The organism is Bradyrhizobium sp. USDA 4451, assembly GCF_054822585.1.
Genome location: NZ_JBTRCH010000001.1, coordinates 3,221,886 through 3,333,620 on the forward strand (window position 1 = coordinate 3,221,886; position 111,735 = coordinate 3,333,620).

General features: G+C 64.7%; 111 protein-coding genes, 2 tRNA genes and 2 pseudogenes (2 of these 115 running past the window's edge). 65 read left to right on the forward strand and 50 right to left on the reverse strand.

The features are described from left to right. The 5 genes from ACVMB0_RS14920 to ACVMB0_RS14940 form a co-directional block, all read right to left on the reverse strand. Positions 1-63: the start of a hypothetical protein gene (locus ACVMB0_RS14920; protein WP_461346740.1), read on the reverse strand. Its footprint begins 558 nt before the window's first position; only the first 63 of its 621 coding nucleotides appear in the window; the start codon lies at positions 61-63; its stop codon lies off the left edge, out of view. A gap of 183 nt (positions 64-246) precedes the next feature. Beyond that, positions 247-1,014, reverse strand: a complete 768-nt coding sequence (gene pgeF / locus ACVMB0_RS14925) for a peptidoglycan editing factor PgeF (protein WP_461346741.1) — start codon at positions 1,012-1,014, stop codon at positions 247-249. Further along, complete coding sequence (locus ACVMB0_RS14930; protein WP_461349656.1) at positions 1,011-2,069, reverse strand: class I SAM-dependent methyltransferase; 1,059 nt, start codon at positions 2,067-2,069, stop codon at positions 1,011-1,013. Before ACVMB0_RS14930 ends, pgeF begins: the two co-directional genes overlap by 4 nt. An 84-nt stretch (positions 2,070-2,153) precedes the next feature. Next, positions 2,154-2,996 (reverse strand): prolipoprotein diacylglyceryl transferase, encoded by an 843-nt coding sequence (gene lgt, locus ACVMB0_RS14935; protein ID WP_461346742.1) that lies wholly within the window; start codon positions 2,994-2,996, stop codon positions 2,154-2,156. Between the two features lie 15 nt (positions 2,997-3,011). Then, a complete protein-coding gene (locus tag ACVMB0_RS14940; RefSeq protein WP_461346743.1) occupies positions 3,012-3,746 on the reverse strand; it encodes a dienelactone hydrolase family protein in 735 nt (244 codons plus the stop codon). A gap of 177 nt (positions 3,747-3,923) precedes the next feature. Between ACVMB0_RS14940 and ACVMB0_RS14945 the strand changes: the two genes are divergently transcribed. From ACVMB0_RS14945 to ychF, 4 genes are all read left to right on the forward strand, one after another. Next, complete coding sequence (locus ACVMB0_RS14945; RefSeq protein ID WP_038388183.1) at positions 3,924-4,184, forward strand: accessory factor UbiK family protein; 261 nt, start codon at positions 3,924-3,926, stop codon at positions 4,182-4,184. 263 nt (positions 4,185-4,447) lie between these two features. After that, the gene (locus tag ACVMB0_RS14950) at positions 4,448-5,173 is read left to right on the forward strand and encodes a 50S ribosomal protein L25/general stress protein Ctc (RefSeq protein WP_456750124.1); all 726 of its coding nucleotides are present in this window, start codon (positions 4,448-4,450) and stop codon (positions 5,171-5,173) included. A 55-nt stretch (positions 5,174-5,228) separates the two neighbouring features. Further along, positions 5,229-5,831, forward strand: coding sequence for an aminoacyl-tRNA hydrolase (pth, locus tag ACVMB0_RS14955; RefSeq protein WP_461346744.1), 603 nt, complete (start codon positions 5,229-5,231; stop codon positions 5,829-5,831). A 57-nt stretch (positions 5,832-5,888) separates the two neighbouring features. Continuing rightward, entirely contained in the window at positions 5,889-6,986 is a 1,098-nt protein-coding gene (gene ychF, locus ACVMB0_RS14960; RefSeq protein WP_461346745.1) for a redox-regulated ATPase YchF, read from the forward strand. 271 nt (positions 6,987-7,257) lie between these two features. On the opposite strand, the gene ACVMB0_RS14965 is transcribed toward ychF, so the two are convergent. Further along, entirely contained in the window at positions 7,258-7,533 is a 276-nt protein-coding gene (locus ACVMB0_RS14965) for a metal-sensitive transcriptional regulator (RefSeq protein WP_456756288.1), read from the reverse strand. Positions 7,534-7,598: 65 nt separating this feature from the next. Between ACVMB0_RS14965 and ACVMB0_RS14970 the strand changes: the two genes are divergently transcribed. Continuing rightward, entirely contained in the window at positions 7,599-9,992 is a 2,394-nt protein-coding gene (locus ACVMB0_RS14970; RefSeq protein WP_461346746.1) for a heavy metal translocating P-type ATPase, read from the forward strand. 105 nt (positions 9,993-10,097) lie between these two features. Here ACVMB0_RS14970 and dapA read toward each other — a convergent pair whose 3' ends face one another. The 3 genes from dapA to trxB form a co-directional block, all read right to left on the reverse strand. Continuing rightward, positions 10,098-11,012, reverse strand: coding sequence for a 4-hydroxy-tetrahydrodipicolinate synthase (gene dapA, locus ACVMB0_RS14975; RefSeq protein WP_461346747.1), 915 nt, complete (start codon positions 11,010-11,012; stop codon positions 10,098-10,100). Positions 11,013-11,549: 537 nt separating this feature from the next. Beyond that, positions 11,550-12,470 carry a LysR family transcriptional regulator gene (locus tag ACVMB0_RS14980; RefSeq protein ID WP_028344089.1) on the reverse strand — a complete coding sequence of 307 codons (921 nt, stop codon included), beginning with the start codon at positions 12,468-12,470 and terminating at the stop codon, positions 11,550-11,552. A gap of 2 nt (positions 12,471-12,472) precedes the next feature. Further along, positions 12,473-13,438, reverse strand: coding sequence for a thioredoxin-disulfide reductase (gene trxB / locus ACVMB0_RS14985; protein WP_461346748.1), 966 nt, complete (start codon positions 13,436-13,438; stop codon positions 12,473-12,475). A 293-nt stretch (positions 13,439-13,731) separates the two neighbouring features. On the opposite strand from trxB, the gene ACVMB0_RS14990 reads away from it, so the two are divergent. After that, a complete protein-coding gene (locus ACVMB0_RS14990) occupies positions 13,732-14,211 on the forward strand; it encodes an Lrp/AsnC family transcriptional regulator (RefSeq protein WP_028333106.1) in 480 nt (159 codons plus the stop codon). A gap of 305 nt (positions 14,212-14,516) precedes the next feature. Here ACVMB0_RS14990 and ACVMB0_RS14995 read toward each other — a convergent pair whose 3' ends face one another. From ACVMB0_RS14995 to ACVMB0_RS15015, 5 genes are all read right to left on the reverse strand, one after another. Beyond that, positions 14,517-14,912, reverse strand: coding sequence for a DoxX family protein (locus tag ACVMB0_RS14995; RefSeq protein WP_456750118.1), 396 nt, complete (start codon positions 14,910-14,912; stop codon positions 14,517-14,519). Between the two features lie 352 nt (positions 14,913-15,264). Further along, positions 15,265-15,738, reverse strand: a complete 474-nt coding sequence (gene greA, locus ACVMB0_RS15000) for a transcription elongation factor GreA (RefSeq protein WP_456756287.1) — start codon at positions 15,736-15,738, stop codon at positions 15,265-15,267. Positions 15,739-15,935: 197 nt separating this feature from the next. Then, positions 15,936-19,400, reverse strand: a complete 3,465-nt coding sequence (gene carB / locus ACVMB0_RS15005; RefSeq protein WP_461346749.1) for a carbamoyl-phosphate synthase large subunit — start codon at positions 19,398-19,400, stop codon at positions 15,936-15,938. Positions 19,401-19,769: 369 nt separating this feature from the next. Beyond that, positions 19,770-19,845 (reverse strand) — tRNA-OTHER (locus ACVMB0_RS15010). A 77-nt stretch (positions 19,846-19,922) separates the two neighbouring features. Further along, positions 19,923-20,612 (reverse strand): class I SAM-dependent methyltransferase, encoded by a 690-nt coding sequence (locus ACVMB0_RS15015; RefSeq protein WP_461346750.1) that lies wholly within the window; start codon positions 20,610-20,612, stop codon positions 19,923-19,925. A gap of 125 nt (positions 20,613-20,737) precedes the next feature. Here ACVMB0_RS15015 and ACVMB0_RS15020 point away from each other — a divergent pair, with 125 nt between their 5' ends. Next, positions 20,738-21,280: a Dps family protein gene (locus ACVMB0_RS15020; protein WP_456750115.1), complete on the forward strand. Its 543-nt coding sequence runs from the start codon at positions 20,738-20,740 to the stop codon at positions 21,278-21,280. A gap of 182 nt (positions 21,281-21,462) precedes the next feature. Here ACVMB0_RS15020 and ACVMB0_RS15025 read toward each other — a convergent pair whose 3' ends face one another. Both ACVMB0_RS15025 and carA read right to left on the reverse strand, forming a co-directional pair. Beyond that, positions 21,463-21,984 (reverse strand): cupin domain-containing protein, encoded by a 522-nt coding sequence (locus tag ACVMB0_RS15025; protein WP_456750114.1) that lies wholly within the window; start codon positions 21,982-21,984, stop codon positions 21,463-21,465. 265 nt (positions 21,985-22,249) lie between these two features. Further along, positions 22,250-23,443, reverse strand: a complete 1,194-nt coding sequence (carA, locus tag ACVMB0_RS15030; RefSeq protein WP_461346751.1) for a glutamine-hydrolyzing carbamoyl-phosphate synthase small subunit — start codon at positions 23,441-23,443, stop codon at positions 22,250-22,252. A 161-nt stretch (positions 23,444-23,604) separates the two neighbouring features. Here carA and ACVMB0_RS15035 point away from each other — a divergent pair, with 161 nt between their 5' ends. The 5 genes from ACVMB0_RS15035 to ACVMB0_RS15055 all read left to right on the forward strand — a co-directional run bounded on the left by ACVMB0_RS15035 (position 23,605) and on the right by ACVMB0_RS15055 (position 28,831). Further along, complete coding sequence (locus ACVMB0_RS15035; RefSeq protein ID WP_456750112.1) at positions 23,605-24,306, forward strand: alpha/beta fold hydrolase; 702 nt, start codon at positions 23,605-23,607, stop codon at positions 24,304-24,306. Between the two features lie 59 nt (positions 24,307-24,365). Beyond that, positions 24,366-24,821 carry a GatB/YqeY domain-containing protein gene (locus ACVMB0_RS15040; RefSeq protein WP_461346752.1) on the forward strand — a complete coding sequence of 152 codons (456 nt, stop codon included), beginning with the start codon at positions 24,366-24,368 and terminating at the stop codon, positions 24,819-24,821. A gap of 167 nt (positions 24,822-24,988) precedes the next feature. Then, the gene (locus ACVMB0_RS15045; protein ID WP_461346753.1) at positions 24,989-25,456 is read left to right on the forward strand and encodes a hypothetical protein; all 468 of its coding nucleotides are present in this window, start codon (positions 24,989-24,991) and stop codon (positions 25,454-25,456) included. 78 nt (positions 25,457-25,534) lie between these two features. Beyond that, positions 25,535-27,055: an FAD-dependent oxidoreductase gene (locus tag ACVMB0_RS15050; RefSeq protein ID WP_461346754.1), complete on the forward strand. Its 1,521-nt coding sequence runs from the start codon at positions 25,535-25,537 to the stop codon at positions 27,053-27,055. Between the two features lie 165 nt (positions 27,056-27,220). Then, positions 27,221-28,831: an acyl-CoA synthetase gene (locus tag ACVMB0_RS15055; protein WP_461346755.1), complete on the forward strand. Its 1,611-nt coding sequence runs from the start codon at positions 27,221-27,223 to the stop codon at positions 28,829-28,831. Positions 28,832-29,004: 173 nt separating this feature from the next. Here ACVMB0_RS15055 and ACVMB0_RS15060 read toward each other — a convergent pair whose 3' ends face one another. From ACVMB0_RS15060 to ACVMB0_RS15075, 4 genes are read right to left on the reverse strand one after another with little or no spacing between them, the layout of a single operon-like run. Next, positions 29,005-29,520, reverse strand: coding sequence for an SRPBCC family protein (locus tag ACVMB0_RS15060; protein WP_461346756.1), 516 nt, complete (start codon positions 29,518-29,520; stop codon positions 29,005-29,007). A 32-nt stretch (positions 29,521-29,552) separates the two neighbouring features. Beyond that, complete coding sequence (locus ACVMB0_RS15065) at positions 29,553-30,020, reverse strand: SRPBCC family protein (RefSeq protein WP_461346757.1); 468 nt, start codon at positions 30,018-30,020, stop codon at positions 29,553-29,555. Beyond that, a complete protein-coding gene (locus ACVMB0_RS15070; protein ID WP_461346758.1) occupies positions 30,013-30,477 on the reverse strand; it encodes an SRPBCC family protein in 465 nt (154 codons plus the stop codon). The genes ACVMB0_RS15065 and ACVMB0_RS15070 overlap by 8 nt, the downstream gene beginning before the upstream one ends. Further along, positions 30,470-30,784, reverse strand: a complete 315-nt coding sequence (locus ACVMB0_RS15075; protein ID WP_461346759.1) for an ArsR/SmtB family transcription factor — start codon at positions 30,782-30,784, stop codon at positions 30,470-30,472. The genes ACVMB0_RS15070 and ACVMB0_RS15075 overlap by 8 nt, the downstream gene beginning before the upstream one ends. A gap of 120 nt (positions 30,785-30,904) precedes the next feature. Between ACVMB0_RS15075 and ACVMB0_RS15080 the strand changes: the two genes are divergently transcribed. From ACVMB0_RS15080 to ACVMB0_RS15090, 3 genes are all read left to right on the forward strand, one after another. Continuing rightward, positions 30,905-32,350: an LVIVD repeat-containing protein gene (locus ACVMB0_RS15080; protein WP_461346760.1), complete on the forward strand. Its 1,446-nt coding sequence runs from the start codon at positions 30,905-30,907 to the stop codon at positions 32,348-32,350. Positions 32,351-32,357: 7 nt separating this feature from the next. Continuing rightward, positions 32,358-32,891: a hypothetical protein gene (locus ACVMB0_RS15085; RefSeq protein ID WP_461346761.1), complete on the forward strand. Its 534-nt coding sequence runs from the start codon at positions 32,358-32,360 to the stop codon at positions 32,889-32,891. A 114-nt stretch (positions 32,892-33,005) separates the two neighbouring features. Continuing rightward, positions 33,006-33,623: a LysE family translocator gene (locus ACVMB0_RS15090; protein WP_050402699.1), complete on the forward strand. Its 618-nt coding sequence runs from the start codon at positions 33,006-33,008 to the stop codon at positions 33,621-33,623. A gap of 7 nt (positions 33,624-33,630) precedes the next feature. On the opposite strand, the gene ACVMB0_RS15095 is transcribed toward ACVMB0_RS15090, so the two are convergent. From ACVMB0_RS15095 to ACVMB0_RS15105, 3 genes are read right to left on the reverse strand one after another with little or no spacing between them, the layout of a single operon-like run. Continuing rightward, positions 33,631-34,554 carry an FAD binding domain-containing protein gene (locus tag ACVMB0_RS15095; RefSeq protein ID WP_461346762.1) on the reverse strand — a complete coding sequence of 308 codons (924 nt, stop codon included), beginning with the start codon at positions 34,552-34,554 and terminating at the stop codon, positions 33,631-33,633. Beyond that, on the reverse strand, positions 34,551-37,232 hold the full coding sequence (locus ACVMB0_RS15100) for a molybdopterin-dependent oxidoreductase (protein WP_461346763.1): 2,682 nt from the start codon (positions 37,230-37,232) through the stop codon (positions 34,551-34,553). The genes ACVMB0_RS15095 and ACVMB0_RS15100 overlap by 4 nt, the downstream gene beginning before the upstream one ends. Beyond that, entirely contained in the window at positions 37,229-37,915 is a 687-nt protein-coding gene (locus ACVMB0_RS15105; protein WP_461346764.1) for a TetR/AcrR family transcriptional regulator, read from the reverse strand. Before ACVMB0_RS15105 ends, ACVMB0_RS15100 begins: the two co-directional genes overlap by 4 nt. Positions 37,916-38,084: 169 nt before the next feature. Between ACVMB0_RS15105 and ACVMB0_RS15110 the strand changes: the two genes are divergently transcribed. From ACVMB0_RS15110 to ACVMB0_RS15120, 3 genes are all read left to right on the forward strand, one after another. Then, positions 38,085-38,318, forward strand: coding sequence for a DUF6894 family protein (locus ACVMB0_RS15110; protein WP_461346765.1), 234 nt, complete (start codon positions 38,085-38,087; stop codon positions 38,316-38,318). A gap of 410 nt (positions 38,319-38,728) precedes the next feature. Then, positions 38,729-39,892 carry a PepSY-associated TM helix domain-containing protein gene (locus ACVMB0_RS15115; RefSeq protein WP_461346766.1) on the forward strand — a complete coding sequence of 388 codons (1,164 nt, stop codon included), beginning with the start codon at positions 38,729-38,731 and terminating at the stop codon, positions 39,890-39,892. 7 nt (positions 39,893-39,899) lie between these two features. Next, a complete protein-coding gene (locus ACVMB0_RS15120) occupies positions 39,900-40,082 on the forward strand; it encodes a hypothetical protein (protein WP_456750096.1) in 183 nt (60 codons plus the stop codon). 73 nt (positions 40,083-40,155) lie between these two features. On the opposite strand, the gene ACVMB0_RS15125 is transcribed toward ACVMB0_RS15120, so the two are convergent. Beyond that, positions 40,156-40,953: an N-formylglutamate amidohydrolase gene (locus tag ACVMB0_RS15125; RefSeq protein ID WP_461346767.1), complete on the reverse strand. Its 798-nt coding sequence runs from the start codon at positions 40,951-40,953 to the stop codon at positions 40,156-40,158. Between the two features lie 104 nt (positions 40,954-41,057). On the opposite strand from ACVMB0_RS15125, the gene ACVMB0_RS15130 reads away from it, so the two are divergent. The 3 genes from ACVMB0_RS15130 (at position 41,058) to ACVMB0_RS15140 (ending at position 43,278) form a co-directional block, all read left to right on the forward strand. Beyond that, on the forward strand, positions 41,058-41,960 hold the full coding sequence (locus ACVMB0_RS15130; protein ID WP_456750094.1) for a transglutaminase family protein: 903 nt from the start codon (positions 41,058-41,060) through the stop codon (positions 41,958-41,960). Positions 41,961-41,962: 2 nt separating this feature from the next. Continuing rightward, entirely contained in the window at positions 41,963-42,772 is an 810-nt protein-coding gene (locus ACVMB0_RS15135; protein ID WP_461346768.1) for a transglutaminase-like domain-containing protein, read from the forward strand. A gap of 107 nt (positions 42,773-42,879) precedes the next feature. After that, the gene (locus ACVMB0_RS15140) at positions 42,880-43,278 is read left to right on the forward strand and encodes a gamma-glutamylcyclotransferase family protein (protein ID WP_461346769.1); all 399 of its coding nucleotides are present in this window, start codon (positions 42,880-42,882) and stop codon (positions 43,276-43,278) included. 105 nt (positions 43,279-43,383) lie between these two features. Here ACVMB0_RS15140 and ACVMB0_RS15145 read toward each other — a convergent pair whose 3' ends face one another. After that, entirely contained in the window at positions 43,384-43,938 is a 555-nt protein-coding gene (locus ACVMB0_RS15145; RefSeq protein ID WP_461346770.1) for a chlorite dismutase family protein, read from the reverse strand. 199 nt (positions 43,939-44,137) lie between these two features. On the opposite strand from ACVMB0_RS15145, the gene dnaG reads away from it, so the two are divergent. Both dnaG and rpoD read left to right on the forward strand, forming a co-directional pair. Next, entirely contained in the window at positions 44,138-46,138 is a 2,001-nt protein-coding gene (gene dnaG / locus ACVMB0_RS15150; protein WP_461346771.1) for a DNA primase, read from the forward strand. A gap of 260 nt (positions 46,139-46,398) precedes the next feature. Then, positions 46,399-48,532, forward strand: a pseudogene (gene rpoD, locus ACVMB0_RS15155) (RNA polymerase sigma factor RpoD). A gap of 219 nt (positions 48,533-48,751) precedes the next feature. Here rpoD and ACVMB0_RS15160 read toward each other — a convergent pair. Both ACVMB0_RS15160 and ACVMB0_RS15165 read right to left on the reverse strand, forming a co-directional pair. Further along, positions 48,752-48,988: a hypothetical protein gene (locus ACVMB0_RS15160; RefSeq protein WP_021077386.1), complete on the reverse strand. Its 237-nt coding sequence runs from the start codon at positions 48,986-48,988 to the stop codon at positions 48,752-48,754. A 161-nt stretch (positions 48,989-49,149) separates the two neighbouring features. Further along, a complete protein-coding gene (locus ACVMB0_RS15165) occupies positions 49,150-51,969 on the reverse strand; it encodes a CHAT domain-containing protein (protein ID WP_461346772.1) in 2,820 nt (939 codons plus the stop codon). Here ACVMB0_RS15165 and ACVMB0_RS15170 point away from each other — a divergent pair. Further along, the gene (locus tag ACVMB0_RS15170) at positions 51,952-52,773 is read left to right on the forward strand and encodes an ester cyclase (protein ID WP_461346773.1); all 822 of its coding nucleotides are present in this window, start codon (positions 51,952-51,954) and stop codon (positions 52,771-52,773) included. The two genes, ACVMB0_RS15165 and ACVMB0_RS15170, sit on opposite strands and share 18 nt — an antisense overlap. A 7-nt stretch (positions 52,774-52,780) precedes the next feature. Here the strand turns inward: ACVMB0_RS15170 and ACVMB0_RS15175 are convergent, their stop codons facing one another. Then, positions 52,781-52,987 carry a hypothetical protein gene (locus tag ACVMB0_RS15175; protein WP_461346774.1) on the reverse strand — a complete coding sequence of 69 codons (207 nt, stop codon included), beginning with the start codon at positions 52,985-52,987 and terminating at the stop codon, positions 52,781-52,783. Here ACVMB0_RS15175 and ACVMB0_RS15180 point away from each other — a divergent pair. The 4 genes from ACVMB0_RS15180 (at position 52,980) to ACVMB0_RS15195 (ending at position 56,831) form a co-directional block, all read left to right on the forward strand. Beyond that, positions 52,980-53,873: a DUF4231 domain-containing protein gene (locus ACVMB0_RS15180; RefSeq protein ID WP_461346775.1), complete on the forward strand. Its 894-nt coding sequence runs from the start codon at positions 52,980-52,982 to the stop codon at positions 53,871-53,873. The two genes, ACVMB0_RS15175 and ACVMB0_RS15180, sit on opposite strands and share 8 nt — an antisense overlap. 76 nt (positions 53,874-53,949) lie before the next feature. Further along, on the forward strand, positions 53,950-54,870 hold the full coding sequence (locus ACVMB0_RS15185; RefSeq protein ID WP_461346776.1) for a DUF817 domain-containing protein: 921 nt from the start codon (positions 53,950-53,952) through the stop codon (positions 54,868-54,870). A gap of 94 nt (positions 54,871-54,964) precedes the next feature. Beyond that, positions 54,965-55,771 carry a lytic murein transglycosylase gene (locus ACVMB0_RS15190; protein WP_456796690.1) on the forward strand — a complete coding sequence of 269 codons (807 nt, stop codon included), beginning with the start codon at positions 54,965-54,967 and terminating at the stop codon, positions 55,769-55,771. A gap of 211 nt (positions 55,772-55,982) precedes the next feature. Continuing rightward, a complete protein-coding gene (locus tag ACVMB0_RS15195; protein WP_456750080.1) occupies positions 55,983-56,831 on the forward strand; it encodes an FRG domain-containing protein in 849 nt (282 codons plus the stop codon). A gap of 326 nt (positions 56,832-57,157) precedes the next feature. Here the strand turns inward: ACVMB0_RS15195 and ACVMB0_RS15200 are convergent, their stop codons facing one another. After that, positions 57,158-58,012: an SDR family NAD(P)-dependent oxidoreductase gene (locus ACVMB0_RS15200; RefSeq protein ID WP_461346777.1), complete on the reverse strand. Its 855-nt coding sequence runs from the start codon at positions 58,010-58,012 to the stop codon at positions 57,158-57,160. A 157-nt stretch (positions 58,013-58,169) separates the two neighbouring features. On the opposite strand from ACVMB0_RS15200, the gene ACVMB0_RS15205 reads away from it, so the two are divergent. From ACVMB0_RS15205 to ACVMB0_RS15240, 8 genes are all read left to right on the forward strand, one after another. After that, positions 58,170-58,571 carry a response regulator gene (locus tag ACVMB0_RS15205; protein WP_456750078.1) on the forward strand — a complete coding sequence of 134 codons (402 nt, stop codon included), beginning with the start codon at positions 58,170-58,172 and terminating at the stop codon, positions 58,569-58,571. Between the two features lie 138 nt (positions 58,572-58,709). Continuing rightward, positions 58,710-59,321 carry a LysE family translocator gene (locus tag ACVMB0_RS15210; RefSeq protein WP_461346778.1) on the forward strand — a complete coding sequence of 204 codons (612 nt, stop codon included), beginning with the start codon at positions 58,710-58,712 and terminating at the stop codon, positions 59,319-59,321. Positions 59,322-60,042: 721 nt separating this feature from the next. After that, positions 60,043-61,257: a GGDEF domain-containing protein gene (locus ACVMB0_RS15215; protein ID WP_461346779.1), complete on the forward strand. Its 1,215-nt coding sequence runs from the start codon at positions 60,043-60,045 to the stop codon at positions 61,255-61,257. Positions 61,258-61,411: 154 nt separating this feature from the next. Beyond that, positions 61,412-62,032 (forward strand): peptidoglycan recognition protein family protein, encoded by a 621-nt coding sequence (locus ACVMB0_RS15220; RefSeq protein ID WP_461346780.1) that lies wholly within the window; start codon positions 61,412-61,414, stop codon positions 62,030-62,032. 348 nt (positions 62,033-62,380) lie between these two features. Beyond that, the gene (locus tag ACVMB0_RS15225; RefSeq protein WP_456796684.1) at positions 62,381-63,211 is read left to right on the forward strand and encodes a L,D-transpeptidase; all 831 of its coding nucleotides are present in this window, start codon (positions 62,381-62,383) and stop codon (positions 63,209-63,211) included. Positions 63,212-63,594: 383 nt separating this feature from the next. Beyond that, on the forward strand, positions 63,595-63,741 hold the full coding sequence (locus ACVMB0_RS15230) for a hypothetical protein (protein ID WP_461346781.1): 147 nt from the start codon (positions 63,595-63,597) through the stop codon (positions 63,739-63,741). A gap of 37 nt (positions 63,742-63,778) precedes the next feature. Beyond that, the gene (locus ACVMB0_RS15235) at positions 63,779-64,402 is read left to right on the forward strand and encodes a PAS domain-containing protein (protein ID WP_456750072.1); all 624 of its coding nucleotides are present in this window, start codon (positions 63,779-63,781) and stop codon (positions 64,400-64,402) included. Between the two features lie 46 nt (positions 64,403-64,448). Continuing rightward, positions 64,449-64,964, forward strand: coding sequence for a GAF domain-containing protein (locus ACVMB0_RS15240; RefSeq protein ID WP_461346782.1), 516 nt, complete (start codon positions 64,449-64,451; stop codon positions 64,962-64,964). Positions 64,965-65,185: 221 nt separating this feature from the next. Here ACVMB0_RS15240 and ACVMB0_RS15245 read toward each other — a convergent pair whose 3' ends face one another. Then, positions 65,186-65,596, reverse strand: coding sequence for a lysozyme inhibitor LprI family protein (locus ACVMB0_RS15245; RefSeq protein WP_461346783.1), 411 nt, complete (start codon positions 65,594-65,596; stop codon positions 65,186-65,188). Positions 65,597-65,844: 248 nt separating this feature from the next. Here ACVMB0_RS15245 and ACVMB0_RS15250 point away from each other — a divergent pair, with 248 nt between their 5' ends. The 6 genes from ACVMB0_RS15250 (at position 65,845) to ACVMB0_RS15275 (ending at position 70,494) form a co-directional block, all read left to right on the forward strand. Continuing rightward, positions 65,845-66,732, forward strand: coding sequence for a hypothetical protein (locus tag ACVMB0_RS15250; protein ID WP_461346784.1), 888 nt, complete (start codon positions 65,845-65,847; stop codon positions 66,730-66,732). Between the two features lie 147 nt (positions 66,733-66,879). Next, positions 66,880-67,185 carry a hypothetical protein gene (locus ACVMB0_RS15255; protein WP_461346785.1) on the forward strand — a complete coding sequence of 102 codons (306 nt, stop codon included), beginning with the start codon at positions 66,880-66,882 and terminating at the stop codon, positions 67,183-67,185. A gap of 39 nt (positions 67,186-67,224) precedes the next feature. Next, on the forward strand, positions 67,225-67,593 hold the full coding sequence (locus ACVMB0_RS15260) for a hypothetical protein (RefSeq protein ID WP_456750067.1): 369 nt from the start codon (positions 67,225-67,227) through the stop codon (positions 67,591-67,593). 28 nt (positions 67,594-67,621) lie between these two features. Beyond that, positions 67,622-68,080, forward strand: a complete 459-nt coding sequence (locus ACVMB0_RS15265) for a hypothetical protein (RefSeq protein WP_461346786.1) — start codon at positions 67,622-67,624, stop codon at positions 68,078-68,080. A gap of 309 nt (positions 68,081-68,389) precedes the next feature. After that, positions 68,390-70,159 (forward strand): adenylate/guanylate cyclase domain-containing protein, encoded by a 1,770-nt coding sequence (locus ACVMB0_RS15270; protein WP_461349657.1) that lies wholly within the window; start codon positions 68,390-68,392, stop codon positions 70,157-70,159. A gap of 44 nt (positions 70,160-70,203) precedes the next feature. After that, positions 70,204-70,494, forward strand: coding sequence for a DUF1330 domain-containing protein (locus ACVMB0_RS15275; protein WP_456750065.1), 291 nt, complete (start codon positions 70,204-70,206; stop codon positions 70,492-70,494). A gap of 103 nt (positions 70,495-70,597) precedes the next feature. Here ACVMB0_RS15275 and rpoH read toward each other — a convergent pair whose 3' ends face one another. Then, on the reverse strand, positions 70,598-71,494 hold the full coding sequence (gene rpoH, locus ACVMB0_RS15280) for an RNA polymerase sigma factor RpoH (RefSeq protein WP_139481257.1): 897 nt from the start codon (positions 71,492-71,494) through the stop codon (positions 70,598-70,600). A 216-nt stretch (positions 71,495-71,710) separates the two neighbouring features. Continuing rightward, positions 71,711-72,691 carry an RluA family pseudouridine synthase gene (locus tag ACVMB0_RS15285; RefSeq protein ID WP_461349658.1) on the reverse strand — a complete coding sequence of 327 codons (981 nt, stop codon included), beginning with the start codon at positions 72,689-72,691 and terminating at the stop codon, positions 71,711-71,713. 60 nt (positions 72,692-72,751) lie between these two features. Here ACVMB0_RS15285 and ACVMB0_RS15290 point away from each other — a divergent pair, with 60 nt between their 5' ends. Beyond that, positions 72,752-73,087 (forward strand): hypothetical protein, encoded by a 336-nt coding sequence (locus tag ACVMB0_RS15290; protein WP_456756284.1) that lies wholly within the window; start codon positions 72,752-72,754, stop codon positions 73,085-73,087. On the opposite strand, the gene ACVMB0_RS15295 is transcribed toward ACVMB0_RS15290, so the two are convergent. Continuing rightward, complete coding sequence (locus tag ACVMB0_RS15295; protein WP_456756603.1) at positions 73,074-73,268, reverse strand: hypothetical protein; 195 nt, start codon at positions 73,266-73,268, stop codon at positions 73,074-73,076. The two genes, ACVMB0_RS15290 and ACVMB0_RS15295, sit on opposite strands and share 14 nt — an antisense overlap. Here ACVMB0_RS15295 and ACVMB0_RS15300 point away from each other — a divergent pair. Next, on the forward strand, positions 73,240-73,887 hold the full coding sequence (locus tag ACVMB0_RS15300) for a QcrA and Rieske domain-containing protein (RefSeq protein WP_456750064.1): 648 nt from the start codon (positions 73,240-73,242) through the stop codon (positions 73,885-73,887). The genes ACVMB0_RS15295 and ACVMB0_RS15300 overlap by 29 nt on opposite strands. Before the next feature lie 70 nt (positions 73,888-73,957). After that, positions 73,958-75,688, forward strand: coding sequence for a methanol/ethanol family PQQ-dependent dehydrogenase (locus ACVMB0_RS15305; protein ID WP_461346787.1), 1,731 nt, complete (start codon positions 73,958-73,960; stop codon positions 75,686-75,688). Between the two features lie 129 nt (positions 75,689-75,817). Here the strand turns inward: ACVMB0_RS15305 and ACVMB0_RS15310 are convergent, their stop codons facing one another. The 3 genes from ACVMB0_RS15310 to ACVMB0_RS15320 are packed head-to-tail and all read right to left on the reverse strand — an operon-like array spanning position 75,818 to position 78,914. Further along, a complete protein-coding gene (locus ACVMB0_RS15310) occupies positions 75,818-76,090 on the reverse strand; it encodes a hypothetical protein (protein WP_461346788.1) in 273 nt (90 codons plus the stop codon). A gap of 54 nt (positions 76,091-76,144) precedes the next feature. Further along, complete coding sequence (locus ACVMB0_RS15315) at positions 76,145-78,460, reverse strand: xanthine dehydrogenase family protein molybdopterin-binding subunit (protein WP_461346789.1); 2,316 nt, start codon at positions 78,458-78,460, stop codon at positions 76,145-76,147. A 1-nt stretch (position 78,461) separates the two neighbouring features. Beyond that, the gene (locus ACVMB0_RS15320) at positions 78,462-78,914 is read right to left on the reverse strand and encodes a (2Fe-2S)-binding protein (protein ID WP_212011495.1); all 453 of its coding nucleotides are present in this window, start codon (positions 78,912-78,914) and stop codon (positions 78,462-78,464) included. Positions 78,915-79,455: 541 nt separating this feature from the next. Here ACVMB0_RS15320 and ACVMB0_RS15325 point away from each other — a divergent pair. After that, positions 79,456-79,530, forward strand: a tRNA-Glu gene (locus ACVMB0_RS15325). Positions 79,531-79,588: 58 nt separating this feature from the next. On the opposite strand, the gene ACVMB0_RS15330 is transcribed toward ACVMB0_RS15325, so the two are convergent. Together ACVMB0_RS15330 and ACVMB0_RS15335 are read right to left on the reverse strand one after the other, a co-directional pair. Beyond that, entirely contained in the window at positions 79,589-80,323 is a 735-nt protein-coding gene (locus ACVMB0_RS15330) for a hypothetical protein (RefSeq protein ID WP_461346790.1), read from the reverse strand. Between the two features lie 38 nt (positions 80,324-80,361). After that, positions 80,362-80,676, reverse strand: coding sequence for a hypothetical protein (locus ACVMB0_RS15335; protein WP_461346791.1), 315 nt, complete (start codon positions 80,674-80,676; stop codon positions 80,362-80,364). A 3-nt stretch (positions 80,677-80,679) separates the two neighbouring features. Here ACVMB0_RS15335 and ACVMB0_RS15340 point away from each other — a divergent pair, with 3 nt between their 5' ends. Then, on the forward strand, positions 80,680-81,282 hold the full coding sequence (locus ACVMB0_RS15340; RefSeq protein ID WP_461346792.1) for a PHD finger domain-containing protein: 603 nt from the start codon (positions 80,680-80,682) through the stop codon (positions 81,280-81,282). Positions 81,283-81,301: 19 nt separating this feature from the next. Here the strand turns inward: ACVMB0_RS15340 and ACVMB0_RS15345 are convergent, their stop codons facing one another. After that, positions 81,302-82,597: an MFS transporter gene (locus tag ACVMB0_RS15345; protein WP_461346793.1), complete on the reverse strand. Its 1,296-nt coding sequence runs from the start codon at positions 82,595-82,597 to the stop codon at positions 81,302-81,304. A gap of 95 nt (positions 82,598-82,692) precedes the next feature. Here ACVMB0_RS15345 and ACVMB0_RS15350 point away from each other — a divergent pair, with 95 nt between their 5' ends. Continuing rightward, positions 82,693-83,289, forward strand: a complete 597-nt coding sequence (locus ACVMB0_RS15350) for a TetR/AcrR family transcriptional regulator (protein WP_461346794.1) — start codon at positions 82,693-82,695, stop codon at positions 83,287-83,289. 320 nt (positions 83,290-83,609) lie between these two features. Here the strand turns inward: ACVMB0_RS15350 and ACVMB0_RS15355 are convergent, their stop codons facing one another. Beyond that, positions 83,610-83,987 carry a hypothetical protein gene (locus ACVMB0_RS15355; RefSeq protein WP_461346795.1) on the reverse strand — a complete coding sequence of 126 codons (378 nt, stop codon included), beginning with the start codon at positions 83,985-83,987 and terminating at the stop codon, positions 83,610-83,612. 32 nt (positions 83,988-84,019) lie between these two features. Further along, positions 84,020-84,577 (reverse strand): DUF3990 domain-containing protein, encoded by a 558-nt coding sequence (locus ACVMB0_RS15360; RefSeq protein WP_461346796.1) that lies wholly within the window; start codon positions 84,575-84,577, stop codon positions 84,020-84,022. Positions 84,578-84,970: 393 nt separating this feature from the next. Here ACVMB0_RS15360 and ACVMB0_RS15365 point away from each other — a divergent pair. Continuing rightward, a pseudogene (locus tag ACVMB0_RS15365) lies at positions 84,971-85,051 on the forward strand (hypothetical protein); the annotation flags it as partial. Positions 85,052-85,139: 88 nt separating this feature from the next. Here ACVMB0_RS15365 and ACVMB0_RS15370 read toward each other — a convergent pair. Together ACVMB0_RS15370 and ACVMB0_RS15375 are read right to left on the reverse strand one after the other, a co-directional pair. After that, a complete protein-coding gene (locus ACVMB0_RS15370; protein WP_461349794.1) occupies positions 85,140-85,532 on the reverse strand; it encodes a hypothetical protein in 393 nt (130 codons plus the stop codon). 842 nt (positions 85,533-86,374) lie between these two features. Next, complete coding sequence (locus ACVMB0_RS15375; protein ID WP_461346797.1) at positions 86,375-86,524, reverse strand: DUF3606 domain-containing protein; 150 nt, start codon at positions 86,522-86,524, stop codon at positions 86,375-86,377. Positions 86,525-86,915: 391 nt separating this feature from the next. Between ACVMB0_RS15375 and ligD the strand changes: the two genes are divergently transcribed. After that, positions 86,916-87,839, forward strand: coding sequence for a non-homologous end-joining DNA ligase (gene ligD, locus ACVMB0_RS15380; protein ID WP_461346798.1), 924 nt, complete (start codon positions 86,916-86,918; stop codon positions 87,837-87,839). Between the two features lie 237 nt (positions 87,840-88,076). Here the strand turns inward: ligD and ACVMB0_RS15385 are convergent, their stop codons facing one another. The 3 genes from ACVMB0_RS15385 to ACVMB0_RS15395 form a co-directional block, all read right to left on the reverse strand. Further along, entirely contained in the window at positions 88,077-88,571 is a 495-nt protein-coding gene (locus ACVMB0_RS15385; protein WP_456750051.1) for a ferritin-like domain-containing protein, read from the reverse strand. Between the two features lie 619 nt (positions 88,572-89,190). Beyond that, the gene (locus tag ACVMB0_RS15390) at positions 89,191-89,457 is read right to left on the reverse strand and encodes an HGGxSTG domain-containing protein (protein ID WP_461346799.1); all 267 of its coding nucleotides are present in this window, start codon (positions 89,455-89,457) and stop codon (positions 89,191-89,193) included. Continuing rightward, positions 89,454-90,128, reverse strand: coding sequence for a hypothetical protein (locus tag ACVMB0_RS15395; protein ID WP_461346800.1), 675 nt, complete (start codon positions 90,126-90,128; stop codon positions 89,454-89,456). The genes ACVMB0_RS15390 and ACVMB0_RS15395 overlap by 4 nt, the downstream gene beginning before the upstream one ends. 425 nt (positions 90,129-90,553) lie before the next feature. Between ACVMB0_RS15395 and ACVMB0_RS15400 the strand changes: the two genes are divergently transcribed. Both ACVMB0_RS15400 and ACVMB0_RS15405 read left to right on the forward strand, forming a co-directional pair. Continuing rightward, positions 90,554-92,875: a molybdopterin guanine dinucleotide-containing S/N-oxide reductase gene (locus ACVMB0_RS15400; protein WP_461346801.1), complete on the forward strand. Its 2,322-nt coding sequence runs from the start codon at positions 90,554-90,556 to the stop codon at positions 92,873-92,875. Between the two features lie 102 nt (positions 92,876-92,977). Next, positions 92,978-94,018, forward strand: coding sequence for an alpha/beta fold hydrolase (locus ACVMB0_RS15405; RefSeq protein WP_456750047.1), 1,041 nt, complete (start codon positions 92,978-92,980; stop codon positions 94,016-94,018). Here ACVMB0_RS15405 and ACVMB0_RS15410 read toward each other — a convergent pair. Then, the gene (locus ACVMB0_RS15410; RefSeq protein WP_456750046.1) at positions 94,011-94,517 is read right to left on the reverse strand and encodes a winged helix-turn-helix transcriptional regulator; all 507 of its coding nucleotides are present in this window, start codon (positions 94,515-94,517) and stop codon (positions 94,011-94,013) included. The two genes, ACVMB0_RS15405 and ACVMB0_RS15410, sit on opposite strands and share 8 nt — an antisense overlap. Before the next feature lie 209 nt (positions 94,518-94,726). Here ACVMB0_RS15410 and ACVMB0_RS15415 point away from each other — a divergent pair, with 209 nt between their 5' ends. The 12 genes from ACVMB0_RS15415 to ACVMB0_RS15470 all read left to right on the forward strand — a co-directional run bounded on the left by ACVMB0_RS15415 (position 94,727) and on the right by ACVMB0_RS15470 (position 107,206). Beyond that, entirely contained in the window at positions 94,727-95,365 is a 639-nt protein-coding gene (locus tag ACVMB0_RS15415) for a 2-hydroxychromene-2-carboxylate isomerase (protein WP_456750045.1), read from the forward strand. 87 nt (positions 95,366-95,452) lie between these two features. Next, the gene (locus tag ACVMB0_RS15420; RefSeq protein WP_461346802.1) at positions 95,453-96,967 is read left to right on the forward strand and encodes a class I adenylate-forming enzyme family protein; all 1,515 of its coding nucleotides are present in this window, start codon (positions 95,453-95,455) and stop codon (positions 96,965-96,967) included. A gap of 53 nt (positions 96,968-97,020) precedes the next feature. Then, positions 97,021-97,758, forward strand: a complete 738-nt coding sequence (locus ACVMB0_RS15425; protein ID WP_456750043.1) for an SDR family oxidoreductase — start codon at positions 97,021-97,023, stop codon at positions 97,756-97,758. A 12-nt stretch (positions 97,759-97,770) separates the two neighbouring features. Beyond that, the gene (locus ACVMB0_RS15430; protein ID WP_461346803.1) at positions 97,771-98,952 is read left to right on the forward strand and encodes an acyl-CoA dehydrogenase family protein; all 1,182 of its coding nucleotides are present in this window, start codon (positions 97,771-97,773) and stop codon (positions 98,950-98,952) included. Positions 98,953-99,029: 77 nt separating this feature from the next. Continuing rightward, positions 99,030-100,160, forward strand: coding sequence for an acyl-CoA dehydrogenase family protein (locus ACVMB0_RS15435; RefSeq protein ID WP_456750041.1), 1,131 nt, complete (start codon positions 99,030-99,032; stop codon positions 100,158-100,160). Between the two features lie 14 nt (positions 100,161-100,174). Next, a complete protein-coding gene (locus ACVMB0_RS15440) occupies positions 100,175-101,365 on the forward strand; it encodes an acetyl-CoA C-acyltransferase (protein WP_461346804.1) in 1,191 nt (396 codons plus the stop codon). A gap of 22 nt (positions 101,366-101,387) precedes the next feature. Next, positions 101,388-102,398 carry an NAD(P)H-dependent flavin oxidoreductase gene (locus ACVMB0_RS15445; RefSeq protein ID WP_461346805.1) on the forward strand — a complete coding sequence of 337 codons (1,011 nt, stop codon included), beginning with the start codon at positions 101,388-101,390 and terminating at the stop codon, positions 102,396-102,398. Between the two features lie 11 nt (positions 102,399-102,409). Beyond that, the gene (locus ACVMB0_RS15450; RefSeq protein WP_461346806.1) at positions 102,410-103,183 is read left to right on the forward strand and encodes an enoyl-CoA hydratase-related protein; all 774 of its coding nucleotides are present in this window, start codon (positions 102,410-102,412) and stop codon (positions 103,181-103,183) included. Between the two features lie 40 nt (positions 103,184-103,223). Beyond that, a complete protein-coding gene (locus ACVMB0_RS15455) occupies positions 103,224-104,384 on the forward strand; it encodes an iron-containing alcohol dehydrogenase (protein WP_461346807.1) in 1,161 nt (386 codons plus the stop codon). A gap of 25 nt (positions 104,385-104,409) precedes the next feature. Beyond that, positions 104,410-105,216 carry a glutathione S-transferase gene (locus ACVMB0_RS15460; RefSeq protein ID WP_456750036.1) on the forward strand — a complete coding sequence of 269 codons (807 nt, stop codon included), beginning with the start codon at positions 104,410-104,412 and terminating at the stop codon, positions 105,214-105,216. Between the two features lie 33 nt (positions 105,217-105,249). Further along, positions 105,250-105,951, forward strand: coding sequence for an SDR family NAD(P)-dependent oxidoreductase (locus ACVMB0_RS15465; RefSeq protein ID WP_461346808.1), 702 nt, complete (start codon positions 105,250-105,252; stop codon positions 105,949-105,951). A 52-nt stretch (positions 105,952-106,003) separates the two neighbouring features. Next, positions 106,004-107,206, forward strand: a complete 1,203-nt coding sequence (locus ACVMB0_RS15470) for an ABC transporter substrate-binding protein (protein ID WP_461346809.1) — start codon at positions 106,004-106,006, stop codon at positions 107,204-107,206. A 100-nt stretch (positions 107,207-107,306) separates the two neighbouring features. On the opposite strand, the gene ACVMB0_RS15475 is transcribed toward ACVMB0_RS15470, so the two are convergent. Both ACVMB0_RS15475 and ACVMB0_RS15480 read right to left on the reverse strand, forming a co-directional pair. After that, complete coding sequence (locus tag ACVMB0_RS15475; RefSeq protein ID WP_461346810.1) at positions 107,307-108,866, reverse strand: glucosamine inositolphosphorylceramide transferase family protein; 1,560 nt, start codon at positions 108,864-108,866, stop codon at positions 107,307-107,309. Between the two features lie 12 nt (positions 108,867-108,878). Continuing rightward, positions 108,879-110,204: a glycosyltransferase family 4 protein gene (locus ACVMB0_RS15480; RefSeq protein ID WP_461346811.1), complete on the reverse strand. Its 1,326-nt coding sequence runs from the start codon at positions 110,202-110,204 to the stop codon at positions 108,879-108,881. 74 nt (positions 110,205-110,278) lie between these two features. Here ACVMB0_RS15480 and ACVMB0_RS15485 point away from each other — a divergent pair, with 74 nt between their 5' ends. Next, on the forward strand, positions 110,279-110,524 hold the full coding sequence (locus ACVMB0_RS15485; RefSeq protein ID WP_456750031.1) for a hypothetical protein: 246 nt from the start codon (positions 110,279-110,281) through the stop codon (positions 110,522-110,524). 17 nt (positions 110,525-110,541) lie between these two features. Here ACVMB0_RS15485 and ACVMB0_RS15490 read toward each other — a convergent pair whose 3' ends face one another. Continuing rightward, a protein-coding gene (locus ACVMB0_RS15490; RefSeq protein WP_461346812.1) for a lipopolysaccharide biosynthesis protein crosses the window boundary here: on the reverse strand, positions 110,542-111,735 show its 3' portion. It continues 153 nt past the right edge of the window; 1,194 of the gene's 1,347 nt are visible here — the last part of the coding sequence; the start codon falls outside the window, past its right edge; it ends in the stop codon at positions 110,542-110,544.

Below are 111,735 nucleotides of genomic sequence, written 5' to 3' on the forward strand. Positions count from 1 at the left end.
GGCTGCGATCGCGGCACGTACGGCTGTCCCAGTTTGAAACTGGTGATTTGACGCTTCCCTCATTGCGTCCTGCGATATCGTTAAAACGGCTTAACGTCTAGGGCAGGACGGCCACAGCCCTTAACCGATCCAGGGGCTGTGCCACGAGGTTTCGGATTTCCTTGCTCAGTCAGAGAGATGGTGCCGCATGACCTCGCTGCCGGTTCGCAATGCTGGCCTCGTCTGATGGCGACCGGACGCGCGGCGTCAGCCTTCCAGCGCGATGGCGTGCACGTGCCGGCCGTAATCGGCTTCCTTGCGGTGGACCGAGCGGCGGTAGCTGAAGCAGCGCTCGTCGGAATAGGTGTCGATGCCGAGATCGTCGATCATCAGCACGCCGGCATTTTCCAGCCGCATCCGGATGAAGCCGGCGAGATCGAACATCGCGTGTCCGTCGCGCTCGCCGGGCAGGAAGAACATGCCGTTCTCGGCATCGGCCTCGATGAAGCGCTCGACGAATTCGTTGCCGACCTCGTAGGATTCCTTGCGGATCAGCGGGCCGATCGCGGCGACGATGCCGCCGCGCTCGGCGCCGAGCTTCTCCATCGCATCGATGGTCGATTCCAGCACGCCGGTCAGCGCGCCCTTCCAGCCGGCATGCGCCGCGCCGATCACCCGTGCATTGGGATCGACGAACAGGATCGGCCCGCAGTCGGCGGTCGTGACCGAGATCGCAAGCCCCTCGGTGCGGGTGACGAGCGCGTCCGCCTTCGGACGCGGCGCGCCGTTCCACGGGCTATCGACGACGACGACGTCGAGCGAGTGCACCTGATGCACGCTGATCAGATGATCGAGCGGCACGCCGAGCTGCTCTGCCATCCGCCGCCGGTTCTCCGCGACCTTGGCCGGATCGTCGCGCGAGCCGAGCCCGCCATTGAGGCCGGCATAGACGCCCTCGGAGACCCCGCCCTCGCGCGAGAAGAAGGCATGGCGCAGGCCCGGTATGGCCGACAGCAGCGGTGATCCCAATGTCATTGTTCGGTCTCGTCAGGCTGATCGCTGAGGCCGGCGATCGAGGTGAGGCGCGGGTCGGAGATGGCCATGACCTTGAACATCGAGCCCATCCCGCCGCGCCCGGGCTCGGTCAGCCGCTTCAGCGCGCCGGCAATGTCGGCGGACATTTCGGGGCTGGCTTTCGCCATCAGTCCGGCGGCGCGGGCTTCGACGCCGAGCCGCTTGAGGAAGTCGCCCTGCGTGGCCGGGCCGTGGACCCGCGCGCCGACATCCTCGGCGGCGCGTGCCAACGCCTGGAAATCGACATGCGCGGTGACGTCGGCCTGTCCCGGGTTCTTCAGCGGGTCGGCGAAGCTGTGGCGTGCGATCGCCTGGAAGGTGTCGCCGGCATCGCTGCGCAGGTGGCCGTAATCGATGATCAGCGCGGCGCCGTCCTGGTCGCGCACCCGGGTGGCGAGCTTCATGACCTCGTTGTCGGGCCGCCATTCGAACACCGCATTTAGCGGCGCGGCGCGCACCAGCGGCGGCAGCAGCACCTCGAAGTGCGGTGTCGGTTCGGGAGCGGGGGCGAAATACAAATTGCCATTGGCATCCATCCCGACCGTGCGCTCGTGCCAGCCGGTCTCGCGGCGGACCATCTGGTGGATCGGCAGCACGTCGAAATACTCGTTGGCGAGGATCACCGCCGGTCCCTCGGGCACGTCGTCGATGCTGTCGTGCCAGGTGACGTCGCGCACGCCGGTCAGCGTCGCCTGCTGTTTCTCGCGCAGCACCGGATTGACCTCGACGAGGTGAATGCTGAGCGACTGGTAGAGCGGCGGCAGCACGCGCAGCGCACGCAGCGCGTCCGACATCATGGTGCCGCGGCCGGGCCCGAGCTCGATCAGGCGGAACGTCTCCGGCGAGCCGATCGCACGCCAGATCGAGGCGCTCCACAGCCCGAGCAGCTCGCCGAACATCTGGCTGACCTCGGGCGCCGTGGTGAAATCGCCCTCGCGGCCGAGCGGATCGCGCGACAGGTAATAGCCGTACTGCGGGTGCATCAGGCACAGTTCCATGTAGCGCCAGACCGGCATCGGCCCGGACAGCTTGATCAGCCTCCTGATCTCATCCAGCAGCGGGGAGGGTTCGCTCACGGCCTTCCTTGGATTGCACTTGCGTCACGTTGCATTCGGCGCCGGCCCGTTCGCCTTGCGGCGGACGGCGGACGTGATGATGATAGCGCCCACGATAATCATTGGCACCGACAGCAGCATCCCCATGGTTAATCCGCCCCACAGGAATCCGAGCTGCGGATCGGGCTCCCGGAAGTGCTCGCCGATGATTCGGGCGATGCCGTAGATGGTGATGAAGCTGCCGAGGATCAGGCCGGGCCGCTTCAATGCGCCCAGCCGGATCATGATCGCCAGCGCCGTGAACAGCACGATGCCCTCGAGGCCGGCCTCATAGAGCTGGCTCGGATGGCGCGGCAGCGGTCCGCCATTGGGGAAGATCATCGCCCAGGGCAGGCTCGGATCGGCGTGCCGGCCCCACAATTCGCTGTTGATGAAATTGGCGAGCCGGCCGAGGAACAGGCCGATCGGCGCCACCGCGGTTGTGATGTCGCCGAGCGACAGGATCGGGATGTTGTTGCGGCGGGCAAACAGCATCACCGCGGCGACGCAGCCGAGGAAGCCGCCGTGGAACGACATGCCGCCCTTCCACAGCTCGAGAATCTCGGACGGATGCGCCATGAAGAACGGCAGATTGTAGAACAGCACGTAGCCGGTGCGGCCGCCGACGATGATGCCGATGGTGACCCAGAGGATGAAATCGTCGAGCTGCGGCAGCGTGATCGGCACCTCGCCGCCCCACAGCCGCTGCTTCTTGATCAGCGAGCGGGCGTAGATCCAGCCCAGCACGATGCCGACGATATAGGCCAGCGCATACCAGCGGATCACGATCGGCCCGAGCGCGAGCGCGACGGGGTTGAACACCGGGAAGTCGATCAGCAGGAACGGCATCGTGCAGGTTGAGGCTCAGTTCACGAGGTTGCGCCGGTAGAGCGCGAGCAGCCGCTCCCAATGGCGTTCGGCGGCGTCGCGGTCATAGACCGGGCGCTTGGGGAAGGCAAAGCCGTGATGCGTGCCGGGATAGACCTCGACCTCGTTGCTCGATCCCTTCATGCCGGCCTTGACCTGCTCGATGATTTCCCGAGGCGCGTAGATATCGGTCTCGGCGCAGGCGAAATAGAGTTCGGCCTTGGTCTTTTGCGCGGCAAGGTGCGGGCTGTCGGGCTGGTCGGTCGCCAGATGCGTGCCATAGATCGAGGCGGCAGCCTTGACCCGATCGCCGAAATGCGTCGCCGCGTTGATCGCATAGCGGCCGCTCATGCAGTAGCCGACGGTGCCGACGATTTTGGTGTTGGCAGCCTTCTGGGTCTCGGCATAGGCGAGCAGGCCTTTGGTGTCTTCCATCACCAGCGGGATGTTGATGGAGTTCATGTATTCGAACATGCGCTTGCGCTCGGGCGCGTCGGGGTCGGGCGGTATCGGACCGAGCTCCATCACGCCGGACCGGTAGTACAGATTGGGCAGCATCACATAGTAGCCGGAGGTGCCGAGCCGGCGCGCCATGTCGCGCAGCTCCTCGCGGATCGCCGGTGCGTCCATGTAGAAGATCACGACCGGGAAGGGGCCGCCGCGCTCGGGATGGGTGATGAAGGTGGTGGTCTTGCCGTCCTTGGTCGGAATCTCGACGGTCGCTTCGATCATGGCGTTTCTGCTCGCGTTATGTGTGCGATTTCTGTTGTGAGTTCATACGATTGCAAGGAAACCGGAGCATGACAAGGCGGGCTCACGGGAGGCCTGCCATTCGCGGCGGACTTGAACCGGATGGCTGACATCGCCATTGTCTTATCGCGATTCAGTGAACGCGGAGAGTTTTGCGAGATGACCCAGACCAGCAACCGGTTTTTCGACGAGATCGGCCGTCTGATGAACGACGCCGCCGGCGCCGCCCAGGGCGTCAAGCGCGAGGTCGACACGGTCATGCGCAACCAGGCCGAACGGATCCTGCGCGACCTCGACGTGGTCAAGCGCGAGGAGTTCGACGCGGTCAAGGACATGGCCCGCCTGGCGCGCGAGGAGAACGAGGCGCTGAAGGCGAGGATCGCGGCGCTGGAAGCCAAGCTCGGCGGTTCGGCGGGTTAGCCGCTTCTGTAGCCCGGATGGAGCGCAGCGAAATCCGGGGGCGCCATCCGCGGATCAATTCCCCGGATTGCGCTTCGCTGCATCCGGGCTACGTTCCCGCCGTGGGCCAAGCAAGAAAAATCCCTTCATTTCCTTGTCATTTCGGCCCTTTGGGGCTAAAAGCCCGCCACGTCCGCGGCCCCCGCACCCCTGGAGGCTCGCTGTGGACTTGAGCATGGGCCGCGCTGCGGCCTTTAACTTTTTAAATACAAGGACTTAACGCTATGGCGACCGTCAAGGAATTGAAGGCGACCGCGCGTCCGAAGAGCGGCAAGGGGGCCGCCCGGGCAGAGCGTCGCGCCGGGAGAGTTCCCGGAGTGATCTACGGAGACAACCAGCCCCCCGTCACCATCTCGGTCGACGATCGTGAACTGCGCCAGCGCATCCTGGCCGGCCGGTTCCTGACCACGCTGTTCGATATCGATGTCGAGGGCAAGAAGCACCGCGTGATTCCGCGCGACTACCACCTCGACCCGGTGAAGGACTTCCCGCTCCATGTCGACTTCATGCGGCTCGGCGAAGGCGCGACCATCCGCGTCAGCGTGCCGCTGCACATCGTGAACGGTGAAAGCTCGCCGGGCGTCAAGCGCGGTGGCACCGTCAACATCGTCACCCACGCCCTCGATCTCGAGTGCTCGGTGGACAACATTCCGCAGTACATCGAGGCCGACGTCGGCGCGCTCGAGATCAGCTATTCGCTGCATCTCTCCGACGTCAAGCTGCCGAAGGGCGTGAAGTCGCTGACCCGCGAGGACGCGACCCTCGTCACCATCGTGCCGCCGTCCGGCTACGCCGAAGAGCAGAAGGCCGCGGCTGCGGCGGCTGCTGGTGGTGCTGCGGCTCCGGCCGCGGGTGCTGCGGCTCCGGCTGCTGCCGCTCCGGCTGCGGGCGCTGCGGCTCCGGCCGCGGGCGCCAAGGCTCCCGCCGGCGGTGGCGACAAGAAGAAGTAATCGATCAGGTCGGCGCGCGATCCTCTGATGGCGCGCCGATTCGGGATGCCGCGCCATGCGCCTTTTTGTCGGTCTCGGTAATCCCGGTGCGAAATACGCCAGCAACCGACACAATATCGGTTTCCTGGCGGTCGATGAGATTGCACGGCGTCATGGTTTCGCACCATGGCGCCGTCGCTTTCAGGGCGAGACTGCCGAAGGCGTCATCGATCGTGAGAAGGTCGTGCTGCTGAAGCCGACCACCTTCATGAACGAGTCCGGACGCGCGGTGCAGGAAGCGGCGAACTTCTTCAAGCTGGTGCCCGCCGACGTCACCGTGTTCCAGGACGAGCTCGAACTGCCGCCCGCCAAGGTGCGGGTCAAGATCGGCGGCGGGATCGCCGGCCATAACGGGCTGCGCTCGATCTCCGCGCATATCGGCAACGACTATCGGCGGGTGCGGCTCGGGATCGGTCATCCCGGCGTCAAGGAGCTCGTGCACAGCCACGTGCTGTCGGACTTCGCGAAAAGCGACCGGGCGTGGGTCGAGGCCTTGTGCCAGGCCATCGCCGACAATGCCGGCCTGCTGGCTTCCGGACACGACGCCTCGTTCGCCAATAAGGTGCATCTGACGATGCAGGCCAAGGGATTTTTCGACACCAAGGACGAGGGGCCCTAGCGGACCCTCGTCACTCAGTTCAGCCGCGCAGCGTGTGCGCGAGAGATCGGGACGAACATGGGATTCAAATGCGGGATCGTCGGGCTGCCTAACGTCGGCAAGTCGACGCTGTTCAATGCGCTGACCGAGACGGCGGCCGCCCAGGCGGCGAACTATCCATTCTGCACCATCGAGCCGAATGTCGGCGAGGTGGCGGTGCCCGATCCGCGGCTGGAGAAGCTCGCTGCGGTCGCGAAATCCGCGCAGATCATCCCGACCCGGCTGACCTTCGTCGATATCGCAGGACTGGTCCGCGGCGCGTCGCAGGGCGAAGGCCTCGGCAACCAGTTCCTCGCCAATATCCGCGAGGTCGATGCCATCGCCCATGTGGTGCGTTGCTTCGAGGATTCCGACATCACCCATGTCGAAGGCAAGATCGCGCCGCTCGCCGACATCGAGACCATCGAGACCGAGCTGATGCTGTCGGACCTCGACAGCCTCGAGAAGCGTGTCGACAATCTCGCCAAGAAGGCCAAGGGCAACGACAAGGAAGCCAAGGAGCAGCTCGAGCTGGTCAATCGCGCGCTGGCGTTGCTGCGCGACGGCAAGCCGGCTCGCGGCATGGAGCGCAAGCCGGAGGAGGAGCGTGCGTTCCGCATGCTCGGGCTGTTGACCTCGAAGCCCGTGCTCTACGTCTGCAACGTCGAGGAAGGCTCGGCCAAGGACGGCAACAATTTCTCCAAGGCGGTGTTCGAACGCGCCAAGGAGGAAGGTGCGGTCGCGGTCGTGATCTCGGCCAAGATCGAATCCGAGATCGCGACGCTGTCGCGCGAGGAGCGCGCCGAGTTCCTGGAGACGCTGGGCCTCGAAGAGGCCGGCCTCGATCGGCTGATCCGCGCCGGCTACCAGCTGCTCGACCTCATCACCTACTTCACCGTCGGCCCGAAGGAAGCCCGCGCCTGGACCATCGACCGCGGCACCAAGGCGCCCGCCGCCGCCGGCGTGATCCATACCGATTTCGAGAAGGGTTTTATCCGCGCCGAGACCATTGCCTATGACGATTACATCGCCGGCAACGGCGAAGCCGGCGCGCGCGATGCCGGCAAGTTGCGGCTGGAAGGCAAGGAATATGTCGTCGCCGACGGCGACGTGATGCATTTCAGGTTCAATACCTGAGCAGCGATTTCGGGCTCGCTTTCTCCCAAGTCGTCCCGGCGAAGGCCGGGACGTGAGGCGCCGCTCTATCCCCACGTCGTCCCGGGCAAGCGAAGCGCGACCCGGGACCCATAACCACAGGGTGGTGTTGTTGAAGCGAGCTGTGGCCCCAGCTCGCTTCATCCCCACGTCCTGTGGTTATGGGTCCCTGCTTTCGCAGGGACGACACTGAATATGTAGAGGCGCTGCTGACTTTCCATCAGCGCGACTGGCGTGCCGCAATCAACCAGCTCTACCGATCCGCCCGCCCGATCACGTCCATCAGCTCGGCGATCTTGCGCCGCTGGTCGGCCTTGTCACCGGACGAGATCGCGTGCTCCACGCAATGCGCCACATGATCGCGCAGGACCTCTTCCTCGACGCGGCGCAACGCCGCGCGCGCGGCTGCGATCTGCGTCACCACGTCGATGCAATAGCGGTCGTCCTCGACCATGGCGGCCAGCCCACGGATCTGACCCTCGATCCGTTTGAGCCGTTTTAAACAGGATGCCTTGACCTCGTCTCTCATAGGCCTCATATACCCCCCTAGGGTATGTAAATCAAGAGGCCGGGATATCGGCCGGGAAGAGTTTCGTGGCACAGGCAAAGCACGACCACTCGCACGCCGATCATCATCATCATGGCGCGGCCGCGCAGTCCTGCTGCGGCGGCAAGCATGATCACGGCGCGACGCCGGCCGAGGCCGCGTTCGCGATCGATCCGGTCTGCGGCATGAAGGTCAACCTGGCGACCGCCAAGCACCGCTTCAGCTACAAGGGCGAGGAGTACCTGTTCTGCAGCGGCCGCTGCCGCGAGCGTTTCGAGGCCGAGCCCGAGAAGTATCTCAAGCCGCGCGAATCGGAGCCTCCGATGCCGGCCGGCACCATCTACACCTGCCCGATGCATCCCGAGGTGCGCCAGGTCGGTCCCGGCTCTTGCCCGATCTGCGGCATGGCGCTGGAGCCCGAGCAAGTCTCGCTCGACGACGGACCGGATCCCGAACTGATCGATATGACGCGGCGATTCTGGATCGGTCTTGCGCTCACCTTGCCGGTGTTCGTGCTGGAGATGGGCAGCCATCTCGGGCTGATGCATCTGGTGCCGATGGGCTGGTCGAACTGGATCTCGTTTGTGCTGGCGACGCCGGTCGTGCTGTGGGCCGGCGCGCCGTTCTTCGCGCGCGGCTGGCAGTCGGTCGTGACGCGCAATCTCAACATGTTCACGCTGATCGCGATGGGCACCGGCGTCGCCTATGCCTACAGCGTGGTTGCGACCCTGGCGCCGCAGCTGTTCCCGCCGGCATTCCGCGACATGCATGGCGCGGTCGCGGTGTATTTCGAGGCAGCCGCCGTGATCACGGTGCTGGTGCTGCTCGGTCAGGTGCTGGAGCTGCGCGCCCGCGCGCAGACCTCGGGCGCGATCCGGGCGCTGCTTGGGCTCGCGCCCAAGACCGCGCGCCGCATCACCGAACATGGCGACGAGGATATCGAGATCGATGCCATCAAGGTCGGCGACCGCCTGCGCGTGCGCCCCGGCGAGAAGGTGCCGGTCGACGGCGTCGTGATCGAGGGCAACGCCGTCATCGACGAATCCATGGTCACAGGCGAATCGATGCCGGTGACGAAGGCGGAAGGCGCCAACGTGATCGGCGGCACCGTCAATCAGAGCGGCGGCGTCGTGATGCGCGCCGACAAGGTCGGCCGCGACACCATGCTGTCGCGGATCGTCGACATGGTGGCCAAGGCACAGCGTTCGCGCGCGCCGATCCAGCGGCTCGCCGATCGCGTCGCCGGCTGGTTCGTGCCGGCGGTGGTCGCCGCCGCCGTGTTCGCCTTCATCGCCTGGTCGGTGTTCGGTCCCGAGCCGCGCCTGACCTTCGCACTGGTCGCGGCCGTCACGGTGCTGATCATCGCGTGCCCCTGCGCGCTGGGGCTCGCGACGCCGATGTCGATCATGGTCGGTGTCGGCCGTGGCGCGCATTCCGGCATCCTGATCCGCGACGCGCAGGCGCTGGAGCGGATGGAGGCGATCGACACGCTGGTGATCGACAAGACCGGCACGCTTACCGAGGGCAAGCCGAAAGTCACCCGCATCATTGCCGCCGAAGGCGTCGACGAGAGCGATCTGCTGCGCCTGGCTGCAAGCGTCGAGCAGGGCAGCGAGCATCCGCTGGCGCAGGCGATCATCGCTCGCGCCAAGGAGCGCAAGCTTGCAACATCCGCGGTCAGCAATTTTGCCTCGCCCTCCGGCAAGGGCGCGACCGGCCTCGTCGAGGGCAGGCAGGTTGCGCTCGGAAATTCGGTGCTGATGGGCGAGCTGAAGATCGCCACGTCAACGCTGGATGAGGCCGCCGAAGTTGCGCGGCGCGACGGCGCGACGGCGATCTATGTCGCGGTCGATGGCCGTATCGCCGGCGTGATCGCGATCGCCGATCCGGTCAAGCCGTCGGCTACAAATGCACTCCAGGCACTGCGTGCCGAGGGTCTGCGCATCGTGATGCTGACCGGCGACAACGAGACCACCGCGCGCGCGGTGGCGAAGACGCTCGGTATCGACGAGGTCGAGGCCGGCGTGTTGCCGGAGCGCAAGAGCGAGGTCGTGCAGCGGCTGCGGGGCGAGGGCCGCATTGTCGCGATGTCCGGCGACGGCGTCAACGATGCGCCGGCGCTCGCCGCCGCCGATGTCGGCATCGCGATGGGCGGCGGCACCGATGTCGCGATCGAGAGCGCCGGGATCACGCTGCTCACCGGCGACCTGACGGGTCTGGTCCGGGCGCGGCGCTTGTCGGTCGCGACCATGCGCAACATCCGCCAGAACCTGGCCTTCGCCTTTGTCTACAACGCCGCCGGCGTGCCGATCGCGGCCGGCGTGCTGTACCCGTTGTTCGGCATCCTGCTGTCGCCGATGGTCGGCGCCGCCGCGATGGCGCTGTCCTCGGTCAGCGTGATCGGCAACGCGCTCAGGCTGTCGCGGGTGAAGCTGGATTGAGGCAACGAGATCGGTAGCCCGGATGCAGCGAAGCGAAATCCGGGGCCGTCACCTCACCGTGAGACCGGCCCCGGATTTCGCTTCGCTGCATCCGGGCTACAAGAGTCACGCCGGCAGCAGTAGTTGCGCGCGGCGCTCCATCTCGGCATCGAGCCAGCTTGCGAGATCCTCGCTCACCTCGACCATCGGTAGCCGCACCTCGGGGCTGTCGATCAGCCCCTGCCGCCACAGCCAGTGCTTGGCCGGCGCGGGGCTCGGTTCGGCGAACAGCAGCCGCGTCAGGCCGACGACGCTCTGCCACGCAGCCAATGCCGCGTCGCGCTTGCCCTGCTGCAGCAGCGTGCGGATCGAGGCGAATATGTTGGTCTCCAGATGCGCGGAGAGCAGGATCGCGCCGTCGGCGCCGTCCGAGAGCGCATCGAAGGTTTGCGCATCCTCGCCGGTCAGCACGCGAAAGCCGGCCGGCCGCCGGTTGAGGAAGTCGATCGATTGCGCACGGTCGGCGCTGCAATCCTTTATGCCGGCGATGTTCGGATGGTCGGCGAGCGTCAGCAGCGTCTCGTTGGTCAGGTTCACCGCCGTGCGATAGGGGATATTGTAGAGCACGATCGGCCACGACGCGTGATCGGCAAGCGCGTTGAAGTGCTGCACGAGGCCGCGCTGCGAGGGCCTGGTGTAGTAGGGGCTCGCGATCAGATAGCCGTTGATCGGCCAGTCGGCCGTGTCGTCCAGCGCGTCCTTCATCTTGGCGGTCGAGGCGCCGGAGAGCCCGAGGCAGACCGGTAGATGGCGGGAGCTGGCACTGAGCTCGTCGAGCACGACGCTGACCAGCCCCTCCATCTCATCCGTGCTCAGCGCCATGCCTTCACCGGAGGTCGCGCCGAGGATGAAGCCGTCGACGGGCCCGCTGGCGTAATGCCGCACGAGGCGGCGAAGCGACGTGGCGTCGAGTTCGCCGCCGCGGAACGGCGTGATCAGGGGCAGCCAGAGGCCCTGCAATTGCTGGTGTAGCTCAGTCATGTTCCATCTCCTCAGAGGACAAAGCCGGAGACGGGACCAACAAAAAACCCCGTCCAGGCGGCGGGGTTTCGGGATCGGTTTGAATGCGAAGGTGATCTTATCGCGCGCGATCTCGTGTCCCCGGGCGGGGAGCTTTTTTCGACGAGAGAGCGGCGCACGAAGTCGTGATCATGCGATCATGATGCTGCGCTGCGAGGTTGTTGTCAATGCACACGCTGACCGGGGCGTGCGGCAGGCTTTTGCATGACATTGAGGTGAAAGGGCATACGGATGAAAAAAAGCCGGGCTCGAGTGAGCCCGGCTTAAGGTATTGGCCACGTGAGGCCGACACAATCACCTTCCAAGAGGGATTACTGAACTTCCGCGCCACTGGAGGAGGGGGACATATGCGCGACGCGACCGCTCAGCGTGTGAACACTATGATCCCCATCGACGGCATGCAGCAACTATCCAGGTCGCATGTCAGTCATGCGGAGATTCAGGGGCCTATCGGGGCCGCGCGGCAAGCCCATAACCCGGCCCATAAGGCCAGCTTAATCAGGACGGCCAGCGCTGTGCCTTGCTGACCACGAAGTCGCGGAACACCTGCACCCGGGCCACTGTCTTCAGCTCTTCCGGATAGACGAAGTAGGTGTCGAGCGCGATCGAGTCGGACTCGCCGAACAGCTGCACGAGGTTGTTCTGTTCGACCAGATAGTCCGGCAGCGCGGCGATGCCGAGGCCCTGCTGGCAGGCGCGCACCAACCCCAGGATGTTGTTGACCTTGAAGTAGGGTTCGCGCGGACCGGAGCCGTTGCGGCCGGCATCGATCAGCCAGCTGCGGTTCTGCAGATGCGGCGGCACCTGCGAGTCGCCGAGCATGATGATGCGGTGCGAGTCGAGATCGTCGAGCGTCCGCGGCGTGCCGAAGCGCTTGATGTATTCCGGCGAGCAATAGGCGTGGAAGCCGATCGAGAACAGCTTGCGCTGGATCAGGTCCGGCTGGGTCGGCTTGCGGGTGCGGATCGCAACGTCGGCCTCGCGCATCGACAAATCGAGATCCTCGTCGGTGACGATCAGCGAGATCCGGATGTCCGGGTAGAGCGCGGTGAATTCGTCGAGCCGGGGGATCAGCCAGTTGATGCCGAGCGCCGGCGGGGTCGTGATCTTGAGGTCGCCACTCGGCCGCTCGCGGCTGTCGGTGAGCTTGGCGCGCGCCGCCTGCAACTGCATGAAGACGTCATGCGCGGTGCGGAACAGGAGGTCGCCCTGTTCGGTCAGGATCAGGCCGCGGGCATGGCGGTGAAACAGCGAGACCGAGAGCTCCTGCTCCAGCGCGCTGACCTGGCGGGAGACCGCCGATTGCGACAGGCCAAGCTGTTCGCCGGCATGCGTGAAGCTGCCAGCCTCCGCCGCTGCGTGAAAGACCTTCAGCTTGTCCCAATCCATATCCGTAAATCCGTCGCGAGATCGTGCCATGATTATTCCGCCGCTGCGCGATCGCTCGCGCGAAGAGCCAGGAAGCGTTCGGCCTCGAGCGCGGCCATGCAGCCGAGGCCGGCCGCGGTGACCGCCTGCCGGAAGGTTTCGTCCGCCACGTCGCCGGCCGCGAACAGGCCGGGCACCGAGGTCGCCGTCGAGTTCGGCGCCACCTCGACATAGCCCGAGGGTTTCAGCTTGATCTGGCCTTTGACGAGCTCGGTCGCCGGCGCATGGCCGATCGCAATGAACACGCCGTCGGTCTTGAGGTCGGTCAGCGCGCCGGTCTTGACGTTCTTCAGCCGCACATGGGTGACCTTGTTCGGGTTCTCCGATCCGCAGATCTCATCGATCGCGGAGTCCCACACCACGTTGATCTTGGGATGCTTGAACAGGCGCTCCTGCAGGATGCGCTCGGCGCGGAAGTGATCGCGGCGATGCACGATGGTGACCTGCGAGGCATGGTTGGTCAGGTACAGCGCTTCCTCGACGGCGGTGTTGCCGCCGCCGACCACCACGACGTCCTTGCCGCGGTAGAAGAAGCCGTCGCAGGTCGCGCAGGCCGAGACGCCGCCGCCCTGGAACTTCGCTTCCGAGGGCAGCCCGAGCCAGCGCGCCTGGGCGCCGGTGGCAAGGATCACGGTCTCGGCGAGATAGACGTCGCCGGAATCGCAGGTCAGGCGAAACGGGCGCTGGCCGAGTTCCAGCTTATTGACGAGGTCGGTGACGATCTTGGTGCCGACATGGGCCGCCTGCTTCTCCATCTGCTCCATCAGCCAGGGGCCCTGGATCACATCGGCGAAGCCCGGATAGTTCTCGACGTCGGTGGTGATGGTGAGCTGTCCGCCCGGCTGGATGCCCTGGATCAGGATCGGTTCGAGCATCGCGCGTGCCGCGTAGATCGCTGCGGTGTAACCGGCCGGGCCGGACCCGATGATGACGATCTTGGCGTGGACAGGCGCGGGCATTAGCTGATCCCTCTCTGCTGGGGACTTTGACGGGGACTTGTGTGGGGAGCACCCCGGAGCGGGTCACGGCGGTGCCAAAAGTGTCAAATCCAAGTCTAGGATATCTGGGAAGCTATGCAAGATTTGCAATCCATGGCGGCGATTTTTCCCCGGAACTGAAGTCACTTTCGCGAAATCGTGCGCTGCACGCGCAATAAAATTGCGCAACGCCGACTGGCTGGGCTATGAGAGTTGCCGGCGGATCTGCCAAAGATCTTGCCAAACCTTCCAAACTCCTAGGGAACCGTAGTCGCGTGTCGAAGAACCTTGACGAGATCGACCTCAAAATCCTCGCCGAGATCCAGGCCGATGGCCGAATCACCAATGTGGAACTCGCCAAACGCGTCGGCATCTCGCCGCCGCCCTGCCTGCGCAGGGTCCGGGCGCTGGAAGAGGAAGGCTACATCCAGGGATACCGCGGCCTGCTCGATCCGCGCCGCCTCGGCTACGACGTCACGGTGTTCGCCTCGGTGCATCTGTCGAGTCAGGCCGATGCCGATCTGCGCGCCTTCGAGAATTTCGTGCGCGCCGAGCCGCTGGTGCGCGAATGCTGGATGCTGTCGGGCGAAGTCGATTTCATCCTGAAATGCGTCGCGCCCGATATGGCGACGTTCCAGGATTTCGTCACCCACCTCACCGCCGCGCCGCATGTGCGCAACGTCAGGACGTCGCTGGTGCTGCACAACTCGAAATATGAGGCGGCGGTGCCGCTGGGCGTGAAGGTGGCGGGCTAACCGCGTTCATCGTCATTGCGAGCGAAGCGATCAATCTACCTGCCCGCATGAGCCGAGCGATGGATTGCTTCGTCGCTTTAGCCCCAAGTTTGCTCTGCGAGTTTGTCGCGAGCTCGTCGCCATGACGAGTGAGTTCGACGATTGCGTTTCGGCCGAGCGCTTTCTTATCCCTCCCCTGAAAGGGGGAGCGAAGGGTGGGGGTCAAGCCGCGGGCCAGAGCGCCTTCGTGGAAGCAGATCCCCACCCGGCTTGCGCTTTCAGCGCAAACCGACCTTCCCCTTGCAAGGGGAGGTGAGATCGCGCCGTTACCTCTTGCCCATCGCAGCGTCGACGCTGATCGGGCCGGGGCCCGAGGTTGCGAGATAGAGGCAGGCAAAGCAGAGCGCGATCGCCAGACTGCCGTTGTTGAGCAGCGGATAGAAGCCTTTCGGGAAATGGCCGATGAAGTAGGCGAAGGCCATTTCGCCTGCGAGGATGAAGGCCACGATCCGCGAGAACAGGCCGATCATCAGCAGCCCTCCCAGGATCAACTCGAGAGTGCCGGCCGCTCCGATCAACGAGAACAGTTCAACTTTCTCGAACATCGTTCCGGGCGGGAATTTGAGCAGCTTGGCGACGCCAAACTGAAACAGCAGCAGGCCCGTGATGAACCGAAACAGGCTGAGTGCCAGCGGCTGAAGCTTTGAAAGTGTCTGGTCCATTGTCATTTACCCCCTGTTTGACACACTGGAACGTTGCACGATGCAGAAACACACGGTGTCCGCCACCGGAGTGTGATGTCAACACCTTGCGTCCGGAATCATTCCTCGCGTCGTGGCGCTTGCGAGAGAATGCAACGGTGAGACGGCGACGCGCAGCGATGCGTGTTGCGACGCAATCATCCAGGCGGACCCGGTCCCCCGACATGATTATACTGCATAATCATGTCATGGCCTCACTGGCATGCCGTGCAGCTGCTCTCCACTCACATTGCTGTCAGACGCGGCCAAAACGCAGGCACAAAAAAAGCCGCGTGCTGGACGCGGCCTTTTTGCATCAGTCACGTCAAAGTAACTACCGCCATTCGACCTTGGTGATCTCGTAGGCCTTGGCGCCGCCCGGCGCCATCACTTCGACGGTGGCGCCCTTCTTCTTGCCGATCAGCGCGCGCGCGAGCGGCGAGGTGATTGAGATGCGGCCCTTCTTGGCGTCGGCTTCGACCTCGCCGACGATCTGCCACACCGCCTTCTTCTCGGTGTCCTCGTCGATCAGCGTCACGGTGGCGCCGAACTTGATGGTGTCGCCGGACAGCTTCGAGATGTCGATGATGTCGGCGCGCGCAAGCTTGTCCTCAAGCTCGGCGATGCGGCCCTCGTTATGCGACTGCTCTTCCTTGGCGGCGTGATACTCGGCGTTCTCCGAGAGATCGCCGTGCGAGCGCGCTTCCGCAATGTGTTCGATGATGCGCGGACGATCCTCCGACTGGCGTCGCTTCAACTCGTCCGTCAGCGCGGCGTATCCGCCCGCGGTCATCGGAACCTTATCCATCATCTTCGTCCTTCTTCGTGCGCGCCCGGCGGCCGTGCACGAATATCCAGTTCAGCTAACGCAGGAATCAGGGCGTGAGTGCGCCCGGAAGCCCAGTGATTATCGGCCCCGCTAAGGGCCGTGACAACAATCCAAGCGCGCGGTGAGTTCCAGCCATTCGGCTAATTGACCGCTTCGAGCCTTCAGCCGGGCAGCGGTCAGCTTTCGGAAAAGTAACTCTGAAGCGTGCGGACCTCAAGGTCCCCGTCCCGATAGGCCCGGATCCCCCGTGCGGCGGCCACCGCGCCTGAAAGAGTGGTGTAATATGGCACTTTATGCAAGAGGGCAGCCCGCCGCAGCGAACGGCTGTCAGCCAGCGCCTGCGGACCTTCGGTGGTATTGAAGACCAGCTGGACGTCGCCATTGGTGATGGCGTCGACGATGTGCGGACGGCCTTCGAGCACCTTGTTGACCTTTTCCGTCGGCACGCCGTTGTCGCTGAGGTAGCGTTGCGTGCCTGAGGTCGCCATCACCTTGAAGCCGAGCGAGTGCAACAGCCGCACCGCATCCGCGATGCGCATCTTGTCGTCGCCACGAACCGAAACAAACACCGTGCCCTGCCGCGGCACGCGCGTGCCGCCGCCGAGCTGGCTCTTGGCGAACGCGACCTCGAAGGAGCGGTCGATGCCCATTACCTCGCCGGTCGAGCGCATCTCCGGTCCGAGCACGGTGTCGACGCCGGGGAAGCGCGCGAACGGGAACACCGATTCCTTGACGCCGACATGGTCGAGCTTCTTCTTCTTCAGCTTGAAGTCGGCGAGCTTCTCGCCGGCCATGATCCGCGCCGCGATCTTGGCGACCGGCGTGCCGATCACCTTGGCGACGAACGGCACGGTGCGGGATGCGCGCGGGTTGACCTCGAGCACGTAGATCTCGCCGTCCTTGATGGCGTATTGCACGTTCATCAGGCCGACCACGTCGAGCCCGAGCGCGAGTTCGCGGGTCTGCCGCTCCAGCTCCTCGATGGTGCCGGCGTCGAGCGAATGCGGCGGCAGCGAGCAGGCGGAGTCGCCGGAGTGGATGCCGGCTTCCTCGATGTGCTCCATGATGCCGACGATGAAGGTGTCCTTGCCGTCGCAGAGGCAGTCGACGTCGACTTCGGTCGCATCGGACAGATAGCGGTCGAACAGCAGCGGGTTCTTGCCGAGCACGGTGTTGATCTGCCCGGTCTTGTCGTTCGGATAGCGCGCCTTGACGTCAGCGGGCACCAGCTCCGGCAGCGTTCCCAGCAGGTAGTCGTTGAGCTGGGTCTCCTCGCGGATGATCTGCATCGCGCGGCCGCCGAGCACGTAGGACGGGCGCACCACCAGCGGCAGATCGAGATCGGCGGCGACCAGGCGGGCCTGCTCGACCGAATAGGCGATGCCGTTCTTCGGCTGCTTGAGGCGCAGCTTGTCGAGCACGCGCTTGAAGCGGTCGCGGTCCTCCGCGAGGTCGATCGCGTCGGGCGAGGTGCCGAGGATCGGCACTTCGGCGGCTTCCAGCGCGCGGGCAAGCTTCAGCGGAGTCTGGCCGCCGAACTGCACGATCACGCCGTGCAGCGTGCCGTTCGTGCGCTCGGTCGCGATGATCTCGAGCACGTCTTCGGCGGTCAGCGGCTCGAAGTAGAGCCGATCGGCGGTGTCGTAGTCGGTCGACACCGTCTCCGGATTGCAGTTGACCATGATGGTCTCGTAGCCGGCGTCCTCGAGCGCGAAGCAGGCGTGGCAGCAGCAATAGTCGAACTCGATGCCCTGGCCGATGCGGTTCGGCCCGCCGCCGAGGATGATCACCTTCTTGCGATCCGATGGCGCGCTCTCGTCGGCGAGCGCGCCCGCGAACGGCCGCTCATAGGTCGAATACATGTAGGCGGTGGGCGAGGCGAACTCCGCCGCGCAGGTGTCGATGCGCTTGAACACCGGGCGCACCCCGAGCGCATGGCGCTTGGCGGTGACGTCGGCCTCGGCGCTGTCCGTCAGCACGGCGAGCCGCGCATCCGAGAAGCCCATCGCCTTCAGCGCCCGCATCCCGAATGCGTTCGGCGGCAGGCCGTTGTTGCGGACCTTGTCCTCCATCTCGACGATGGCGCGCATCTCCGCGAGGAACCAGGGATCGATCTTGCAGGAGTTGAAGATCTCCTCGTTGGTCCAGCCGAGCCGCATCGCCTGCGCGACCTGCAGGATGCGGTTCGGCGTCGGCGTGCCGAGGGCGGCGCGGATCGCGTTCTTGTCGTCGCCGCGGCCGAGCCCCTCGATCTCGATTTCGTCGAGGCCGGTCAGGCCGGTCTCGAGGCCGCGCAACGCCTTCTGCAAGCTTTCCTGGAAGGTGCGGCCGATCGCCATCACTTCGCCGACCGACTTCATCGAGGTGGTCAGCGTGGAGGAGGCGCCGGGGAATTTCTCGAACGCAAAGCGCGGAATCTTGGTGACGACGTAATCGATCGTCGGCTCGAACGAGGCGGGCGTGGCGCCGCCAGTGATGTCGTTGGCGATCTCGTCCAGCGTGTAGCCGACCGCGAGCTTGGCCGCGACCTTGGCGATCGGGAAGCCGGTGGCCTTGGAAGCCAGCGCCGAGGAGCGCGACACGCGCGGATTCATCTCGATCACGACCATGCGGCCGTCGACCGGGTTGATGCCGAACTGCACGTTGGAGCCGCCGGTCTCGACGCCGATCTCGCGCAGCACCGCCAGCGAGGCGTCGCGCATCACCTGGTATTCCTTGTCGGTCAGCGTCAGCGCTGGCGCGATCGTGATGGAATCGCCGGTATGCACGCCCATCGGATCGAGGTTCTCGATCGAGCAGATGATGATGCAATTGTCCTTTTTATCGCGCACCACCTCCATCTCGTACTCTTTCCAGCCGAGCACGCTTTCCTCGATCAGCACCTCGTTGGTCGGCGAGGCGTCGAGCCCGCGCTCGATGATGTCGAGGAATTCTTCCTTGTTGTAGGCAATGCCGCCGCCGGTGCCGCCCATGGTGAAGGAGGGGCGGATGATCGCGGGCAGGCCGATCTCGGACAGCGCCATCAGCGCCTCGCCGAAGGCGTGCTCCTGATAGCGCTTGCGACGGTCGTTCTCGCCGAGCGTCCACTGCCTTTCGAGCTCTTCCAGCGCCTCGCCGGAGAGCTTCTCGCGCTCGGCGAGGTATTTGTCGCGGTAGGTCTTCTTCAGCGCCGAGGCGTTGGCGAGCCGCGATTTCGGCGTCTCCAGCCCGATCTTGGTCATCGCCTCGCGGAACAGCTGGCGGTCCTCGGCCTTGTCGATGGCGTCAGCAGTGGCGCCGATCATCTCGACGTCGAACTTGTCGAGCGTGCCCTGACGGCGCAGCGACAGCGCGCAGTTCAGCGCGGTCTGGCCGCCCATGGTCGGCAACAGCGCGAAGCCGCCCGGGACGACGTGGCGCTCCTTTTCGATGATCTTGCCGACGATTTCGGGTGTGATCGGTTCGATATAGGTCGCATCCGCCAGTTCCGGATCGGTCATGATGGTGGCCGGATTGGAATTGACGAGGACGACGCGGTAACCCTCCTCCTTCAGAGCCTTCACCGCCTGCGTGCCGGAATAGTCGAATTCGCAGGCCTGGCCGATCACGATGGGACCGGCGCCGATGATCAGGATGGTGGAGATGTCGGTTCTTTTGGGCATCAGCTCTCGCGGACTGGAATTTGGGCACAAAAAAAGGGCGCGCTTCCCGCGCGTCCCTCGAGCCCTGCGCTACATGTTGTAGCGCGGGAAGCGCGATCCCTCGCGCGCGGGTGGTCTTTAGACCAGTTTCCGCACCCGCGAAACCCCCAAAAACGCCCAATCAACCGCGATTCTGGGGGAAAATCCGCATTCGGCGTATGCCCGGTCAGGGGTGGTCAGAACGGCGGTGTATCCGGTAGGAGCCTGGCTTCGTCCTGCGGGCCGGTTGCCCAGTCCGTCTACGCCTTCGCCATGCTCAAGCTACGCCGGACACGCTTTGCCCCGCCGGTCCGGCGTGGCTGGCCACGCGAAGCCCGTGAGGGCGAAGCGTGGAGGCCCGGCCTGGATTTGAACCAGGATAAACAGTGTTGCACCACTGCCGCGTCGACGCTTCCGCCACCGGGCCGAGCGGATCATTGCTGATTATTTCAGCGGCCGCTACGTTTACCTTTGGTTAACCCTAATTTCTTCTGCAACCTTGGGTCAGTGGTGGGCCACGAATGTCATCCGCCACGGGTTGTGCCCGATGTTGCGCGGCGCGCGGGTGGCGCTGAAGCCGGCGGCGCCGAGCTTTGCGATCATCTCGTCCTCGCGGTAGCGCTGCAGCCCGATCCGGGTGCGCAGCTGCCGATAGTCCGACAATGCGGTTGAGGCCAGCCCGACCAGCGCATCGCGCAGGAAGCCGTGGGTCGCCGCGAAGCGCAACAGCGCCACGACATCCCTGGCCATGCCGACTTCGGGCCGCAGGATATCGCCGAGCACGAACCGGCCCGAGGGTTTCAGCAGGCGGTGGATTACGTCGAACGCGTTGTCGAGCTCCTGCGGCGTCATGTATTGCGCCACCGAGTTCATCACCACGAGGTCGATCGTATCCGGCTCCATGTGCTTCAGGTCATCGAGCGAGCGCACACGGATCCTGGTGTCGGGCGCAAAGCGCGCGACCAGCCGACCGCGCACGCCGGGCGCAGGCTCCGCCAGATAGAGCTGCGCGCAGGCATTGGCGACCTTGGTCGCCGACAGCGCCTCGCCGCAGGCATAGTCGAGCACCACGGCGTCGGGTGACGTGATGTAGCCGATGATGTCGTTTGCGATGACCTGGAAATGCAGGTCGCGGTGCAGTCGGCTCGCATAAATCGTATGTGTGGAATCGTAATAATCGATCCATTCATCCATCGCGTTTGGTATCCGGCAGAACGGGTTCCTGGTCTCCAGGAACGGGTGGGCTGATGATGCGTTAGCGGTCCGGCGGCCAATGTTCAATGCGCCGAAATACGGGGTTCCTAACAGGAAGGTTTACCGTGAGCAAAGCCAAGACTGACGCCAACAAGACCGACAAGATCTCGCCCGATCTCGACACGCCGAGTGACCTGCCGCAGGCTGCGGTGGACACGATCTCGGCCTCGCTCAATACGCTGCTGGCCGATGCTTTCGCGCTCTACCTCAAGACCAAGAATTTCCATTGGCATGTCAGCGGCCGGCATTTCCATGATTACCACCTGATGCTGGACGAGCAGTCGGAGGCGATCTTCGCGACCACCGATCAACTTGCCGAGCGGGTGCGTAAGCTCGGCGGCGCGACGCTGAAGTCGATCGGCGACATCGCCAAGCATCAGACCATCAAGGACAATGACGAGGCCTATGTCCCGCCGCGCGAAATGCTGCGCGAGCTGATGGAGGACAACAAGCACATCGCGGCCGCGATGCGCAAGGCGCACAAGGTCGCCGACGATCACGAGGATTCCGGCACCGCCGGTCTGCTCGAGACCTTCATCGACGAAACCGAGCGCCGCACCTGGTTCCTGTTCGAGGCCAGCCGCCAGGAAGGCAGCAACGCGGCCTGAGTTTCGCTCTGTGCTGCGGAGGGTGGGCAAAGGAGCGTGTCAGCGCCGTGCCCACCATTCCTGCTCCGTGCGCACGCTTCGCCCACGCTACAGGTGATCTCCGTTGCGCCGAGATGGATTGCTTCATCGGGCCTGTCGTCCGGCGGCGCTTGGCGCCGACCGGTGATCGCATTGACCGAGGATTACCGCTTCCACAACTGCAGCAGGGGCCCGGTCTTGCCGAGCACCGGATCGGTCGCAGGGATCGCGACCAGCGGGATCGTCTTAAGCGCCTTGACGTGGTTCTCCGGCGTCGGTCGCGTGATCTGCATCGGCGGCCCAGGCGGATAGGCGCCGACAACACAGAAATCGTCGCTTGCCGACAAGCACCGATGCCCGGTGCCGGCCGGCAGGATCGCGACGTCGCCGGCTGTGATGTCCAGCACACGTCCCTGCTCGCCGCCGAACTGCACGCGTGCACTGCCACGGGCAACGCCTAAAACCTCATGCACGGTGGCGTGGTAGTGGGTGTAATCGAAGACGCCGTTCCGCCACATCGCACCCCAGCCATTGCTCGCGAACAGCTGCTCGATCGTGGCCTCGGGATTGTCGGCAATGTCGACCGCGCCCTTGTAGACCAGGAACGGCATCGGGTTGTTCGGGACCAGCCCATCGTCCTCGAAGACGATCGCAAGCGGCTCGGCCCCGGCCTTGATTGCGGACATGGCATCCTCCGGACGTGTGAGCGAGACTATCCGCGGATCAACCCGCTGTCAGCGCCCGGCGTTCCTCGGGATGGCCGCCTCACCCGATCTTGGTCAGGTCGTCTTGGCCAGCCCGCTTTGGGCAGCGCGAACACCAGACAGGTCGTGGCGGCATGCGCGATCAGCTGCCGCGCACAAAGTTGAGCGGGGCATCGACAGCAATCCATCGCTCCATGCGGGGATAGTTGGATCGCTTCGTCGCTCGCGCTCCTCGCAAGACGGAGTGTTAAGCCGCGCTCTTCTTCTTCCGCATCAGGTCGGCGAACCGCTGGAACAGATAGTGCGAGTCGCGCGGGCCGGGCGAGGCTTCGGGGTGGTACTGCACCGAGAACACCGGCTTGTCCTCGAGCGCGATGCCGCAATTGGAGCCGTCGAACAGCGAGATATGGGTCTGGGTCGCGCCCTTCGGCAGCGTCGCCTGGTCGACGGCAAAGCCGTGGTTCATCGAGGTGATCTCGACCTTGCCGGTGGTCTCGTCCTTGACCGGATGGTTGGCGCCGTGATGGCCCTGATGCATCTTCATGGTCCTGGCGCCAACCGCGAGGCCGAGCATCTGGTGGCCGAGGCAGATGCCGAAGGTCGGCGTGCCCGAGGCAATCACCTTCTGGATCACGGGCACGGCATATTTGCCGGTCGCGGCGGGATCGCCGGGGCCGTTCGACAGGAACACGCCATCCGGCTTCATCGCCAGGATGTCCTCGGCCGCCGTCGTCGCCGGGACCACGGTCACCTTGGCGCCGACGCCGGCGAGCAGGCGCAGGATGTTGCGCTTGATGCCGTAGTCGATCGCGACCACGTTGAACTCCGGCGCGGTCTGCTGGCCAAAGCCCTTGCCCCATGCCCAGGGCGTCTCATCCCAGGTGAAGCGCTGGCCGGAGGTGACCATCGGCACCAGATCCATGCCCTCGAGGCCGGGCCATTCGCGCGCCTCTTCCTTCAGGGCGTGCAGGTCGAACTCGCCGCTCCTGGAATGCGCGATCACCGCATTGGGCATGCCCTTGGAGCGGATCAGCGCGGTCAGCGCGCGGGTGTCGATGCCGGAGAGGCCGATGATGCCGCGCGCCCTCAACCATTGGTCGAGGTGTTTGGTGGCGCGGTAATTCGAGGGATCGGTGACGGCGGAGCGCAGGATCACGCCGCGCGCGCCCGGCGTCGCCGCCATGTTCACCGTCTCGATGTCTTCCTCGTTGGTGCCGACATTGCCGATGTGCGGGAAGGTGAAGGTGATGATCTGGCCGGCATAGGACGGATCGGTGAGGATCTCCTCATAGCCGGTCATCGCGGTGTTGAAGCAGACCTCGCCGACGGCGTGGCCTTCGGCGCCGAGACCGAAGCCTTCCAGCACGGTACCATCGGCGAGCACAAGGAGCGCGGTCGGTTTGTGGTCCGGCCAGGCGGGAGCGTTTTCAGGGGTTGTCATGAGCCCTTTAAATAGTCGCCGCACCCTGCGGCGTCAAAGCGAAAGGGCACGGATTCACACGGCAATGCCCCTCGATTTGACAGGCCGGAACGGCCTTTTAATCTAAAGTTCCCTGAAGCGGCCGTTTGCTTGCCGAAAATGACCCGGTCCGGAGCTCCCGCATGGATAACACGATGCCGATCCTGCTCGTCCCGGGCGTCATCTGCTCACCGCGGATTTTCGCTCCGGTGATCCCGGCGCTGTGGCGGTGCGGGCCGGTCACCGTCGCCAACCACGTCCGGGACGACAATATGGGCGCCATCGCCCGCCGCATCCTGGCCGAGGCGCCGCCACGCTTTGCCCTCGCCGGGCATTCCATGGGCGGCTACATCGCCTTCGAGATCATGCGACAGGCGCCCGAGCGGGTCGCCAAGCTGGCGCTGATGAGCACCCAGGCGCGGGCCGACACGCCGGAAGCCACCGGCCGCCGTCGCGGTATGATCGAGCGCGCCAGAAATGGCCAATATCGCAGCGTGGTCGACGAGCTCTATCCGGGCTTCGTGCATCCGTCGCGGCAGGGCGACGCCAGCCTGCGCCAGGTTGTTTATGACATGAGCGAGGATGTCGGCGCCGAGGCCTTCATCCGCCAGCAGAACGCGGTGCTCAGCCGGCCGGATTCGCGGCCGAGCATGGCCTGGATCAAGTGTCCGACCCTGGTACTGACGACGGATACCGACAACACCGTGCCGAATTCGCTGTCTGACGAGATGGCCAACGGCATTCCCGGGGCAAAGCTTGTCGTACTCGCCAATTGCGGTCACCTGCCGCAGCTGGAACAGCCGCAGGCTTGCGCCGATGCGTTGGTTGAATGGTTGCGGACTTAAGGTTGTTCTGCAGCCGCAAACTGCCTACATGAATGGATTACCGGTTCAAGGACACAGAGATGCTGCGCGACGATATCAACACTGCGGTCAAGGAAGCGATGAAGGCGAAGGACGAGCGCAAGCTCTCGACGCTGCGCATGGTCAATTCGACCATCAAGAACGCCGACATCGACGCGCGCGGGCAGGGCAAGCCGCCACTCTCCGATGCCGATCTGCTTGGGCTGCTGCAGAAGATGATCAAGCAGCGCCAGGAGTCGGTCGAGCTCTACGACAAGGGCGGCCGCGCCGAGCTCGCCGACCAGGAGCGTGCGGAGATCGCCGTGATATCAGCCTACCTGCCGAAGCAGATGTCCGACGACGACGTGAAGGCTGCGATCGCGGCCGTCATCGCCGAGACCAATGCCGCCGGGATCAAGGATATGGGCAAGGTGATCGGTGCCCTGAAGGCGAAATACGCCGGCCAGATGGATTTCGGCAAGGCCAGCGGCCTTGTGAAGGGGGCGCTGTCGTCCTGATCTCGTGGCCCGGATGCAGCCAACGGTCGCGCGAACGCGGGCCCGATGACAGGCTCCGCGAAATCCGGGTAAGTCCGTCCGATCGGTGAGGGCCCGGATTACGCTTGGCTCCATCCGGGCTACGCAGGACCCGCACTGTGCGGGTCGGATAGCAGCGGAGGCTTCCGATGTTTCGTGTCGCAGCGGACAGTCTGGAAGCTTACCTTGCCTTCGATCCCGGCCGCACCGCGGATCTCGAACAAGTGCATGCGGTGATGCGCAAGGCGGCGCCTTCGCTCAAGCGGCATTTCCATGCGGGTTCGCCGGCCGGCGAGGCGGGCATGCGCATGAACATGATCGGCTACGGCCAGTTTCGTTACGCCATCAAGTCCGGCAAGACGGCGGTCTGGCCGGTGATCGGGCTGGCGCTGCAGAAGAACTACATCAGCATCTATGTCGCGGTGACCCGTGGCGGCAAGCCGCTGGTGTCCTGCTATGCCGGCAAGCTCGGCGAATTGCGCGCGGGCGGCAACAATTTCAGCTTCGAGGCGTTTGTTGATCTGAAGGCGCCTGCGGTGGCAGCGCTGTTCGCCGAGGCTGCCGATATCTTCAAGGCGGATCAGGAGAACCCGGTCCGCTACATGCAAGGCAGCTGAGATCGGCTCACCGAAAAGCGGCGGCAGGGATCCCTGCAAGGCTTTCGGGTCGAAGTTCTGGATAAATGGAGACAGGTCATGGCCGATCAGCAAGCTCCTTCCGGTCCGGATCTGACACAAGGCGTGGCCCTCGCCGACTTCCCGGGCACGATGTTGCTCGGCCATGTCGGCGACGAGGACGTGCTGCTGGTGCGTTCGGGTGCGGACATCTTCGCCATCGACGCGCATTGCAGCCATTACCACGGCCCGCTCGCCGACGGTCTGGTCGAGGGCGAGACTGTGCATTGCCCCTGGCATCACGCCTGCTTCGACCTTCGCACCGGTGAAGCGACCGCCGCGCCCGCCTTCACCGCGCTCGCCGTCTGGAAGGTCGAGCGCGACGGCGATCGCATCATCGTGCGCGAGAAGCGCGCGCAGCCGAAACCCCGCGTCAGGGGTCCGGTCGATGCACCCGGCAGGATCGTGATTGTCGGCGGAGGCGCGGCAGGCTTTGCCGCCGCCGAGATGCTGCGGCGGCAGGACTGTCGCGGCAGCATCGTCATGCTGAGCGGCGAGACCGCGCCGCCGCTGGATCGGCCGAACCTGTCAAAGGACTTCCTCGCCGGCAGTGCGCCGGAAGACTGGCTGCCGCTGAAGCCGGACAATTTCTACACGGACGCCGCGATCGACCTCCGGCTCAAGACCGAGGTCCAGTCGATCGACACCGGCCGCCGCAACGTCATCCTCGTCGGCGGCGAAGCCGTTCCCTACGACCGGCTGCTGCTGGCGACCGGCGCGGAGCCGATATGGCTGCCTATTCCGGGCGCCAACCAAGCCCACGTTCATGTGTTGCGCACCCTCGACGATTGCCGGGCGATCATCGCCGCGGCCGGCGGCGCGCGCCGTGCGGTGGTGATCGGTGCAAGCTTCATCGGGCTCGAGGTTGCGGCCTCGTTGCGCGCGCGGGAGATCGAGGTTCACGTGGTCGGGCTGGAGCAGCGGCCGATGGAGCGCGTGCTTGGGCCCGCCATGGGCGATTTCGTCCGTGCGCTGCACGAGAAGCATGGCGTCGTCTTCCACCTCGGCGACACTGTGACCACGATCGAGGGCAAGCGTGCGCATTTGAAGAGTGGGCCCGTGCTCGATGCTGACCTCGTCGTGGTCGGCGTCGGCGTGAAGCCGCGGCTGGCGCTGGCGGAAGCCGCCGGGCTCGCGATCGATCGCGGCGTGAAAGTCGACGCCTACCTCGAGACCAGCGTTCCCGGCGTCTACGCGGCTGGCGATATCGCGCGTTGGCCCGATCCGCATAGCGGCGAGAACATCCGGGTCGAGCATTGGGTGGTGGCGGAGCGCCAGGGCCAGACCGTCGCGCGGAATATGCTGGGGCAGCGTGAGGCGTTCGACGCAGTGCCGTTCTTCTGGAGCCAGCATTACGACGTGCCGATCAACTATGTCGGCCACGCCGAGCAGTGGGACGAGATCGCGGTGGACGGCAGCATTGCCGGACGGGATTGCGTGCTGCGCTACAAGCGCGGCGGGCGCGTGCTGGCGGTCGCCTCGATCTATCGCGACCTCGACAGCCTCAAGGCCGAGGTCGCAATGGAGCGGGCGGCGGCCTGACGGGTTTTCCCCTCAACGATGTTCGTAGCCCGGATGCAGCGAAGCGAAATCCGGGTGAGTCTGTCCACTTGATGAGAACCCCGGATTGCGCTTCGCTGCATCCGGGCTACGCATGATGGCAGGACCAAGCCCCGGCCATGACAAGGGATGGAAGCAACGCAAGCCATGCTTAAGGAAGCCGCCACCTACGACGAGCTTTATCGGAACTTCCGCTGGGATATCCCGGCGCGCTTCAACATGGCGACCGCATGCTGCGACCGGCATGCCGACGGCTCGGGCCGGCTTGCGCTGATCTATGTCGACGAGAACGGCGGCACCACGCGCATCTCGTTCGACGAGGTCGGGGATGCCTCGCGCCGCTTCGCCAATGTGCTGACCGCCGACGGCCTGGTGCGCGGCGACCGCGTTGCGGTGTTCCTGTCGCAATCGCTGGAATTGCCGGTCGCGCATCTTGCGGCATTCCGCGCGGCTCTGATCTCGATCCCGCTGTTCGCGCTGTTCGGCGAGGACGCGCTCGAATTCCGGCTATCGAACTCGGCAGCAAAAGCCGTCATCACCGATGAAGCCGGCTGGGAAAAAATCGCAAAAATCCGCGATCGGCTGCCCGAGCTGAAGAGCGTCTATATCGTCGGCGACAAGACGCCGGCGGGGACAAAGCCGTTCTGGAGCGAGATCAAATCGGCGTCGCCGGAATTCGCCACCGTCGACACCTCGGCCGACGATCCCGCGCTGATCATCTACACCTCGGGCACCACGGGGAATCCGAAGGGCGCGTTGCATGCGCATCGCGTCGTGCTCGGCCATCTGCCCAATGTCGAGATGTGCCACAACTTCCTGCCGCGGCCGGGCGATCTGATGTGGACGCCGGCCGATTGGGCCTGGATCGGCGGGTTGATCAACGGCCTGCTCGCGTTCTGGTACCACGGCATCCCGATGGTCGGGCACCGCGCCCGCAAGTTCGAGCCGCAGGCGGCGATGCAGATGATGGCAGAGCTCGGCATCCGCAACGTGTTCCTGCCGCCGACCGCCCTGAAGCTGATGCGGCAGGCCGATGTGAAGAACTCCGGCGTCAGGCTGCGCAGCATCTTCACCGGCGGCGAGTCGCTCGGCGGCGAATTGCTCGGCTGGGTGCGCGAGACCTTCGGCATCGACGCCCATGAGGTGTTCGGCCAGACCGAATGCAATCTGGTGATCGGCTCCAACTCCAATCTGTTTCCGATCCGCCCTGGCGCGATGGGCCGCGCCACGCCGGGCTTCGATGTCCGTATCGTCAACGACAAGGGCCAGGAACTGCCGCGGGGACAACGCGGCATCATCGGCGTGCGCCAGCCCTGTCCGTGCACCATGATTGAGTATTGGCGCAACCCGGAAGCGACCCGTAAGAAATATGCCGGCGAATTCCTGCTGACCGGCGATCTCGGCGTGCAGGACGAAGACGGCTATTTCTGGTACGTCAGCCGCGAGGACGACGTCATCACCACGGCGGGCTATCGCGTCGGGCCGTCCGAGATCGAGCACACGCTGATGAAACATCCGGCGGTCGCGATGTCGGCGGTCGTCGGCATCCCCGATCCGATCCGCACCGAATCGATCAAGGCCTGGATCGTGCTGCGCCCGGGCTTCGCGCCGAGCGACGTGCTGGCGCGCGAGATCCAGGAGTTCGTCAAGGTGCAGCTCGCTGCCCACGAATATCCGCGCTTCGTGCAGTTCGCCGACAGCCTGCCGATGACGGCGACCGGCAAGGTGCTGCGGCGCGAGTTAAGGGCGTTGGGGTAGAACTCTCCACCGTCGTCCCGGGCAAGCGGAGCATGACCCGGGACCCATAACCACAGGATGTAGTTGTTGCGCGACGCTGTGGCCCCAGCTAGCTCCATCCCCATGTTCGGTGGTTATGGGTCCCTGCTTTCGCAGGGACGACATCGGAGTATGGGACGGCTGTATCGCCAACCTCACCCCCGCATCGCAATTCCCAATTCCTTCAGCGCCGCCAGCATGCGTGCCGGCGGCTGCATCGGGATCACCATGGCCCTGCCGGTCTCGAGCAGGCTCTTCAGGCTGGAGAGGATTGCCGGCCAGCCGGTGCGGCCGCCGGACAGGATGTCGTCGCTGATCGGGCGGTCATGCGATTGCAGCAAGGTCAGCTTGACGCCGTCGCCGGCGGGCACGATCTCCCAGGTGACGAGCGTCGGGCCGAGCTTCTCGACCAGCTGCGGCCAGTTGACGTTGAAGGTGACGGTCAGCCGCTTCAAGGGATCGCATTCGATCACCTCGCCGGAGATGTGCAGCGCGCCGTCGGGCGTGCGCACGATGTAGGCGCCGCCGATCCGAAGCTCGACCTCGACCGCGTTGCCGGAGAAATACTGCCGGCTGAGTTCGGCATTCGTCAGGGCCTGCCACAGCTTGTCGGGCGTGGTGGCGATGTAGATCGCGTAGACGATCGCCGGCTTGAATGTCTCGATGTTCATGTCCGCACGGGTCCTTCGATAGATTTTCATGGTCATGCGAAGCCGTCGATCCCGAGCGCGGCAGGCGGGATCGGGACCACCTTGCCGGTCTCGAGCAGGCTCTTGAGTCCGGACAGGATCGCCGGCCAGCCCTTGGAGATGCCATCGAGCAGCTTGCTGCCGGCGCCGAAGCCCTCATGGGTCACGGTCAGCTTCACGACGTTGCCGAACGGCTGCAGCGTGAACACGACCCTGGTGGCCGGTTCCCGGCGCATTTCGGGGTCGGCCTCGTGCTTGAACGTGTAGGCGAGGCGCCGCGGCCGGTCGGCCTCGAGGATCTCGCCGGTGTCGGTGGTCTGGCTGCTCATCACCAGCGCAAGCGGCGAGCCGACCTTCCAGTCCGATTTCAGCTCGGTGTCGAACCAGTACTGCCGCGTGAATGCGCTCGATGTCAGCGCGTCCCACAGCTTCTCCGGCGTGGTCTCGATATAGGTGACGTAGACGAATTCGGGCTTAGGCATGGTAAGCCTCCCTCGCACCGCTGGTGAGCAGGTCCGCCGGCAGTTCGCGCCCGGTCTCGAGGAAGCTCTTCAGGCTGGCAATGACCATCGGCCAGCCGCCGGAGATGTCGCGCAGTGTCTTCGGACCGAGGTTGTCGTGCGTCATGGTCAGCTTGACCACTCCGCCGTGGGGTTCGATGTCGAAGGTCACGCGCGAAACCTGCTCGCGCTCGGCGCCTTCCTTCACGACGTCCCAGCTGTAAGCGAGCCTCCTGGGTGGGTCGGCGATCAGCACCTCGCCCTGCACGCTGCGGCGGCCGTCCTTGGTCAAATGATAGGGCGAGCCGACCTTCCAGTCGGAGCTGACGCGGTATCCGAACCAGAAGCGCTCGGTGAACTCGCTCGATGTCAGCGCATGCCACAGCTTCTCGGCCGTGGTCTCGATATAGGTGACGTAGACGTAGTCCGGCTTACTCATCACGCTTCTCCAACTGTCGCTTCAATTCGCTGAGCGCGGCAAGTTTCCCGCGCTCGAACTTCCTGATCCACCGCTCGCCGATCTGATGGATCGGAACCGGGTTGAGGTAATGCAGTTTCTCGCGGCCATGCTTGATCGTGGTGACGAGATTGGCCTCCTCGAGAATCACAAGGTGCTTGGTGACGGCCTGACGCGTCATGTCGAGGCCGTCGCAGAGCTCGCCGAGCGTCTGCCCGCTCTGTTCGTGAAGCCGGTCAAGCAGCGTGCGCCGCGAGGCGTCCGCGAGAGCTTTGAAGACTTCATCCATGGGTTTGAATAATAGGCAACCAAATGGTTGCATGTCAAGAGCGTGTGTTTGGACGCCCGCGTCGCCGTGCTAGCGTCCCGCGCAGCCAACGCAGATTGGCGTGGGACATGGGTGGTGCGCATGGATGGTCGCGTTACGGCGGTTTGCTGCACGTTTGTTGTCGTCCTGCTTGCACATGCTGCGAGCGTCGAGCAGCCAAAGATCGGCGACCCGCCCGAAGCCTCCAACATGCGGCTGGTTGGAACCAACGATCTGCAGGCGCGTAGCGCCTATCAGCCGACCATCCATCACCAGGGCGACCGCTGGATCGCCTATATCGGCCATCACGGCGGCACCGACGACATTCCCGATCCGGTCAATCCGATGACCGGCAAGGCCGAGCCGAACGGCACCTCGATCGTCGACGTCACCGGTCCCGCGCATCCCAGATATCTGCGGCACATTCCCGGGCAGGAGGGCAAATATGAATCCGGCGGCGCGCAGATGGTGCGGATCTGCGACGGCAAGGATCTGCCGAAGGGCGATCGCAACGCGGTCTACATGCTGCGCGCGGTTGGTACCGAGGGGCATGAAATCTGGAATGTCGCCGATCCCGCCAATCCTGTTCTCGTGACCCACATTGGCGAAGGTTTGAAGGACACGCACAAGAATTTCTGGGAATGCAGCACCGGCATTGCCTACCTGGTGTCGGGCGCGCCGGACTGGCGCACGCGGCGGATGACGCAAATCTACGATCTCTCCGATCCAGCGCATCCCCTGAAGATCAGGGATTTCGGCCTGCCCGGGCAGGAGCCGGGAGCGACCGGCGCGGTACCGACCGAATTGCACGGGCCGATCTCGACCGGGCCGCAGGGCAACCGCGTCTATTTCGGTTACGGCACCAACAAGGGCGGCTTCCTGCAGATCGTCGATCGCGACAAGCTGCTCAACGGACCGAAGCAGCCGACGCCGGACAATCTGACATTTCCCGAGATCGCGCGGATGCCGTTGTCGGCGATGAACGGCGCGCACACGGTGTTTCCGATGCCCGGCATGCCGATCGCCGAATTCGCCCATGACAAGGACGGCAAGACCCGCGACATCGTGATGATCGTCGACGAGGCGATCCAGAACGAATGCGGCGAGGCGCGGCAGATGGTGTGGTTCGCCGACGTCACCACCGAAGCGCAACCGATGCTGATCTCGAGCTACACCGTGCCCGAGGCCTCCGGCGCGTTCTGCGAGCGCGGCGGCCGGTTCGGCTCCCATTCGTCGAACGAGAGCATGGCGCCGGTCTACTACAAGAAGCTGGCCTTCATCGCCTTCTTCAATGCCGGCGTTCGCGCGCTCGACATCCGCGATCCCTATCACCCCAGGGAAGTCGGCTACTTCATCCCTTCCATCACCGCGGCGACCGACAAACGCTGCGTCACCATCGACGGCCGCGACCGCTGCAAGGTCGCGATCCAGACCAACAATGTCGAGACCGACGAACGCGGCTATATCTACGCGGTCGACCGCGCCAACACCGGCCTGCACATCCTCGAACTGACCGGTGAGGCGCGCGCCATCGCCGGTTTGCCGTGAGGGTTTGATGATGCGCGGGTGGCCGGTCATCGCGGCGATGTTCCTGGCGCTCGGCGGCCTGTCGGCCGTGGCCGGCTACGAGATGGCGCCGCCGCAGGCCGCTGCGTGGCGCGAGATCGCCTGGCCGTTCCCGCGCGACGGCTGGCCCGCCGGCCGTGCCTTCCGCTGTGGCGCGGCGGAGTGCGGCACCGAAATCGAAATCTATCTCAGGCCGAAGCTCGGCTTCTGCAATTGCGACAGCGGCGTCGCCGATGACGATGAGGTCGATCGCGTCGCCGATGTCGACATGATCGGCCCGCGCTTCGTGCCGCTGAAGGCGGGGGATCCCGTTGATGTCGCCGACATGCACGGACGGATCAGGGCCTATGATCTCGATGGACATCGCGCCGCGATCGGCATCGCCGTGTCGCATCGCTGCGATCTGATGGCGATTGCGGCGCAAGGCGGCGGCGATGCCGCGCGGGTGCAAAGGGCGACGTTGAAGTTTCTGGGGTCACCAGAGATCAGGATGTGGATGGCGGCGGCGATGGAGGGGCGTTAAGCCGCGGCGTTCTGGATACCCCGCTTTCGCGGGGCATGACGGCGATGAGCAGGAATCGCTTCCTCTTCGCCCGTCGGACGTGCATAGTTCACCTTCACCGTCAGTGAGATTTCCATGTCCCTGCAAGCCTATTTCGCCTTTGTCGCCGCCTGCATTGCGCTGGCGCTGTTGCCCGGTCCGATCGTCACGATGGTGATCGCCAACGGGCTGCGCTACGGCACGCGCGCGGCGCTCACCAATGTGCTGGGCGCGCAGGTCGGGCTTGCGATCGTGATCGGCATCGTCGCGGTCGGCCTGACCTCGCTGATGGCCACCATGGGCTACTGGTTCAACTGGGTGCGCTTTGCCGGCGCCGCCTATCTGGTCTGGCTCGGCATCAAGCTGATCCGCTCGCCGGTCGAGGGCGTCGGCACCGACGACAGACCGCCGCCGCCGCGCGGTGGCTTCTTCCTGCAGGGCTTTCTGGTGCTGCTCTCCAATCCGAAGGTGCTGGTGTTCTTCGGCGCCTTCATCCCGCAGTTCATGGACATGGACAAGCCGCATCTGCCGCAGGTTGCGCTGCTCGGCGTCACCTTCATGGCAACCGCGGTGCTGACCGATGCCGCGTACGCGCTGGCCGCCGGCCGCGCCCGCAAATTCTTCTCCAAGGAGCGGACCCGGCTGATGTCGCGGATCTCCGGCGGCTTCATGATCGGCGGCGGCATCTGGCTGGCGCTGACCCGGGCGCGGTGAGGCTCAGCTACGCTGCGATCCGTTCGACGACGTCGCGCACCAGGCCCGTCAGCAGCTCGAGCTTGTAGCCGGTCATCGGCAGCGGCTTGGCTCCCGAGATCGCAAGCTCGGCGGCTTGCGCGGCACTCGCCGCATTGGCCGGCTTTCCCTGTAGCGCCGCCTCACTTGCGGTGAGACGCAGCGGCACCGGCGCGATGCCGCCCGCGGTGATGTAAACCTGCTGGAACATGCCGCCTGAAACCACCGCCCGCACGCAGATCTCCACCAGCGGCCATTCCGCATAGGAGCGGCTGATGGCGCGCTTGTAGAGCGCGCGCTCGCCGGCCAGCGGAGTAGGCAGCTCGATCCGCTCGATCCGTTCGCCCGACGCGAGCAGATTGTCTGTCGTGCCGTTGCTGCCGTCGCCGAGCAAGTCGGTGATCGACAATCGGCTACGCTGGTCCGTGACGATCTTCGCATCATAGGCCAGGAGCGCCGTCGCCATCGTCGATGGATGCGGCGCCACGCACGGGCCGAGATCGAACGCGACGTGATAGAGGTGGTTGCCCGATCGCGCCGGGCAGTCGGAGCCTCCCTTCTTGAGACAGCCGATCTGCGGATTGCGGAAATACCAGCAGCGCGAGCGCTGCGCGAGGTTGCCGCCGAGTGTCGCCATGTGCCGGATCTGCGGCGTCGCGAGGCCCTGCGCACTTGCGGCGATGCCGGGATAGGCCTGGGCAAGCCGCGTGTCGGACGCGATCGCCGCGATCGCGGTCAGGGCGCCGATGCGCGCCGCGCCGTCGGCGCCCCACGCGATCCCGATCGTCTCGGGACCGGCGGTGAGGTCGATCACCGTACCGCACGACACGCCGCTGCGGCGGCGTTCCGACAGGTCGGTGCCGGCGGCGCGGAATTCGGGCGCGCTGATGACTTCTGCGGTTGCGGCGCTCATGCAGCGTTCCTCCCTTTCAGCGCGGCGAGGATGCGGTCGGGCCGGATCGGAATCTCGGTGAGGCGGACGCCGATCGCGTCGTGGATGGCATTGGCGACGGCGGCCGAGGTCGGCACCGTCGAGGCCTCGCCGATGCCGACGCTGTTGCCGAGCACATGGTCGAAGCCGGCTTCGTCGAAATGCACGTCGATTTCGGGCGTGTCGGCGATGCCCGGGATACGGTAATCCTCCATGCCGGCGGTCAGCACGTCGCCGCTGTTCGGATCGAGCTCGCGCGCCTCATACAGCGCGTAGCCGAGGCCCTGGATCACCGCGCCGCAGGCCTGGCTGCGCGCCAGCGCGGGCGACGCGATCTTGCCGACCGCAATGCCGGTGTGGACGTTGAGCACGCGGACATGGCCGAGCCAGGTGTCGACCTCGACCTCGATCACCTGCACCGAACTCGGCACGCCGGCGCCGACCGCGATGTTGGAGGAGCGCCGCATCATCCAGCCGAACACGATGCCGATCAGGCCGAGCTCGCGCAGCGGCGAGCGGATGCCGGGCGCGGTGTTCTTGCCGTCCTCGCCGCGCGCCTCGGTCACCGCGATGTCGGGCGAGCGCGCGATCAGCTCGCGCCACGGCGCGTTCGAGCCGGGCGCGGGCTTTCGTGTGGCCTGCTCGAGGATCGCGGCCTTCAGCTTGCGCACCGCGTGCAAGGTCGGCGGCATCACCGACGCGGTGACGCGGCTGCCGCCGGAGCCGGGCCCTTCGGGCAGCGATGAATCGCCGATCCGCACATCGATATCGGAGGGCTCGAGATCGAACTCGCGCGCGATGGTGTCGGCAAGGATGCTGCGGGTGCCGGTGCCGATGTCCTGCGTCGCGGTGCTGGCGACGATGCGGCCGCCCTTGACCGCGACCTCGACCTTCACATTGGGCTGCCAGAGATAGAGCCAATAGCCGGTCGCGACTCCGATGCCGCGGCGATAGCGGCCGGTCTGCGATGGTTTGCGATTGCGCCAGATCTCGAGCCCGGAGGCCCAGTCGTAGAGCCGCTGACGGTTGGGATCGGGGTCCCAGCGCTTGCGCAGCGCGATTGGGTCGACCTTGAGCCGCAGCGCGGCCTCGTCGATCGATTGCTCGACCGCGAACGCCATCGGCGGACCGCCGGGGCCGCGGAAGGCGGCGCCGGGGGGCAGATTGCTGATGACGTCGAAATCCGAAAGATCCTTGGCCTCGGCCGGATAGATCAGCCGCGCCAGGCCCGCGATGGTCGAGTTGGTCGCGGCGCCCGTGTCGGCATGTGCGGTCACGGAGAGTGCTTTCAGCTTGCCCTCATCGGAAGGGAGCAGCGCGACCTTCAGTTCGGCGGCCGGCCGATAGCCAGCGACCGAGAGCTCCTCCTGCCGATCGTAGGCGACGCGCACCGGCGCTTTCGCCGCGCGCGCCAGCTCGATCGCGGCGATCGTCTCGGTACCGAGGCTCGACTTCGATCCGAAACCGCCGCCGACGTGATCGGCGATCACGCGGACCTTGTCGTGATCGAGCTTGTAGCGTTTTGCGATCTGCTCCTTGAGATGAAACACCTGCTGGGTCGAGGCGTGCAGGGTCAGCCGGTCGCCGTCGAAGCGCGCCACTGCGGCGTGCGGCTCGAGGCAGGCATGCTGCTGCGTGGCGGTGCGGAAGGTCGCTTCGACCAGCAGCCTGTTGCTCGCCTGGCGCGCCTCATCCACCCAGCTGCGCGCCTTCTTGGCGCGGGTCGAGAACACCGCGGTCGGGCCACGGATGTTCTGCTTCCACGGCGCCGGCCCGCCGGCCGCTTCCGAGACGTTGCCGGCGCGCTTGCGGCTCGCTTTGTCGAACACCACCGGCGCGCCGTCCTTGCGTCCGGCGTCGAGCCCGACCACCGCGGGCAGCTTTTCGCAAGTCAGCTTGATCGCGGCGAGCGCTGCCAGCGCGGCCTCGCGATCGCTCGCTGCGACCGCCGCAATCGGCTCGCCGACATAGCGCACGATCTTGTCGTCGCCGAGCAGCGACACCGCGGTGACGCCGGCGAGCGCCCGTGCCGGTGCGAGATCGAGTGCGGTGATGCGCGCATGCGCCTCGCGCGAGCGCAGGATCAGGCCTTCGAGCTGGCCGTCATGCTTGACGTCGACGGTGTATTTCGCCGCGCCCGTCACCTTGTCGCGCGCTTCGATGCGGGGTGCTGCGACATTGTCGCCGTCGAAGCGTCCGGCGCAGGCATCCGCCACCGCGCGGAAGATCCCGTCATAGGCGCCGCAGCGGCAGAGATGGCCCGACAGCGCCGCGCCGATCTCCTCGCGCGACGGCACGGCCGTGCCCCGGGTTGCGCGCCATTGATCGCAGAACGCGACGGATTCCACGATGAAGCCCGGCGTGCAGAAGCCGCATTGCAGGGCGTCATGCGCCATGAACGCCTTCTGCACCGGATGCAGCCCGGCGGCACCGATGCCTTCCACTGTCGTCACCGCTTTGCCGGCGGCGGCCTGCGCCGGCATCAGGCAGCTTGTGACCGGCGCGCCATCGACCAGCACGGTGCAGGCGCCGCAGACGCCGGCGCCGCACACCAGCTTGGTGCCGGTGAGTTTGAGCTGGTCGCGCACGATGTCGATCAGGAGCGCGTCGGGATCGTCAGGCAGGGATTCGACGCGGCCGTTGACGGTCGTCGTGGTCATGACTGTCCTCCGATTATCCTGCGTGTCGGCTTGTTGCGGATTGCCGCCTTCCTGGCGGGCGGCTGTTGTGATTTCGACGAGGATTTTGTCTCGGATCTCGGCACAGCGCCGGCGCAGAGCGTCCGCACCATGATCGCCATGTCCTTCAGGAACGCATCGGCCGGCTGCATCGCCGGATATTGCGACTTCGCGGCGTGCATCGACATTTCGACCAGCCGCGCGAATTCCGCCGGCGACAGCCGCTGCGGCAGCACAAGCTGCTGCTTGCGCACGACCCGCGCGATGGTGGCGGCCATGCGCTCCGCATGGCGCGCGGCATAGGTCTGGTAGAGGTCGCGCGCGTGCACCAGGTGCTCGGAATACAATTCCTCGATATGCGGCGAGCCGTCCAGCGAGGCGATCATGGTCGAGATCCGCGCGGTCAGGCCCGCGGCGAGGATGTCGCCGAGATCGCCGCCCGCTGCCTCCGCTGCGGCGACGGTGCTGTCCTCGGCCGCGATGGCGCTCTCATGCACGCGCTCGATCACGGCGCGGAACAGCGCCTCCTTGGATTCGAAATGGTGATAGAGCGCCTGCCGCGTCAGGCCGGCCGCCTCGGCGACCTGCTCGATCGAGGAGCGGCGGAAGCCGTGCCGGCGGAAAACCAGCATGGTGGCATCGAGAATCCGGGTTTTCGGTTCCATTTGACGATTTTGACAATTTCAGGAGAACCGTCAAATCGCGATTTGGTGAGGGAGCGCCCGCGCCGCCCGAGCCTGTGTGAGCGGCGTCACGGATGGTCGCGCGCCGGCTGCGTAAAGCTTCGTCATGCGAGGGCGAGCCCGATCGCCCGGCGCTTGCGAGGATACGGACATGACACAGGTCTATTTCCATTGCTCGAATACGCGCGGCGTGCTGATGGATCGCCGCGGCACGTCGGTGGCCAGCCTCTCCGAGGCCTACGAGGCGGCGACCTGCATGATGCGCTCGCTGGTTGCGACGGACAGTCTGGAAGATTGGCGCGATTGGGCCGTGCATGTCAGCGACGAGGACGGCGAGGAGATCGTGATCCTGCCGTTTGCATTCGTTCTCGGCACGCCGCACTGAGGGCGGGCCATGCCCGTCGTTGCAGCCGTCATTGTCATCTCTTCGCCGCTGCATGAATGCGATCACGGCCGGCTGGCGCAATTTGATCGCGCGAGTTCGCGATCCCTACCGGCCCGAGCTGCACTACATGCGCGGGCCTGGCCCCAAATGGCATGCGAAGCATCCCGTTCAGGCTGTGCTGGTTGGTTGATGCAGACCCGATCGCGTCGATTCGATTTAGAACGCTCCTAAGAAATCGCGCCGACAGCCGAGGCGCATCGTCGCAGTTCCCCGCAATTCTCGTTGCGCGATCGCAACACGATTGCCGATAAGCCCCACACTGGACGAGTTCTAATCGCCGCGCGGCTGCGCGCGTCGTTCATCGTGTTAGTGACGGCAGCAATGGAGACTTTGGAATTCAGGTAACGAAATTGACTGCGACGACCAAATCCCTGCGGCGATGGGGCGCCGTCCACAAATGGACCAGCCTGATCTGCACCTTGTTCATGCTGCTGTTGTGCATCACCGGCCTGCCGCTGATCTTCCACGACGAGATCGACGATCTTCTGCACAGTTCGGTCAAGCCGGCCGAGGTGCCGGCCGGCACGCCGCCGGCCAATCTCGACCATCTGCTCGCCAACGCGCTGGCGCGGGCGCCGGGCAAGGTGCCGCATTTCCTGATCTGGGATCGCGACGAGCCCGGCGCGATCTGGGTCAGCGTCGGTCCGACGATCGACGCCGATCCGACCAACAATTTGCTGGTCCGGATGGACACCCATAGCGGCGCCTATCTCGATTCGCCCGATGTCACCGGCCGCTTCACCTACATCATGCTGAAGCTGCACACCGACATGTTCGCGGGCCTGCCGGGGAAACTGTTCCTCGGCTTTATGGGAATCCTGTTCTGTGTCGCGATCATTTCCGGCATCGTGGTCTATGCGCCGTCGATGCGGAAGCTGCGCTTCGGCACCTACCGCGCAAAACGGACCCGCGTCGTGCGCTGGCTCGACGTCCACAATCTCGCCGGCATCCTGCTGGTGGCCTGGACGCTGGTGGTCGGCTTCACCGGTGTCATCAACACCTGGGCCGATCTCGTGCTCAAGATGTGGCAATTCGGCCAGCTCGCCGAAATGACCGCGCAGTACAAGGACCGGCCGGTGCCCTCGAAGCTGACCTCGCTGAACGGCGCGGTCGAGGTGGCGCGGCATGCGGTGCCCGGCATGACGCCGAGCTTCGTCGCCTTCCCGGGAACGCTGTTCAGCAGCAAGAGCCACTATGCGGTGTTCCTCCACGGCGATACGCCGCTGACCTCGCGACTGCTGAAGCCGGCTTTGATCGATGCCGAAACCGGGACGCTGACCGACAGCCGCGACATGCCCTGGTATGTCTCGACGCTGTATATTTCGCAGCCGCTGCATTTCGGCGATTACGGCGGCATGCCGCTGAAGATCGTGTGGGCACTGCTCGACATCCTCACCATCTTCATCCTGGTGACCGGCGTGTATCTATGGATGCGCCGGCGCCGGGCAGGCGTCAGCCAGGAGCGCGCCATCGCCAACGCAGCGTCGATCGACAGCCCCGCACTCATGTCGTGACGTCCGCATGCTCGCACATCGCTCATTGACCCGGATCTTCGCCGCACCGCTCGTGATCGCGATCGTGAGCACGGTCGGACTGATCAGCGCGCTGGTCGGCGACGGCTGGTGGGATGCCGTCTCCTGGGCCGCGCTCGGCCTGCCTGTGCTGCTCTATCTCGTGTTCATCTGGCGGCGCCGGCCGAACTGAAGCTCGCATCTTACGATGCGATCCGACCTCTCCCCGCACGCGGGGCGAGGTGAAGCGGAGTCCGTTCGACGTTCTAGATCAGCGCTTCCGCGCGCAACGTCATTTCGATCTCGCCGAGGATGCGCGCCAGCCGCTCGGCCCATGCGGTTTCGCCGGCCTGGTCGGAGATCAGGTCCTGGCGGATTTCGATCCCCGAATTCATCAGGCCGCGCTGCTCGCCATGCACCGGGATCGTGTAGTCGGTCTCGTCGCTGACCGCATAGGGCTCGTTGTCGCCGACCACGAGATCGGCCTCGCTGCGCAGATGCTTCAGCAGCAGCGGCGGCAGCGCCTTGTCGTGGTGATACAGCGTGCCGATGTGCCAGGGCCGCGCGATGCCGGCATAGACCGGCGTGAAGCTGTGCAGCGACACCAGCACCGTCGGCATGCCCTGGCGCGTGCGCGCGTCGATGATCTCGTCGATGCGCGCGTGATAGGGATCGAAGATCTGCGCGCGGCGCAACTCCGCGGCCTCGCGCGACAGGCCTTCATTGCCGGGCACCGTGGTGGCTTCGCTGATCAGCGGCACCGAGCTTGCGACCTGCGGCGGGCGGTTGCAGTCGATCACGAGCCGCGAATAGCGCTGTGCGATCAAATGCGCGCCGAGCAGGTCGGAGAGCTGGGTTGCGACGCCGGCGATGCCGATGTCCCAGGCGATGTGCCGGACCAACTCGGTTTCGGGCAGACCGAGATCGCCGAGCGGGGAGGGAATCAGCCTGCCGAAGTGATCGCAGGTGAATAGGAACGGTGAGCGGCCGGCAGCATTACGTTCAAGAACCGGTGAGACATCGGTGCTTGCGAGCAACAGAGATGAACCACCACCGTAATTCACGGGCCTTTTTCCTCAACTTTGCCTATTCAAGCGGCATGCTGGTCTGGAATCGAGCAGCTTTCTCTATAGATTATACTGTCCGGAATCACGATGATTGTTTGAAGATGCCGCTGCTGACTATCCATCACAAGACCGTTTATCGCTATGCGCGCCCGGTGGCGTTCGGCGAACACCGCATCATGCTGCGCCCCCGCGACGGCCATGATCTGCGCGTGCTCGACAGCGCGCTTGTGATCGATCCGCAGCCGATGTCGCTGCGCTGGATCCACGACGTGTTCGGCAACAGCGTCGCGATCGCCTCCTTCGACGAGCGCGCCGACACGCTGTCCTTTGTCTCGACCGCGACGGTGGAGCACAATCCGGCCGACACGTTCGCGCTGACGCCGGACGACCCTGCGTACTTCTATCCGTTCCTCTACGACGATGAGGAATTCCCCGATCTGCAGCAGTTCATCACGCCGCAATATGGCGACCCGAACGGCGAGCTGTCGGCCTGGGCGCGGAGCTTCCTCGATGTCGAGGCGCCGACGCTGACTTTCAAGATCCTCAGCGACATGACCCATGGCATTCGCGAGGCGTTCAGCTATCGCAAGCGCTACGAGCAGGGCACCCAGCATCCGCTCGACACGCTGCGCACGAAGTCCGGCACCTGCCGCGACTATGCGCTGTTCATGATCGAGGCGCTGCGCCGGCTCGGCATCGCCGCGCGCTTCGTCTCCGGCTATCTCGCGATGCCGCCCGGCAGCGCGCATGGCTATGTCGGCGGCGGCTCGACCCACGCCTGGGTGCAGGTCTATCTGCCGAGTGCGGGCTGGATCGAATTCGATCCGACCAACGGCATCGTCGGCACGCGCGATCTGATCCGCGTCGCGGTGGCGCGCGATCCGCGCCAGGCGGTCCCGCTGCATGGCGTCTATCTCGGTGCCGCGGATGCATTCCTGGCGATGGACGTCGACATCAAGGTGGTGTCGGTCGGCGAGAGCGTGACGGAGCAGGAGACAGCCTGACGATGCAGATCAAGGTCGGCTTCGAGATCACCTACACGGCGGCGCAGCCGACCCCGATGGTGATCATGCTGTCGATCCATCCGTCGCGCTATGCCGACGTCGTCGGCACCGAGCGCATCTCGACCGAGCCGGATGTTCCGATCGGGCTTTATCGCGACGGTTTCGGCAATGTCTGCGGCCGTCTGGTCGCCCCTAGCGGTGGCGTCACCTTCCGCGGCAGCGCGCTGGTGCGCGATTCCGGACTGCCTGACGTCGTCAATCCGGCGGCCCAGCAGATTCCGATCGAGCAATTGCCCGACGACATGCTGCTCTATCTGATGCCGAGCCGCTATTGCGAAACCGACAAGCTGACCGACATCGCCTGGTCGCTGTTCGGCAATACGCCGCCGGGCTGGGCGCGGGTGCTGGCGATCACCGATTTCGTGCATCACCACGTGACGTTCGGCTACCAGCACGCCCATCACATGAAGTCGGCGCATGACGTCTATGAAAGCCGCGCCGGCGTCTGCCGCGACTTCGCGCATCTGGCGCTCACCTTCTGCCGCTGCATGGGCATTCCGGCGCGCTACTGCACCGGTTATCTCGGCGACATCGGGGTGCCGCCGGATCCCGCGCCGATGGATTTTTCCGGCTGGTTCGAGGTCTATCTGTCCGGCCAGTGGTACACCTTCGATGCCCGCCACAATGTGCCGCGGATCGGCCGCATCCTGATGGCGACCGGCCGCGACGCCGCCGACGTCGCGCTGACCACGAGCTTCGGCCGCATGACGCTGGCGAAGTTTGTGGTGGTGACGGATGAGGTGGTGGCCTAGCGTCGTTGGCCTTTTTCTGTCATTCCGGGGCGGTGCGCAGCATCTAACCTGGAATCTCGAGATTCCGGGTTCGCGTCTGCGACGCGCCCCGGAATGACCAGGTATCGATGACCTCCAACCTTCTTTTCGTCTACGGCACGTTGATGCGCGGCTTCGACCATCCGATGGCGAAGCTGCTCGCGGGCAATGCCGAATTTCTTGGATCAGCACAGTGCCGCGGCCGGCTCTATCTGGTGAAGCATTATCCGGGCCTCGTCGTGTCGGACGATCCCGCCGACATCGTGCACGGTGAATTGTTCCGCCTGCGCGAGCCTGAGGCCATGCTGCGCGAATTCGACATGTATGAAGCTTGCGGCGACGGCTTTCCGCCGCCGACCGAATATCTCCGCGAGCTGCTCACGGTCACGCTCGCCGACGGCAGCGTGCGCGAGGCGTGGACCTATCTCTACAATTGGCCGGTCGTCGAGCTGCCGCGGATCGCGTCGGGAAAATTCCTGGAGCACTAAAGCGCGATGTGATTTGGTTGAGTCATCATCGCGCTTTGGCTTCTTATTTGAGCATGGTCTTTCGGAAAACCGCTTCGCACTTTTCCGGATCGTGCTCTCGCTGCTTCAGATTTCCCGCTCGACGCGGATGTCGACCTCGCGCTCGACAAAACTCCATTCCTCGGTCGCGCGCAGCATGCCGACCAACTCGTCGAACAGGGTGACATGGTCGGGCGCGAACTCGAACCAGGTCAGGAAGTCGAACGGCATGCCGAGGTCGCGGGCGTGAAACAGCTGGCGGGCGATGGCGGGAAGGAATTTCATTGTGCCCGAGATGTGGTGCGACTTGTCCTCGAAGATCTTGCGCCGCTCTTCCTGCGTCAGCTCCCACCACGCCGCGGATTTCCGGATCGGGATCAGCGCCGCGTGCGTCGCCTCGCTGCGGCCGAGCCCGGCCTGCACGGCGGTGAGCTTCTCGCGCTCTTCCTTCTCGGTGTAGCGCAGATTGCTGACGACGCCGGCGAGCCGCCAGGAGGTCTGCGCCGGCAACAGCGGCAGCGCGATCGACTCGCTCGCAACGATTGACAGCGCCGCGACCTTCGGCAGCGTCTCGCCCTTCACCCGCGCGATGGAGGTGACTTGCCAGCCGCCGCTTTGCCCGCCTCTGAATGTCGTGAACATGGCCTATCCAATCCCGGAAGCGGGGAGGGGGCAAGGTGGCTGAAACGTCTCTCCACCGAGGAATCCGGGGTAGCCCGGTGGGCGTCAGGGCCTGTGAATAGGTCGGAAAAATCCTACATTCTTCGTCCAATGGGCGGATGCCCCTATATGGCTAGCCGGTTGACGTGCGACTCACCGGATACCACGCTAAAACCGACCCATGCGTTTCACGCCCGAATTCCTCGATGAACTGCGCGCCCGGCTTCCGGTCTCGGAAGTCGTGGGCCGGCGCGTCAAGCTGAAGAAGGCCGGACGGGAGTGGAAGGGGCTGTCGCCGTTCCAGCAGGAGAAGACGCCGTCGTTCTTCGTCAACGACCAGAAGCAGGCCTGGTTCGACTTCTCGTCCGGGCTGAACGGCAACATCTTCGACTTCCTGATGAAGACCGAGGGCGTCACGTTTCCCGAAGCGGTGGAGCGCCTCGCCGCGATGGCGGGTGTTCCGCTGCCGGCCGTGACGCCCGATGCGGCACGGCACGAACAGCATCGCCGCACCCTGTACGACGTCATGGAACTGGCGACCAAGTTCTTCGCCGATACGCTGGCCTCGCGCCACGGCGCCAAGGCGCGCGGCTATCTCGCCGACCGCAGCATCTCGCCGGCGACCCAGCTCCAGTTCCGGATGGGTTATGCGCCGCCGGATCGTTTCGCACTGAAGGAGCACCTCGGCGCGCAGGGCATTTCCACCGAGGACATGGTTGAAGCGGGGCTTCTGGTGTCCGGCGAGGACAAGCCGGTGCCGTTCGATCGCTTCCGCGACCGCGTCATGTTTCCGATCACGGATGGCCGCGGCCGCGTTATCGCGTTCGGCGGCCGCGCGCTGGAGAAGGACGTTCCGGCCAAGTACCTGAACTCGCCGGAAACCACGCTGTTTCACAAGGGCGACAATCTCTACAACCTGTTCACCGCGCGGCAGGCCGCGCATGACGGCGCTCAGCTGATCGTCGTCGAAGGCTATGTCGACGTCATCGCGATGGTGACGTCAGGCTTTCCTGGCGCCGTCGCGCCGCTCGGCACCGCGCTGACCGAGAACCAGCTCGCGCTGCTCTGGAAGATGGTCGACGAGCCGATCCTCTGCTTCGACGGCGACCGTGCCGGCCAGAAGGCGGCGTATCGTGCTGCGGACCTCGCCCTGCCGCAGCTCAAGCCCGGCAAGAGCCTGCGCATCGCGCTGCTGCCGGAAGGGCAGGACCCCGACGATCTCGCCCGCTCCGGCGGTCGTGCCGCGATCGAGGAGGTGATCTCGGTCGCGCGTCCGCTCGCCGACCTGATCTGGTCGCGCGAGATCGAGGGCGGCAATTTCGATACGCCCGAACGCCGCGCAGCGCTGGAGGCGCGGATCGGCGAGCTCACCAATGGCATCCGCGACGAGGTGGTGCGGCGCTATTACCGGCAGGACTTGCAGCAGCGGCTGCAACGCAGCTTCGCCCCGGAAGGCGGTCGTGGCGGTTACGGCCGCGGCGGCTATGGCCGGGGCAATTTCGGCGGCGGCCGCGGCGGCGAATCACCCCGCGCCTTTGCCCCCCGTGGCCCGGCCCAGGGCGGGCGGTTCGCGCCCAAAGGGGCCGCACCGGCCCTTTCCCGTGGACCCTATCAGGCCGCGAGCCCCCAGCTCGCCAACAGCCCGATCATGCGCGGCCAGCGCAGCGCGATCTCCCGCCGCGAGGCGCTGATCCTGCAATCGCTGATCAACCACCCCTGGCTGCTGCACGATCATCTCGAGGAGGTGGCGGCGCTGGAGCTCGCCCATCCCGAAGCCCACAAGCTCAGGGCCGCCATTATCGCGGCCTTTGCCCACGATCATCACCACTCCCCGGACGCCGAGGAGCAGGCCGAGAAGATGCGGGCCGACCTCGAAGCAGGCGGATTATCTCAGATTCTTCAAAGGGTTGAACGGGCGATCACAACCCAGGCGGTGTGGGGCGCACAGATTGGCACGGCACGCGAGGATGTTTTATCGACCTGGCGTCAACTGGTTGCCTTGCATCAGAAAACCCACGCCTTACTTAGGGAAAGAAAAGATGCGGAAGCGGCTTTGGCTGAAGACTCCAGCGAGGCCAATCTGGCATGGTTGCAGGATATCCAGGCCCGGATGGCAGAAGCCGACGGCACCGAAGCCCTGATTGAAGGGTTCGGCGAATTATCGGGGCCGGTTCCAGCGTAATGTCTGATAACAAAAATGCTGCGGACGGCGCCGGCCGCACCCGCAAAAAGACTCGCCAAATCCATGGTTTGGCTGCAAAAACAGGGTTAAGCGAAACTTAATAGCCTCGCGGCTATTCAAGATTGGAAACCGTCGAGACGGATGACAGGGGTGGCGAGGTCTTGCGCCGCCCTTTGTGCGTCGAGAGAGTAAATCTAGATATCATGCCGATGTGTGCGCGTGGCGCCATTTTGCATGACCGCGTTTCGGGAGCTTAGTGAATGGCCACCAAGGCAAAGACGCTGCAGGTTAAGGACAAGGAAAAAGACGACAAGGCAGCGGATGCTCCTGAGAAGGATTCCGCTGACGCGCCGTCGCCGTTGCTCGACCTGTCGGATGCCGCGGTGAAGAAGATGATCAAGCAGGCCAAGAAGCGCGGCTTCGTGACCTTCGATCAGCTCAACGAAGTGCTGCCCTCCGACACGACGTCGCCCGAACAGATCGAAAGACATCATGTCGATGCTCTCAGACATGGGCATCAACGTCACTGAGGCCGACGATAGCGAAGGCGAGGACGAGAAGGACGACGGCGACGACGAGACCGACAACGAGCTCGTCGAGGTCACGCAGAAGGCCGTCACCGAGGTCAAAAAGTCGGAGCCGGGCGAGCGCACCGACGATCCCGTGCGCATGTATCTGCGCGAGATGGGCACGGTGGAATTGCTCTCCCGCGAAGGCGAAATCGCAATCGCAAAGCGCATCGAGGCCGGCCGCGAGGCGATGATCGCGGGCCTGTGCGAAAGCCCGCTGACCTTCCAGGCCATCATCATCTGGCGCGACGAGCTCAACGAAGGCAAGATCTTCCTCCGCGATATCATCGATCTCGAAGCCACCTATGCCGGTCCGGAATCGAAAGGCGGTATCAATCCGAACCTGATCGGCAACAACGGCGCCGAGGGCGCCGCTGCCGAAGGCAATGGCAACGGCGCTGACGCAGCCGCGCCGGCCCATGTCGCGCCGCCCGCCGCGCCGCCGTCGCCGACCCCGTTCCGCGCCGCGCCGGCCGGTGGCGAAGCCGGCGGCGAGGAGAAGGATCCCGCCGAGGCCGCCGCCGAAGGCGACATGGACGACGACGAGTTCGAGAACCAGATGTCGCTCGCGGCCATCGAGGCCGAGCTGAAGCCGAAGGTGGTCGAGACCTTCGACAAGATCGCATCCGAGTACAAGAAGCTGCGGCGCCTGCAGGAACAGGACATCGCCAACCAGCTGCAGAGCGAGTCACTGTCGCCCTCGCAGGAGCGCAAGTACAAGAAGCTGAAGGACGAGATCATCGTCGAGGTGAAGTCGCTGCGCCTCAACCAGGCCCGCATCGATTCGCTGGTCGAGCAGCTCTACGACATCAACAAGAAGCTGGTTTCGTTCGAGGGCCGCCTGCTGCGCCTCGGCGACAGCCACGGCGTCGCCCGCGAGGACTTTTTGCGCAACTATCAGGGGTCCGAACTTGACCCCCGCTGGCTCAACCGTGTCTCGAAGCTCTCGGCCAAGGGCTGGAAGAACTTCGTCCATCACGAGAAGGACCGCATCAAGGACCTGCGCCACGAGATCCAGTCGCTGGCGGCGCTCACCGGGCTCGAGATCGGCGAATTCCGCAAGATCGTGCACGGCGTGCAGAAGGGCGAGCGCGAGGCCCGTCAGGCCAAGAAGGAGATGGTGGAAGCCAACCTCCGTCTCGTGATCTCGATCGCCAAGAAATACACCAACCGCGGCTTGCAGTTCCTCGACCTGATCCAGGAAGGCAATATCGGCCTGATGAAGGCGGTCGACAAGTTCGAGTACCGCCGCGGCTACAAGTTCTCGACCTACGCCACCTGGTGGATCCGGCAGGCGATCACCCGTTCGATCGCCGACCAGGCGCGCACCATCCGCATCCCCGTGCACATGATCGAGACGATCAACAAGATCGTCCGCACCTCGCGCCAGATGCTGAACGAGATCGGCCGCGAGCCGACCCCGGAAGAGCTCGCCGAGAAGCTCGGCATGCCGCTGGAGAAGGTCCGCAAGGTCCTCAAGATCGCCAAGGAGCCGCTGTCGCTCGAAACGCCGGTGGGTGACGAAGAGGATTCGCATCTCGGCGATTTCATCGAGGACAAGAACGCGATCCTGCCGATCGATGCGGCGATCCAGTCCAATCTGCGCGAGACCACGACGCGCGTCTTGGCCTCGCTCACGCCGCGCGAAGAGCGCGTGCTGCGCATGCGCTTCGGCATCGGCATGAACACCGACCACACGCTGGAAGAGGTCGGCCAGCAGTTCTCGGTGACAAGAGAGCGCATCCGCCAGATCGAAGCCAAGGCGCTGCGCAAGCTGAAGCACCCATCAAGGTCGCGCAAGCTGCGGAGCTTCCTCGATAACTAAGTCGATCGGTATTCATCGAAACAAGAACGGCGGGCCCAGGCCCGCCGTTTTGTTTTGTAGGGTTCGTCATTCCGGGGCGGCGCGTAGCGCCGAGCCCGGAATCCATTCTACCGCGAAACGCGCGGCCCGATGGATTCCGGGCTCGCGCTTTGCGCGCCCCGGAATGACGAAAGAAATGGCGATCGGCGATGACCGAATGGGTGGTCGGTTCGCGTCACGCTACTTCTTCTTCGCCCCAACCCGCTCGATGGACTTGATCTCGAGCGGCGGGCGGCCGCCCTTTTCGGCGATCTCGCGGTCCTGGTCGCGCAGGAAGGCGCGCACCGGCTCGTCGCCGTCGAGCCCGCCCAACAGCTCCGAGGGCACGCGGCGGTTGGAGCGCTGCGAGCCGTCTTCATAGAAGACGTTGAAGAAGGCGAATTCGCCTTTGGGATTGGTCCCGGGTTTTTTCGGCATGCGCGGCTTGTCCTCGATCAGTGCGCCGCTGTCAAAGCAAATCGGCCGTGCCGGCGCGCCGGTCTGCCCTGCGCGCCGAAACCCTTGCGTAACGGGGGAGCGCAATTCGGCTTGGCATGCCCTCCCGGCAGCCGTCCGTACATGTAAATTTGATGACGTCCTCAGCCCTCGAACAGCACGAATGCCGCCCACACGCTGGCGTCGGCCGCACCCGCGACCTTGCCGTCGCGCGCATCGCGTCGGGTCTGGCGCAGCGCATCGGAATAGGTCAGGCCTTCGGCTAGGTGCTCGTAGAAGCGCACGGTGAAGTTCGCGGTGCCTTCGTCGGCGACCGGCCACAGCGTCAGCAGCGCGCGGCGCACGCCTGCGATGCCGAGCGCGGTCGGCAGGCCGCGCAGGCCGCTGACGAAACTCTCGTCGCCGCGGCCGGTCTCGCAGGCCGACAGCACCAGGAGATCGAGTCCGGACAGGTCCCAGTCCATCACCTCGAAGGCGTAGAGATAGCCGTCCTTGTCGTCGCGCAGCGGCCAGCGGCTGTCGCCGGCGCCCGACAGCACGATCCCGCTCTGCCACAGCGTATCGAGGCCGGACGCGGTGCTGTCGTGATAGAAGCCGTGCGTCGCCAGATGCGCGATGCGCACCCTTCCGATCGCCTGGCGCAGCGCGGCTTCGCTGACGCCTTGCCCGGTCATCATCTCGACCGGCGCGCCGCGGGCGCGGGCGAGCTTGGCGATCGCCTCGATCTCGGTCTTCGTGCCGGGTAGCGGCATCGGACCCGGCACGCCGTATTCGATGCCGCCGGCGAGCAGCATTGCGCCGGTCCTGTCGAGCGTCTCGCGCGCATGGATCGCGATCAGCGCGTCGGGGCTGGTCAGCATCCGGATCGTGGTGCGGTCCTCCAGCAAGCCGCCATCGGCGCCCGGCAGCAGCGCGAACGGCACGGCAAACAGGAAACCGTCCGGCACCACATAGAGCGTGGTCTTGTCCTTCAGCAGCGGCTCCAGCGGCGCCAGCAGCCGCGCGCGAAGAGTCTGGAAGCGGCCCTTGGCGTCGGGCGCCTTGCTATCGGTTGCCTTGTTGTCGGCATCAGCCACGCTGGCCCGCGTCGAGCGCAGCCGCGCGATCTCGGTGCGCACGCCGGTGTCGACCATCCGGCCGGGATCGCCGAGATCGACCACGCGCGGCTCGCTCATTGCGGTCTCGACGATGGCGTAGAGCACGGTCGCCGCCAGTGGCTCCTTCGCTTGCCGGTCCGCCTTCCACTGCCGGGTGATGAAGTAGTTGACCACGGCCTCCTGCGGTCCGAGCAGCCGCGATGGCCGGATCGGATCCTGCGGCAGCTTCACGCCGATCGCATCGAGCCGCTTGTTGAGCGCCTTCTCGGCCGCGTCCTGCCGCCCCCACACCGACCGCGCCCAGTCGTCGAGATTGCCCGACGAGAACAGCTCCTGCTTCTCGCCATTGAGCCGCAGCGCCGCGCGCAGCAGCGTCGCGGTCTCTTCGTCCTTGCCGGCCATTTGCGTCTCGAGCTGGCGCAGCGCCGTGGCGTCGCCGCCACCGAGCGTCTTCCAGCGCAGCACGGCGGCGGCAAACGCCGGCTGCGCCACCGACGAGCCGGCGCCGGTGGCGAAGCGGCCGAATGCGAACAAGAGATGGTCGGCATGGGCGCGGATCGCCTCCGCGACGGCGCGATCGCCCGCGGTGCCGACCTCGCGCTTCATCCAGTCGAACATCTCGCGGTCGAGCGCGGTGAAGGCCTGCACCGCGCGGTTCGGATCGGTCGCGATCAGGGCGGTCGCGATGCCGAGCTTGATCTCGAAGCTCAGCGGATGCTGCGCGGTGAAGGCCCTGGTTGAGATCGCAAGCGCCGTCTCGCGCAGCCGCATGCCCGCGTCCGGCTCGCCGCGCTGCTCGTGCTGGCCGGCGGCCAGCACCGCAGCCTTGATGCGCAGGAAGTCCGCAAAGTTCTCCTCATTGGCGACGATCGCCTCCAGCCGCGCCAGGTCGGCCTGTGACATCGCGGCGTCGCTGGCCGCGAGCATGTCGGTGTAGAGCAGCCAGGCGTCGGCCTGTCCGGCGAAGCTCGGATCCTTCGGCGCCATTGCGACCGCGATCGCGCGGTGGCGGCGGAAATAGCGGCGGGCGTCGTCGAAGCGGCTGAGGTTGAGGAAGTCCTGCCCGGCGTTGTTGACCGTCACCAGCGTGTTGAGATGGTTCTCGCCGTAACGCTTGACGCGCTTCTCGATCGCGAACAGATCGAGCTCCAGCGCCTTCGCCGGCGCCCCGATCTCGCGCAGCATGTCGGCATAATTGTTGGCGAGCTTTGCGGTGGTGCGATGGTCGGGCCCCAGCGCCTTCTCCGAGCGCTCGAAATTGTGCCGGCCCAGATTGGTCGCCGACGCCGCCGAGCCGTTGGTCGACAGCGCCACCGCGAGCTTGTCGCTGGCGATCAGCGATTCCTCGGAGCCTTCGCCCCAAGTGGCGTTGAAGGCCGCGATCGCCTTCATGTAGAGCGGAACGGCCTCCGCGATCCGGGCGTGGTCGGACAGCAGGATGGCGTACATCAGGAGCAGGTCGGCATTGCCCGGCGGCGATTGCGCGGATGCCTTGCCCTGGAACGCGCGCACGAACAGTTTTTCGGCGAGATCGTCGCGCTTGACCGCGCGCAGCGTGGCGGTCGCGTTGAAATATTGCTCCATGACGAACTGCGCGTCGTCGAGCCTGTCTGCGGCGTCGAGCGCGGCAACGAGCTGGGCATAGCCGGTATCGATCTTGCCGCCGCGTGTCAGCGCGATGGCGTTCTTCATCTGCGCGGCGATCGCCTGCACGTTGGCGGCAGCTTGCGCCGGCGCCTGTTTGGCGCGCGCGTCCTGCGCCGCGGCGTTCTCGATCGGTCCGGTCACGGCGGCGCCGAACGCAAGCATCAGGCCGATCGCCGCGGCGGCCGCGCGCGGGCGTGTGAAATGTCCGGCTATATTCATCCGCAGCGTATCCCCCATCATGGTGCGCGTCTCGGGGCGCATTGCCCGTGGAAGACGCCCGGTCGGCGCAGCCACCGATTAGCTGCGCCGATTGACCCGAGCAAGACGCGGCAGGCTGCGCGATCGTTGCGAAACCGGCCGGCGGCCCGTTCATCTTGGTCGCGGCCGGCGACGTCCGCGTTCACCCGGCGCTCTGCTGGTCGGTTGTATGCCAGCGACGCCGCTGCTTCGGATGATGGTACCGGCAGCGGCGCGGCGGGCGCCTCGCGAAAGCGCGCGGCGATCGAAATACGACGGATTTCTGACCATCGTCACTTGCGCCATCGCGCCCGATTCGCGTATGAGGCGCATCTTTCCTCTTCTGCAACTTTCTTTTTTTTGAGAAGCCGATCGATGTCCAACGTCACCCTCGAGGCCAACAAGGCGCTCGTGCTCGCGCATCATGATGCGGTGACCAACCGCCTCGATCCCGATGCGATCCGCGCGCAGCTGGCGTCCGACTTCTTTGACCACGCGGCGGGCAAGCGGATGAGCGCCGAAGAGGTGATCGCGCATGCGGCCGCCATGCATGAGACATTCGCCGAGCTGTCGGCGGTGGCCGAATGCCTGGTCGCCGAGCGCGACATCGTCGCCGGCCGGTTCGTCTGGCGCGGCCGCCACCGCAGCCCGTGGCGCGGCATCGCCTCGACCGGCCGTCACGTCGAGTTTCGCGGCATGACGTTCTGGCGGATCCGCGACGGCAAGATCTCCGAGCGCTGGGCGGAGATCGACTTCGTCGATCTGGAGCGCCAGCTCAGGGACTGAGCTTTCGTCACCCTCTTCCTGTCCTGTCGTGGAGCAACAGCGGCCGGTTTTGACCGGACGGATCGTTGACGCGCGTGATCGGCGCCATCGATTTCATGTCGCGCTCGTCTTGACCAAGGGTTGCTGTTGAATGAGAATAAACCTCTGGATTGCTCAATGATATTTCGAAACGGGCATCGATTTGCTCGTGTCCGAGGATATTTGCGATGGCCATACTGGAAACGATTGCGAACCGCCAGGCGCAGTGGTCGGAGACCGCAAACCAGCTGAAATCGACTATCGACCGGGCGCGCAAGTCGGCCTTCGCGCTGTCGTCGCTCGGTGCGATCCTGGCGGCGGTGGCCAGCCAGCTGCCAGACCACACGACGGCGCCGCGCACCACTGTCGCGATCGCAGGCGCGGTCAGCCTCGCCCTCGCGACCTTCTTCACCCAGCGTCTGCTCGGCGCCGATCGGATATCGGCCTGGGTGCGCGTGCGCGCGATCTCCGAGCGCCTGAAGCGCGAGGCCTATCGCTTTGCCGCAAGTGCTGCGCCCTATGACGACCCGGCCAGGGCGGACGCGCTGCTCGATGAGGAAGGGCGAAAGATCGAGGCCGATGGTGAGGACCTGCTGCCGCAGCTGGTGCGCGCCACGAAGCAGGGCTCGGTGCCGCGCGCGAGCCTGGAGCAGGACCAGTATATCAAGCAGCGCGTGCAGGGGCCCATCGCGTGGTTCACCGAAAGGGCCGACAGCAATCAGGTCGTCGCATCGTGGCTGCGGCGCGTCGAATTCGCGCTCGCCGCGCTGGCGACCCTGCTGACGGCGATTGCCGGCGTCGAGGCGAAGCCCGTGATCGCGGGCGTTCCGTTCGACATTGTCGCCTTCACGGCGGTGCTGACCACGCTCGGAGGCGCGGTGCTCGCCCACATCGAAGCCTCGCGCTACGATTTCCTGGTGACCGCCTATCGCGCCACGGCGCGGCGGCTCGAGGACGCCAACAATCGGCGACCCGCCTCGTGGTCCGACTTCGTCAACGAATGCGAGAACATCCTCGCGACAGAGAACACCTCCTGGATCGCCAAGTTCACCGGCAAGACCGAGGCGAAGCCGGGCGGGTGACGGCCCGCGCGCGGTTGGGCAAAATCTGCACAACTCCGCCGCGCTCCGACCGTGATCCCCCGCCATCGTCGGTGGCATGCATCACAGGCTGACAGGTCACGCCAAACCGATCGCGAGCGCCGCGGCCAACTGGCCGCCGCTGCGCCGCTTCATCGCCGCCGAACATCGCCTCGGCCTGGTGATGGCGCAGCGGCGATGTTCGGCGGCGCTTTACGAATTCGTGCGGTTCGGCGTGAAGCAGGCCTGGGCCTGCCTGTTCGGCGGCATCGCGGTGGCGCTGATGATCGGCACCTGGCGCTTCTATCCACAGGATGCGCCGCTTGCGCGCTACGACTTCCTGTTTGTTTCAATGCTCGCCGTCCAGGTCGCGCTGCTGGCCGGACGGCTCGAGACCTGGGAGGAGGCGCGGGTCATCCTGATCTACCATGTCGTCGGCACCGCGATGGAGCTCTTCAAGACCTCGGTCGGCTCCTGGATCTATCCGGAGCCCAGCATCTTCCACGTCGGCGGCGTGCCGCTGTTCTCGGGCTTCATGTATTCCTGCATCGGCAGCTATATCTGCCGCTGCTGGCGGCTGTTCGATTTCCGCTTTGTCCGGCATCCGCGCCGTCTCGCCCTGATCGCCCTCAGCGTCGCGATCTATGTCAACTTCTTCAGCCATCACTACATCGTCGATCTGCGGTGGCTGCTGTTCGGCTGGGCGATCCGGCTGTTCGGCCGCACCCGCATCCATTTCAAGGTCTGGACCGGCTATCGCGCCATGCCGCTGCTGCTCGGCCTCGTGCTGGTGGCGCTGTTCATCTGGTTTACCGAAAACATCGGCACCTTCACCAGGACCTGGCTCTATCCCTCGCAGCGGCTCGGCTGGTCGATGGTCGGACTCGACAAGCTCGGCTCGTGGTTTCTGCTCGTGATCGTCAGCTATACGCTGGTGAGCCTGGTCAATGCGCCGCTTGCGTGGAGGGGGCGTGGGTGCAGGTGCCGGGCGGCGGGATGACGCGGTCGCGGGTGGAATGTCGGTGCCGACGCTTTGACTGCCTCGTTTGCTCCATGGCATGATCGGCCATTCGAAGCAGGAGAGGGATGTTTGCATGCTCAGGTGTCGTTTGGCGGTTGTGTTCGGCGCCTTGCTGCTTGCCACCCCTTCCTACGCCGCCCGCTGCGGCGGCAGTTTTCCGGCCTTCGTGCAGGCGTTCTCGCAGGAGGCGGCCGCGGCCGGTATCCAGCAGGACGTGATCTCGCAGGCGCTCGGCGGGGTGCAGCAGGATGGCGGCGTGCTCGCCTTCGATCGGCGGCAGCGCTACACCTTCAACAAGACCTTCGAGCAGTATGTCGCAACCCGCGTCGGCTCCGGGCGCATCAATGGCGGCCGCGCCATGTTGCAGCGTCATGCCGCGCTGTTGTCGAAGATCGAGCAGCAATACGGCGTGCCGCGCCAGATCCTGGTCGCGATCTGGGGGCTGGAGACCGATTTCGGCAAGGGCGACATGGGCAAGCTGCCGGTGTTCCGGGTGCTTGCCACGCTGGCGCATGATTGCCGGCGGACCGATCTGTTCCAGGGCGAGCTGCTCGCCGCGCTCAAGATCCTGCAGCGCGGCGATCTCCGTCTCAACGACATGATCGGCGCCTATGCCGGCGAGATCGGCCAGACCCAATTCCTGCCGTCGTCCTACATCAAATATGGCGTCGATTTCGACGGCGACGGCCATGTCGATCTGCGCCACTCGGTGCCCGACGTGCTGGCCTCGACCGCCAATCTGCTGCACGCGAACGGCTTCAAGATGGGCGCGCCCTATGGCGAAGGCAGCGCGAATTTCGAAGCGATGCGCGAGTGGAACAGGGCGGTGATCTATCGCAAGACTATCGGGTATTTCGCCGATCAGCTCGTGGGGCGGTGACCGCCTTGCGGTCATCCCGGGGCGCGCCTCGGCGCGAACCCGGGATCTCGAGCCGCATATTCGGTGTCATTCCCCGATGCGTAATTGCGTATCTGAGGGCGCGCGCAGCGCGAGCCCGGAATCCATCGACCCGCATAACCTGCTGAGAAATGGATTCCGGGCTCTCGCTGCGCGAGCCCCGGAATGACGCGGTGAGAATGAGCGACGTCCCATGGAAACCATCGGCAGCCAAAAGATCTGGTCGTTCTTCGACCGCCGCGGATGCCAGGTCGCGAGGAATTCGGCGGTGCGCCAGGGGCCGGGGCATCGCGTCGGCTCCTATCTCGAGCTCGCCACCAAGATCGCCGAGCTGCAATTCCTCAACCGCGACCATGTGCTGCTGTTTCGCGGCCAGGGCGCGGATCACCGCAATATCAAGAACAACTCGTCGCTGAAGCCGACGCTGTTCCGCGGCGGCCGCGGCAACCCGGACCGCGCCACGCTGGCTGAGCGGTTCGAGGCCCTGCGCCGGGCCGAGCAGATCCTGATCGCCGACTACGCCAAGGCAAAGCTGCTCGGGCTGGAGCGGCTGAAGCGGCATCGCATCCTGCGCTGGTCGATCCTGCAGCATTACGAGGTCTGCACCACGCCGCTGCTCGACGTCACCCATTCGATCCGGATCGCCGCCTCCTTTGCCTCGCTGGCGGAGACCGGCGCCGCCTTCCTCTATGTGCTCGGCGTGCCGAACCTGAGCGGCGCGATCACCGCGAGCGCCGAGGCCGGGTTGCAGATCGTGCGGCTCTCCAGCGTGTGCCCGCCGGCGGCGGTGCGGCCGCATATCCAGGAGGGCTATCTGCTCGGCGAGTACCCCGAGATATCCGGCACCGACGAGCGGGAAAACTATTTCCCCTACGAGATGGATTTCGGCCGGCGGCTGGTGGCGAAATTCTCGTTCGCGCCGGCGTCGTTCTGGAAGAACGACAATTTCCCGCAGGTGACGCGAAGCGCGTTGTATCCGTCGCAGAACAGCGATCCGCTGTTTCGGCTGGCGCTCGGGGTGAAGAAGCAGTTGGGCGGGTGAACAGTGCCAGGCGTGGCTCATTGAACGCGCCACAGACTCGGTGTTGTCCCGGGCTTGACCCGGGACCCATAACCACAGGGTTGTGTTGTTGAAGCGAGCTGTGGTCCCAGCAATGCGCCACAATGGCCCGCTGTGGTCATGGGTCCCTGCCTTCGCCGGGACGACGAGCAGGGAGCGCGCGCTCATTCACGGCTGTCATCGCCCGGCTCGACCGGGCGATCCAGTACGCCGCGGCCTTTCGATTCAAGCACGGACGTCTCTGGAATACTGGATCACCCGCTTTAGCGGGTGATGACATCACATTATCTCGCGGCGCCGTCATGCGTTCATTTCGCATCCCCCGCCAGCTTCGCCGTCGCCTTCTCGATCTGCCGTTGCAGCACCTTCCAATAGGTACCGGGGCGGAAGCGCTGCAGCAGGTCCATGAAGCGGGCGTCGTTGCCGATCAGGATGCGCGGCTGGTTCTTTTCGATGCCGGTGATGATGCGCTGCGCGGCGGCGGTCGGCGTGGTCCTGGCCAACGCCTCGAAACGCTCGATCGACTGGACGCGGCGGGCATTGTCGGTGACACCGGCCCCGGTGCGCGAGTTGCGCGCGATGTTGGTGGCGACGCCGCCGGGATGCACCACGGAGAGCTTGATCGGGCTGTTCGCCACCGCAAGCTCGTGGCGCAGGCTCTCCGAGAAGCCGCGCACCGCGAACTTGGCCGCGCAATAGGCGCTCTGGCCGGGCGGGGCGATGATGCCGAAGATCGAAGAGACGTTGACGATATGCGCCTCGCGCTGCCGCGAAAGCAGCGGCAGGAAGGCGCGGGTGCCGTGCACCACGCCCCAGAAATTGATGTTGAACAGCCACTCCATCTGCGCCTGGCCGATCTCGTCGAACTGGCCGAGCAGCGCGACGCCGGCATTGTTGACGACGATGTTGAGCGTGGGGTGCGCGGCGCCGGCGGCTTGTGCGAACGCGGCGATCTCTTCGGGCTCGCTGACGTCGAGCCGATGCACCGTGACCTTGCGGGAGCTCACCTTGGCGATCTCGGCGGCGGTGGCCTGCAGGCCGGCCTCGTCGCGGTCGGCGATCGCGAGGTCACAACCGCGCAGCGCGAGTTCATGCGCGAGCGCGCGGCCGATGCCGCTGGCGGCCCCGGTCACGGCGGCGGCGGATCCAGAGATCGCGGTCATGTCAGGTCGGCTCCATCTGAACAAGGGGGGCGGTTGCGAGGCGGGAACATGGCGGTTTCCTCACTTTTCTCAAATTGGAACTGAACATCCAGCCATTTTAGGCATTCAACATTTGTTAGGTGCTCGAACCGAAGCTTCAAACCAAGGGAGGCCTACCGTGGGACAGTCAAAGCCCTATCGCGCGAAGGCCCTGGTCGTCGAGGACGATCCGATGCAGCGCGAGATGATCAGCCTCCTGTTGGAGGAGAGCGAGTTCGACGTGATCTCGTGCGAGAGCGCCGAGGCCGCCGAGCTGGTGCTGCAGGGCAACGGCGACAATGTCGTGCTGATGATGACGGACGTCGAACTGGCCGGACACATGACCGGTATCGAGCTCGCTTATGCCGCGAAGAAATACAAACCCGATCTCGATGTGGTCGTCACCTCGGGCAGGCCGTTGCGGCAGCGCCTGCCCGACGGCGCGATGTTCTGGTCGAAGCCCTGGGCGCCGCTCGACGTGATCCGCCTCGCCGAGACCAAGGCGTCGGAGATATCGCGCGGCGGGTCGCGTCGATCCTGACAAGGCGACGGCGTCCGTAGCGGAGCTGCCGGCGCGGGCGAAGGGCGGAAGAAAGGAAGGAAGGGTGCTGCTTCCGCCCGTCCGGCCATCGTGATAATTCCGACGGCCGACCGCGTGTGGTCGGCTCGAGGATTTGACATGACCTGGTCCTTCCTTCTGACCACCCTGATCGTCGTCGCCTCGCCCGGCACCGGCGTGCTCTATACCCTGGCGGTGGCGCTGAACCGCGGTTCGCGCGCCAGCGTGGCGGCGGCGTTCGGCTGCACGCTCGGGATCGTGCCGCAGATGATCGCGGCGATGCTCGGGCTTGCCGCCATCCTGCACACCAGCGCGATGGCGTTCGCTGCGCTGAAATGGGGCGGCGTGGTCTACCTGCTTTACATGGCCTGGCAGGCGCTGCGCGAGCGCGGCGCGCTCGCCGTCGATCCCGGGATCAAGCCGCGCTCGAGCCGGCGGCTGATCGTGACCGCGATCCTGATCAACATCCTCAATCCGAAGCTGTCGATCTTCTTCCTGGCCTTCCTGCCGCAGTTCATCGCGGTCGACGAGCCGCACCCGCTGACGCGGATGGTCGAGCTCAGCTGCGTGTTCATGGCGATGACGTTTGCCGTGTTCGCGGTCTATGGGCTGTTCGCGGCCTCGGTGCGCGACCGCGTCATCACCCGGCCCAGGGTGATGGCCTGGCTGCGGCGCAGCTTTGCCGCGGGCTTTGCCGTGCTCGGCGCCAAGCTCGCCTTCGCGGAGCGCTGACGCCGCAGTCGCGCAGCGCCCCGATCGAGGCAATAAAAAAGCAGGCCTTGCGCCTGCTGCTGCCTTGCACCCCGTCCGCCTCTTGCGCCCGTCGGTCTCGGGCCGATCGATGTAAGGGTGAATTTGCGGTTGATGAGTCCGGGGCTGGCGTCGCTCCGGCCGGTCGTCCCGGTCCGGGTGCCCGGGCAGGGCAGGAGCCGCTACCCGGGCTGGAATTCGCTACTTCTTGGCGGCCTTCTTCTTCGTCGCCTTTTTCGCCTTCGCCTTCTTCGCCTTCTTCGCTTTCTTAGCCATAGTATCCTCTCAAGGTTTCATGGATTGAACGCGACTCCGAGGCATGCTTGGCGGAGGGCCAGCCTCGCAACATCCTCAGTATCAAACTCAGCAGATTCGGAGGCGGCTGCCGCGTGCTGTCACGACGCCGTCATCGTGTTATCCACAGCTGTTACGTGTTTTTGCCGGTTTTTTCGCACGCATGCGCGGGTCGCGCGCGGTGTCGTCGCATCCGGCATGCTTAACGATGCGCAAACGGCGGATGCGGACATCTTCATCAATTCAAAACCACGGTGCGGATCGACACCTTGTGGGTGACGGTCCGTTAAGCGCCGCGGCCGCATCCTGCACCGCAAGGCAACGCGGATTGTCATTGGCAAACGCCCTTGGGGCGCGCGGAAGGCTATTTCAGAAGAGGCGAGGCCGATAGCGGTCTCGAACAGGGGCGATGTTGAGCGTTCCGACGCTTTGGACGGTATTCATTGTCAATTTTCTCGCGCTCGGCCTGATCTGGGCCTATGTCGCGCGCAGCTATCCTGCTTTCGGCGCGGCCCGGTTCTGGACCGCATCCGCCTTCACAGCCTCCGCAGGCGCCGCCTGCGCGATGCTCCGTGTCACGGTGATGGACTCGCTCGTGCCGCTGCTCGGCGCGGGGACGCTGATGGTGTTCGCCGCCAGCCTCGCCGCGATGGGCATCGAGCGGTTCTACGACAAGCCGGTGCGCTGGCGCAGCACCGCGCTGTCAGCCGCGCTCGCCTTCGCCGGCCTCGGCGTCTTCATCTTTGCCTATGACAGCATGCCGATGCGCATCCTGGTCTACACGGTCGCGCAGGTCACGCCGCTGGCGTTGACGCTGAAGCTGTTGCTGTCGCCCGAGAACGGCCGGGTCAGCCCCGGCGCGCGGCTCGCCGGCATCGTCGCCTCGCTGCTGATCTGCATCTATGTGCTGCGCCTGGTCGGCGCCCTGCTGCAGCCCGGCGAATTCTCCTTCGTCCGCTTCAATGCCAGCCAGTCGCTGGTGATCCTGCTGATGGTGTTCCTGTCGATGGCGCTCAATTTCGGCTTCCTGCTGATGGCGATCGACCGGCTGCGCAGCGAGGTCGCCGACCTCGCGCTGCTCGACGATCTCACCGGCGTCGGCAACCGCCGCCATCTGGTGCAGCGGCTGACCGAGGAATGCGCGCGCTCCGACCGCAACGGCGAGGCGTTCGCGCTCTTGGTGATCGACCTCGACGGCTTCAAGGGCATCAACGACACCCACGGCCACGCCGCCGGCGATGCCTGCCTGCAGCATTTCACGCTGATGGCGCAGACCCGGCTCCGCCCCGGCGACATGCTGGCCCGCACCGGCGGCGACGAGTTCTGCATCGTGCTGCCGTCCTCGACGCTGCGCGAGGGCGCGATGATCGCGCGCCGCGTGCTGGAAGTCTGCCGCGCCGATGCCGAGCAGTGCACCGGCCGTGACATCCCGATCGCGGTCTCGATCGGCATCGCGCAATGGACCCGCGAGATCGGCATGCATCCCGACCGCCTGATCGCCGCCGCCGACCACGCGCTGTACGACGCCAAGAAGGGCGGCAAGAACGGCTACGCGGCCTATGAACCGAAGCCGGCGCCGGAGATCGTCGATGCGCTGGAGGCCGCCCTGCGCAAGCGCGCCTGAGCGTGCTAATGTTGTGTCTCCGACAGTCCATTCCGTCATTCCGGGGCGCGACGACGTCGCGAACCCGGAATCCAGAGGTCGTGGATCGAGCTTCCGGGTTCTCGCTTCGCGAGCACCGGAATGACACTGAGTGAATGCCCCGGATCCTTCCGCAATGATGCCCCGCCTGCTCGCCGCACTTCTTGCGTTCGTGATCTCATCCGCCGCCCTGGCCGAAACGCCTGATCTCGCTGCGATCGCGCGGTCGCAGGGCACCCCCGAGATTCCCGGCTTGAAGATGGTCTGGCTGTCGCCCTGGGGCGACGTCGCCCGAGCGCATCCCTGGCGCAACATTATCGTGCACCAGACCGAGGGGCCGGCCGGTTCGGCACGCTCCGGCGCGCAACAGCAGCACAAGAACCCGACCAGGCGCGGCGTCATGGTCTGGGTCGAGACCGACGGCACGGTCTATTGGGCGGTCGCCGACAATCTGGTGCCGACCCACACCGACGGCGCCGATCGCAACGACAACAAATACATCGACAACAGCCAGACCTATCGCCAGGTCAACAAGGACAGCTCGATCGGCGTCGAGTTCGCGGGCAATTATCCCGACGTCACCAAAGGCCCGACCGACGCCCAGATCGCCGCCTGGCGCGTGCTGGTCCGTGTGCTGCGTGCGCGCTACGGCATTCCGCTCGAGCACGTCTACGCCCACAACTGGATCGACTTCAAGGATGCCCGCTACTGCGAAGGTTGCGCGCTTGCGACCATGGCGCGGGAGTGGGGCGAGTAGTGTCATGCTTGGACAGGGTCCGCTCAGCTCAGCAAACAGCCGTCATCGCCCGGCTTGACCGGGCGATCCAGTATCCAGAGGCAGCCGTTATATTACTCGCCCGCCCTCTCTTGACCGCCGCGGCGTACTGGGTCCCCCGCTTCCGCGGAGGACGACAGTGAAGTTGCTGAGAACGCTACCACAAAAGCGAAAAGGCCGGCGTCGCTGCCGGCTTTCGTGTCTGCTAGCCCGGACATTCTCCTTCAGCGTTAACGACGCTTAACGATTTCCAGCCCGAGCGACATCGCTTCGAAGTTTGTTAGAGTTTGCTGAGTAGTTCTCCAGGCACAGGGGAATCTGGGGAAAGACATGGGTCGGCGGGCCAAACGCGGAAAGACAAAGACCGAGGCGCTCGCACTGCCGGTGATGGGGCGAGTTGCAATCGGCGTCATCGCCGCTGCTGCATTGGGGTATGGTTTGCTGTGGCGCCCGGCGAGCGTTCAGCCGACACGCAAGCCGTCGGCGCAGCAGGCCGCGGTGCCGTCAACGCCGGCTCACGCATCGACTGCGGTTCGCGTCGCGGCGCCGGCCCCGGCTCCGGTCCCGGTCCCAGTCCCGGCGCCTGCGCCCCTGGTCGAGCCGCCCAAAGCCGCTGATGGTCCCGGAAAATTCGTTCGACAGGTGGTCGACTACGCCAGCCGTCAGACGCCGGGAACCGTCGTCATCGATACCGGAAACACGTTCCTCTATCTCGTTCTGAACGACAGGCAGGCGATGCGCTACGGCATCGGTGTCGGCCGCGAAGGGTTCACCTGGTCCGGCGAACAGACGGTGGCCCGCAAGACGGAATGGCCGGATTGGCGTCCGCCGCCGGAGATGCTCACGCGGCAACCTTATCTGCCGCGGTTCATGGCAGGCGGACCCGGCAATCCGCTTGGCGCCCGGGCGATGTATCTGGGCGAGACCGAATATCGAATTCACGGCACCAACAAGCCCGATACGATCGGCAGGCGGGTTTCGTCGGGCTGTATCCGGCTGACCAATGACGACGTCACGGACCTTTATGAGCGGGTGAAGGTCGGAGCCAAGGTGATCGTGCTGCCGGCAACCTCAGCCCATCGGCCATCCGAGGCCGCGCCGTCCGACGCTGCCCTCCGGTCGCCGTCGAACCGGCCCTTGGCAGCCAACGCGCAGATGTAGCTCTTGAGGCTCATGCGTATACACGGCCCCGGATGGGCGGAGCCAACGGGTCCGCGCAGCGCGCGGCCCGATGACAAACTCCGCGATACCCATCATCTCCCCGGCAAAAGATTGATGGTTGTCGCCTCGCTTCACCCATTATACGGACCAATGATGACCATTGTCCGAGAGTTCGACGGAATGGCGATGGACATAGTATCGAATGGGAAATCGAGACCGCAGATATTGGTCTATGCTGTTCTTGGCAGTTCCGGTGACAGGTCCGCTCCGGGATCGAACGAACTTGGAGCCACATATTCGACGCGCTGGATTCCACCATCCATGCAGAGCGCGATGCCGTAGCGGTGCGGTCAAGATTTGAAAAGCCGTTCGAGCCTACCTGCATGGCCAACGAATTCTCCAGCTACGTCGAGATGATTGAACTCGTCGGCTCGCTGGATCTGCACCTTCGAATGAGCGGTTCCGTGGCAAGTGAGAGCGGTAATTCTACGGTGCCGCCTTCGATGGTCGAAAAAAGCGATGTGGGCTAAAGTTGAGTTGGGGGCAGTCTGAGCGCACAGGTCGACCATGACGACTAAGCAACCGAACTTCCGTTCGCCGAAGGCATTGATGGCCGGCGCACAAGATGCATGGCATCGGCTATTCGAGCATTGCCCCGTCCCGATACTTTTGCTCACGCCCGACCTGAAGATTGTCAACGGCAATGATGCCTATCTCGGCGGCGTCTCTCGCTCGCGAGATACGCTTGCCGGTTTGGACATGTTCGATGCCTTCCCCGACAATCCACATCTGACACACGCGGACGGCGTTGCCAATCTGGCGGCGTCGTTTGGGAAGGTCCTTCAGGAGAAACGTGGGCAGGTCATGCCTCTCCAGAGATATGACATCCAGCCTGAGGGGCGACCGTGGCAGGTCCGCTATTGGCATCCCAAGAACTGGCCGGTGCTTGATGACGACGGCTCAATCGTCGCGGTGGTCCATCACGTCACCGATGCAACCACCTCTGTTCTGGCTAGAAAGTCCGAGAGAGCGGGTCCGCCTCCTGCTTCGTCAGAAGCCCTCTTGCAATCGGCCGACCAAGCCATTTTCGAAGCGCGCGAAACCGCGAGACAGACCCGCGAGGCGATCTTGGTGTCCCGCGCGCTGATCGAGGAAAGTTTGCCGTCTTCGATGCTCCGCGGCCCAAGCTAAAAGGCGCGGCCGAATTCGACGCGAGGTTTGGCTGAGGGCTTGATCGATGCATGACGTTTCCGAACTGCCGCTCCTGCAATCAGCGCTGAACGAGGCCTTGGCCATTACAGGTCAGGAGCTCGGCAACATTCAACTCATCGACTGGAAGATGGGTCACCTGGAGATCATGGCTCAGCAGGGCTTTACCGAAGAGTTTCTCGACTGTTTTCGTCGTGTAACGATCCGGGACGGGTGTGCGTGCGGTCGCGCTCTTTTCAATCGGCAGCCGGTCGTTATCCATGACGTCACGCTGGACCCACGATTTTTCCCGTTTCGGAATGTCGCTGAACGGGCCGGTTTCAAGGCTGTACAGTCAACCCCGCTTCTCACCAATTCTGGCGCTCTTGTCGGGGTCCTCTCCACGCATGGCCAACATGCTCCAAGTGAAGAGCAACTGGGTTCGATCAGGAGCTTGGCCATACGAACAGCTCACAGCATACTTCGCGCGCGCGCCGAGAAATCCAGTTTTCCGGATTTGGACGGCTTTGCCATGCGTCGGCGGCTGCAAACGGTGCTTGCATAACCGCAAACGACGCCCGACTAATCGCGTCGAACGATCGGAACCGCTGCCCTTAGCCGACATGGCTAGGAGCGCCTCTTGACACCATGTCAAAAGCCAGCCGTAGGACGGGTGGAGCGCAGAGCAATACCCATCAATCTTCTGCTGCGAGGTGAGATGATGGGGATCGCGGAGTTATCACCGGGCCGCGCGCTGCGCGGACCCATCCGACAGATGCAGTCATCTCAGCGGCTGAGGCGCTTCCGATCAGTGTGCGTTGCCAGGGCGCGTTCCAATTCGCGGGTGCGTTTGGCGATGTCGTCCAACTCGAAGCTCTGCGACGTCATGAAGGCCCCCGAGCCCGCATCAGGGTCGCTCGCGAGACGGCGGGTTTCGCTCAAGTGATGAGAGAGCCAGGCCTTCTGTTCTGCCTGCAGCCTCACGCGCGCTCCGCCGCTTTCTCGCTGCAGCAGCAGCCGGTAGGCGGCGTTCAGCCGGGCATCCCATTTGTCGATCTCGGTCTTGCCGCAATCGAGCATCTTGCTTGAAACACCGTCCGCACGATCGACGCATGCTGCCATCTCGTCAGCCGATTGTGCATGGGCGCACGAAGCGATCATCACGAGCAGGCCGACAAGGCCATATTTGAAGGTCACGGGGGAGGACACCGATCGTTTAGCGACACGCAATGGCGCAATGATTTCGTGTCGCTTTTGCGGCGACGACGAAGTAGCCCGTTGGAGCCAACGGGTCCGCGCAGCGTGCGGCCGCGTAGCCCCATTGCATAGCGGCCAGAACTGCAGGAAGGCATTGCCCAGCTAGCGGTGGTCTTATACCCTTGTCGAGGTCAAGACTGGGGGCAGCCTTGGAAAGAGACGAACTCGAGCGCCTGGCGGGCCGCCGGTTGCGGCTGAGCTTCGAGGAGATCGTAAGCCATCCTCGGCTGCCGGAAGCGCGGCGCGCCTATATCGCGGCCTTTTGCGATTTGTACGAGGGTGATCCGTTCCTGGTTCGCCTGCTGCTCCAGGCCGGCCGGTTCCTCGTTTTCCTGAGCGCAGCGGTGCTCGAAGCCGCACAGGATCCGGCCCGCCGCGAAACCTGGTTCACGGTCACCGCGCTGAAGCGGCAGCTCAATATGCACGGACACGCGAGTGACCGGCAGGTGGATCATCTGCTGGCACGGCTGTGCGAGGTCGGATTCATCTCGCAGAGCCGAGCGCCGGCCGACCGGCGTGTGCGACTGCTGGCGACCACGGACAAGCTGCGCTCGCATCATGCCGAGTGGCTTGCGACCCACTTCGTGCCGCTTGCCAAATTGTACCCCGATCACGACTACAGCCCGGTTCTGTCCCGAAATCAGGCCTTCAATGTCACCCACTGCCGCGTCGGCCTGCCGTTCTTTCCGGTCTCCGTTCGCCTCATGATGACGCTACCGGATACGATGCTGTTCTTTTCCCATGCCGCGGGGCCGCTGATTCAAAATGCGGTCCTGAAGGCTGCCATGGATGCGGGCGATCCGACCGCGGCCATCCCCTACATGGATGTGGCGGAGCGCTTCGGCGTTTCACGAACTCATATCCGCAACCTGATGAACGCCGCGCAGGCGGCCGGTCTCGTCAGGATCCTTGGGCGCGGCGGGCGGAGCATCGAGATCACGCCGCGCCACTGGGTGAGCTACGATCGTGGCCTTGCGGTTGGAATGTACCTGCACGACGCGGTCAACCTCGTCGCGATGCGCGATTGGACCGAGACCCAGCGCCGCTCCGCCGCTCGCCTGTTGACCGTGGGGTGACTCTGTTCGCAGCTTTTCCCGGTGCCTTCGATAGGCGCAAAGTTTTCCGACTGCGTCTCGCTCGGAAAGGCTAGATTTATCTGCGGTCCGACCTTGCCCCCATGGGCCCGTTTATTTTTCAGTTTCATTGCTTGAGGAATTTTTTTGATGACCGAAATCGATAGCGGCGTGCACGGCTCCACTGCGGGGCCGCTCCGTTCGCTTGTATACGCCTTGTTTATTGCGATCATGGCCGCTTTTGGCCTGTACGCCGTCTTCGTCGCAGGTCCTGCCATGCGCGCCGCCGCACACGACGACCTCGTGAGGAGGGTTACTGACGAAGATCGCCAATTCTGCGGAAAGTTCGGAATCGGCGCGGGCACAGACACGTTCGCTGCATGCAGGGGAGAGCTGTCGATTGTCCGGCAACGGCAGGTCGATCGCGACAACGCCGCCGCCCAAGGTCTGCTTTAGCGCTTCAACCTCGATATTTCTTCCGCAAAGGATTTGTCTATGGTCAAACGTTCGATGTTTGGATTGGGAGTTGCCGCGATCTGGATCGGTTCGGCCTCGGCGCAGGAGGCTCCTCCCTCCTATCAGGCCGATCCGATGGTCTATAAGGTCATCTTCGAAGATCAAAGCTTTCGTGTGATCGCGGCGACCTGGAAGAAAGGCACAACGGACAAGCCGCATTCGCACCCGCTTCCTTTCGTGGTCTACGCGCTCGATGATTGCGCCGTGCGGGTCCACAATCCGGACGGCACGACGCGCGAACTGAAGAACAAGGCCGGAGCGGCCAGCGCGGGGCCCATCACTGCCTCGCATACGGCTGAAAACGTCGGCGACACGGACTGTCGAGCGCTTCTGGTGGAGCGAAAGTAATCCGGCCATGAGACACTGGACTTGCATCATGCGTTACCGGATCACTCCGATCGTCATCACCCTGGCTGCATTGCTTGGTGCGATTGCGTCTCCGGTACGGGCTGGCGAAACGACCGATACGCGAGAGCCCGTGCAGCGAACCGACACGGAGAAAGCCTTCGTGCTGGAGCAGATGCGGCTGTTCCTGGCCTCCATCGTGGAGATCGAGGAAGGGCTTGGCGCGGGCGATCTGGATCTGGTCGCGCGCGAAGCAGCGGCGCGCGGCCGCAAGGCCAATACCGCGCTGGTCCGGCCGGCGACCCTGGCCGCCAAGGAAAGCGACGCCTGGAAGGCGATGATCGGCTCGGTCCGGAGCGGCTTTGACCAGATCGCTGAGCAGGCGGCTGCGCGCGCGCCGGCGGCAAAAATCAACAAGACGCTTGCCGACACGATGAGGAATTGCGTTGCCTGCCATCAAGCCTATCGCATTTCCGCGGAAGCGCGTTAGGCTCGGCGGTCGAGATCGACTTGTTGTCCATAGCCGGCTTCGGCGGGGCAATGTCCCTCGGTTGGGACATCGGCACGAAGCGTGGCGGCATCTGCGTGCCGGGCGCGGCGTCCTGCGCCGCGCGGGACTGCCGGTTGCCTCGCCGGTCGCAGCGCTTCTGATCGCCGGGGGTTGGATCGCTCCCTTCCGAGATGCGGTGCTGAAGCGGTCCTGATCGTCGTATGAACGGGCTCACACGCCCGAAAGGTCGGCCGCGGTATTTTGCAATCCGGTACCTCCGTATATGCTGGCGGGAGCCTTCCCGGAGTGATGCTGTTGGCAGAACGCCTCGATCGGAGATTGTCGGCAATTCTGGCCGCGGACGTGGCCGGCTATAGCCGCCTGATGGGCGCCGACGAAGAGGGGACGCTGGCGCAGTTGCGCGGGCATCGCAACGGCGTCGTCGAGCCCAAGATCACCGAGCACCGCGGCAGGCTGGTCAAGACCACTGGAGATGGCATGCTGGCGGAGTTTGCCAGCGCCGTGGACGCCGTGCGCTGCGCGGTCGACATCCAGCTCGCAACGGCGAGCGCCAATCTCAGTGTCGCCAGTTCTAAACGTGTCGAATTTCGCATCGGCGTGCACGTCGGCGATATCATTTCCGAGGACGGCGACATTTTCGGCGATGGCGTCAACATCGCCGCGCGTCTGGAGGGTCTTGCCGATCCCGGCGGCATCTGCGTCTCAGCGAGGGTGCAGGAGGACGTCGACGGGCGGCTCGACGTCACGTTCCGCGACGGCGGCGAGCAACAACTCAAGAATATCGCGCGTCCAATTCGGGTCTACCGCATCCAGTTTGGCCGGGCCGAGACGGCCGCGGCGCCCGCACCCATGCTGGCGTTGCCGGGCAAGCCATCTGTGGTGGTGCTTCCGTTCCAGAACATGAGCCCGGATCCCGATCAGGACTACTTCGCCGACGGGATGGTGGAAGACATCATCATGGCGTTGTCGCGCTTCAGCAGCCTGTTCGTGATCTCGCGCAATTCCTCCTTCACCTACAAGGGCCGTGCGGTTGACGTGAAGCAGATCGGACGCGAACTCGGCGTCCGCTATGTGCTCGAGGGCAGTGTGCGCAAGGCGGGACAACGCGTGCGGATCTCCGGCCAACTCGTGGACGCGATCACCGGCACTCACCTTTGGGTCGACCGTTTCGAAGGTACGCTGGAAGATGTGTTCGACCTCCAGGACAAGGTGACGTCCCGCGTGGCCGGTGCGCTCGTTCCGACCATCCGCCATGCCGAGATCGAACGCGCCAAGCACCGGCCGACCGAAAGCACCGATGCACACATGACCTATATGCGCGGCATCGGCTCTCTCTATCAATGGACCAAGGCCGGTATTGAAGAAGCGCTGAAGCTGTTCCATGAGGCGATGAGGATCGATCCGGACTTCAGCATGCCCTACGGCATGGCGGCAGTCAGCTATGTCACGCTGCGGTCCACCGGATGGGTGGGCGACCTTGCCTCGCTCGTGCCAAGGGTGCACGAGCTCGTTGCGCGGGCGCCCGAGGTCGGCCGGGATGATGCCTTCACCCTGGGATCCTGCGGCTTTGCCGCAGCCAACATCCTGGGCGATCTCGACACCGGTGCGGCGCTGCTTGATCGCGCCTTGGCTATGAACGTAAATCACGCGCTGATGTGGGCGCAAAGCGCGTACGTGTGCGCTTGGCGTGGCGAACCGGAACTGGCGCTGGCTCACACCGAACGCGCGCGTCGCCTCAGCCCGGTGGATCCGCAGACCTTCACGATCGACGGCGCGGCGGCGCTGGCCCATTTCATCGCTGGCCGGGATGAAGAGGCACTGGCCGTCGCCGAGATGGCCCTGCGACAGAACCCGTTCTTCTCGCCGGCGACACGCATCGCGCTGGCAAGCGCCGCGCTGCTGAACCGGACCGAGCTGACCAAGAAATACCTCGCCCAACTCAAGCTGCTTGACCCGAATCTCTCACTCTCGAATCTGGACACCCGTGTCGGCGTGCGGCGACCGGAAGATATCGCGCGCTTCGGCGCGGGCCTGCGCAAGGCGGGCTTGCCGGAGTAGACAGGGCAGAGATGGCTTTCAACTCAAATGGATCGAGGAATGCAATGGCGGCTTATGTCATCTTCGACGTGGATATTCGTGAGCCCAGGCAATACCAGGAATTCATGTCTGGCGTGAAGCCGGCCCTGGAAGCGGCCGGCGCCAAATATCTTGCGCGGGGCGGAGCTCACAAAGTCTACGAAGGAGATTGGGAGCCGCGTAGGATTGTGCTGTTGGAATTCCCGTCGGTCGCGGCCTGGGAGTCGTTTTACAACGGCGCAACGTATCAAGGACTGAAGCGCCTGAGAGAGGGTTGCAGCTCGGCGCGTTTGGTCAGCGTGGAGGGCCTCGGCTGACGGCTCCGCCATGGGGTTGGGGTGTGCGCACCGAGCACCGCCTTGCAAAAACAAAAAAGCCGGCGTTGCCGCCGGCTTTCGTGTCTGTTGGCTCGCCGCGCGCTTAATGCGCGGCTTCGAGCGCTGCTTCCTGCCGGGCGATCGTACCCTTGACGGCCGACTGCACCTTTTCGAAGGCGCGGACCTCGATCTGCCGCACGCGCTCGCGTGACACGCCGAACTCGGCGGCGAGGTCTTCCAGCGTCATCGGCTCATCCGCCAGGCGCCGCGCCTCGAAGATGCGGCGTTCGCGCGGGTTGAGCACGCCGATCGCACCGTTGAGGGCCTGGCGGCGATGATCGAACTCCTCGCTCTCGGCCATCATGGCTTCGGCGTTAGGCGAGTTGTCGACCAGCCAGTCCTGCCATTCGCCGGCTTCGCCGTCGTCGCGGATCGGGGCGTTGAGCGACGCGTCGCCGCCGAGGCGGCGGTTCATGTCGACCACGTCCTGATCTGTCACGCCGAGGCGCTTGGCGATCAGCTTGACCTGGTCGGGGTGGAGATCACCCTCTTCCAGGGCCGAGATCTTGCTCTTCGCCTTGCGCAGGTTGAAGAACAGCTTCTTCTGGTTCGCGGTGGTGCCCATCTTCACGAGCGACCAGGAACGCAGGATGTACTCTTGTATTGACGCCTTGATCCACCACATGGCGTAAGTGGCGAGACGGAAGCCCTTCTCGGGCTCGAATCGCTTCACCGCCTGCATCAGGCCGACATTGCCTTCCGAGACGACCTCGGAGATCGGCAAGCCGTAGCCGCGATAGCCCATGGCGATCTTGGCCACGAGCCTGAGATGGCTGGTGACGAGTTTATGCGCCGCGTCGCGATCGTCATGCTCGCGCCAACGCTTGGCGAGCATGTACTCCTGCTGGGGCTCCAGCATGGGGAACTTGCGGATCTCGGCGAGGTAACGTGAGAGGCCAGATTCTCCATTGAGAACCGGCAACGTAGCTGTACGGGCCATTCGAGCGCCCTCCAGTGGTTCAGGCCCCCGATAGCGGCGGGCCCGGCAGGTGGCCGCTGGGTTAAAGCCGGCCATGCTGCGATGTTCCGCGCTGGATATTCAGCGCAGGTGCAACATACACCAAACGGTCCGTGATAGGGAAGGATTGCTGACGTCACGTCCCCGTGTGGCAGCTATAACCTGTTGTCATGACGAGCTTTTTCTGGGAGGGGTGCGTCATACCGCCGCTGCCAGCGCCCGTTGCAGGAGAAGCAAATCCTCCGGCAGAGGCGCTTCCCAGTGCAAAAGTTCCCCGGTGCGGGGGTGTTCCAAAGCCAGCAGATAGGCGTGCAGCGCCTGCCGGTCGAGGGCGGTAAGTGCGTCCTTACCTTCCGGCCCGAGATGGCCGGCCTTGGTCTTGAAATGCGGGCCGTAGACGCTGTCTCCCAGCAGGGGATGGCCGAGATGGGCGAGGTGGACCCTGATCTGATGGGTCCGCCCGGTCTCGAGCCGGCAGGCCAGGAGCGAGGCGACCGGCTTGCCATCGCGGCCGGCAAAGCTCGAGAGCACCTCGAAATGGGTGATCGCCTCGCGGCCGCCCTGGCGCACCGCCATCTTCTCGCGGGCGTGCGGGTGGCGGTCGATCGGCGCGTCGATGGTGCCGTGCGGCCGGTTCGGCACGCCCCAGGCGAACGCCATGTAGCCGCGTTCCATCGGGCCGGTGCGGCCATGGTCGGCGAATTGCGCGGTCAGTGACTGATGGGCGTGGTCGTTCTTGGCCACCACCATCAGGCCGGTGGTGTCCTTGTCGAGGCGGTGCACGATGCCCGGCCGCTTGACCCCGCCGATGCCGGACAGGCTGGTGCCGCAATGCGCGATCAGCGCATTGACCAGCGTTCCGGTGGCGTGGCCGGCGGCGGGATGCACCACCAGGCCCCTCGGCTTGTCGATGACGATGATGTCGTCGTCCTCGAACACGATATCGAGCGCGATGTCCTCGCCCTTCGGCTCGGCGGGTGCGGCCTCCGGGACGTCGATTATGATCGTATCGCCCCTGATGACATGATAAGCGGGGTCGCGGACGACGGCGTCCTTGACGGTCACGGAACCGGCGAGGATCAGCGCCTTCAGCCGGGACCGCGACAGCTCCGGAGTGCGCTGTGCGAGCACGCGGTCGAGCCGGGCCGAGCCCTCGTCGCCGTCGACGATGACCTCCAGCTTCCGACCGCCATTCGAAGAGACCTGCTGCGACGTAACTTGCAAAGATAGAGCCTTGTGATGACCGACACCGCTGTGACCGAACCGACCCCCGACCAGGCCGCGCTGATCGCGCGGGTGCGGCGCATGATGCTGATCGCGGGCCTGACCTCGGCATTGGCCGTGGCCGTCGTGTTGATCGCCATCGGCTACCGCCTTTATCGCAGCGAGGGAAGCCCTGTTTCGGTCTCCGATGTCACTGCTGCGCTGCCGAAGGGCGCCCGCATCGTCGCAACCGGCGTCGCCGGCGAGCGTTTGATGGTCACACTCGATATAGGCGGTGCAACAGAGATCCGCACATTTGATGCAAAGACGCTGAAACCTGCCGGCAGGCTGAGCTTCGTCAACGAGCCCTGACGCTCGCAATCGCGAAGCCGCGGCGCTTCGATCGACCAAAGGCTGCAACCAAAAGCTGCAAATCATTCGCTGCATATTTTTTGCGCCTGCGTTCGCGCATCGAGAAGGTGTGCCGCCATCTTTTCGGCCGAGTTGCACGTTCAGCTTGCGCCATGCCGCGATCCAACTCCAACGCTTCCATCGAACAATCCGGTGAATCCGATGCAGCAGGGGCGTGCACCGACCCGACACGCCGTGCGCTGTTGACCGCGCTTGCGGGCTGCGCCTGTCTCGCCGCGATCGAGCCCGCAGCCGCCGACGATGACGAACAGCCCGGCGCCAGTGAGCGGCCGCAAAAGGCCGACGTCCTGGTGCGCGCCGAAGGCGACAAGGCCGGAGAGGTCATCAAGTCGGATGATCTGAAGCTCGGCGGACCACCGCTTCGTGCCTGGCCGCAGGATCCGAAGACCAACGTCATCCGCAAGGGTTCGCGGCTCAACGAGGTCGTGCTGGTCAAGCTCGATCCAAACGAGCTCGACGATGCCACGCGCGCCCACGCAGCCGACGGCATCGTCTGCTACTCGGTCATCTGCTCGCATGCCGGATGTCCGATCACCGCCTGGGTGAAGCAGGATCAAGGCGACAAGAACGTTCTGAAATGCCTCTGTCACAACTCCGAATACGATCCGCGGCAGAATGCGCAGGTCGTGTTCGGGCCGGCGCCACGTCGCCTCGCGGCATTGCCGCTGACGGTGGCCGACGGCGCGATCACGGTCGCAGCGCCATTCGTCGGGAAGGTGGGTGCTCAGCAAGGAGGATGAGGCCGCACCGGGACTTCTGCATGACCTAAACAAAACTGAAAAATAAAACAGAGCAGGGAGGTAGCATCTCATGACAAGCAAGCAGTGGTTACTGTCGAGTTGTGTCGCATTCACGTGCCTGATGTCGACCTACGCCGTCGCGGGGCCGATCGAAAACTACAGTTCGGTGACGTCAGCGCGTCTGGAAAATCCCGAACCCGGCAACTGGATGCTCTATCGCCGGACCTATGACGGACAGGGCTTCAGTCCGCTCACTGAGATCAACACGTCCAACGTCAAGGACCTCAAGCCGGCCTGGACCTTCTCGACCGGCGTGATCGAGGGCCACGAGGCGCCGCCGATCGTCAACAACGGCGTGATGTTCGTCGCGACCCCGATGGGGCAGGTGATCGCCCTTAATGCCAAGACTGGTGAAGAGTACTGGCGCTACAAGCGGCAGCTGCCCGACGATCTGTTCCAGCTGCATCCGACCAGCCGCGGCGTCGGCCTGTGGGAGGACAAGCTCTATCTCGCGACGACCGACGACCACGTCGTCGCGCTCGACGCCAAGACCGGCAAGGTGGTCTGGGACACCAAGGTCCAGGACTACAAGAAGGGTCAGTACATGACGCTGATGCCGTTGATCGTCGACGGCAAGGTGATCGTCGGCGGCTCCGGCGGTGAGTTCGGCGTGCGCGGCTATGTGGTCGGCTTCGATGCCAACAGCGGCAAGGAGCTGTGGCGCACCTTCACCATCCCCGGCGAAGGCGAGCCCGGGCACGAGACCTGGAGCGGCGACGACTGGAAGTCGGGCGGCGGCTCCGCCTGGATGACCGGCACCTACGACAAGGACACCAAGACGGTCTATTGGGGCGTCGGCAACGCCGCGCCGTGGCCCGGCTCGATGCATCCGGGCGACAACCTCTACACCAGCTCGGTGCTGGCGCTCGACCCCGACAGCGGCAAGATCAAGACCCACTTCCAGTATCACCAGAACGATTCCTGGGACTGGGACGAGGTCGATGCACCGATGCTGATCGACATGCAGCGCGACGGGCGATCGTTCAAGAGCCTGGTGCATCCCGGGCGCGACGCGATCTTCTGGGTGCTGGAGCGCAAGCCGGACAAGATCAACTATGTCGCCGGCTGGCCGTTCGTGAAGACCAATGTCTGGAAGGGTGTCGAGGCCGAGACCGGCCGGCCGATCCTCGATCCCGAGCACAAGCCGGTGCTCGGCAAGCGGGTCGAGTTCTGCCCGTCGCTGTGGGGCGGCAAGGACTGGCCGTCGGCGGCCTATAGCCCGAACACCAAGCTGGTCTATGTCCCCGCCAACGAGAACTTCTGCGGCGGCTTCACCGGCGAGAAGCAGCCCCTGGTTCCCGGCCAGCTCTGGCTCGGCACCAAGCCGGAGGACATCGGCCTGATCCCGGCGCCGAATGCCGATCATTTCGGCGAGTTGCAGGCGTGGGATCCGGCGACCGGCAAGAAGGTCTGGCAGCACGACTACAAGACCTCGCAGCTGTTCGGCGCGGTGACCGCGACCGCGGGCGATCTGGTTCTCTCCGGCGGCACCAACGACCGCGCCTTCCGCATCTTCAACGCCAAGACCGGCGAGCTGTTGTGGGAGCAGAAGACCAACTCCGGCATCATGGCGATGCCGATATCCTATGAAGTCGACGGCAAGCAATACATCGCAGTCCAGTCGGGCTGGGGTGTCGACGCGCAGCGCATCCAGGACGCGCTCGCCGGCAAGGTTGCGGGCTTCGAGAACAACGTCCCGCAAGGCGGCGTGATTTGGGTATTCGCGCTCGACAAGAAGTAGGCGCGCGAAGAGAGCTTCGGTTCTGATCAGGTCAGAGCCGGAGCTCGAGAGCGCTTTCAACCGACAGGGGGCGATGCGATCGGGAAGCGGCGGCTGGGGAGACCGCCGCTTCCCGGTCCGCGCTTTGCGTTATTTACCCTCTCGCTCGACCTTGCTTTTCGCGTCCTGGTTCATCTGCTTGATCTTGGGATCCTTGCTGGCCTCGCCGGTGGTTTGGTCAGCGGTCGATGGCGGGCCGTTGCTCGGCTCCGACGTCTGGTCGGGCAGCACCCTGGCCGGCCGCGTCGCAGTTGAGGGCGGTGGCGAAGTGGTTTGCGCAAGTGCGGTTTGTGCCGCAAAAACAATGACGCCCGCGGACAGGATGGCCGCGAGCGTCCCGAATGGTTGAGGTGGGGTTCTCATCGATCTGCTCCAGTGGACCGATGAGAACGACCCGTCTCGCCTAACGTTCCAGCCTCAAATCTCCAGCTGCTTGCCGATCGGCAGCGCGCGGATGCGCTTGCCGGTGGCGGCAAAGATCGCGTTGATCAACGCTGGCGCAAACGGCGGCACGCCGGGTTCGCCGACGCCGCTGGGTGGTGTATCCGCTCCGGGCGGCACGATGTAGACGTTGGTGATTGCAGGCGACTCGTCGATCCGGATCACCGGGAAGTCGTCGAAATTGCTCTGCTGCACCTTGCCGTCCTTGAAGCTGATCTCGCCGTATTTGGCCAGACTCAGCCCCATGATCGCAGCACCCTCGATCTGCGAGTGGATCCGTTCCGGATTGACGTAGGTGCCGCAATCGATCGCGGTGTCGACCCGTGGCACCGTGAGCTTGCCCTTGTCGTCGACCGCCACCTCGACGATGGTCGCGATGTAGCTGACGAACGAGCGATGCACCGCGATGCCGAGACCGTGGCCCTTCGGCACCGTGCGTCCCCACTCGCCCTTTTCGGCGACCAGCTCGACCACCTTGCGCAGCCGCGCGGTGTCGATCGGGTAGCTCTCATAGGGCTCGCCGTAGTTCCAGGGATCCTTCACCGAGGACAGGTTGACGATCCGGGGCGATCCGATCAGCTCCAGCAGCATGTCCTTCTGGTCGCGGTTCGTCGCATGCGCGATTTCCCCGACCATGGATTGCACCGCGAAGGCGCGCGGGATGTTGGAGACCGAGCGGAACCAGCCGATCCGCGTGAACGCGGCCGCTTCCGGATTTTCGCACTGCAGATTGGCGATCTCGAACGGGTTGTCGATCAGTCCCATGCCGAGCTCGAATGGCGCCTCGTGGTTGGCGCCGGCGGCGAAGGTCGAGGCGATGGTCGGCGCCACGCTGCGGTGCCGCCACGCAATCACCTTGCCGCTCTTGTCGAGGCCGGCCTCGATCCGCTCCACCGATACCGTGTGCAGGAAGTCGTGATGGACGTCGTCCTCACGGGTCCACTGCACCTTGACCGGCGCGCCGAGTTCCTTCGACAGCAACGCCGCCTCCAGCGCGAAGTCGCATTTCGACTTGCGGCCGAAGCCGCCGCCGAGCAGCGTCACGTTGACGGTGACATTGTCCTCGGGAATCCCGAGCGTCTTGGCGACATCCTCGCGGGTGCCGCCGGGGCTCTGCACCGGCGCCCAGATCTCTGCCTTGTCGCCCGTCACATTGGCCACCGCGACCGGCGGCTCCATGCTGACATGGGCGAGATGCGGCAGGTAGTATTCGCCGACAATGACCTTGTCGGCGCTCTTCAGCGCCGCATCGACGTCGCCTTCCTTGCGCACCACGAGGCCAGGCTTGCGCGCGGCCTCTTCGAGCGACGCACGATAGGTGACGGAGTCGTATTTGGCGTTGGCGCCGTCATCCCAGACGATCTTCAGCGCATCGCGGCCCTTGATCGCGGCGCCGGTGTTGCGTGCGATCACGGCGACGCCGCCGAGCGGCTGGAACTTGGACGGCCACGGCCAGCCCTTGACCTCCATCACCTTCTCGACGCCGGGCACCTTCAGCGCGTCGGCGTCATCGAACGACTTGACCTTGCCGCCGGTGACCGGCGGCCGGGCGATGACCGCGTATTTCATGCCGGGCAGGCGGGTGTCGGCGCCGTAATGCGCCTTGCCGGTGGTGATGTCGTGCAGATCGACGATCGAGACCTGGCCCTTGCCGAGATAGCGGAAGTCCTTCGGGTCCTTCAGCTTGAGGCCCTCGATGCTCGGCACCGATTCCTTGGCGGCGTCGGCCGCGAGATCGCCGAAGCCGATCTTTCGTCCGCTCGCGCTATGCACCACCTCGTGGTTCTGCGCCTTCACCTCGGTCGCCGGCACGCCCCATTTCTTCGCGGCGGCGGCTTCCAGCATGGTGCGCGCCGAGGCGCCGATCTGGCGCATCGGGATCAGATAGTGCCGCGTCGAGCGCGAACCGTCGGTGTCCTGGTTGCCGAACTTGACCTCGTCGCCATGCGCCTGCTGGACATGGACGCGCGACCAGTCGGCCTCCATCTCCTCGGCGACGATCAGCGGCAGGCTGGTGCGGACGCCGGTTCCCATCTCGGAGCGGTGCGCCAGGATGGTGACGGTGCCGTCGGGCGCGATCGCGACGAACACGCGCGGATCGACCACGACGCCATGCGGCATCTTGCCGGCGCCGGTCTCATAGGCGAACGCCTGGCGCGTCATGACAGGCGCGGCGAGCACGAACGAGCCTGCGATGCCGAGCCCTTTGAGGATGCTGCGGCGCGAGAGGTTCTCGACCTTCACGCGCTTCTCGAAGCCGCGAAGCTTTCCCGGATTGGTGCGGATATTCATGTCACACCCCCGTCGATGCGAGATGCACGGCATTCTCGATCCGCTGATAGCAGCCGCAGCGGCAGATATTGCCCGACATGGCTTCGCGGATCTGGTCGTGGCTCGGCTTCGGGTTCTGGTCGAGCAGCGCGGCCGCCTGCATGATCTGGCCGGCCTGGCAGTAGCCGCATTGCGGCACGTTGACCTGGCGCCACGCCTTCTGCACCGGATGGTCGCCGGACGGATGCAGGCCCTCGATCGTGGTGACCTCGCGGCCGACCACATCGGACACCGCGGTGATGCAGGCGCGCACCGCCTCCTTGTCGACGATCACGGTGCAGGCGCCGCACAGCGCCTGGCCGCAGCCGAACTTGGTGCCGGTCAGGCCGGCTTCGTCACGGAGATACCACAGCAGCGAAAGGTTCGGGTCGCCGTCCCAATTCTGTTCCTGGCCGTTGATTTTTAGTTTGATCATGGTCTGTCCTCGCTCTTCTTTAAGCTATTGACCGGTGCGGCGCGGGGCGCGGAACGTCTTCCATCGCCAGCGTCCGCTGATGTCTGTTGTTGCCAAGATGTTGGTGAGCCAAATGGTCGTGCCTGCGGGCCTGCGCTTTGTTCCAAGCACTCCTCTCGCTTGTCCGGCGCCGTGCAGGCGCAGCATGGTGAAGGGCTGCGATGTTAGCAGAGGCGGGCGACGGGTGACTTCACAGCCAGGTGTTTTGCATTTCCATTTGGCGAAAGCAGGGCCGTGCACGATGCAGAGATGACATCCAAGGGTGGTCCATCAAGGGTGGTCATCAAAGGTGGTCATCATGCAATCAGCGCGGGCCGCACCGCTGGCCCGCGCCGATGTGACACGTGCGACCTTCGAGGAGCGCGCGCAGGAAGCGTTCCCGGGCCCATCCGTGCCGAAACCTCGGGCACGGCATGGTAAGCATGGATGACAAAATCCCCGCCGCCATGCACAAGCCACCTTGCGGCGGGGCGATTTCAAGGCTATTGCCTTGCCTCTCAACGCTCCCTTCGTCTAGCGGTTAGGACGCGGCCCTCTCAAGGCTGAAACAGGGGTTCGATTCCCCTAGGGAGCGCCATGCCGGCCAAGACCGTGCCGGCTTTGGCAAGATGGCCGCGAATGCGTTCGATCCGGGGTCAGGCCTCGTCGCCAAGATCCTGATTGCCAGGATCGAAATAGACCACTTTATCCATGACGCCGCCCGCGAGCGCTATCTTGTAGACGGCTTCGGCAAAGCGCCTGTCGTCCGCTGCCCGGCCCGGATTGCCATCGCCGATGCGCCGCGGCAGCAGCATGGAGACCGGCTTGAGCATTCCGATCTCGAACGGGACCAGGACGCCGGCGGTCATCGAGAACGGCCCGGGCGTGAGCAGCCTCGTGGCAAACAATTCTCCATCTTCCATCGAACTCTCGATCCCGATGTCGAGCAGCCACACTTTCGTGTTGCGGAGGATGTCGGTGGCGATCACGCCTATCGCATCGTGGCGCTGCTCGATCAGCAGGATCGCGAACTGCGACCTTCGCATGGCATCCAGCATCAACCCTTGGTCCGACTGCGCCTCGAACCTCGCCGACTTGGCGTAGCGGTCGATCGCCCGCGAACGACCCCGCGGGGCGGTGTAGATCGCAAGGTCGTAGACATAGTACATTTCGTCGATGTCTTCGAGCAGCAGCGTCTTTCCCCGCGCCAATCCGAGCCTGCGGGCCTGATTGAGCAGCGCGTCGCCGGACAGGGATTTGAGAGCCTCCTCGTGAAGGTCCTTGGAGATGTCCCGCAGCTGCAGGTAGCGGGCGAGGAGGTCCTCGGACGTCGAAGGCATCTCGCCGCCCGGGGCGAAGCGCGACTGCTGTTGGGCGAGGGGAAGGGCCATGAAACTCTCTCGAATTGGGCCGCCAGCCTTTCGTATCGTTACCGCTGCGGCTTGATTCGCGATACCGCGATCTCCATCATCGGCGAACCGATCCGCCCGGTCGAGACGGGCGGCCCGGATCCTGCGTCGATTGGTGTGCCGAGAATTGCAATGAGCCGGAAGAATCGGGTTCCCGCGCCGATCGTGTCGCGAGGGCGGCGGAAGCGGCGCTTGCCGCCGAGCAGCTTGTCAGCCCCGTCGATATTCTGGTCGGGATCGGCTGGCTTGATCCCGGCGCGGTCGAGCGCTGGCGGCGCGGGCAGATCGATTGCCTGGAGGAGGCGATCCAGCTCGATCCGTCGCGCATCGCGCAAGCCATGCAGCTGCTCCAGGCCTGGGCGGCCGCCAGGGGATTGTCCGCGGGAGAGACGGCGTATGTCGATCGCACGCCGCAGCGCCGCCCGTTGCGCTTCAGCCGCAGCGGACATCCCGCGGTCGAGGCGTCATACCGAACCCATTGGGTCTGGTCCGAGCTCTCTGAAACGAAGCGCGCGCGTCTGGAGCAAAAGGCCAGCCGCGCCCCGGAACTGGTGGTCATCCAGCCCTTGAACGAGGAGTGGCGATGTCATCGCTGCGGCGGCACCGGCGATCTCCTGATGATGGAGAATCCCGGCCCGGCGTGCCCGCGTTGCGTTGGCCTCGACGATCTCGAATTCCTGCCGGCCGGCGACGCAAAGCTCACCCGGCGCGTCAAGGCGAGCAGCGCCCGATATGCCTCGTCGTGCGCTTCAGCCGAACGCGCGGCCGTTACGAACGACAGGGCCTGCTGGTCGAGCCGCGCGCCCTCGCGCATGATCCGGAAAAGTGCGAAGCGGTTTTCCGAAAAGATCATGCTCAAACAAAGAGCTGAGCAAGAGCGAAGCGACATCCGGGGAACGGTCCGTCCCCGCATGTCGCGTGAGCTCATGCGTGCTGCCTGATCGCACGTCGTCCGCGGCCTCACGCCGCGGCGAGCACCGGTTGCGCCGGCCGCCGCGTGATCATCAACGACAGTACGGCGGCGATGATGCCGGTCAGTCCTGCGATCATGAAGGCCTGCAGGTAATCGCCCTGCGTGGAGCGCATGAAGCCGGCGAAGAACGCGGCGCAGGCGGCGCCGAGCTGATGGCCGGCGACCACCCAGCCGAACACCAGCGGCGCGTTCTTGTCGCCGAACGCTTCGTTGGCGATGCGCACGGTCGGCGGCACGGTCGCGATCCAGTCGAGACCGTAGAACACCGCGAACACCGACAGGCTCGCAAGCGAGAAGTCCGAGTAGGGCAGGTAGATCAGCGACAGGCCGCGCAGCCCGTAATACAGGAACAGCAATTTGCGCGGATCGAAGCGGTCGGTGAGCCAGCCCGACAGCGTGGTGCCGAACAGGTCGAAGAATCCCATCAAGGCGAGCAGGCTCGCGGCCTGCACCTCGACGATGCCATGGTCGCCGCAGAACGCGATCAGATGGGTGCCGACCAGGCCGTTGGTGGTGAAGCCGCAGATGAAGAAGGTGGCGAACAGGAACCAGAACGCCCGCGTCCTGGCGGCGCGCACCAGATTGCTGAGCGCGGCGACGAACGGATTGCCGGCCGCCGGCGGCGCAGGCTGATCGTCGTGCCGGCTGCCGAACGAGCGCAGGCCGACCGATGCGGGCCGCTCGGGCACCAGAACATACACCAGCGGGATCAGCGCCGCGCAGCATGCGGCGACCGTCAGCACCACCGGCTTCCAGCCGCCCCACGCCACCAGCGCCGCGAGGCCCGGCATGAAGATCAGCGTGCCGGTCGCGGTCGACGCGGTCAAAAGCCCCATGACGAGGCCGCGATTGCTGGTGAACCAGCGATTGACGATGGTGGCGCCGAGCACGTTGGCGACCGCGCCCGAGCCGATGCCCGACAGCAGCCCCCAGCTCAGGAACAATTGCCACGGCGCGGTCATGAAATAGCTCGCGCCGGTCGAGGCCGCCATCAGCATGAGCGCGCCCAGCACCGTGCGGCGGATGCCGAAGCGCTGCATCACCGCGGCGGCGAACGGGCCGGCGAGGCCGTAGAGGAAGATGCCGACCGCGGCCGACGACGAGATCACGCCGACGTCCCAGCCGAACGCCTGTTGCAGCGGCAGCATCAGCACGCCCGGCGTCGCGCGCAGGCCGGCGGAGGCGAGCAGCGCCAGGAAGATCACGGCGACGACGACGAAGGCGTAATTCTGCCCGAACGGGCGTCTCGACACAGGGGCGGCTTGAAGCGGGGTGCTTGGCATGTTACTTACCGGTACGTATTGCGATACGCCGTGTATACGTACCGGTCAGTAACATTGTCAAGCGGACCGCGTGGAAAAATCCGGGAGGAGCCGTCATGAAGAAAGCCGTCGAGCCAGCCGCGGAGCGTCCGGCCAAAGCCGCCGACCGGATCCGCGCCTCCGCGGCCGAGCTGTTCTACCGCGAGGGCATCCGCGCGGTCGGCGTCGACGAGGTGGTGGAGCGGGCCGGCGTCACCAAGCCGAGCCTGTACCGCAGCTTCGCCTCCAAGGACGATCTCGCCGCCGCCTATATGCGCGACTACGAAGCCAACTTCTGGGAGAATTTCGAGAAGCCCGGCGGAAAATCCTACGCTGATCCGCGCGAGCACGTGCTGGCCTATATCCGCGTGCTGTCGACGCGCGCCGTGCGCGAGGGCTATCGCGGCTGCGGCCTGACCAACGCCACCGTGGAATATCCGTCGCGCGACAATCCAGCACGGCAGGTCGCCGAAGCGCACAAGAAGCTGTTCCGCAAGCGCCTGCGCGAGCTCGCGTCCGGCATGGGCGCGCGCCACCCCGCGGTGCTCGGCGATGCCCTGCTGCTGCTGATCGAAGGCATCTACGTCACCGGCCAGCAGTCGGAGCAGGGGCCGGCGCAGTCGGCGCTCGCGGTGGCGAAGCTCCTGATCGATGCGAGCGTGGCGAAGGGGTGAGCCGATCGGTTCAAACCCAACGCCATCGCGCTTCGGCGTTCCGCAGCCCGAGTGAGCGAAGCGACACCCGGGGAAATCCGTCCCGCATATCGCGTGCGCTCATGCGGGCTACTTGCCGTCATCGCATTTGCATGTGGCCCGACAGGGCGAGCGAAGCGACGCGTCCATCAGCATCCCCTCATCAACATCCCCTGCCGATGTTGTTCAAATCCGAGTAGTTCCAGACCCTGCGCCCCTTACCGGTGGGCGTGCGCCCCCTGGTGAGTGGCCGAGAGGCCGGGCGAAGCATTGGAAAACGAGGCACTACAAGTTGGCGCAGATCAGCCGGCCTTCGGTCTCAGGCCGGCGCCACGATACACGTCCAGGACCTGGTCGCGGGTTGGGCGGTCGGGATTTTGGCCGTTCACAAGCGAGTCGTAGGCAAGAAGCTCTTCCTCGGACAATTCACGAAGAGACGCACCAGCCAGGACGGCAGCGGTTTGAAGCGGCGAGTCGTGATAGACGAAGAGGTCCCCATTATCGGGAAGCTCTTCGACACGCTTCCGCATGTTCTGCACGGCTTGGTGGGCGTCATGCTCCGATTGGTGAAAGACCTTATGGAGGCACACTTCGACGAAGCTCCAGTAGTCCGCCATGAACTGAGGAGAGAGGTCGGCGCGTGTCGCAGCGGACCTGGGAGTTCTTTCGCCTGATGCCATAAGGTACCTCAAGCTCGTCCAGTCAATCCATCCTAGAACAAAGTCCGCTTAGGGTCACTGTCATTTGCTTTCTTGAAAACGATCGGCCGCTTCAGGACGGCGGTCGCCTTCGTGGTATGAAAGCTGATCTGGTCGCAATCCTTGATCACCAGGAGCTGTGGCCAAAGGGTTACCGGGCCGTAGACCACGTCGTAGGCCGCCGATGCTCCCACCCTTTGATGGGGTGGAAAGCCGATCCGGCAGTCTGACACGAGCGCCCAAAAGTCCGGCGTCTCCAGGACAAAAGACAGGCTTTCGAGCGCCGCGAGGTCGTCCCGGCTCAACGTAAATTGAATAATGACAGCGACAGCCGGCGGGCTCGGAGGAGACACGCTCAAATTGATGCCCATCGCGCGGCGGTTCGCCCATTGCTCGGCCTGGTGCAGGGACGTGGTCACGTAAAACCCCTGGCCAAAGTCCGTGCGCGGGCGGCAAAGCGCCAGATTGATCGTGAGGGGCAAAGAGCTTCCGGACGTGATGCCCGACGCCCTGACCGACTGGCTGTCCGTCCCGTGATAGACGATGAGGTCCTTGTTCGACCACTGCGGCACGACGTTCTACCAATCTGATGTCAACGCCAAGGTTTCAAAATCAATCGCGGCTCAATACGGCAGACTGCGCCCGGCGGCTCAACGGTGGCATATGATCACGTGGAACCTTGGGTTGTCCATGGGGGCGCGCTCACCTTTTCGGCGTTTGGCAGGCGGCGCCTGCGGCGGGCAGCCGCGTCAGGTGCGAGACTTTGCGAATGCTTCCATTGAACGGCATTTTCAGAACGGAGCAAGCGTAGCCCGGATGAGCCAACGGGTCGCGCGAACGCGCGCCCGATGACAGGCTCCGCGACATCCGGGAATGGTTCGTCATGTCGCTGCGCTCACGCAGGCTACCCGCTAGACGCCGGTTGGGACGAACCGAAGCGGCTCGCCAATCTCGACAAGCACGGGATGGATTTCGCTAATCTCGACGAGCGGTTCTTCGACACGGCTCTGGTTCGCAAGGCCAGGCTCAATCGACACCAAGCGATCGGGGTCAACATGCGCGGCGTGATTTCGGTGGTCTTCGCGATCTGCGGCGCGGAAGTGCGCCGCAATTGCTGTCACCACGATTGCCCGGTCAATGCCCGGGCGAACAGCCGAGCGGCTGACAGGGATGTCCCGGAATGCAGATGCAAATGGTGCTGCCGCCGGGAGGCGGGGGTGGCGGGTCGAGGTGGGTCGGCGGGATCGATGGCGGGACAATCGGCAGCCCGTCTCCGTCGAAGGTGCAACTGTCCGTGTCCCCCAACATGATGAAGTGCGGCTTGCCGTCGCTTTGCAGCCAGGTCTTGTTCGGCGATGACGCCGACTGCTGGTAGACGTCCAGTCTCGAATACGAGGTGACGGTGGTCTTGGGCGCGCCGCTCGCGGCGTAGCAAACCGTCGTGCAGCTTCTGTCGGGACAACTGAACGATTCCTGCAGCGTGCCTTCGATGGCATGGGCCTGCGTTGCGGCGAACAACAGAAGCACGGTACCGACCACCCATCGCATAGTTCGCCACCCCCGCAAAAAATGAAAGTAAAGCTGCAACCCGGAATTGCAGTGAGCGTGCACTCAATTAGTGCCTGATGCAATTGCTTGCATCATACTTGTCCCCTTGCTTGCGTGATGCGCGCCGTTGACAGCGAAGACCGTTTGTCGGCCGCTTGAGGCCTCAATGGCTCAGGAAGAGCAAAAGACCGGCCGCGATCCACAGCGGCGACAGGCTCAGCAGCATGGTCAGCCAGAACTGCAACTCTCTTTGGATGCGGGTGCTTCCCTGCATGGCTCATTCCTCGCTCTTTGGGGGAAATCAGCCTGCTCCGTGGGGCAGGGCTCATCATTAACCCACATCAGTTTGTCACTGAATTTTCCGCTTTTTTCCCGGCCTGTCGTCCTGGGGACACACAGCATGGAACCGCCTGCGCTTGGTCAAGCCCGCACCGGAATGCGATGGCATGCGCGCCAAAGAAAAAGACCCCAGATCGGGGAAAACCGCTGGGGTCTGAGTCAACACTTTGGTCGTCAGACGCTGCGATCAACAGCGCCTCCTGCGAATCCACGCGTAATTGGTCCGCATGCGTCACCCTATCGAACTCGGCGGATACGAGCAGTCGGGCGCGTTGCATGGCTCCATGCTGCCGATTTTTGTTAGTCCCCGACCAGGAATAAGTCCCAGCGTTCCGGGGAGGAACGTCGGGACTGAACGTGGAGCGCCCACTTGGGGGCCGGAAAACGCATCCACGATTGCCGGATGTTCCCGGCGGCCTGGGATCGTTCCTATCGTGCCGCCTGCTTGGCTTTGCAGGTGGCCGAGCGCAAAACCGCTAATGTCACGCCCTCTTCGTTGCCCCGGAGCCAAGCCGCCGTTCAACGCGCTTGCGGCTGTTGCCGACCTTCTCGACAGCCTTCTGCACCGACGCGGTGGATTTGCCGATCTTCTGCATCTCGTAGCGTTCGCTCAAATCGATACTACGATTCACATAGTGAAATGACGCCGCCGCCGGCGGATGACCAACTGACGGGTTGCATCTGTCTATTGGGGGCGCCCGTGAATTACGTTGTGCAAGCCAGGTTCCTCGTTCGGATGGGAACCTCTGGCTGGATGGTCTATGACCGGGAGCGGAAGGGGCCTGCTCTTCTCAGGAATGGCGATGTCGCCCAGAAACTGACGAGGGAGCGAGCCGAATTCATCAAATGGCATCTCGCAATTGAGGAGCGCAAGCGCGAGGGGCAATGAAATCCTGCTCGATCATTTTGAGCGCGCGCTAGCGATTGTCGACAGGATTTAGGGTTTCGGTGACAGTGCACTTAAGTTGAAAGCACTGTCACCGTAATGACAGTTTGAATCAATCATTGTTTGTGAGTTGCGTCGTGGCGTTTCAGCGGAGGAAGCCCGAGCCGATCGGGACCAAGGCGCGTTTTCCCGGCTTCATTGCGCCGGCGCTGGCGACGCCGATCGACAAGGTGCCGAGCGGCGCCCGCTGGATTCACGAGATCAAGTTCGACGGCTATCGCGTCCAAGCTCATCTCGCCAATGAAGAGGTGAGGGTCTACACCCGGCGGGGCAATGACTGGACCAAGCGATTCAAGAAGATCGCCGACGATGCCTGGCATATCTCCGCGGCCTCCGCGATCATCGATGGTGAAATCGTGGTACCTTCGCCAAACGGCACCACCGATTTTTCAGTGCTGCAGAACGAACTTCGCGGCCACTCGACCCGGATCGTGCTGATTGCCTTCGATCTGCTCTATCTCAACGGCCGCGATCTGCGAAAATTGCCGTTGAAAGTGCGCAAGGCCGTGCTGAAGAAGCTCATCGCTGGCACGGAAGTCCAGTTCAGCGAAAGCTTCGAGGTCGACGGCCGCGAGATGTTCGCCCATGCCTGCAAGCTCGGCTATGAGGGCGTAGTCTCGAAGGTCACGGACAGCGTCTATCCGACGGGCACGCGCAGCCGCGACTGGGTCAAGAAAACCTGCGCCCAGCGCGAGACCCTGACAATCGCGGGATTTGCACTGGACGGCAACGAATGGGACGGCATCTATCTCGGGAGGCGACAGGGCGATGAACTGATCTACGCGGGCAAGGTCGACCACGGCTTTGACAAGGCTTCGGTCGCTGATTTGCGCAAGCGCCTCACTCCGCTGATCCGCAAGACGCAGCCCTACGCCAAGCGCATCAGGCACAAGGGCATATGGGTCGAGCCGAAGGTGCTGGCCGAGATCGAGTACCGCGCCAAATCCGGCGAGGGAAAGGTACGGCATCCATTCTTTCGAGGCGTGCGAGAAGACCTATGAGCAAGCCTCGCTGCATCTTTTGCGATGACACAGGATGGGTGTGCGAGAACCATCAGGACCAGCCCTGGACCGGCCCGCACGCCTGCATCTGCGGCGGTGCCGGCGTGCCCTGTCCGGCCTGCAACCAGCCGGATGATGAGGGTCTGCCTCGTTTGCCGCAGGGCTTCGAGCCAGATGAATGAAGCGAGGCTGGAGACGGTACCTCAGCTCACATCGCTGCGCGCAACGGGCTGCTTGCTAGGCAGCCTGCTCGTGCGCCACATAGTCCATCGTGACCTTTGCGACATTGGCGTCGACCCAGGCAGCCATGCGCTCCTCCTCGCGAAGGGACGCCTCGAGCGGAGCGCGCGCGGCTTCCATGCCGGCCGCGGGGCAAAGCGCCAAAAGGGACTTGTAGGCGGCGATCTCGAAATGCTCGAACGCGTTATTAGCGAACGTGTTCTTCAGGATCTCGTCACCCGCCATCGAATGAGCCATCGCCATGGCGTTTGCCGCGACGGACTGCGTCGCATCCTTGAGCGTTGAAGTCGTTTCCCCGCATTTTTCCAGGCACTCCTCCAACCGGCTCAGTTGTACTTTTGTCTCCTGGAGGTGATCGGCAAGTTTTTGCTTCACCTCTGGATAATCGTCCAGCCGCCCCGATTGACGTTCCATCAATTCACGCGCCTGGATCTCCATCGCGTGAGCGTTCCTCAAACCGACGACGAAAATGTCGCGAGCTGTCTGTGCCATCTCTTCCTCCGCTGGGTTCACTGAAAGCGAGAACAGCGTGGATCATTCAACGTTCCTAGCCCGGATCACCTTGTCGCGGCCGATGTCCGATCGCCGCAGGAACCGGCCTGCGCAATCGATGTTTGTTGATGATGACAGTCCAACGCACAATTTGTTTCGGTGACAGTGCACTTAAGTTGGGTGTTTAATGCACTGTCACCGTAATGTAAGTAATGTAAGGGTATTGATAACGGCAAAGACACCGTGATCCATATCGATCAGATTTTGGAGCGCACACTAGCTCAGATGAAGGCGAAGGCGGGGAGACCGCAAATTAGATCACCGAAAGGTAAGAAGTCGCAGAGGGCAGTTCGCGGGACAACCGAAGCTACTAAGCAAACTCGGCGCAAGTAACCAAGCGAACCTGAAGCGCGGTCAAGTCGATCGGTAAGTCTCTAAAAAAATCTAGAATTGAATTGAGGACGGTTAGTAACGCTCCAGGCGTGCGAACTCCTGACAAGTAAGCTCAACAAATGAGAGCTCCTTCCGAGGCGATTGTTCGATGCGACACACGGCAATGTGGAGACAGGTGCAGAAGGGACTTCATGGGCGGCCGAGGTGTGTCGCTTGCGAGAAGTAATCACTTCATCCCCTCCAACATCCTCCGCGCCTCCCCCAACAACGCCCGCATCTCCCTCCGCTCCGCGATCGCATCCCCGCCGAAAAAGCCATGCTTCCGCGCATTCTTGTTCGCCCTGGGCGCGCCGGATCCCTTGGCGCCCCCGTGCATGCGGCAGCGCCTCTTGCCGTGCACCGCCGGCGCGCGGCACGCGCCGCCGGAGCGGGTTTTGGCGCCGCAGCGCGGGCTCGCCAGCATCGGGCCGATATCTTGGGCGCGATTGCTCATGCCGGTGCGTCCTGCGTGCTATCTGCGGCTTCGCGCCGTCGGCTGGCGCGCGCGGCCTTCGGTGCTTGTCCCGCCGCGCAGGCCGGCGTCTTGTCGGACACGATCACGTTCGCATGCTGGGTGACGTTGCCGAGAACCGCGTTGCCGCCGTCCGTCACCTTCACGTTCTGCACCCTGATGGCGGGCTCGCCCTGGCTGCGGTAGCGGTTCAGCGCCTCGATCTGGGCGGGAAAGGTGCGGGTCAGCCGGCTAAGTGCGCGCGCCGCGCTGTCGTGCTGGGCGAGGTCCTCGGCATAGGCGAGCTGATTGGCGCAGCGCATCGCCATCACATGGACCGACACCATCTGCGCCACCAGCATGGCCTCGACGGAATCCCGCGGGCCGATGCTCTTCACCATCGAGAGCATGAAAGCAACGTTGACCTTGTCGGCTTTCCCGCGGCGCACGCTGGCCTTGACCAATTGCCTGAGGAGGCCCTCCATCGCGTCGCGGTCGGGGGCGCCGAGTGCGTTCGCCATCAGCTGTTCGCCGAGCACGGGATCAGGATGGTCAATGGCGAAGCCCTGCGGCGAGAATTGCAGCCGCGGCACGGCGGCAGCCTGGGTCGGGCCGGATGCGGCGATCGCCGGTGCCGGTGTGAGGTCGGGAGCGGTGTCCAAAGCGGATTCCATGTCGAGATCTCCTGGCAGGCGCGCGGCCCGCGCGCGGTTGTGGCCACGCAGCGGCGTTCGTTCGCCGCGGCAGGGCGGTGCGGTTGCAGTGGTGTGTGAGGATTGTCGGCCGCAATCGCACGCCGACGCGCCCTGCCTGGGGCGGGACGACGCGCGTGTGCACGATTTCGGAATATTGGAAGTGTGCCCCTGAGTTGCCCGACGTGTCAAGTCCTTGTTGAGGCGCCGGCGGCCGCCTGCTCCTTTGCATGGGGTTGTTCCTCCATATTTGATGGGCACGGTGCGATCGGCGCGGTCGCGGGGGGCCTGCGTTTTCAGCAACCCTGAATCCCGACCCTGAATCCAAAGACATCGGGGTGCGGATCGTTATACTGGCGACATCTTGATGATGGGGCTCGCTGCCCGCTTTCGAAGGACGCTGCTGAATGTCTGAGACCATTGGCTTCCCCGATCCAGCCCTCGATCTGTCCGATGGCTTCAAGCCGCACACCTCGCATTGGGGCGTGTTCTCGGCGCGTTTGGGTAAGGCCGGTCTCGAGGTGCGGCCCTATGGCGGCGATCCCGATCCGAACGGCATCATCAACAATTTCCCGGGCGCGCTGCGCCATCAGGCCCGCATCGCGAAGCCTGCGATCCGCCGCGGCTGGCTGGAGCGCGGCCCCGGGCCCGACGACCGCCGCGGCCGCGACGAATTCGTCTCGGTCAGCTGGGACAAGGCCCTCGATCTGCTCGGCGGCGAACTGGCGCGGATCCGCGACACGATCGGCCCCGGCGCGGTGTTCGGCGGCTCCTATGGCTGGTCGAGCGCGGGCCGCTTCCATCACGCGCAGAGCCAGGTGCATCGCTTCCTCAACATCGCGATGGGCGGCTATGTGCGTTCGGTGAACAGTTATTCTTCCGGCGCGTCGTCGGTGCTGCTGCCGCAGATCCTCACCGGCTATGAGGACATCACCAAGCGCAACGTCACCTGGGAGCAGATCGCCTCAGAGACCGACATCGTGCTGGCGTTCGGCGGCATGGCGCTGAAGAACTCGATGGTGGCCGGCGGCTCGATCAGCAAGCATGTCGAGCGCGGCGCGATGGAAGCGGCGCACCGGCGCGGCTGCCAGTTCGTGCTGGTCAGCCCGCTGCGCGACGATCTCCCCGTCGAGGCCGGCGCCGAATGGCTGACGGCTGTGCCCGGTACCGACACCGCGCTGATGCTCGGCATCGTCCACACTTTGGTCAGCGAAGGCCTGCACGATCAGGCCTTCCTCGATCGCTACACCGAGGGCTGGCCGGTGTTCCTGCGCTATCTCACCGGCGAGAGCGATGGGGTGCCCAAGAGCGCCGATTGGGCCGCTTCGATCTGCGGCATCGATGCCGGCACCATCACGGCACTGGCGCGGCGGCTCGCCGGGCGGCGCGCGCTGATCACCGTGTCGCATTCGTTGCAGCGCGCCGAGCATGGCGAGCAGCCGGTGTGGATGGGCATGGTGCTGGCGGCAGCGCTCGGCCAGATCGGTCTGCCCGGCGGCGGCTACGCCTATTCGCTCGGCGCGATCGGCTATTACGGGCGCCGAGTCAATGCAGTGCCGGGACCGACGCTGGGGCAGGGCCGCAACGGCGTCGCCGATTTCATTCCGGTGGCGCGTATCGCCGACATGCTGCTCAATCCCGGCACCGCCTATCGCTACAATGGCGAGACGCGGACCTATCCGGAGATCCGGCTGGTCTACTGGGCCGGCGGCAATCCGTTCCACCATCACCAGGACCTCAACCGCCTGCGCAAGGCGTTTGCGCGGCTCGACACGCTTGTCGTGCATGAGCTGGCCTGGACCGCCACCGCGCGCCACGCCGACATCGTGCTGCCCTCCACCATGACGCTGGAGCGCGAGGACATCGGCTATTCGACCAACGATCCCCTGATGGTCGCGATGCACCGGATCGCCGAGCCGTTCGGGCTCGCGCGCGACGACTACGAGATCTTCGCCGATCTCGCCGAGCGGCTCGGGGCCCGCGAGCCCTTCACCGAGGGGCGCACGTCGCGCGAGTGGCTGGAACATCTCTACGAGCCGACGCGCAAGGCGCTCGCCGCGCGCGGGCTCGAGGCGCCGAGCTTTGATGAATTCTGGGCGCGGGGCAGCCTGGTGGTGCCGCAACAGCCTGACGACGGCGGCTCGCTGCGGCGTTTCCGCGAAGATCCGGTGGCGCGGCCGTTGCCGACGCCGAGCGGGCGGATCGAGATCTTCTCGCAGAAGATCGCTGACCATGGCGATGCGGATTGTCCGGGTCATCCGGTCTGGCTCGCGAAATCAGACACGCCGACGCCGGGCGCGCCATGCTTCCTGGTCGCCAACCAGCCGGTGACGCGCCTGCACAGCCAGCTCGATTTCGGCGGCCACTCGCTCGACGCCAAGCATCGCGGCCGCGAGGTCGCGCGCATGAACCCGCGCGACGCCAAGCCGCGCGGCATTGCCGACGGCGACATCATCCGCATCTTCAATTCGCGCGGCGCCTGCCTTGCCGCGGTGCATGTCACCGACGGCATCGCGCCGGGCGTGGTGCAGCTGCCGACCGGCGCCTGGTACGACCCGATGGATCCCGAGGACGAGGCGCCGCTGTGCGTGCACGGCAATCCCAACGTGCTGACGCGCGACATCGGCACGTCATCTTTCGCGCAGGGCTGCACCGGCCAGCTGACGACGGTCGAGGTCGAGCGTTTCAACGGCAATCTGCCGCCGATCCGGGCGTTCGATCCGGCTTGATTCACAGCGCGATCACGAACAAATCATCTGTTGGCGCTGGATGGCGTCCACGCGTTCGGCTACGGCATCACGAGACCGCTGCTGATTGTTGGACATTCCGAGATGCACTTCAAAACCCTGTTTCTTGCCGTCGCCGCGACCGTCGCGCTCGGTTCTTGCAGCGCGCTGGCGCAATCGGCCGCCGAGCCGGCCTATGGGCCGGAGTTGCAGGGTTTCGATTATCCCTATCCGGTCGAGCATTACCGCTTCAGCTCGCAGGGCCAGCAGCTCGACATGGCCTATCTCGACGTCAAGCCGGCGACGCCAAACGGCCAGACCGCGGTGCTGCTGCACGGCAAGAATTTCTGTGCCGCGACCTGGGACGGCACCATCAAGGCGCTCAGCGGCGCCGGCTATCGGGTGATCGCGCTGGACCAGATCGGCTTCTGCAAATCCTCTAAGCCGGAACGCTATCAGTTCACCTTCCAGCAGCTCGCCGGCAACAGCCGCGCATTGCTGGCCTCGCTCGGCATCGAGCATGCGATCATGGTCGGCCATTCGACCGGCGGCATGCTCGCGATGCGCTACGCGCTGATGTATCCGGAGGCCACCGACCGCCTGGTGCTGGTCGATCCGATCGGGCTGGAAGACTGGAAGGCCAAGGGCGTGCCGTGGCTCAGCCTCGACGGCTGGATGCAGCGCGAGACCCGCGTCACCGCCGACAGCATCCGCGCCTATGAGCGCGCGACTTACTATGCCGACACCTGGGATGCGTCCTACGAGACCTGGGTGCAGATGCTCGCCGGCATGTATCGCGGCGAGGGCCGCGCCGCCGTGGCATCGAGCTCGGCGCGGCTCTACGACATGATCGCGACCCAGCCGGTGTTCTACGAATTCGAGCAGATCAAGCCGCCGACGCTGCTGTTCGTCGGCGACAAGGACACCACCGCGATCGGCAAGGACACCGCGCCGCCCGAGATCCGCAAGACGCTCGGCAATTATCCGGTGCTGGGCAAGGAAGCCGTAAAGCGGATTCCGCATGCGCAACTGATCGAATTCCCCGACCTCGGCCATTCGCCGCAGATCCAGGCCCCGGCGCGCTTCCACGACGCGCTGCTCGGCTGGTTGCAGCATCCGGAAACCGGCGCGATGCTGGTCAAGTAGCGGCGCGCTTGGTGCGTTCCCGCGCGCTGGCGTGCACCGGCGACGACCGCCGGGCGCCGGGGCCCGGGTGCACATGGACGTGCTTCGCGCTCAGCGGCTCGCCGCATTCCGAACAGACCATCACGGGATCGAACATCTTGCCGCAGCTCTTGTGTTCGTGCAGCAACGGCCGGCCGCGCGCATCGACCATGTGGATGTTGCCCCAGTGCACGATCGACATGATGATCGGATAGAGGTCGAGCCCCTTCTGCGTCAGGATGTATTCGTAGCGCTTCGGCGCCTCCTGATAGGGAATCTTGCGCAGCACGCCGAACCGTACCAGCTTCTTCAGCCGGTCGGCGAGCAGATGCCGGGTGATGCCGAGCGATGCCTGGAACTCATCGAACCTGCGGATGCGCAGGAAGCACTCGCGCAGGATCAAGAGGCTCCAGCGGTCGCCGATCACGGCCACGGTACGAGCCAGCGAGCACGGCTCTTCTTCAAGGGCATCCCATTTCATCGGCGTCTCCTGCGGTCTGCGACGACATCGCAAATCAAATTCTAAAACAGAACTTACGCAATCTCAATAGGATGCGCGGCAAACAGCACCAGATCGGCTATTGAATGACAAATATCATATTGACAGTTCTAAAATAGAACTTAAGGTCCGGGCGACGATCAATCCGGCCGGGGCAGACGGCCGATGCCAATCGAAGGGAAGGGCGTTCCATGGCAGCTCCGCTGAAGGTCGAATTCCACTTCGATTTCGGAAGTCCGAACGCCTATCTCGCCGAACTCGCGCTGCCCGCCGTCGAGAAGCGTACCGGCGTGAAGTTCGACTACGTTCCGGTGCTGCTCGGCGGCGTCTACAAGGCGACCGGCAACATGTCGCCCGGCGAGTCGCTGCGCGGCATCAAGAACAAGCCGGAATACAACGCCCTCGAGACCGAGCGCTTCCTGCGCCGCCATAACATCACGAAATTCACTATGAACCCGTTCTTCCCGGTGAACACACTGGCGCTGATGCGCGGCGCGGTGGCCGCACAGTTCGAGGGCGTGTTCGAGCGGTATTTCCGCGCGGCCTATCACCACATGTGGGTCGAGCCCAAGAAGATGGACGACCCGCAGGTGTTCCGCGAAGCCTTCCTGTCCTCGGGTCTAGACATCGATCGCCTCATCGCTCGCGCCCAGCAGGACGACGTCAAGAAGAAGCTGATCGACAACACCAGCGATGCGGTCGCGCGCGGCTCGTTCGGTTCGCCGACGTTCTTTGTCGGGAACGAGATCTTCTTCGGCAAGGACAAGGTGCGCGAACTCGAGGAAGAGATCGTCGCGCAGCTGGCGACGGAGCGGCGCAAGACCGCCTGAGCGGAAAATTCCTCAACACAACAAGCCCCAGAGGGCAGCGACAGGGAGGTTTCAGTGCAGGCGTTGACGCAAGTGACGGAAGGAAGTGTGCAAGGCTTGCCCAACCGGATCCATGAGGTGATCAGTCACCACGTGGTGGCGACGCCGGACCATCCGGCGCTGATCGACGACAAGATGCGGCTGACCTATCGCGAGCTCGATCAGGCGGTCGATCGCGTCGCCGGAGCCCTGCAGGCGCTGGGAATCCGCGCTGGCGACCGCATGATGATCGTGAGCGAGAACTCGATCCCGCTCGCCTGCCTGCTGCTGGCGGCGAGCCGGCTCGATGTTTGGTCGATCGTGGTCAATCCGCGGCTGTCGCCGCGCGAGCTGGATCAGATCAGGGATCACAGCGGCGCCCGCCGCGTGTTGTTGACTGCCGACGTTTCGCAGGAAGCCGCCACACACGCCGCGCGTTATGAGGCCGCTATCCAGGATGTCGGCCCGCTGCGGGGCGTCGCCGTCACCAGTCTCAATCTGGCAACCGTGGCCGAGCCGGTCGAATCCGACGGCGCAAGCCAGGTCGCGGTTCTGATCTACACGTCCGGCACTACGGGCACGCCCAAGGGCGTGATGTTGACGCACCGCAATTTGCTGTTCAGCGCGCGAGCCACCGCGGAGTTCCGCAAGATGGCGGCTGACGACGTGCAGTATTGCGTGCTGCCGATTTCGCACATCGTCGGCATCTCGCTGCTGACGATGACCTTGATGGTCGGCGCCACCGTGCGGCTGGTCGCGAAATACGATCCGGCCGCGCTGGTCAAGGCGATGACCGAGGAGGGCATCACGATCCTGAACGGCGTGCCCGCGACCTATCAGCGTCTGCTGGAATACCGCCGCAACGCCGGCCTGCCGAGGCTCGATCGCGGCCGGTTGCGGGTGATCTCGGTGGCCGGCGCGCCGCTCGATCTTGAGCTCAAATCCCGCGTCGAGCAGGAGCTCGGCCTGCCGCTGCTCAATGGCTACGGCATCACCGAATGCTCGCCGGGCATATCCGGCGTCAGGCCCGACAATCCGCGGGCGGACCACGCAGTCGGCACCGTGATGCCGGGCCTCGAGGCAAAGCTGGTCGGCCGCGACCTCAAGCCGGTTGCGCCGGGCGAAGTCGGCGAGCTGCATGTTCGCGGCCCCAACGTGATGCGCGGCTACTACCGTGCCCCCGATCTCACCGCCAAGGCGATCGATCCCGACGGCTGGTTCAACACCGGTGATCTGGCCCGTTTCGAGAATGACGCACTCTATATCGTCGGGCGGACCAAGGAGATGATCATCCGCTCCGGCTTCAACGTCTATCCGGCCGAGATCGAGGCGGTGCTGAGCACCCATGACGCCGTGGTGCAATGCGCCGTGGTCGGCCGGCCGGTCGAGGGCAACGAGGAGGTCGTCGCCTTTGTGCAGCTGATCAAGGGCTCGACCGTCACCGCGGAGGACCTGATGGCCCATGTTGCCCCGCAACTGACCTCGTACAAGCGCCCGTCGGAGATTATCCTGATGGATGCGCTGCCCGCCACATCGACGGGCAAGCTCCTGAAGCACAAGCTTGCGGAATCGTTGCGCAGCTGAAGCTGCCGCGTCGCCGCTGATCAGTTCACACAGACAAACCACCGGAGAACACCATGCAGAAGAGAAACAGGACGGTTGCCGTCATTGGTGCCGGTGATTTCATCGGCGGCGAGATCGCCAGGAAGTTTGCCGCGGAAGGTTTTACGATCTTCGCCGGCCGCCGCAACGGCGACAAGCTCGCGCCGCTGGTCAAGGAGATCGAGGCCGCCGGCGGCGAGATCCATGCGCGTTCGCTCGATGCGCGCAAGGAGGAGGAGATCACCGCGTTCCTCAACGACGCCGACAAGCATGCGCCGCTCGAGGTCTGCATCTTCAACATCGGCGCCAACGTCAATTTCCCGATTCTGGAAACCACCGAACGGGTGTTCCGCAAGGTCTGGGAGATGGCCTGCTACTCCGGCTTCCTGGCCGGACGCGAGGCGGCGCGGCTGATGACGGCGCGCGGCGAGGGCAACATCTTCTTCACCGGCGCCACCGCGTCGCTGCGCGGCGGCAGCGGCTATACCGCCTTCGCCAGCGCCAAGTTCGGTCTGCGCGCGGTGGCGCAGGCGATGGCGCGCGAGCTCGGTCCGAAAAACATCCATGTCGCGCATCTGATCATCGATTCCGGCGTCGACACCGAATGGGTGCGGCAGCGCCGCCTCGAGGCGCTCGGCCCGAATGCGCTCGACAATCCCGATCTGCTGATGCCGCCGGCCTCGGTCGCCGGCGCCTATTGGCAGCTCTACCAGCAGCCGAAGAGCGCCTGGACCTTCGAGCTGGAAATCCGGCCCTTCGGCGAGAAGTGGTAGGGAGCACGGCAGATGGAGCTCGCGCTATCCCCTGACGATGCGGCGTTTCGCGACGAGGTCCGCGCCTTCATCAAGGACAATTATCCGGCGGAGATGCGCGTCGCCAATCCGGAGACCGACCTCTCCAAGGAGCAGACGCTGCTGTGGCATCGCATCCTGCACAACAAGGGGTGGATCGCGCCGCTCTGGCCGAAGGAATATGGCGGACCGGGCTGGTCGATCACCCGCCGCTTCATCTTCGAGCAGGAGACGACGCGTGCGGGCACGATGCCGCCGCTGGCGTTCAGCGTCACCATGGTCGGTCCCGTCATCTACACCTTCGGCAACGACGCGCAGAAGCAGAGGTTCTTGCCGCGTATCCTGTCCGGCGAGGACTGGTGGTGCCAGGGTTATTCGGAGCCGGGCTCCGGCTCCGACCTCGCCACCGTCCGCACCAAGGCGGTACGCGATGGCGACCACTACATCGTCAACGGCCACAAGACCTGGACCACGCTGGCGCAGCATGCCGACTGGATTTTCTGCCTGGTCCGCACCGATCGCACCGCGAAGCCGCAATCCGGCATCTCGTTCCTGCTGATCGACATGAAATCGCCGGGCGTCACCGTGCGCCCGATCATCACCATCGACGGCTCGCACGAGGTCAACGACGTTTTTCTCGAGAACGTCCGCGTTCCCGCCGAGAATTTGATCGGCGAGGAGAACAAGGGCTGGACCTACGCCAAGTTCCTGCTCGGCAATGAGCGCACCAGCATGGCCGGGATCGGCCGCTCGACGCGCTATATCGAACGCTTGAAGAAGATCGTCAAGGCCGAGATCCCGGAAGACGATCCGGCGCATCTGGAATTTATCAGGGACATTGCGCGTGTCGAGCTCGATGTGCTGGCGCTGGAGGCGACCGAGTTGCGCGTCGTCGCTCAGATGGCGCGCGGCATCGATCCGGGACCTGCGGCCTCGCTGTTCAAGATCCGCGGCACCGAGATATTCCAGAACATCACCGAGCTGACGCATCGGGCGATCGGCAATTACGGGCTTGCGATCCGCGAGCAGCCGGCCAGCGCCAATCACTTCATGCCGGGTCCGGATTACGGCCACACCGCCTCGGAGAAGTATCTCAACTCGCGCAAGCTCTCGATCTACGGCGGATCGAACGAGATTCAGCGCAACATCATCGCCAAGGCGGTGCTTGGTCTCTAGAGCATGATCCGGAAAAGTGTGAAGCGGTTTTCCGAAAGATCATGCTCAAACAATAACTAGTTGGCAACGAGGATCGGATGGATATCCAGTTCACGGAAGAGCAGGAATTGTTGCGATCCAGCGTGCAGCGGCTGCTGCGGGATCAATATGATTTCGAGGCCCGCCGCAAGATCGTCGCGAGCGAGGACGGTATTGGTCGCAAGCAATGGGCCGAATTCGCCGAGCTCGGCCTGCTCGCCGCGCCGTTCTCGGAAGCGGCCGGCGGGCTCGGCGGTGGGCCGCTGTCGACCATGATCATCATGCAGGAGTTCGGCCGGCATCTTGTCGTGGAGCCGTTCGTCGAGACGGTGGTCGTTGCCGGTGGCTTGATCGAGCAGCTTGGCTCCGAGGCGCAGAAGCAGGCGTTCATCGCCGACATCATCGCGGGGGAAAAGCTCTGGGCGCTGGCCTGGACCGAGAAGGGCTCGCGGTTCGATCTCGCCACCGTCACCACGACGGCGCGCCCAGATGGCGACGGCTACGTGTTGACCGGCGAGAAGACGGCGGTGCTGGCCGCGCCCTGGGCGGATTACCTGATCGTCTCCGCCCGTACTTCGGGCCATCGGCACGATCGCGGCGGCGTCAGCCTGTTCGTGGTCGATCGCCGCGCTGCCAATCTCGATTTGCAGAGCTTCAAGACCATCGATGGCCGCCGGGCCGCCGAGATCGGCCTGCGCGGGGTGCGCGCGGAATTGCTCGGCAGGGAAGGCGAGGGCGTCGTCGCGCTTGAGGCCTGCCGCAACCGCGCGATCGGCGCGCTCTGCGCCGAGGCGGTCGGCGCGATCGGCGAGCTGAACGCCGCAACCCTGGACTACTCCAAGACACGCAAGCAGTTCGGCGTCACGATCGGCAGCTTCCAGGTGCTGCAACACCGGATGGTCGACATGTTCATCGCGCATCAGGAGGCGCTGTCGCTGATGCAGCATTTGTCGCTCAGCCTCAGCGAGCGAGACGCCGGCGTCTCCCGGCTGGCGTCGGGTGCAAAATCCAAGATCGGCTATGCCGGCAAGTTCGTGGCTGATCAGGCGGTGCAGCTGCATGGCGGCATGGGCATGACCGATGAGCTCAATGTCGGTCACTACTTCAAGCGGATTTCCTCCATCAACATCCAGTTCGGCGATCCGGCCTATCACGTGCTGCGTTATGCGCAGCTCGATGTGGCCGCCTAATCAGAGAGGCAAGCATGTCATCGTCAGATGCAGTCATCGTTTCCACCGCGCGCACCGGCGTCGGCAAGGCCTATCGCGGCGCGCTCAACAACACCGACGGGCCGACCCTGGCGGGCCATGTGATGGCCGAGGCGGTGAAGCGCGCCGGCATTGCGCCCGGGGAGGTCGAGGACGTGGTGATGGGCTGCGCCATGCAGCAGGGCACCATGGTGATGAACGTCGCGCGCAAGGGCGCGATCCGCGCCGGGCTTCCCGTCACGGTTGCCGGCACCACCATCGACCGGCAATGCGCCTCCGGGCTTCAGGCGATCGCGGTCGCCGCACGTTCGGTGATGCTTGACGGCGTCGAGATCGCGATCGGCGGAGGCATCGAGTCGATCAGCCTGGTGCAGAACGAGCACATGAACCGGTTCCATGCCGTCGACGACGAGCTGATGGCGATGAAGCCCGAGATGTACATGTCGATGCTGGAGACGGCCGAAGTCGTCGCTGAGCGCTACCGGATCGGCCGCGACCAGCAGGATGAGTACAGCCTGGAGTGCCAGCGCCGCGTCGGCGCCGCGCTGCAGGGCGGCCGCTTCAACGACGAGATCGTGCCGATCACGACCAAGATGGCCGTGGTCAACAAGGACACCAAGGAGGTCAGCTTCCAGCAGGTGACCTTGGCCAAGGATGAAGGCCCGCGGCCCGACACCACGGCGGAGGGCCTTGCCAAGATCAAGCCGGTGTTCGAGGGCAAGACCATCAGCGCTGGCAACGCCAGCCAGCTCTCCGATGGCGCTTCGGCCTGCGTCATCATGAGCGACAAGATCGCCGCGCAGAAGGGGCTGAAACCGCTCGGCATCTTTCGCGGCTTCGTCGCCGCCGGCGTCGAGCCGGACGAGATGGGGGTCGGCCCGGTTGCAGCGATCCCGCGGCTGCTGAAGCGGCACAATCTCAGGATCGACGACATCGATCTCTGGGAGCTCAACGAGGCCTATGCGGTGCAGGTGATCTATTGCCGCGACAAGCTCGGCATCGATCCCGAGAAGCTGAACGTCAATGGCGGCTCGATCGCGATCGGTCACCCCTACGGCATGACCGGCGCGCGGCTCACTGGCCACCTCTTGATTGAAGGCCGGCGGCGCAAGGCGAAATACGGCGTGGTAACCATGTGCATCGGCGGCGGCATGGGCGCCGCCGGCCTGTTTGAAATCGTCCATTGAGCGGCAACGCGGGGAGAACATTGTGAAGACAGCAATCACTGAACTGTTCGGTATCCAACATCCGATCATCCAGGGCGGCATGCATTATGTCGGCTTCGCAGAGATGGCGGCGGCCGTGTCTAACGCCGGTGGCCTCGGTATCATCACCGGCCTGACCCAGAGGACGCCGGAACTGCTGGCCAAGGAGATCGCGCGCTGCCGGGACATGACGGACAAGCCGATCGGCGTGAACCTGACCTTCCTGCCGAGCTTCACTGCGCCGCCCTATCCCGAATATATCGCCGCGATCCGCGAGGGCGGCGTCAAGGCGGTGGAGACCGCGGGCCGCAGCCCGGAGCAGTACATGCCGGCGCTGAAGGCGGCCGGCATCAAGGTGATCCACAAATGCACCTCGGTGCGGCATTCGCTGAAGGCCGAGAAGATCGGCTGCGACGCGGTCAGCGTCGACGGCTTCGAGTGCGGCGGCCATCCCGGCGAGGATGACATTCCGAACATGATCCTGCTGCCGCGCGCGGCGGACGAGCTGACAATCCCGTTCGTCGCCTCGGGCGGCATGGCGGATGCGCGCAGCCTCGTCGCCGCGCTGTCGATGGGCGCGTCCGGCATGAACATGGGAACGCGCTTCATCGCGACCAAGGAAGCGCCGGTCCATCCCAACGTGAAGCAGGCGCTGCTCGATGCCGACGAGCTTGATACCCGTCTGGTCATGCGCGCGCTGCGCAACACCGAGCGGGTGCTGAAGAACAAGGGCGTCGACGAGCTGCTCGAGATCGAGCGCGAGAAGGGCGCCAAGCTCAAGATCGAGGACATCCACGAGCAGGTCGCCGGCGTCTACCCGAAGGTGATGATCGAGGGCGATATGGATGCCGGCGCCTGGAGCTGCGGCATGGTGGTCGGCCTGATCCACGACATCCCGACGGTCAAGGAGCTGATCGACCGCATCATGACCGAGGCCGAAGCGATCATCCGGCAGCGGCTGACCGGCTTCCTCGATGGCAAGTTCGAGACCAGGCCGGCCCGCGCGGCCGCTTAAGGGAGATTGCCATGACCGAGCATGTTCAAATCGAAATCGCCGCCGGCGTCATGACGCTGACCTTGCGGCGGCCCGAGAAGAAGAACGCGTTGACCGGCGCCATGTATGACGCGATGTCGAACGCGCTGAAGCAGGCCGAGGCCGATCCGTCCGTCCGCGTGATCCTGTTCCAGGGCGATGGCGACAGTTTCACCGCGGGCAATGACCTCGCCGATTTCGCCAGCCAGGCGCGCGGCGAGAGCGCGGTCAACAGCCCGGCGCATCGCTTCATCGAGACCATCAGCAAGGTCGGCAAGCCGCTGGTCGCAGCAGTACAGGGCAATGCGGTCGGCGTCGGCACCACCATGCTGTTGCATTGCGACCTGATCTATCTCGCCGAGAATGCCCGGCTGATCACGCCGTTCGTCAATCTGGCGCTGGTGCCGGAGGCGGCATCGAGCTGGCTGCTACCCTTGCGGATCGGGCACGCGCGCGCCTATGCGATGTTCGCGCTCGGCGAGCCGATGGATGCACCGGGCGCGCTGGCATCCGGTCTCGCCAATGCCGTGGTGCCGCAGGCCGAGTTGCGCAAGAAAGCGCATGACGCCGCAGTCGCGCTGACCAAGCGGCCTGCGGGTTCGCTCAGCCTGACCAAGCAGCTGATGCGCGAGCAGCAGCGCATCGCGGCGCAGATCGCCGCCGAGAGTGCGCTGTTCAAGGAACGTCTGACGACACCCGAGGCGCGCGAGGCCTTTGCCGCCTTCGCCGAACGCCGCCAGCCCGATTTTACCAAGCTGTCGGCCTGACCGGCAGCGCCCGTCACGGATACATCGAGGGAGTGAAAGCATGCACGTCACCGGCAGCCATCAATACCCCAGCATGGAGACCGTGATCTACGGCAAGCCGGCGGCCGAGGCGCTGCGCGAGGAGGCCGAACGGCTGGGCGCAAAGCGCGTCTATCTGATCGTGAGCCGGACGCTGAACACCACGACCGACGAGATCGAGAAGATCCGCAAAGGTCTCGGCGATCGTCATGCGGCGACCTTCGACGGCGTGCCGCAGCACACGACCAGGGACGTGGTGACGCAGATCGCGCGGCAGGCAGCGGAGGCCAAGGCCGACCTCGTCGTCGCGATCGGCGGCGGCTCGGTGGTCGATGCGGCGAAGATCGTGCTGATGTGCATCGAGCACGAGATCTTCGCGCCCGCAGGGCTCGACGGCTTCGAGACCACGCCGGATCGCCGCTTCGGTGCGTTCCGCAACCCGAAAGTCCGCATGATCGCGATCCCGAGTACGCTCTCGGGCGGCGAGTACAATTCCGGCGCGCTGGTCACCGACACCAGCCGCAAGCTGAAGCAGATCTTCAACCATCCGATGATGATGCCGCGCAGCATCATCCTCGACCCCGCGATCACGAAGTACACGCCGGAGAAGCTCTGGCTCGGTTCCGGCACGCGCGCGATGGATCACGGCATCGAGGCGATCTGCTCGAGCCGTCCCAACGTGCTGGTCGATGCGGTGTGCCGGCAGGGGCTGAGCTACCTGTACGACGGCCTGCTGCGCACCAAGGAAAATCCCGGCGACGAGGCGGCGCGGCTGAGCTGTCAGCTCGGCTCCTGGCTGTCCGCCTTCGGATTGCAGTCGCGGGTGCCGATGGGCGCGAGCCACGCCATCGGCCATGTGCTCGGCGGCACCTGCGACGTGCCGCATTATTTCTGCACGGCTGTCATGATGCCGAGCGTGCTGCGCTACAACCGCCCGGCGACCGAAGTGGCCCAGCAATCGATCGCCGCTGCGCTCGGTGCGCCCGGCCGCGACGCCGGCGAAGCGTTCGCGGCGTTCATCGCCGAGCTCGGCCTGCCGCGGCGGCTCGCCGATGTCGGCGTCGGCGAGGACCGCTTCGAGCTGATCGGCAAGAATGCGATGCTGTCGATCTTTACCCGTGCCAATCCGCAGCCGATCCGCGAGCCCGGTGACGTCGTGAAGATTCTGAAGCTGGCGGCCTGACGCAGCAGCACCCGGAGCAGCCACCATGGCCGCCTTGCGCATCTTCTCTTATCTGCCGAACCCGCGGGTGTGGAAGGCGACCATCGCGGCGCGGTTCTGCGGCGTCGACGTCGAGGTCAGGGGCGCATCCGGCAAGGAGTTGCGCGACTGGTTATGGGATTACGATGCCCGTCCGCTGGCTGAGCAGGAGCGCGCCGAGTTCGCCTCGCTGGCGCGGACCGGCCGGGTCGGGCTGACCGGCGCGCAGCTGTTCAAGACCGACGCGTTCATGGCAACGCAGCCGTTCGGCAACGTGCCGGCGGCGTTCGGCGCTGACGGCAAGGTCGGCATCTTCGAATCGAACAGCATCATGCGCGCGGTGGCGCGGCTTGGAGAAGCGAAGTTTCCGCTCTACGGGCATGACGCCTATGAGGCGTCGCGGATCGACAGCTTTCTCGATGTCAGCCTGGTATTCGCGCGGGACTCGCAGATCTATCTGCTGGCGCTGTCGGGCGGCACGGTCGATGCGGCGATTCATGCGCGCGCGAAGGATGCGTTCGCGATCTATGCCTCCGGGATCGAGCAGGCACTGTCGGCCCAGCGAGAGACGCTGGTCGGTGACGGAATTTCGATGGCCGACATCTGCTTTGCCGCCGAGCTCGCGTTGTTCATGAATGAGCATGCGCGGACCGAGCAACTGGGCAAGCAAGGCTTGGGGAAAATCCTGCATCCGGGCGTACGGGATGAATATCCGCTGACGTTCGCGCACTTTGCCCGGCTGGTCGACCACGCGCATTTCAGACCGGAGCTCAAGCCTTACGTCGAGAAGCTGCTGTCGAAGGCCGCCGCCTGACAGGCGTTGGCCGCAACGCGGAGGACTGATCGCATGAGCGCGCCCGTCTGTCTGATATCCGGTGTCGGTCCCGGCACCGGATCGGCGCTCGCCCGGAGGTTCGCAGAGGGAGGCTATCGCGTCGCGCTGCTTGCCAGGAACGAGGAGCGTCTTGCTGCGCTCGCGCAGCAGCTACCCGGCGCCAGGGCCTATCGTTGCGATGTGTCCGATCCCGCGCAGGTCGAGACGGTCGCGTCTGCCGTGGAACGCGATCTCGGCAGCCCCGGCGTCGTGATCCACAACGCTGTCGGCGGCGCGTTCGGCACGTTCCGCGAGATCGATCCCGAAATTCTCAATCGCAACTTCCAGGTCAATACGATGGGCCTGCTGTACCTGGCGCGACGCTTTGCGCCGGCGATGATCGGCGCAGGCAAGGGCGCCATCGTCGCCACCGGCAACACCTCGGCGTTGCGCGGCAAGGCCGGCTTCGCGGGGTTCGCGCCGACCAAGGCGGCGCAGCGCATTCTCGCCGAAGCGATGGCGCGCGATTTGGGACCGCAGGGCGTCCACGTCGCGTATCTCGTGATCGATGCGGTGATCGATCTCGAGTGGACCCGGAAACGCTGGCCGGACCGGCCGGACGATTTCTTCATCAAGCCCCGGGCGATCGCGGACGAGGTCTGGCACGTCGCCCATCAGGATCGCAGCGCGTGGTCGTTCAATGTCGAGATCAGGCCGTTCGGCGAGGCCTGGTAGGTGCGACGATCGCCAGCGAAAATTCAATTCATAAACCTTCAAGGGGAGTTCGATGTTGTTGAAGACATTTTTCGTATCGATTGCCGCGTTCGCGGCGCTTGCCACGGCGCCGGTCCGCGCCGAATCGCCGGGGGTTTCGGAGTCGGAAATCAAGGTCGGGGCGACATTCCCGTTCAGCGGTCCGGCATCCCCGCTCAGCAACACCGGCAGGGGCCTGATCGCCTATGTCCATTCCATCAATGACCGCGGCGGCATCAATGGCCGCAAGATCAACCTCATCACCTATGACGATGCCTATACGCCGCCCAAGGCGGTAGAGCAGACCCGCAAGCTGATCGAGAGTGACGAGGTGGCGTTCCTGTTCAGCCCGCTCGGCACGCCCGGGGTCGGGGCGACCATCAAATACGTCACCGCGAAGAAGGTGCCGCATCTGTTCGTGGTGAGCGGCGCCACCAAATTCGCCAACTTCAGCGAGTTTCCGCTGACCACCACCGGATTGCCGAGCTACAACACCGAAGGCAAGATCTACGCAAGACACATCGCGCGGACGGCGCCCGATGCGAAGATCGCGATCCTCTACCAGAACGATGATCTCGGCCGCGATTTCGTCGCCGCGTTCAAGGAGGTGCTGAAAGGTGATTTCGAGACCAAGGTGGTGACCTCTCCCTATGAGGTCACCGAACCCACCATCGAATCCCGCGTGGTCACGCTGAAGGCGTCGGGCGCCCAGGCGTTCCTGATCGCCGGCACGCCGAAATTCGCGGCGCAGGCGATCAAGAAGGCGAACGAGATCGGCTGGTCGCCGCTCACCATCGTCAACTACGTGTCGAGTTCGATCTCTGCCACCATCATGCCGGCGGGAGCCGACAAGGCGGTGGGCGTCGTCGTGGCGACCATCGCGAAGGATCCGAACGACAAGAAGTGGGCCGACGATCCCGGCATCAAATGGTATCGCGCCCATTTCGAGAAGTATCTTCCGGGCGCCGATATCGGCGACAGCAATTATCTGTTCGGCACCCAGCAGGGCCAGATCCTGGAGCAGGTGCTGAAGCAATGCGGCGACGACTTGTCGCGCGAGAACATCGTCAAGCAGGCGCGCAGCATCAAGGGGTTGGTGCTGCCGACCTTGATGCCGGGCATCACCGTCAACACCGGTCCCGACAACAGCATGGCGTACACGCAGTTGCAGTTGCAGCGCTGGACCGGAAGCTCATGGGAGCAGTTCGGCGGCGTGCTGAGCGCCGACACGAACTGAGCGCGTGCGGCGCAGCGCTCTAGCTTCTTTTGAGGGTGATCTTTTCGGAAACCCGCTTCGCACTTTGCGCTAACGCGACCCTCCCGGTCCGGATCATGCGCTAGTGCAGCCGTCGCGCGATCGGTTTCGCCAGCGCGCTGTGCCAATCCGATCGCGGCGGGCGGCTGTCGCTCGACCGCAGGCCGGCCAACAAGGCCGCGGTCTTCGGCTGAACCCGCGAGCCGTCGATCACCTCGAGCTGGCCGCAGCGGTTGAGCGTGTGCAGCTTGCGTCCGGTCCACAACGGCCCGGGCTTGAGCAGGTGTCGCACGGCCTGCCGGTACGTCGTCGGCGACAGTTCGAGCACTTCGGCAAGCCCGAGCGCCGTGCCGTAGCCGTTGCTGCAGTTCTGCACCGGCCGCCACAACCTGCCATTGACGGTCGCGAAGTTGCCGGCCGGCCGCGTGGTCGCGCGATCCATCAGGATCGGATTCGCCGCATGCGGCTGCCAGGGGCCGAACAAATGCTCGGCGTAGTAGATCGCCAGCGTGTCGGAATATCCGCCGGTGCCGTCGCGCCAGGCGCCGAACATGTAGTGCAGGCCGTTGTGCCGCGTGATGGTCACGTCAGCCAGTTCGAGCCCGGAGAGCAGCGTGGAGTGCCGTTCCCATTTGTCCGGAAAGCGGATGCACTTGTAGAGTGGAACGTCGCGATGCGCGGTGCTCTCCGGGATCATCCAGAGTTCGCCGTCGCTCTCGATCAGGAACGGGTAGGACAGATGCCACGGCTCTTCCAGCACGGGCAGCGGCTTGCCGACCGGGCCGTTGCCGTCGAATTCGACCGCGGAGATGATGCCCTTGCCGATCCGGTGCTCGAGGTCTTCGAAGAAGACGAAGGTCCGGCCCTGCCATTTCACCGGGAAGGGATCCGCATAGAAGCGGTTGCCGGGATCGCCGAGCACATTCCAGGACGGACCCGACAGATCGCCGGTGCGCCAGACATCCGCGTTCTCGGCGTAGCGCCAACCGACATGCCAGTGCGGCGCGTAGCAGCAGAGGCGATAGATTTCCTTTGTGATCGAGGTCGCCACCCCCCGCAGGACGAAGGGCGCGGGATTTGGCGCTGTGCCGCCGGTCGTCGGAGCGGCCAGCTGCGGCACCAGCCGCGGCGCGCCCGACAGGATCGGCGGCAGCATCGATAGCGTCCGGGTCATCACCGTTTCCAGCCCGCCGCTCAGGCCGGCCGCGATTTCCGCCGAGGGATGGCCGCGGTCCATGACCGTGCCGTTGCGCTCGTCGACGATTTCGATCACCGGCAGATCGCCGCCGAGAATGGCCGCGAGCGCGGCATCTTCTCCGGCGCGTCCGTTGAACCGTGGACGGAGGTAGAGCCGGGCGGCGCAGTTCGGATCGCGCTCGGCCGCGGTGAAGTCGACCACCACGTCGGGCTTGCCTGCGCGCGGCCGCTCCGGGATCGTTTTCAACCTGTCGGCGCCGCCGGCCTTGCCCTTGCGCAGAACGATGCGCTCCAGCTCGAACAGTGCGTCGAGGCCCGCAGGTCGCGGGCCCGCCGTCGTGATCCAGGCGATTTGAACGGGAATATCCTGATCGTTGACGCGCAGCGACTCACGGCGCATCCAGAGCCGCGCCTGCTCACGATCGCAGCGAAACTCGATAATCATGGCCAGCCCAATCTAGTGCGCATCAGCTCCCACGGCATTGCCGAGAATGCGGACGTATTCCTCTATCATGGCATCCAACGAATAGCGCGACTTGAGGCCCACGGCGCTTTGCCGCAGCTGGTTGCTCAACAAACGGTCGGTCAGGACTTTCGACACGGCAGCCGCAAACTCGGCATCGTTCGCGGCATCAACGAACACAGCGGCAGGCCGTCCCTGATACGACAGCACCTCGCGCAGCACGGGAAGATCGTTGACGACGCAGGGAATGCCTGCGCTCGCGGCTTCCACTGCCGCAAGACCGAAGGTCTCGGCCTGCGAGGGGAAGACGAAGACGTCGAGGCAGGCCAGGAAATCGGCCATCTGGCGCGGCGGGATCTCACCGATGAAGTGCAGCCGGTCCGAGACATCAAGTTCATCGGCCAGCGCACGCAGCCGGTCCCCATCCGCGCCCTGGCCGGCGAGGGCAAGGTGCCAGGACGGGTCGGCAGCCAGCAGGCGAATGGCCGCATCGAGCCGTTTGTGCGGATGCAACCTCGCAGCGCAGCCGAGCAGGATACGATCCGGCGGCAGCTCGAACCGCTGCCGCGCAATATCCTTTGGCAGGCTGTGCGACTTGTCGTCGAAGCCATGCGGGACGTGCTGCATCCGCGAGCGATAGCGCGCGGGATAGCGGGCGTATTCCCGCTCCATGTCGCGCGAATTCAGCGTGATGCACTGGAAGAAGCCGGTCGAGCCCATGATGATGTCGGCGGCGCGCACCGGCATGCTCATCGACAGCGCTGAGGAAACCTGGTTGGCGACGACCGGAGCGCGGCTGACCAGGCGCGATACGCCGCCGCCGATCACATTGCCGAAATGCTGAAAGGTCAGGACGGCGTCGGGCCTGATGCTCCTGAGATGACCGGCGAGCGTCCACAGCATGCGCAGCAGCGCCACCGGGTTTCCCGGACGGCTCGGCGCGCAATAATACGTGTTGGGCGGCTCATCGAACGAATCCGACTTGCGGAAGAAGAACAGGTTGGTGACGTGATAGCCGCGTGCGGTGAGGCCGGTACCGAGCAGCCGGGATATCTCCTGCGCGCCGGCGTTCTCGGCCTGGGTCTGCACCAGGACAACGCGCAGCTTCGGCTGGCTCTGGCTCGGCCGATCGCGCGATGCGCTCGATGCCTCGCGCAGGTCTGTGCTCAGTTCCGGACTCAGGTCTGTACTTGGCGTGTAATGGAGCACGGATTCCTCACCCGTCGAGGGAGCGGATTGGTCTCCCCCATTTTTGCGCGCGTATTTATCACGCGAAGCGTGCTCGTGCACCGAGTAGCGCGTGGTGAGGTTACTGCTCATTTAGTGCGATCAGACATTGCCAGCAATCGAGAGCCATTGTTTCACACACAGAGTACAGCCGGCTCGTTAACTAATTGGTTACGGCCGCGCAGGGAGAGGGTAACCGCAGGTTAACCATAGATATTACCTCGGACCGGGTGGCTCATGCCGATCTCGTCATCCTGGCTCGCGAGGGCGCGGCCAACGCGGCCGCGATCGGCAAGGCACGGGCCGATCTGGCGAGGTTTGGTTCTGTTCCCACCGCGCTTGTCGTCAATCGTGTGGTGGACAATGCCGCCGTTCGCGGTCCTCAGGGCAAAGCCCTGGGCTTCGCAAGCTGAAGGCGGTTTGGGGAAGTCTAGTCGTTGCTATCCGCAACGCGGACCGTGTAGGTGCCAGCCTTCGACGACGACAGTTGCGACAGCACCAGAACGGACGGGTCGACGCCGGTCCGCCGGCGACACAGCACATTGAGCGCGATGGTGACGAGCACCAGGGAAACCGTCGCCGAGATCGCCGCACCGAGCACGCCGAGCCAGGGGATCAGCACGACAAATCCCACCAGCCGCAACGCCACGTTGGCAGCGACGACCGGAACATAATCGCTCTCATGCCCCGTCAACTGAAGAACCGCGGCCGACGGCCCGCCTGCCGCCTGGAACGCCGTTCCGATTGCGAGCACGATCAATACCCACTGCTGCGCAGCGAAGTGCGGCCCGAACAGGCCGAGAAGGTAGGGAGCGCCAACCCAGGCGATGACGAGCCCGCTGAAAACGCAGAGCGCGGTGACCTCGGCCATCAGCTTCAGCGTATGCTCGAGCTCACGGTGATTCTTGCTGAAATACAGCGAGGGAAGCCGACGCGCGCCGAATGTGTAGAGCGCAGCCGAGAGCATCGCGAAGATGTTCGCCAGGCGCGAAGCGGCGAAATAGACGCCAGCGGTTGCCGGATCCAGCATCCAGTAGACCAGGATGACGTCGAAATACTGGTTTGCCGCTTCGAGAATGGATGCGAGCCAGAAGCGAAACGCACTCCGGTTCCAGCGTGAACTCTCGAAGCGGGCCGTGACCGAACGCAGGTTCGGCAGCACGCGTACGATCGACACGATCTGCACGATCAGTCCCACGGCCATTGCGGCCGTCATCGCGGCGAACAGTTCGGCTGGAGTGAGCTGCCGGTGACCGAACAGCGCCGCAATCAGGACCAGGACAACGGCAACGCGCCAGAAGAATTCCCGATTGCCTTCGCCCATCAGGATGCTGACCAGGGATCGCGCGATCTGGCTGCCGAGCATCAGCCCGGCATTGACGGCGGTGAACGCCGAGATCGAGAGGATCAGCAGCCACCATTCGCCGCGAATGCTTGCTACGGCTGCGATCGCCACGATCGAAATCAGCATCCCGATCGCGGAGTTCTTCAAGCTCGACAGCAGCACGCCCTTGGTGAACGCGGCCTGACCGCGGACCTCGTATTCATTGAGGAAGCGAACCAGAAGCAGCTCTTGGCCGACCAGGCCCACCACCGAAGCGATCTGGGCGACAGAGAGCAAGGT

Coding starts and splice junctions, on each gene's coding strand:
- ACVMB0_RS15330 (WP_461346790.1), bottom strand. CDS start 80,323: ATGGCCCTTCCCCTCGCCCAACAGCAGTCGCGCTTCGCCCCGGGCGGC.
- ACVMB0_RS15050 (WP_461346754.1), top strand. CDS start 25,535: ATGGCCGATCAGCAAGCTCCTTCCGGTCCGGATCTGACACAAGGCGTG.
- ACVMB0_RS15295 (WP_456756603.1), bottom strand. CDS start 73,268: ATGGAAGCGTTGGAGTTGGATCGCGGCATGGCGCAAGCTGAACGTGCA.
- ACVMB0_RS14940 (WP_461346743.1), bottom strand. CDS start 3,746: ATGATCGAAGCGACCGTCGAGATTCCGACCAAGGACGGCAAGACCACC.
- ACVMB0_RS15455 (WP_461346807.1), top strand. CDS start 103,224: ATGCACGTCACCGGCAGCCATCAATACCCCAGCATGGAGACCGTGATC.
- ACVMB0_RS15040 (WP_461346752.1), top strand. CDS start 24,366: ATGCTGCGCGACGATATCAACACTGCGGTCAAGGAAGCGATGAAGGCG.
- ACVMB0_RS15415 (WP_456750045.1), top strand. CDS start 94,727: ATGGCAGCTCCGCTGAAGGTCGAATTCCACTTCGATTTCGGAAGTCCG.
- ACVMB0_RS15345 (WP_461346793.1), bottom strand. CDS start 82,597: ATGCCAAGCACCCCGCTTCAAGCCGCCCCTGTGTCGAGACGCCCGTTC.
- ACVMB0_RS15090 (WP_050402699.1), top strand. CDS start 33,006: ATGTCCCTGCAAGCCTATTTCGCCTTTGTCGCCGCCTGCATTGCGCTG.
- ACVMB0_RS15045 (WP_461346753.1), top strand. CDS start 24,989: ATGTTTCGTGTCGCAGCGGACAGTCTGGAAGCTTACCTTGCCTTCGAT.
- ACVMB0_RS15220 (WP_461346780.1), top strand. CDS start 61,412: ATGATGCCCCGCCTGCTCGCCGCACTTCTTGCGTTCGTGATCTCATCC.
- ACVMB0_RS15130 (WP_456750094.1), top strand. CDS start 41,058: ATGCCGCTGCTGACTATCCATCACAAGACCGTTTATCGCTATGCGCGC.
- ACVMB0_RS15270 (WP_461349657.1), top strand. CDS start 68,390: ATGCTGTTGGCAGAACGCCTCGATCGGAGATTGTCGGCAATTCTGGCC.
- rpoH (WP_139481257.1), bottom strand. CDS start 71,494: ATGGCCCGTACAGCTACGTTGCCGGTTCTCAATGGAGAATCTGGCCTC.
- ACVMB0_RS15350 (WP_461346794.1), top strand. CDS start 82,693: ATGAAGAAAGCCGTCGAGCCAGCCGCGGAGCGTCCGGCCAAAGCCGCC.
- ACVMB0_RS15305 (WP_461346787.1), top strand. CDS start 73,958: ATGACAAGCAAGCAGTGGTTACTGTCGAGTTGTGTCGCATTCACGTGC.
- ACVMB0_RS15300 (WP_456750064.1), top strand. CDS start 73,240: ATGCCGCGATCCAACTCCAACGCTTCCATCGAACAATCCGGTGAATCC.
- ACVMB0_RS15230 (WP_461346781.1), top strand. CDS start 63,595: ATGGCCAACGAATTCTCCAGCTACGTCGAGATGATTGAACTCGTCGGC.
- ACVMB0_RS15065 (WP_461346757.1), bottom strand. CDS start 30,020: ATGCCTAAGCCCGAATTCGTCTACGTCACCTATATCGAGACCACGCCG.
- ACVMB0_RS14995 (WP_456750118.1), bottom strand. CDS start 14,912: ATGGACCAGACACTTTCAAAGCTTCAGCCGCTGGCACTCAGCCTGTTT.
- ACVMB0_RS15315 (WP_461346789.1), bottom strand. CDS start 78,460: ATGAATATCCGCACCAATCCGGGAAAGCTTCGCGGCTTCGAGAAGCGC.
- ACVMB0_RS15175 (WP_461346774.1), bottom strand. CDS start 52,987: ATGGCCATCGCAAATATCCTCGGACACGAGCAAATCGATGCCCGTTTC.
- ACVMB0_RS15470 (WP_461346809.1), top strand. CDS start 106,004: ATGTTGTTGAAGACATTTTTCGTATCGATTGCCGCGTTCGCGGCGCTT.
- ACVMB0_RS15225 (WP_456796684.1), top strand. CDS start 62,381: ATGGGTCGGCGGGCCAAACGCGGAAAGACAAAGACCGAGGCGCTCGCA.
- ACVMB0_RS15140 (WP_461346769.1), top strand. CDS start 42,880: ATGACCTCCAACCTTCTTTTCGTCTACGGCACGTTGATGCGCGGCTTC.
- ACVMB0_RS15075 (WP_461346759.1), bottom strand. CDS start 30,784: ATGGATGAAGTCTTCAAAGCTCTCGCGGACGCCTCGCGGCGCACGCTG.
- ACVMB0_RS15135 (WP_461346768.1), top strand. CDS start 41,963: ATGCAGATCAAGGTCGGCTTCGAGATCACCTACACGGCGGCGCAGCCG.
- pth (WP_461346744.1), top strand. CDS start 5,229: ATGCGCCTTTTTGTCGGTCTCGGTAATCCCGGTGCGAAATACGCCAGC.
- ACVMB0_RS15260 (WP_456750067.1), top strand. CDS start 67,225: ATGGTCAAACGTTCGATGTTTGGATTGGGAGTTGCCGCGATCTGGATC.
- ACVMB0_RS15100 (WP_461346763.1), bottom strand. CDS start 37,232: ATGACCACGACGACCGTCAACGGCCGCGTCGAATCCCTGCCTGACGAT.
- carA (WP_461346751.1), bottom strand. CDS start 23,443: ATGACAACCCCTGAAAACGCTCCCGCCTGGCCGGACCACAAACCGACC.
- trxB (WP_461346748.1), bottom strand. CDS start 13,438: ATGCCCGCGCCTGTCCACGCCAAGATCGTCATCATCGGGTCCGGCCCG.
- ACVMB0_RS15235 (WP_456750072.1), top strand. CDS start 63,779: ATGACGACTAAGCAACCGAACTTCCGTTCGCCGAAGGCATTGATGGCC.
- ACVMB0_RS14950 (WP_456750124.1), top strand. CDS start 4,448: ATGGCGACCGTCAAGGAATTGAAGGCGACCGCGCGTCCGAAGAGCGGC.
- ACVMB0_RS15055 (WP_461346755.1), top strand. CDS start 27,221: ATGCTTAAGGAAGCCGCCACCTACGACGAGCTTTATCGGAACTTCCGC.
- ACVMB0_RS15240 (WP_461346782.1), top strand. CDS start 64,449: ATGCATGACGTTTCCGAACTGCCGCTCCTGCAATCAGCGCTGAACGAG.
- ACVMB0_RS15310 (WP_461346788.1), bottom strand. CDS start 76,090: ATGAGAACCCCACCTCAACCATTCGGGACGCTCGCGGCCATCCTGTCC.
- ACVMB0_RS15195 (WP_456750080.1), top strand. CDS start 55,983: ATGGAAACCATCGGCAGCCAAAAGATCTGGTCGTTCTTCGACCGCCGC.
- ACVMB0_RS15105 (WP_461346764.1), bottom strand. CDS start 37,915: ATGGAACCGAAAACCCGGATTCTCGATGCCACCATGCTGGTTTTCCGC.
- ACVMB0_RS15145 (WP_461346770.1), bottom strand. CDS start 43,938: ATGTTCACGACATTCAGAGGCGGGCAAAGCGGCGGCTGGCAAGTCACC.
- ACVMB0_RS15035 (WP_456750112.1), top strand. CDS start 23,605: ATGGATAACACGATGCCGATCCTGCTCGTCCCGGGCGTCATCTGCTCA.
- ACVMB0_RS15185 (WP_461346776.1), top strand. CDS start 53,950: ATGCATCACAGGCTGACAGGTCACGCCAAACCGATCGCGAGCGCCGCG.
- ACVMB0_RS15290 (WP_456756284.1), top strand. CDS start 72,752: ATGACCGACACCGCTGTGACCGAACCGACCCCCGACCAGGCCGCGCTG.
- ACVMB0_RS15410 (WP_456750046.1), bottom strand. CDS start 94,517: ATGAAATGGGATGCCCTTGAAGAAGAGCCGTGCTCGCTGGCTCGTACC.
- ACVMB0_RS15440 (WP_461346804.1), top strand. CDS start 100,175: ATGTCATCGTCAGATGCAGTCATCGTTTCCACCGCGCGCACCGGCGTC.
- ACVMB0_RS15170 (WP_461346773.1), top strand. CDS start 51,952: ATGTCCGGCTATATTCATCCGCAGCGTATCCCCCATCATGGTGCGCGT.
- ACVMB0_RS15460 (WP_456750036.1), top strand. CDS start 104,410: ATGGCCGCCTTGCGCATCTTCTCTTATCTGCCGAACCCGCGGGTGTGG.
- lgt (WP_461346742.1), bottom strand. CDS start 2,996: ATGCCGTTCCTGCTGATCGACTTCCCGGTGTTCAACCCCGTCGCGCTC.
- ACVMB0_RS15095 (WP_461346762.1), bottom strand. CDS start 34,554: ATGAGCGCCGCAACCGCAGAAGTCATCAGCGCGCCCGAATTCCGCGCC.
- ACVMB0_RS15110 (WP_461346765.1), top strand. CDS start 38,085: ATGACACAGGTCTATTTCCATTGCTCGAATACGCGCGGCGTGCTGATG.
- ACVMB0_RS15465 (WP_461346808.1), top strand. CDS start 105,250: ATGAGCGCGCCCGTCTGTCTGATATCCGGTGTCGGTCCCGGCACCGGA.
- ACVMB0_RS15190 (WP_456796690.1), top strand. CDS start 54,965: ATGCTCAGGTGTCGTTTGGCGGTTGTGTTCGGCGCCTTGCTGCTTGCC.
- greA (WP_456756287.1), bottom strand. CDS start 15,738: ATGGATAAGGTTCCGATGACCGCGGGCGGATACGCCGCGCTGACGGAC.
- ACVMB0_RS15475 (WP_461346810.1), bottom strand. CDS start 108,866: ATGATTATCGAGTTTCGCTGCGATCGTGAGCAGGCGCGGCTCTGGATG.
- ACVMB0_RS15080 (WP_461346760.1), top strand. CDS start 30,905: ATGGATGGTCGCGTTACGGCGGTTTGCTGCACGTTTGTTGTCGTCCTG.
- ACVMB0_RS15120 (WP_456750096.1), top strand. CDS start 39,900: ATGCTCGCACATCGCTCATTGACCCGGATCTTCGCCGCACCGCTCGTG.
- ACVMB0_RS15425 (WP_456750043.1), top strand. CDS start 97,021: ATGCAGAAGAGAAACAGGACGGTTGCCGTCATTGGTGCCGGTGATTTC.
- ACVMB0_RS15400 (WP_461346801.1), top strand. CDS start 90,554: ATGTCTGAGACCATTGGCTTCCCCGATCCAGCCCTCGATCTGTCCGAT.
- ACVMB0_RS15340 (WP_461346792.1), top strand. CDS start 80,680: ATGCAGCTGCTCCAGGCCTGGGCGGCCGCCAGGGGATTGTCCGCGGGA.
- ACVMB0_RS15450 (WP_461346806.1), top strand. CDS start 102,410: ATGACCGAGCATGTTCAAATCGAAATCGCCGCCGGCGTCATGACGCTG.
- dnaG (WP_461346771.1), top strand. CDS start 44,138: ATGCGTTTCACGCCCGAATTCCTCGATGAACTGCGCGCCCGGCTTCCG.
- ACVMB0_RS15390 (WP_461346799.1), bottom strand. CDS start 89,457: ATGAGCAATCGCGCCCAAGATATCGGCCCGATGCTGGCGAGCCCGCGC.
- ACVMB0_RS15015 (WP_461346750.1), bottom strand. CDS start 20,612: ATGGATGAATGGATCGATTATTACGATTCCACACATACGATTTATGCG.
- ACVMB0_RS15215 (WP_461346779.1), top strand. CDS start 60,043: ATGTTGAGCGTTCCGACGCTTTGGACGGTATTCATTGTCAATTTTCTC.
- ACVMB0_RS15160 (WP_021077386.1), bottom strand. CDS start 48,988: ATGCCGAAAAAACCCGGGACCAATCCCAAAGGCGAATTCGCCTTCTTC.
- ACVMB0_RS15435 (WP_456750041.1), top strand. CDS start 99,030: ATGGATATCCAGTTCACGGAAGAGCAGGAATTGTTGCGATCCAGCGTG.
- ACVMB0_RS15180 (WP_461346775.1), top strand. CDS start 52,980: ATGGCCATACTGGAAACGATTGCGAACCGCCAGGCGCAGTGGTCGGAG.
- ACVMB0_RS15430 (WP_461346803.1), top strand. CDS start 97,771: ATGGAGCTCGCGCTATCCCCTGACGATGCGGCGTTTCGCGACGAGGTC.
- ACVMB0_RS14930 (WP_461349656.1), bottom strand. CDS start 2,069: ATGCCGGTCTGGCGCTACATGGAACTGTGCCTGATGCACCCGCAGTAC.
- ACVMB0_RS15395 (WP_461346800.1), bottom strand. CDS start 90,128: ATGGAATCCGCTTTGGACACCGCTCCCGACCTCACACCGGCACCGGCG.
- ACVMB0_RS15025 (WP_456750114.1), bottom strand. CDS start 21,984: ATGTCCGCAATCAAGGCCGGGGCCGAGCCGCTTGCGATCGTCTTCGAG.
- ACVMB0_RS14965 (WP_456756288.1), bottom strand. CDS start 7,533: ATGAGAGACGAGGTCAAGGCATCCTGTTTAAAACGGCTCAAACGGATC.
- ACVMB0_RS15200 (WP_461346777.1), bottom strand. CDS start 58,012: ATGACCGCGATCTCTGGATCCGCCGCCGCCGTGACCGGGGCCGCCAGC.
- ACVMB0_RS15275 (WP_456750065.1), top strand. CDS start 70,204: ATGGCGGCTTATGTCATCTTCGACGTGGATATTCGTGAGCCCAGGCAA.
- ACVMB0_RS15165 (WP_461346772.1), bottom strand. CDS start 51,969: ATGAATATAGCCGGACATTTCACACGCCCGCGCGCGGCCGCCGCGGCG.
- dapA (WP_461346747.1), bottom strand. CDS start 11,012: ATGACTGAGCTACACCAGCAATTGCAGGGCCTCTGGCTGCCCCTGATC.
- ychF (WP_461346745.1), top strand. CDS start 5,889: ATGGGATTCAAATGCGGGATCGTCGGGCTGCCTAACGTCGGCAAGTCG.
- ACVMB0_RS15355 (WP_461346795.1), bottom strand. CDS start 83,987: ATGGCATCAGGCGAAAGAACTCCCAGGTCCGCTGCGACACGCGCCGAC.
- ACVMB0_RS15085 (WP_461346761.1), top strand. CDS start 32,358: ATGATGCGCGGGTGGCCGGTCATCGCGGCGATGTTCCTGGCGCTCGGC.
- ACVMB0_RS15060 (WP_461346756.1), bottom strand. CDS start 29,520: ATGAACATCGAGACATTCAAGCCGGCGATCGTCTACGCGATCTACATC.
- ACVMB0_RS15385 (WP_456750051.1), bottom strand. CDS start 88,571: ATGGCACAGACAGCTCGCGACATTTTCGTCGTCGGTTTGAGGAACGCT.
- pgeF (WP_461346741.1), bottom strand. CDS start 1,014: ATGACATTGGGATCACCGCTGCTGTCGGCCATACCGGGCCTGCGCCAT.
- ACVMB0_RS14945 (WP_038388183.1), top strand. CDS start 3,924: ATGACCCAGACCAGCAACCGGTTTTTCGACGAGATCGGCCGTCTGATG.
- ACVMB0_RS15480 (WP_461346811.1), bottom strand. CDS start 110,204: ATGAGCAGTAACCTCACCACGCGCTACTCGGTGCACGAGCACGCTTCG.
- ACVMB0_RS15405 (WP_456750047.1), top strand. CDS start 92,978: ATGCACTTCAAAACCCTGTTTCTTGCCGTCGCCGCGACCGTCGCGCTC.
- ACVMB0_RS15255 (WP_461346785.1), top strand. CDS start 66,880: ATGACCGAAATCGATAGCGGCGTGCACGGCTCCACTGCGGGGCCGCTC.
- ACVMB0_RS14980 (WP_028344089.1), bottom strand. CDS start 12,470: ATGGCACGATCTCGCGACGGATTTACGGATATGGATTGGGACAAGCTG.
- ACVMB0_RS15210 (WP_461346778.1), top strand. CDS start 58,710: ATGACCTGGTCCTTCCTTCTGACCACCCTGATCGTCGTCGCCTCGCCC.
- ACVMB0_RS15070 (WP_461346758.1), bottom strand. CDS start 30,477: ATGAGTAAGCCGGACTACGTCTACGTCACCTATATCGAGACCACGGCC.
- ACVMB0_RS15320 (WP_212011495.1), bottom strand. CDS start 78,914: ATGATCAAACTAAAAATCAACGGCCAGGAACAGAATTGGGACGGCGAC.
- carB (WP_461346749.1), bottom strand. CDS start 19,400: ATGCCCAAAAGAACCGACATCTCCACCATCCTGATCATCGGCGCCGGT.
- ACVMB0_RS15265 (WP_461346786.1), top strand. CDS start 67,622: ATGCGTTACCGGATCACTCCGATCGTCATCACCCTGGCTGCATTGCTT.